At 60.6% G+C, this 115,343-nt stretch carries 93 protein-coding genes, 3 pseudogenes and 2 riboswitches (1 of these 98 running past the window's edge); of the genes and pseudogenes, 56 read left to right on the top strand and 40 right to left on the bottom strand.

Translation table 11 applies throughout. The annotated features are described in order from the left end of the window. Positions 1 to 122 precede the first annotated feature (122 nt). The 3 genes and pseudogenes from acnD to prpF form a co-directional block, all read left to right on the top strand. The coding region (gene acnD / locus D3M70_RS13745; RefSeq protein WP_256659844.1) for a Fe/S-dependent 2-methylisocitrate dehydratase AcnD at positions 123 to 2,155 on the top strand (2,033 nt) is incomplete at its 3' end. Position 2,156: 1 nt separating this feature from the next. Then, positions 2,157 to 2,684: pseudogene (locus D3M70_RS33185) on the top strand (Fe/S-dependent 2-methylisocitrate dehydratase AcnD); the annotation flags it as partial. A 25-nt stretch (positions 2,685 to 2,709) separates the two neighbouring features. Continuing rightward, entirely contained in the window at positions 2,710 to 3,900 is a 1,191-nt protein-coding gene (gene prpF, locus D3M70_RS13750; protein ID WP_120126301.1) for a 2-methylaconitate cis-trans isomerase PrpF, read from the top strand. Positions 3,901 to 4,007: 107 nt separating this feature from the next. Here the strand turns inward: prpF and D3M70_RS13755 are convergent, their stop codons facing one another. Beyond that, entirely contained in the window at positions 4,008 to 4,826 is an 819-nt protein-coding gene (locus D3M70_RS13755; protein WP_081566090.1) for a pyruvate, water dikinase regulatory protein, read from the bottom strand. Positions 4,827 to 5,027: 201 nt separating this feature from the next. On the opposite strand from D3M70_RS13755, the gene ppsA reads away from it, so the two are divergent. The 9 genes and pseudogenes from ppsA (at position 5,028) to D3M70_RS13795 (ending at position 13,269) form a co-directional block, all read left to right on the top strand. Then, positions 5,028 to 7,403, top strand: coding sequence for a phosphoenolpyruvate synthase (gene ppsA, locus D3M70_RS13760; protein WP_120126302.1), 2,376 nt, complete (start codon positions 5,028 to 5,030; stop codon positions 7,401 to 7,403). Positions 7,404 to 7,573: 170 nt separating this feature from the next. After that, the gene (locus D3M70_RS13765) at positions 7,574 to 8,566 is read left to right on the top strand and encodes an alpha/beta fold hydrolase (protein WP_120126303.1); all 993 of its coding nucleotides are present in this window, start codon (positions 7,574 to 7,576) and stop codon (positions 8,564 to 8,566) included. Between the two features lie 221 nt (positions 8,567 to 8,787). Then, on the top strand, positions 8,788 to 9,106 hold a 319-nt coding region (rraA, locus tag D3M70_RS13770), incomplete at its 3' end, for a ribonuclease E activity regulator RraA (protein WP_256659845.1). Position 9,107: 1 nt separating this feature from the next. Next, positions 9,108 to 9,225: pseudogene (locus tag D3M70_RS33190) on the top strand (putative 4-hydroxy-4-methyl-2-oxoglutarate aldolase); the annotation flags it as partial. A 52-nt stretch (positions 9,226 to 9,277) separates the two neighbouring features. Next, positions 9,278 to 10,273: a zinc transporter ZntB gene (locus D3M70_RS13775; RefSeq protein WP_120126305.1), complete on the top strand. Its 996-nt coding sequence runs from the start codon at positions 9,278 to 9,280 to the stop codon at positions 10,271 to 10,273. A gap of 86 nt (positions 10,274 to 10,359) precedes the next feature. After that, complete coding sequence (locus tag D3M70_RS13780) at positions 10,360 to 10,620, top strand: CrfX protein (protein WP_120126306.1); 261 nt, start codon at positions 10,360 to 10,362, stop codon at positions 10,618 to 10,620. A gap of 2 nt (positions 10,621 to 10,622) precedes the next feature. Continuing rightward, complete coding sequence (locus tag D3M70_RS13785) at positions 10,623 to 11,447, top strand: mechanosensitive ion channel domain-containing protein (protein WP_120126307.1); 825 nt, start codon at positions 10,623 to 10,625, stop codon at positions 11,445 to 11,447. Positions 11,448 to 11,536: 89 nt separating this feature from the next. Further along, on the top strand, positions 11,537 to 12,127 hold the full coding sequence (gene sigX, locus D3M70_RS13790) for an RNA polymerase sigma factor SigX (RefSeq protein ID WP_093458388.1): 591 nt from the start codon (positions 11,537 to 11,539) through the stop codon (positions 12,125 to 12,127). Between the two features lie 107 nt (positions 12,128 to 12,234). Further along, entirely contained in the window at positions 12,235 to 13,269 is a 1,035-nt protein-coding gene (locus D3M70_RS13795) for an OmpA family protein (protein WP_120126308.1), read from the top strand. A 92-nt stretch (positions 13,270 to 13,361) separates the two neighbouring features. Here D3M70_RS13795 and cobA read toward each other — a convergent pair whose 3' ends face one another. The 5 genes from cobA to D3M70_RS13820 all read right to left on the bottom strand — a co-directional run bounded on the left by cobA (position 13,362) and on the right by D3M70_RS13820 (position 19,303). Continuing rightward, the gene (cobA, locus tag D3M70_RS13800; RefSeq protein WP_120126309.1) at positions 13,362 to 14,126 is read right to left on the bottom strand and encodes a uroporphyrinogen-III C-methyltransferase; all 765 of its coding nucleotides are present in this window, start codon (positions 14,124 to 14,126) and stop codon (positions 13,362 to 13,364) included. A 66-nt stretch (positions 14,127 to 14,192) separates the two neighbouring features. Beyond that, positions 14,193 to 15,887: a bifunctional protein-serine/threonine kinase/phosphatase gene (locus D3M70_RS13805; protein ID WP_120126310.1), complete on the bottom strand. Its 1,695-nt coding sequence runs from the start codon at positions 15,885 to 15,887 to the stop codon at positions 14,193 to 14,195. A 19-nt stretch (positions 15,888 to 15,906) separates the two neighbouring features. Next, positions 15,907 to 17,118 carry a NarK/NasA family nitrate transporter gene (locus D3M70_RS13810; protein ID WP_120126311.1) on the bottom strand — a complete coding sequence of 404 codons (1,212 nt, stop codon included), beginning with the start codon at positions 17,116 to 17,118 and terminating at the stop codon, positions 15,907 to 15,909. 388 nt (positions 17,119 to 17,506) lie between these two features. Then, entirely contained in the window at positions 17,507 to 18,082 is a 576-nt protein-coding gene (locus tag D3M70_RS13815) for an ANTAR domain-containing response regulator (protein WP_120126312.1), read from the bottom strand. Between the two features lie 12 nt (positions 18,083 to 18,094). Then, positions 18,095 to 19,303: a CmpA/NrtA family ABC transporter substrate-binding protein gene (locus D3M70_RS13820; protein WP_120126392.1), complete on the bottom strand. Its 1,209-nt coding sequence runs from the start codon at positions 19,301 to 19,303 to the stop codon at positions 18,095 to 18,097. Between the two features lie 277 nt (positions 19,304 to 19,580). Here D3M70_RS13820 and D3M70_RS13825 point away from each other — a divergent pair, with 277 nt between their 5' ends. Beyond that, the gene (locus D3M70_RS13825) at positions 19,581 to 20,603 is read left to right on the top strand and encodes a quinone-dependent dihydroorotate dehydrogenase (RefSeq protein WP_120126313.1); all 1,023 of its coding nucleotides are present in this window, start codon (positions 19,581 to 19,583) and stop codon (positions 20,601 to 20,603) included. A 151-nt stretch (positions 20,604 to 20,754) separates the two neighbouring features. Here the strand turns inward: D3M70_RS13825 and rmf are convergent, their stop codons facing one another. Continuing rightward, positions 20,755 to 20,970 (bottom strand): ribosome modulation factor, encoded by a 216-nt coding sequence (rmf, locus tag D3M70_RS13830; protein WP_010223328.1) that lies wholly within the window; start codon positions 20,968 to 20,970, stop codon positions 20,755 to 20,757. 576 nt (positions 20,971 to 21,546) lie between these two features. Between rmf and rlmKL the strand changes: the two genes are divergently transcribed. The 3 genes and pseudogenes from rlmKL to D3M70_RS33195 all read left to right on the top strand — a co-directional run. After that, positions 21,547 to 23,817, top strand: a complete 2,271-nt coding sequence (rlmKL, locus tag D3M70_RS13835; protein WP_120126314.1) for a bifunctional 23S rRNA (guanine(2069)-N(7))-methyltransferase RlmK/23S rRNA (guanine(2445)-N(2))-methyltransferase RlmL — start codon at positions 21,547 to 21,549, stop codon at positions 23,815 to 23,817. Between the two features lie 150 nt (positions 23,818 to 23,967). Continuing rightward, positions 23,968 to 25,325: CHASE domain-containing protein (locus D3M70_RS13840; RefSeq protein WP_375232971.1), on the top strand; the 1,358-nt coding region annotated here is incomplete at its 3' end. 1 nt (position 25,326) lies between these two features. After that, a pseudogene (locus tag D3M70_RS33195) lies at positions 25,327 to 25,951 on the top strand (GGDEF domain-containing protein); the annotation flags it as partial. Between the two features lie 268 nt (positions 25,952 to 26,219). Here D3M70_RS33195 and D3M70_RS13845 read toward each other — a convergent pair. The 4 genes from D3M70_RS13845 to D3M70_RS13860 all read right to left on the bottom strand — a co-directional run bounded on the left by D3M70_RS13845 (position 26,220) and on the right by D3M70_RS13860 (position 31,508). Next, positions 26,220 to 28,454, bottom strand: a complete 2,235-nt coding sequence (locus tag D3M70_RS13845) for a xanthine dehydrogenase family protein molybdopterin-binding subunit (protein WP_120126315.1) — start codon at positions 28,452 to 28,454, stop codon at positions 26,220 to 26,222. Positions 28,455 to 28,483: 29 nt separating this feature from the next. After that, the gene (locus D3M70_RS13850; protein ID WP_120126316.1) at positions 28,484 to 29,467 is read right to left on the bottom strand and encodes a xanthine dehydrogenase family protein subunit M; all 984 of its coding nucleotides are present in this window, start codon (positions 29,465 to 29,467) and stop codon (positions 28,484 to 28,486) included. Next, the gene (locus tag D3M70_RS13855) at positions 29,467 to 30,129 is read right to left on the bottom strand and encodes a (2Fe-2S)-binding protein (RefSeq protein WP_120126317.1); all 663 of its coding nucleotides are present in this window, start codon (positions 30,127 to 30,129) and stop codon (positions 29,467 to 29,469) included. Before D3M70_RS13855 ends, D3M70_RS13850 begins: the two co-directional genes overlap by 1 nt. Positions 30,130 to 30,443: 314 nt before the next feature. Next, a complete protein-coding gene (locus D3M70_RS13860; RefSeq protein ID WP_120126318.1) occupies positions 30,444 to 31,508 on the bottom strand; it encodes an NAD(P)-dependent alcohol dehydrogenase in 1,065 nt (354 codons plus the stop codon). Positions 31,509 to 31,899: 391 nt separating this feature from the next. Between D3M70_RS13860 and D3M70_RS13865 the strand changes: the two genes are divergently transcribed. From D3M70_RS13865 to D3M70_RS13895, 7 genes are all read left to right on the top strand, one after another. Then, on the top strand, positions 31,900 to 34,566 hold a 2,667-nt coding region (locus D3M70_RS13865; protein WP_256659849.1), incomplete at its 3' end, for an EAL domain-containing protein. Positions 34,567 to 34,917: 351 nt separating this feature from the next. Continuing rightward, entirely contained in the window at positions 34,918 to 35,964 is a 1,047-nt protein-coding gene (locus D3M70_RS13870; RefSeq protein WP_120126319.1) for a class I SAM-dependent methyltransferase, read from the top strand. A 124-nt stretch (positions 35,965 to 36,088) separates the two neighbouring features. Next, positions 36,089 to 36,454 (top strand): helix-turn-helix domain-containing protein, encoded by a 366-nt coding sequence (locus D3M70_RS13875; protein WP_218568419.1) that lies wholly within the window; start codon positions 36,089 to 36,091, stop codon positions 36,452 to 36,454. A gap of 157 nt (positions 36,455 to 36,611) precedes the next feature. Next, positions 36,612 to 37,643, top strand: coding sequence for an alpha/beta fold hydrolase (locus tag D3M70_RS13880; protein WP_120126320.1), 1,032 nt, complete (start codon positions 36,612 to 36,614; stop codon positions 37,641 to 37,643). 181 nt (positions 37,644 to 37,824) lie between these two features. After that, positions 37,825 to 38,436: a hypothetical protein gene (locus D3M70_RS13885; protein ID WP_120126321.1), complete on the top strand. Its 612-nt coding sequence runs from the start codon at positions 37,825 to 37,827 to the stop codon at positions 38,434 to 38,436. A 226-nt stretch (positions 38,437 to 38,662) separates the two neighbouring features. Beyond that, complete coding sequence (locus D3M70_RS31720) at positions 38,663 to 38,872, top strand: hypothetical protein (protein ID WP_133306469.1); 210 nt, start codon at positions 38,663 to 38,665, stop codon at positions 38,870 to 38,872. Between the two features lie 85 nt (positions 38,873 to 38,957). After that, positions 38,958 to 39,356, top strand: a complete 399-nt coding sequence (locus D3M70_RS13895; RefSeq protein WP_256659846.1) for a type II toxin-antitoxin system YhaV family toxin — start codon at positions 38,958 to 38,960, stop codon at positions 39,354 to 39,356. Positions 39,357 to 39,444: 88 nt separating this feature from the next. Here D3M70_RS13895 and D3M70_RS13900 read toward each other — a convergent pair whose 3' ends face one another. The 8 genes from D3M70_RS13900 to D3M70_RS13935 form a co-directional block, all read right to left on the bottom strand. After that, a complete protein-coding gene (locus tag D3M70_RS13900; RefSeq protein WP_120126323.1) occupies positions 39,445 to 40,383 on the bottom strand; it encodes a carbohydrate kinase in 939 nt (312 codons plus the stop codon). Between the two features lie 23 nt (positions 40,384 to 40,406). Continuing rightward, positions 40,407 to 41,888, bottom strand: a complete 1,482-nt coding sequence (xylB, locus tag D3M70_RS13905) for a xylulokinase (RefSeq protein WP_120126324.1) — start codon at positions 41,886 to 41,888, stop codon at positions 40,407 to 40,409. A gap of 23 nt (positions 41,889 to 41,911) precedes the next feature. Further along, on the bottom strand, positions 41,912 to 43,429 hold the full coding sequence (locus D3M70_RS13910) for a mannitol dehydrogenase family protein (RefSeq protein WP_120126325.1): 1,518 nt from the start codon (positions 43,427 to 43,429) through the stop codon (positions 41,912 to 41,914). Positions 43,430 to 43,463: 34 nt separating this feature from the next. After that, positions 43,464 to 44,567, bottom strand: a complete 1,104-nt coding sequence (locus D3M70_RS13915; protein WP_120126326.1) for an ABC transporter ATP-binding protein — start codon at positions 44,565 to 44,567, stop codon at positions 43,464 to 43,466. A 223-nt stretch (positions 44,568 to 44,790) separates the two neighbouring features. After that, positions 44,791 to 45,624: a carbohydrate ABC transporter permease gene (locus D3M70_RS13920; RefSeq protein ID WP_120126327.1), complete on the bottom strand. Its 834-nt coding sequence runs from the start codon at positions 45,622 to 45,624 to the stop codon at positions 44,791 to 44,793. Positions 45,625 to 45,634: 10 nt separating this feature from the next. Beyond that, positions 45,635 to 46,567 (bottom strand): carbohydrate ABC transporter permease, encoded by a 933-nt coding sequence (locus D3M70_RS13925; protein WP_120126394.1) that lies wholly within the window; start codon positions 46,565 to 46,567, stop codon positions 45,635 to 45,637. Between the two features lie 78 nt (positions 46,568 to 46,645). Beyond that, entirely contained in the window at positions 46,646 to 47,968 is a 1,323-nt protein-coding gene (locus D3M70_RS13930) for a sugar ABC transporter substrate-binding protein (RefSeq protein ID WP_120126328.1), read from the bottom strand. Between the two features lie 242 nt (positions 47,969 to 48,210). After that, positions 48,211 to 49,116, bottom strand: a complete 906-nt coding sequence (locus tag D3M70_RS13935; RefSeq protein WP_120126329.1) for an AraC family transcriptional regulator — start codon at positions 49,114 to 49,116, stop codon at positions 48,211 to 48,213. Positions 49,117 to 49,263: 147 nt separating this feature from the next. Here D3M70_RS13935 and D3M70_RS13940 point away from each other — a divergent pair, with 147 nt between their 5' ends. Together D3M70_RS13940 and D3M70_RS13945 are read left to right on the top strand one after the other, a co-directional pair. Next, entirely contained in the window at positions 49,264 to 49,446 is a 183-nt protein-coding gene (locus tag D3M70_RS13940) for a type II toxin-antitoxin system HicA family toxin (RefSeq protein ID WP_120126330.1), read from the top strand. A gap of 38 nt (positions 49,447 to 49,484) precedes the next feature. Beyond that, the gene (locus D3M70_RS13945; protein WP_120126331.1) at positions 49,485 to 49,886 is read left to right on the top strand and encodes a type II toxin-antitoxin system HicB family antitoxin; all 402 of its coding nucleotides are present in this window, start codon (positions 49,485 to 49,487) and stop codon (positions 49,884 to 49,886) included. A 17-nt stretch (positions 49,887 to 49,903) separates the two neighbouring features. On the opposite strand, the gene D3M70_RS13950 is transcribed toward D3M70_RS13945, so the two are convergent. Together D3M70_RS13950 and D3M70_RS13955 are read right to left on the bottom strand one after the other, a co-directional pair. Beyond that, positions 49,904 to 51,214, bottom strand: coding sequence for a glycosyltransferase (locus D3M70_RS13950; protein WP_375232970.1), 1,311 nt, complete (start codon positions 51,212 to 51,214; stop codon positions 49,904 to 49,906). Further along, positions 51,204 to 51,566 (bottom strand): response regulator, encoded by a 363-nt coding sequence (locus D3M70_RS13955; protein WP_120126332.1) that lies wholly within the window; start codon positions 51,564 to 51,566, stop codon positions 51,204 to 51,206. Before D3M70_RS13955 ends, D3M70_RS13950 begins: the two co-directional genes overlap by 11 nt. 274 nt (positions 51,567 to 51,840) lie before the next feature. Here D3M70_RS13955 and D3M70_RS13960 point away from each other — a divergent pair, with 274 nt between their 5' ends. The 5 genes from D3M70_RS13960 (at position 51,841) to D3M70_RS13980 (ending at position 58,535) form a co-directional block, all read left to right on the top strand. Continuing rightward, on the top strand, positions 51,841 to 55,332 hold the full coding sequence (locus tag D3M70_RS13960; RefSeq protein WP_120126396.1) for a response regulator: 3,492 nt from the start codon (positions 51,841 to 51,843) through the stop codon (positions 55,330 to 55,332). A gap of 48 nt (positions 55,333 to 55,380) precedes the next feature. Further along, positions 55,381 to 56,202, top strand: coding sequence for a protein-glutamate O-methyltransferase CheR (locus tag D3M70_RS13965; RefSeq protein ID WP_120126333.1), 822 nt, complete (start codon positions 55,381 to 55,383; stop codon positions 56,200 to 56,202). Beyond that, on the top strand, positions 56,199 to 56,816 hold the full coding sequence (locus D3M70_RS13970; protein WP_120126334.1) for a chemotaxis protein CheB: 618 nt from the start codon (positions 56,199 to 56,201) through the stop codon (positions 56,814 to 56,816). Before D3M70_RS13965 ends, D3M70_RS13970 begins: the two co-directional genes overlap by 4 nt. After that, positions 56,810 to 57,991, top strand: a complete 1,182-nt coding sequence (locus D3M70_RS13975; RefSeq protein WP_120126335.1) for a hybrid sensor histidine kinase/response regulator — start codon at positions 56,810 to 56,812, stop codon at positions 57,989 to 57,991. The genes D3M70_RS13970 and D3M70_RS13975 overlap by 7 nt, the downstream gene beginning before the upstream one ends. A 166-nt stretch (positions 57,992 to 58,157) precedes the next feature. Beyond that, entirely contained in the window at positions 58,158 to 58,535 is a 378-nt protein-coding gene (locus tag D3M70_RS13980) for a response regulator (protein ID WP_120126336.1), read from the top strand. Positions 58,536 to 59,484: 949 nt separating this feature from the next. Here the strand turns inward: D3M70_RS13980 and D3M70_RS13995 are convergent. From D3M70_RS13995 to D3M70_RS14010, 4 genes are all read right to left on the bottom strand, one after another. Beyond that, positions 59,485 to 60,015 carry a DUF2778 domain-containing protein gene (locus tag D3M70_RS13995; RefSeq protein ID WP_120126339.1) on the bottom strand — a complete coding sequence of 177 codons (531 nt, stop codon included), beginning with the start codon at positions 60,013 to 60,015 and terminating at the stop codon, positions 59,485 to 59,487. A gap of 26 nt (positions 60,016 to 60,041) precedes the next feature. Beyond that, the gene (locus D3M70_RS14000; protein WP_120126340.1) at positions 60,042 to 60,542 is read right to left on the bottom strand and encodes a type VI secretion system tube protein Hcp; all 501 of its coding nucleotides are present in this window, start codon (positions 60,540 to 60,542) and stop codon (positions 60,042 to 60,044) included. Between the two features lie 285 nt (positions 60,543 to 60,827). Next, positions 60,828 to 62,858 carry a response regulator gene (locus tag D3M70_RS14005; RefSeq protein ID WP_120126341.1) on the bottom strand — a complete coding sequence of 677 codons (2,031 nt, stop codon included), beginning with the start codon at positions 62,856 to 62,858 and terminating at the stop codon, positions 60,828 to 60,830. After that, positions 62,855 to 64,339, bottom strand: coding sequence for an ATPase domain-containing protein (locus D3M70_RS14010; RefSeq protein WP_120126342.1), 1,485 nt, complete (start codon positions 64,337 to 64,339; stop codon positions 62,855 to 62,857). The genes D3M70_RS14005 and D3M70_RS14010 overlap by 4 nt, the downstream gene beginning before the upstream one ends. A gap of 281 nt (positions 64,340 to 64,620) precedes the next feature. On the opposite strand from D3M70_RS14010, the gene D3M70_RS14015 reads away from it, so the two are divergent. Both D3M70_RS14015 and nudC read left to right on the top strand, forming a co-directional pair. Beyond that, positions 64,621 to 65,433, top strand: a complete 813-nt coding sequence (locus tag D3M70_RS14015) for a crotonase/enoyl-CoA hydratase family protein (protein WP_120126343.1) — start codon at positions 64,621 to 64,623, stop codon at positions 65,431 to 65,433. Positions 65,434 to 65,525: 92 nt separating this feature from the next. After that, on the top strand, positions 65,526 to 66,374 hold the full coding sequence (gene nudC, locus D3M70_RS14020; RefSeq protein ID WP_120126344.1) for an NAD(+) diphosphatase: 849 nt from the start codon (positions 65,526 to 65,528) through the stop codon (positions 66,372 to 66,374). On the opposite strand, the gene D3M70_RS14025 is transcribed toward nudC, so the two are convergent. The 6 genes from D3M70_RS14025 to D3M70_RS14050 form a co-directional block, all read right to left on the bottom strand. Next, positions 66,336 to 67,109: a TSUP family transporter gene (locus D3M70_RS14025; RefSeq protein ID WP_120126345.1), complete on the bottom strand. Its 774-nt coding sequence runs from the start codon at positions 67,107 to 67,109 to the stop codon at positions 66,336 to 66,338. The genes nudC and D3M70_RS14025 overlap by 39 nt on opposite strands. Positions 67,110 to 67,223: 114 nt before the next feature. Further along, the gene (locus tag D3M70_RS14030; RefSeq protein WP_120126346.1) at positions 67,224 to 68,363 is read right to left on the bottom strand and encodes a Gfo/Idh/MocA family protein; all 1,140 of its coding nucleotides are present in this window, start codon (positions 68,361 to 68,363) and stop codon (positions 67,224 to 67,226) included. Between the two features lie 251 nt (positions 68,364 to 68,614). Beyond that, positions 68,615 to 69,382 (bottom strand): SDR family oxidoreductase, encoded by a 768-nt coding sequence (locus D3M70_RS14035; protein ID WP_120126347.1) that lies wholly within the window; start codon positions 69,380 to 69,382, stop codon positions 68,615 to 68,617. 58 nt (positions 69,383 to 69,440) lie between these two features. Further along, the gene (locus tag D3M70_RS14040; RefSeq protein ID WP_120126348.1) at positions 69,441 to 70,508 is read right to left on the bottom strand and encodes a phosphotransferase family protein; all 1,068 of its coding nucleotides are present in this window, start codon (positions 70,506 to 70,508) and stop codon (positions 69,441 to 69,443) included. A 240-nt stretch (positions 70,509 to 70,748) separates the two neighbouring features. Next, the gene (locus tag D3M70_RS14045; RefSeq protein ID WP_110949770.1) at positions 70,749 to 71,063 is read right to left on the bottom strand and encodes an SCP2 sterol-binding domain-containing protein; all 315 of its coding nucleotides are present in this window, start codon (positions 71,061 to 71,063) and stop codon (positions 70,749 to 70,751) included. 57 nt (positions 71,064 to 71,120) lie between these two features. Further along, entirely contained in the window at positions 71,121 to 71,831 is a 711-nt protein-coding gene (locus D3M70_RS14050) for a histidine phosphatase family protein (protein WP_120126349.1), read from the bottom strand. A gap of 207 nt (positions 71,832 to 72,038) precedes the next feature. On the opposite strand from D3M70_RS14050, the gene sohB reads away from it, so the two are divergent. Beyond that, positions 72,039 to 73,061 (top strand): protease SohB, encoded by a 1,023-nt coding sequence (gene sohB, locus D3M70_RS14055; RefSeq protein WP_120126350.1) that lies wholly within the window; start codon positions 72,039 to 72,041, stop codon positions 73,059 to 73,061. Between the two features lie 137 nt (positions 73,062 to 73,198). Here the strand turns inward: sohB and D3M70_RS14060 are convergent, their stop codons facing one another. Both D3M70_RS14060 and D3M70_RS14065 read right to left on the bottom strand, forming a co-directional pair. After that, the gene (locus D3M70_RS14060) at positions 73,199 to 73,693 is read right to left on the bottom strand and encodes a DUF934 domain-containing protein (protein ID WP_120126351.1); all 495 of its coding nucleotides are present in this window, start codon (positions 73,691 to 73,693) and stop codon (positions 73,199 to 73,201) included. Then, entirely contained in the window at positions 73,677 to 75,335 is a 1,659-nt protein-coding gene (locus tag D3M70_RS14065; protein WP_120126352.1) for a nitrite/sulfite reductase, read from the bottom strand. The genes D3M70_RS14060 and D3M70_RS14065 overlap by 17 nt, the downstream gene beginning before the upstream one ends. Positions 75,336 to 75,893: 558 nt before the next feature. On the opposite strand from D3M70_RS14065, the gene D3M70_RS14070 reads away from it, so the two are divergent. From D3M70_RS14070 to tssF, 8 genes are all read left to right on the top strand, one after another. Beyond that, positions 75,894 to 76,982: an ABC transporter substrate-binding protein gene (locus D3M70_RS14070; protein WP_120126353.1), complete on the top strand. Its 1,089-nt coding sequence runs from the start codon at positions 75,894 to 75,896 to the stop codon at positions 76,980 to 76,982. Positions 76,983 to 77,635: 653 nt separating this feature from the next. Further along, positions 77,636 to 78,325, top strand: a complete 690-nt coding sequence (gene tssL, locus D3M70_RS14075; RefSeq protein WP_120126354.1) for a type VI secretion system protein TssL, short form — start codon at positions 77,636 to 77,638, stop codon at positions 78,323 to 78,325. Positions 78,326 to 78,327: 2 nt separating this feature from the next. Then, positions 78,328 to 81,045 (top strand): type VI secretion system Vgr family protein, encoded by a 2,718-nt coding sequence (locus D3M70_RS14080; protein WP_120126355.1) that lies wholly within the window; start codon positions 78,328 to 78,330, stop codon positions 81,043 to 81,045. Then, positions 81,042 to 82,943 carry a phospholipase D-like domain-containing protein gene (locus D3M70_RS14085; RefSeq protein WP_120126356.1) on the top strand — a complete coding sequence of 634 codons (1,902 nt, stop codon included), beginning with the start codon at positions 81,042 to 81,044 and terminating at the stop codon, positions 82,941 to 82,943. Before D3M70_RS14080 ends, D3M70_RS14085 begins: the two co-directional genes overlap by 4 nt. Then, positions 82,943 to 84,226 carry a DUF6396 domain-containing protein gene (locus D3M70_RS14090; RefSeq protein WP_120126357.1) on the top strand — a complete coding sequence of 428 codons (1,284 nt, stop codon included), beginning with the start codon at positions 82,943 to 82,945 and terminating at the stop codon, positions 84,224 to 84,226. The genes D3M70_RS14085 and D3M70_RS14090 overlap by 1 nt, the downstream gene beginning before the upstream one ends. After that, entirely contained in the window at positions 84,226 to 85,296 is a 1,071-nt protein-coding gene (locus D3M70_RS14095; protein ID WP_120126358.1) for a DUF6396 domain-containing protein, read from the top strand. Before D3M70_RS14090 ends, D3M70_RS14095 begins: the two co-directional genes overlap by 1 nt. Continuing rightward, a complete protein-coding gene (locus D3M70_RS14100) occupies positions 85,293 to 85,556 on the top strand; it encodes a PAAR domain-containing protein (RefSeq protein ID WP_120126359.1) in 264 nt (87 codons plus the stop codon). Before D3M70_RS14095 ends, D3M70_RS14100 begins: the two co-directional genes overlap by 4 nt. Before the next feature lie 43 nt (positions 85,557 to 85,599). Further along, the gene (gene tssF, locus D3M70_RS14105; RefSeq protein ID WP_120126360.1) at positions 85,600 to 87,366 is read left to right on the top strand and encodes a type VI secretion system baseplate subunit TssF; all 1,767 of its coding nucleotides are present in this window, start codon (positions 85,600 to 85,602) and stop codon (positions 87,364 to 87,366) included. A 30-nt stretch (positions 87,367 to 87,396) separates the two neighbouring features. On the opposite strand, the gene D3M70_RS14110 is transcribed toward tssF, so the two are convergent. Then, positions 87,397 to 87,627 (bottom strand): DUF2970 domain-containing protein, encoded by a 231-nt coding sequence (locus tag D3M70_RS14110; protein WP_120126361.1) that lies wholly within the window; start codon positions 87,625 to 87,627, stop codon positions 87,397 to 87,399. Positions 87,628 to 87,936: 309 nt separating this feature from the next. Beyond that, on the bottom strand, positions 87,937 to 91,647 hold the full coding sequence (metH, locus tag D3M70_RS14115; protein ID WP_120126362.1) for a methionine synthase: 3,711 nt from the start codon (positions 91,645 to 91,647) through the stop codon (positions 87,937 to 87,939). Positions 91,648 to 91,819: 172 nt separating this feature from the next. On the opposite strand from metH, the gene D3M70_RS14120 reads away from it, so the two are divergent. The 3 genes from D3M70_RS14120 to nfuA all read left to right on the top strand — a co-directional run bounded on the left by D3M70_RS14120 (position 91,820) and on the right by nfuA (position 96,561). Next, a complete protein-coding gene (locus tag D3M70_RS14120) occupies positions 91,820 to 94,135 on the top strand; it encodes a fatty acid cis/trans isomerase (RefSeq protein WP_120126363.1) in 2,316 nt (771 codons plus the stop codon). Positions 94,136 to 94,849: 714 nt separating this feature from the next. Continuing rightward, positions 94,850 to 95,869 carry an acyltransferase gene (locus tag D3M70_RS14125; protein ID WP_120126364.1) on the top strand — a complete coding sequence of 340 codons (1,020 nt, stop codon included), beginning with the start codon at positions 94,850 to 94,852 and terminating at the stop codon, positions 95,867 to 95,869. A gap of 98 nt (positions 95,870 to 95,967) precedes the next feature. Beyond that, positions 95,968 to 96,561, top strand: coding sequence for a Fe-S biogenesis protein NfuA (gene nfuA, locus D3M70_RS14130; RefSeq protein WP_120126365.1), 594 nt, complete (start codon positions 95,968 to 95,970; stop codon positions 96,559 to 96,561). A gap of 139 nt (positions 96,562 to 96,700) precedes the next feature. Here nfuA and cobM read toward each other — a convergent pair whose 3' ends face one another. The 4 genes from cobM to D3M70_RS14150 all read right to left on the bottom strand — a co-directional run bounded on the left by cobM (position 96,701) and on the right by D3M70_RS14150 (position 98,902). Then, positions 96,701 to 97,447, bottom strand: coding sequence for a precorrin-4 C(11)-methyltransferase (gene cobM / locus D3M70_RS14135; protein ID WP_120126366.1), 747 nt, complete (start codon positions 97,445 to 97,447; stop codon positions 96,701 to 96,703). A gap of 116 nt (positions 97,448 to 97,563) precedes the next feature. Then, entirely contained in the window at positions 97,564 to 97,989 is a 426-nt protein-coding gene (locus tag D3M70_RS14140; protein ID WP_120126367.1) for a cobalamin biosynthesis protein, read from the bottom strand. Then, positions 97,986 to 98,705, bottom strand: coding sequence for a CbtA family protein (locus tag D3M70_RS14145; RefSeq protein ID WP_120126368.1), 720 nt, complete (start codon positions 98,703 to 98,705; stop codon positions 97,986 to 97,988). Before D3M70_RS14145 ends, D3M70_RS14140 begins: the two co-directional genes overlap by 4 nt. Positions 98,706 to 98,716: 11 nt before the next feature. Beyond that, positions 98,717 to 98,902: a CbtB-domain containing protein gene (locus D3M70_RS14150; RefSeq protein ID WP_120126369.1), complete on the bottom strand. Its 186-nt coding sequence runs from the start codon at positions 98,900 to 98,902 to the stop codon at positions 98,717 to 98,719. 96 nt (positions 98,903 to 98,998) lie between these two features. After that, positions 98,999 to 99,222: riboswitch (cobalamin riboswitch) on the bottom strand. 191 nt (positions 99,223 to 99,413) lie between these two features. On the opposite strand from D3M70_RS14150, the gene D3M70_RS14155 reads away from it, so the two are divergent. The 11 genes from D3M70_RS14155 to D3M70_RS14205 all read left to right on the top strand — a co-directional run bounded on the left by D3M70_RS14155 (position 99,414) and on the right by D3M70_RS14205 (position 114,518). Then, positions 99,414 to 100,724: an FAD-binding oxidoreductase gene (locus tag D3M70_RS14155; protein WP_165869801.1), complete on the top strand. Its 1,311-nt coding sequence runs from the start codon at positions 99,414 to 99,416 to the stop codon at positions 100,722 to 100,724. Further along, positions 100,721 to 101,635: an ABC transporter permease gene (locus D3M70_RS14160; protein WP_218568420.1), complete on the top strand. Its 915-nt coding sequence runs from the start codon at positions 100,721 to 100,723 to the stop codon at positions 101,633 to 101,635. Before D3M70_RS14155 ends, D3M70_RS14160 begins: the two co-directional genes overlap by 4 nt. Further along, positions 101,632 to 102,441 carry an ABC transporter permease gene (locus D3M70_RS14165; RefSeq protein ID WP_120126371.1) on the top strand — a complete coding sequence of 270 codons (810 nt, stop codon included), beginning with the start codon at positions 101,632 to 101,634 and terminating at the stop codon, positions 102,439 to 102,441. The genes D3M70_RS14160 and D3M70_RS14165 overlap by 4 nt, the downstream gene beginning before the upstream one ends. Positions 102,442 to 102,465: 24 nt before the next feature. After that, the gene (locus tag D3M70_RS14170; RefSeq protein ID WP_120126398.1) at positions 102,466 to 103,539 is read left to right on the top strand and encodes a PotD/PotF family extracellular solute-binding protein; all 1,074 of its coding nucleotides are present in this window, start codon (positions 102,466 to 102,468) and stop codon (positions 103,537 to 103,539) included. A gap of 357 nt (positions 103,540 to 103,896) precedes the next feature. Continuing rightward, positions 103,897 to 105,000 (top strand): ABC transporter ATP-binding protein, encoded by a 1,104-nt coding sequence (locus D3M70_RS14175; protein ID WP_256659847.1) that lies wholly within the window; start codon positions 103,897 to 103,899, stop codon positions 104,998 to 105,000. A 41-nt stretch (positions 105,001 to 105,041) separates the two neighbouring features. Further along, positions 105,042 to 106,565: an aldehyde dehydrogenase gene (locus D3M70_RS14180; protein ID WP_120126399.1), complete on the top strand. Its 1,524-nt coding sequence runs from the start codon at positions 105,042 to 105,044 to the stop codon at positions 106,563 to 106,565. A gap of 129 nt (positions 106,566 to 106,694) precedes the next feature. Then, the gene (locus tag D3M70_RS14185; RefSeq protein WP_120126373.1) at positions 106,695 to 107,519 is read left to right on the top strand and encodes an IclR family transcriptional regulator; all 825 of its coding nucleotides are present in this window, start codon (positions 106,695 to 106,697) and stop codon (positions 107,517 to 107,519) included. Positions 107,520 to 107,568: 49 nt separating this feature from the next. Then, positions 107,569 to 107,791, top strand: a riboswitch (cobalamin riboswitch). A 134-nt stretch (positions 107,792 to 107,925) separates the two neighbouring features. Beyond that, positions 107,926 to 109,005 carry a cobalamin biosynthesis protein CobW gene (cobW, locus tag D3M70_RS14190; RefSeq protein ID WP_120126400.1) on the top strand — a complete coding sequence of 360 codons (1,080 nt, stop codon included), beginning with the start codon at positions 107,926 to 107,928 and terminating at the stop codon, positions 109,003 to 109,005. Positions 109,006 to 109,007: 2 nt separating this feature from the next. Next, positions 109,008 to 112,772 (top strand): cobaltochelatase subunit CobN, encoded by a 3,765-nt coding sequence (gene cobN, locus D3M70_RS14195; protein ID WP_120126374.1) that lies wholly within the window; start codon positions 109,008 to 109,010, stop codon positions 112,770 to 112,772. Between the two features lie 76 nt (positions 112,773 to 112,848). Beyond that, positions 112,849 to 113,859 (top strand): ATP-binding protein, encoded by a 1,011-nt coding sequence (locus tag D3M70_RS14200; protein WP_120126375.1) that lies wholly within the window; start codon positions 112,849 to 112,851, stop codon positions 113,857 to 113,859. 50 nt (positions 113,860 to 113,909) lie between these two features. Further along, positions 113,910 to 114,518: a VWA domain-containing protein gene (locus D3M70_RS14205; RefSeq protein ID WP_120126376.1), complete on the top strand. Its 609-nt coding sequence runs from the start codon at positions 113,910 to 113,912 to the stop codon at positions 114,516 to 114,518. A gap of 45 nt (positions 114,519 to 114,563) precedes the next feature. On the opposite strand, the gene D3M70_RS14210 is transcribed toward D3M70_RS14205, so the two are convergent. After that, positions 114,564 to 114,830: a hypothetical protein gene (locus tag D3M70_RS14210; RefSeq protein WP_120126377.1), complete on the bottom strand. Its 267-nt coding sequence runs from the start codon at positions 114,828 to 114,830 to the stop codon at positions 114,564 to 114,566. 390 nt (positions 114,831 to 115,220) lie between these two features. Between D3M70_RS14210 and D3M70_RS14215 the strand changes: the two genes are divergently transcribed. Further along, positions 115,221 to 115,343: the 5' portion of a sigma-54 dependent transcriptional regulator gene (locus D3M70_RS14215; protein ID WP_120126378.1), read on the top strand. It continues 1,197 nt past the right edge of the window; only the first 123 of its 1,320 coding nucleotides appear in the window; its start codon is at positions 115,221 to 115,223; the stop codon falls past the right edge of the window.

The following is a 115,343-nucleotide window of genomic DNA, read 5'->3' on the forward strand; positions in this document are numbered from 1 at the left end:
GACCGCGGTGCGTCAGACACACCGTTGTCACAGGCACACCGCGGTCGCGGGCAAGCGCGCTCCTACACAGAGATCGGGATCAGCCCCTGCCCTGTGAAACACACCGTGATCGAGTCCTGACGATGAACACTCAATACCGCAAGCCATTGCCTGGCACGTCTCTGGATTACTTCGACGCCCGCGCGGCGGTCGATGCGATCAAGCCTGGCGCTTATGCAACCCTGCCTTATACCTCCCGCGTGCTCGCCGAAAACCTGGTGCGCCGCTGCGACCCGGCAACGCTCGATGCTTCGCTGACGCAGTTGGTCGAGCGCAAGCGCGACCTGGACTTCCCGTGGTTTCCCGCGCGCGTGGTGTGCCACGACATTCTCGGCCAGACCGCGCTGGTCGATCTGGCAGGCCTGCGCGACGCCATCGCCGATATGGGCGGTGACCCGGCTCAAGTGAACCCGGTGGTCCCCGTGCAGCTTATCGTTGACCACTCACTGGCCGTCGAGCGCGGCGGGTTCGACCCCCAAGCGTTCGAGAAAAACCGCGCTATCGAAGATCGTCGCAACGAAGACCGTTTCCACTTCATCAACTGGACCAAAAAGGCGTTCAAGAACGTCGACGTGATCCCGCCGGGCAACGGCATCATGCACCAGATCAACCTGGAAAAAATGTCTCCGGTGATCCAGCTGCGTGACGGCGTGGCGTTCCCTGATACCTGCGTCGGTACCGACAGCCACACCCCCCATGTCGATGCGCTGGGCGTGATCGCCATCGGTGTGGGCGGCCTGGAAGCCGAGAGTGTGATGCTCGGTCGCGCCTCCTGGATGCGCCTGCCGGAAAGCGTCGGCGTCGAACTGACCGGCAAGCTGCAACCGGGCATCACGGCCACCGACATGGTGCTCGCACTCACGGAGTTTCTGCGCAAGCAAAAAGTGGTCGGGGCATGGCTGGAGTTCTTCGGTGAAGGTGCTTCGGCACTGACCCTGGGCGACCGCGCCACCATTTCCAATATGGCTCCGGAATACGGCGCCACTGCCGCGATGTTCTACATCGATCAGCAGACCATCGATTACCTCAAGCTCACCGGCCGCGAAGACGAGCAGGTGCAACTGGTCGAGCACTACGCCAAGACCACCGGCCTGTGGGCCGACAGCCTCAACGGTGCGCAATATGAGCGTGGCCTTACGTTCGATCTGTCCTCGGTGGTGCGCAACATGGCTGGCCCGAGCAACCCCCACGCGCGCGTGGCGGTGTCGGATCTCGCGAGCAAAGGCATCTCCGGCAAATGGGAAGACACTCCCGGTCAGATGCCCGATGGTGCGGTGATCATCGCGGCCATCACCAGTTGCACCAACACCAGCAACCCGCGCAACGTGATAGCCGCGGGGCTGCTGGCACGCAATGCCAACGCGCTGGGGCTGACGCGCAAACCCTGGGTCAAGTCTTCGTTGGCGCCGGGCTCCAAAACCGTGGCGCTGTATCTGGACGAGGCCGGACTGACCGACGAACTGGAACAGCTGGGCTTTGGCGTGGTGGCGTTTGCCTGCACCACCTGCAATGGCATGTCCGGCGCGCTGGATCCAGTGATTCAGCAGGAAATCATCGACCGCGATCTCTACGCAACGGCCGTGTTGTCGGGCAACCGCAACTTCGACGGGCGAATCCATCCGTACGCCAAGCAGGCCTTTCTCGCCTCGCCGCCACTGGTGGTGGCCTACGCCATTGCCGGCACGATCCGTTTCGACATCGAGAAAGATGTGCTGGGAATCAGTGCAGACGGTCAGGAAATCCGTTTGAAGGACATCTGGCCGACTGACGAGGAAATCGATGCCGTGGTCAAGGCCTCGGTCAAGCCGGAGCAGTTCCGGCAGGTCTACATCCCCATGTTTGCTATCCATGAAGACACCGGCCCGAAGGTCGATCCGCTGTACGACTGGCGCCCGATGAGCACCTACATTCGTCGCCCCCCCTATTGGGAAGGCGCGCTGGCGGGGGACCGTACGCTCACGGGCATGCGCCCGCTGGCAGTGCTGCCGGACAACATCACCACCGATCACCTGTCGCCTTCCAACGCGATCATGCTCGACAGCGCGGCGGGCGAATACCTGGCAAAAATGGGCGTGCCGGAAGAGGACTTCAATTCTTATGCCACTCACCGGGGCGANCCGAAACTGTTCAACGAAATGGTTCAGGAGAACGGCAAGGTCAAGCAGGGTTCGCTGGCGCGGGTCGAGCCGGAAGGCAAGGTCACGCGGATGTGGGAAGCCATCGAGACCTACATGGGGCGCAAGCAGCCGCTGATTATTGTGGCCGGGGGCGATTACGGTCAGGGCTCGTCCCGTGACTGGGCAGCCAAGGGCGTGCGTCTGGCCGGTGTGGAAGCCATCGTTGCCGAAGGTTTCGAGCGCATTCACCGCACCAATCTGGTGGGCATGGGCGTGTTGCCGCTGGAGTTCAAGCCAAGCACCAATCGCATCACGCTGGGCATTGACGGCACCGAAACCTTCGACGTCATCGGCGAACGCACCCCGTGCGCCACACTGACGCTGGTGATCCAGCGCAAAAACGGCGAGCGCGTGGAGGTGCCCGTCACCTGCCGTCTGGACACGGGCGAAGAGGTGTCGATCTACGAAGCGGGTGGCGTGTTGCAGCGCTTCGCTCAGGATTTCCTCGAATCGTCGGCCGTCGCCTGAAGTGATCTATAAAGGAAAAGATTTCATGGTTCATACAGCACAAATCAAGATCCCCGCGACCTACATGCGCGGCGGGACCAGCAAGGGCGTGTTTTTTCGTCTGGAAGATCTGCCTGAGGCCGCGCAGGTGCCTGGCCCCGCGCGTGACTCCTTGTTGCTGCGGGTGATCGGCAGCCCCGACCCCTACGCCAAACAGATCGATGGCATGGGCGGTGCGACGTCGAGCACCAGCAAAACGGTAATCCTGTCGAAAAGCAGCAGGGCCGATCACGACGTCGATTACCTGTTCGGTCAGGTGTCCATCGACAAACCGTTCGTGGACTGGAGCGGCAACTGCGGCAACCTCTCGGCCGCAGTTGGACCGTTCGCCATCAGCAATGGTCTGGTGGACGCCAGTCGCGTGCCGCACAACGGTGTGGCGGTGGTGCGCATCTGGCAGGCCAATATCGGCAAGACCATCATTGCCCACGTACCGATCACCGAAGGCGCGGTACAGGAAACCGGTGACTTCGAGCTCGATGGAGTGACGTTCCCTGCCGCCGAGGTCCAGCTTGAATTCATGGATCCGGCAGCGGAAGAAGAGGGCGCCGGTGGCTCGATGTTTCCCACCGGCAATCTGGTGGACGAGCTGGAAGTGCCGGGTGTCGGCAGGTTCAAGGCGACGATGATCAACGCCGGTATCCCGACTATCTTCGTCAATGCCAGCGACATCGGCTACACCGGCACTGAGCTGCAGGATGCGATCAACGGCGACCCTGAAGCCTTGAACCGGTTTGAGGCCATTCGGGCCTATGGCGCAGTGCGCATGGGCCTGATCGGCAATGTCGATGAAGCGGCCAAGCGTCAGCACACACCGAAAGTCGCGTTTGTAGCGGCGCCTTCCGAATATGTGTCGTCCAGCGGCAAACGGGTGACAGCCCAGGACGCTGATCTATTGGTGCGTGCGATGTCCATGGGCAAGCTGCATCACGCCATGATGGGCACCGCGGCGGTGGCCATCGGCACGGCGGCAGCGATCCCCGGCACGCTGGTCAATCTTGCGGCAGGCGGCGGCGAGCGCAGCGCGGTGCGTTTCGGCCATCCCTCCGGAACTCTGCGTGTGGGGGCTGAGGCCGCAATCGTTGACGGCGAATGGTCGGTGAAGAAGGCCATCATGAGCCGCAGCGCGCGGGTGTTGATGGAAGGGTGGGTGCGCGTGCCGGGTGATTGTCTCTAAGTACCGGTTCTCGCAGCCACGAAAACCCTGTAGCAGTCCGGCTCGCCGGCGCAAGCGCTTCTGAAGACGCCACCGCCGGCGAGCCGGGCTGCTACAGGGTGTAAGTGTTATTTAAAACGCCGTTCAACGCCTTTCTCCACCAACACCTTGGCCGAGATTTCTTCGACGGAAAAATGCGTGGAATTGATGTTCGGGATGTTCTCCCGGCGGAACAGGTTTTCCACCTCCCGCACTTCGAATTCACACTGGGCAAAACTCGAATAACGGCTGTTGGGCTTGCGTTCGTGACGGATGGCGGTCAGTCGATCCGGGTCGATGGTCAGGCCGAACAGCTTGTTGCGATGCTGTTTCAGCGCGGCCGGGAGTTGCAGGCGTTCCATGTCGTCTTCGGTCAGCGGGTAGTTGGCCGCGCGGATCCCGAATTGCATGGCCATGTATAGACAGGTCGGCGTCTTCCCGCAGCGCGAGACACCCACCAGAATGATGTCGGCCTTGTCGTAGTAGTGGGTTCGGGCGCCGTCATCGTTGTCCAGCGCGAAGTTCACCGCCTCGATCCGCTCCATGTAATTGGAGTTGTGACCGATGGAATGTGATTTGCCCACCGAGTAGGAGGAGTGTGAACTAAGCTCCTGCTCGAGCGGGGCCAGAAAGGTCGAAAAGATGTCGATCATGAAGCCGTCGGACGTCGCCAGAATCTCGCGGATGTCCTGATTGACGATGGTGTCGAAGATGATCGGACGCACCTCGTCCTTCTCGGCGGCCTTGTTGATTTGCTGGACCATGGCCCGTGCCTTCTCGACGCTGTCGATGTAGGGCCTGGTGAACTTGTTGAATGTTATGTTTTCAAATTGCGCCAACAGGCTCTGACCCAGGGTTTCGGCAGTGATGCCGGTGCCGTCGGAGATAAAGAAAGCGGATCGTTTCATTTGCGCCTTGGGCCTTAAGCTGGTGACGATTCTTGGATATCATAGGCGGGCTTGCGTGCCGTTACTGGCCGCATTCTACCTTTATTTTCAAGATTCAGCGTTTTCCGGATCCAGACCACAAGTGCGTGGAATCGCTGTCTTGCTGTTGATTCCAGCACCAACGCTTTTCCCAACAACAAATCGGTTAGTGGAGAGATCACCTTGGTAGAGTACGTAGTTTCCCTCGATAAGCTCGGCAAACATGATGTTGAGCATGTGGGGGGCAAGAACGCATCCCTCGGCGAGATGATCAGCAACCTGGCGGGCGCAGGCGTTTCCGTTCCCGGTGGCTTCGCCACTACAGCTCAAGCCTATCGTGATTTTCTTGAGCAGAGTGGTCTGAACGATCAGATTCACAAGGCACTCGATGCCCTGGACGTCGACGACGTCAACGCACTGGCTAAAACCGGTGCGCAGATTCGTCAGTGGATCATGGATGCCGAATTCCCCGAGAAGCTCAACGCCGAAATCCGTACCGCCTTCGCCGAACTCTCGGCCGGCAACCCGGACATCGCCGTTGCCGTGCGTTCTTCCGCCACCGCAGAAGACCTGCCTGACGCGTCCTTTGCCGGTCAGCAGGAAACCTTCCTCAACATTCGCGGCGTCGATAACGTGATTCGCGCAGCGAAAGAAGTCTTCGCTTCGCTGTTCAACGACCGCGCTATTTCCTACCGCGTACACCAGGGTTTTGACCACAAGCTGGTGGCACTCTCCGCTGGCGTGCAGCGCATGGTGCGTTCCGAAACCGGTACCGCTGGCGTGATGTTCACGCTGGACACCGAATCCGGTTTCCGTGACGTCGTGTTCATTACCGGTGCCTATGGCCTGGGTGAAACCGTCGTACAGGGCGCGGTCAACCCGGACGAGTTCTACGTCCACAAGAACACCCTTGAAGCCGGTCGTCCTGCGATTCTGCGTCGCAACCTGGGCAGCAAAGCCATCAAGATGATCTACGGCGAAGAAGCCAAGGCCGGTAAATCGGTCAAGGTGATCGACGTCGAGGCCGCTGATCGCGCGCGTTTCTGCCTGTCCGATGAAGAAGTCAGCAACCTGGCGCGCCAGGCGATGATCATCGAAAAACACTACCAGTGCCCGATGGACATCGAATGGGCCAAGGACGGTGACGACGGCAAGCTGTACATCGTCCAGGCGCGTCCTGAAACCGTGAAGAGCCGCAGTTCGGGCAACGTCATGGAGCGTTACCTGCTTAAAGAGAAGGGCACCGTTCTGGCCGAAGGCCGTGCCATCGGCCAGCGCATTGGCGCAGGCAAGGTGCGGATCATCAAGGACGTGTCCGAAATGGACAAGGTTCAGGCCGGCGACGTACTGGTCTCCGACATGACCGACCCGGATTGGGAACCGGTGATGAAGCGCGCCAGCGCCATCGTGACCAACCGTGGCGGCCGGACTTGCCACGCGGCAATCATCGCTCGTGAGCTGGGTATCCCGGCTGTCGTGGGTTGCGGCAATGCCACCGAGCTGTTGAAGGACGGCCAGGGTGTGACCGTTTCCTGCGCTGAAGGCGACACCGGTTACATCTTCGAAGGCGAGCTGGGCTTTGACATCAAGCAGAATTCTGTCGATGCGATGCCGGAACTGCCTTTCAAGATCATGATGAACGTCGGCAACCCGGATCGTGCCTTCGACTTCGCCCAGCTGCCAAACGCCGGTATCGGTCTGGCGCGTCTGGAATTCATCATCAACCGCATGATCGGCGTGCACCCCAAGGCGCTGCTGAACTACCCGAACCTGCCGCTGGACATCAAGGAAAGCGTCGACAAGCGCATCGCCGGTTACGACGATCCGGTCGGTTTCTATGTCGAGAAACTGGTAGAGGGCATCAGTACCCTGGCTGCTGCGTTCTCGCCGAAGAAGGTCATCGTGCGCCTGTCGGACTTCAAGTCCAACGAGTACGCGAACCTGATCGGCGGCAAGCTGTACGAGCCGGAAGAAGAAAACCCGATGCTGGGCTTCCGTGGTGCTTCGCGCTACATCAGCGAAAACTTCCGCGATTGCTTCGAACTCGAGTGCCGCGCCCTCAAGCGCGTGCGCAACGAGATGGGCCTGACCAACGTCGAAATCATGGTGCCGTTCGTGCGCACCCTGGGTGAAGCGAGTCAGGTGGTGGATCTGCTGGCAGAAAACGGTCTTGCCCGTGGCGACAACGGCCTGCGTGTGATCATGATGTGCGAGCTGCCGTCCAACGCCTTGCTGGCGGAAGAATTCCTCGAATTCTTCGACGGTTTCTCCATCGGCTCCAACGACCTGACTCAGCTGACACTGGGCCTGGACCGTGACTCCGGCATCATCGCGCACCTGTTTGACGAGCGTAACCCTGCGGTCAAGAAGCTGCTGTCCAATGCCATCCAGGCATGTAACAAGGCTGGCAAGTACATCGGCATCTGCGGTCAGGGCCCATCCGATCATCCGGATCTGGCGCGCTGGCTGATGGAGCAGGGCATCGAAAGCGTTTCGCTGAACCCCGATTCGGTACTGGAAACCTGGTTCTTCCTGTCCGAAGAGGAAGCTCCGAAGTGATGTAAATCGAGTAAGATGCTGGCCCGTTTCCGTGGGCCGGCTTTCTCAAGAAGGGCGGTCTCATTGATACCGCCCTTTTTCATGCGCCTTATTCAGGTGAAAGTTCAGCGCCGGGACAGCTCCATCGTGCTATCTCCGACGGTGCGCCACTTCAGTCAAGCAAGAGCAATATGCAGAGCAGCAGCAATCTATTTCCCGTGGCCTTGATCAGTGCCGAACGACGTGGCGATCTGATCGAGGACGTGTACCGCCTCAAACCCGGCAACAGCATGGACTTCACGGTCGAGCTGGTCGTGACCCGTCTGGGTCGGGTGGCCGCACCCGACGTGCGTGGTGTTCCGGTGATCCTGCTGCATGGCAGCTTCTCCAATCGCCGTTTCTGGTATTCACCCAAAGGCATTGGCTTGGGCGCCTATCTGGCGCGCGCAGGATTCGACGTGTGGATTCCAGAGATGCGCGGTCACGGTTTGTCGGTCCGCAACGAGGCCTACCGACATAACCGTGTGGCCGACTACGCGCGTTACGACCTGCCGGCGATCGCCGCATTCGTCGGTGAACAGAGCGGGCAGATCCCGCACTGGATCGGCCATTCGCTGGGTGGCACGACCCTGGCCGCCGCACTCGGCGGACATTATATGGGGGCCGATCAGGTAGCCTCCGCTGCATTGTTCGGCAGTCAGATCACCCGTAAATACTGGCCGCTTAAAGTGCCGCCATTGCAGTGGACCACGCGTTTGCTGCTCAAGCGCTTCGAGCATGTCTCTGGCCCGCGTTTCAAGCGGGGTCCCGAAGACGAGCCGATGGGCATCCTGCTGGAAAGCATGCGCTGGCACGGTCTGTTCGGGCGCTTCGGCGACAAGAAGGACGACTGGTGGTCCGGGCTTCGCCACGTGCAGGTGCCGGTTCTGTGTGTGGCGGGTGCCGGGGATCATCAGGATCCGGAATGGGCCTGTCGTGAGCTGTTCGAGCAGTTCGGTTCAGAGCACAAGACCTTTCTGTGTCTTGGGCGCGAGCAGGGGTACAGCGAAGACTTCGGTCATGTGCAAATGCTGGTCAGCAAGGCCGCGCAGGTCCAGGTGTGGCCACGCGTAGCGGATTGGCTCAACGATCAGGTTCGAGCGACTGACGCTGAATCAACGCTGAATAGGCTGGTAACTTCCTGAATTGAAGGCTTGCGGGGCATTCCTATGCCGTTGGCTTGGGACTAAGCTACACCCGGTCGAGTGGCCCGGGTCCATGAAACGGGACAAGACTCGTCGGTCAGGTATTTGTTCTATATAAGGAAGCAATGTGGACATCGGCGCGGTCACACGTGCGTGTCACTGGAAGCTGAACCGAACAGGTTTATCCTCGTAAGCCATGCCTCAAATGACAGGAGTTCCCCATGCACTACATCACTCCGGATCTGTGCGACGCCTACCCTGAGCTGGTTCAGGTGGTCGAGCCGATGTTCAGCAATTTCGGGGGGCGCGATTCCTTCGGTGGTCAGATCGTCACCCTCAAGTGTTTCGAAGACAACTCACTGGTGCGTGAACAGGCCGATCAGGACGGCAAGGGCAAGGTGCTTGTGATCGACGGCGGCGGTTCGCTTCGCCGTGCGCTGCTCGGTGACATGCTGGCAGAGAAGGCCGCCAGAAATGGCTGGGAGGGCATGGTCATCTACGGTTGCGTGCGTGATGTCGATGTTCTGGCACAGACCGATCNGGGCGACCTGAATGTGGTGGTGAGTTTCGGCGGTGTGACGTTCCGTCCGGGTGAGTACGTGTATGCCGACAACAACGGCATCATTGTCTCACCAAGCCCCCTGAAAATGCCGGACTGACCGGACTTCTTCCGCGCCTCGAGGCAGGTCGCGGGGACAACAAGGACAACGAATGTTCGATGAGACCAACGCGCAATGGGGGCTGGTACATGCCCTGGTACTGGACGGTAGGGGCGGGGCGCGTTCAATAGCTCGAACCGAACTCGATAGCCTGGAACTGGAGCCCCATGAAAGTGTGTGGCTTCATTGGGATCGCGGTCATCCACAGACCCAGACCTGGCTGCGCACCGCCAGCGGCCTCAGTGAGTTCGTCTGCGATCTGATGCTTGAAGAAAACACCCGTCCACGCTTGCTGCCGTTGCCGGATGATGAATTGCTGCTTTTTCTGCGCGGGGTCAACCTGAACCCCGGCGCTGAACCTGAAGACATGGTGTCGGTGCGCATCTTCGCTGCCGCGCAGCGTGTGATTTCCTTGCGCCTTCGCTCGCTGCGGGCGACGGACGAACTGATCGAGATGCTCAACCAGGGAAAGGGGCCGAAAACCGCTTCCGAGCTGCTGGTGTACCTCGCTCAATTGCTCACCGACAAGGTCCAGGCGGTGGTCAGCGAGTTGACCGAACTGGTCGACGACATGGAGGAGCGCATAGATGCCGACGAACGGTATGTTCCTGAGCATGGCAACATGGTGCACATCCGCAGGCGCGCCGCTGGCATGCGCCGGTTTCTGCACCCGCAACGAGAAATCTACGCCCAGTTGACCCGGAGCAAGATGCCCTGGTTCGTCGAGGACGATGCTGATTACTGGAACGAATTGAACAACAGTCTGACGCGTTATCTGGAAGAGCTGGAATTGACTCGCGAGCGTGTGGGGCTGGTGCTGGAGGCCGAAGATAGACGCCTCAACGAGAGAATGAACCGCACCATGTACCGCTTTGGTATCGTCACCGGCATTTTCCTGCCGATGAGTTTTCTCACCGGCTTGCTGGGGATCAACGTTGGTGGGATTCCCGGTTCGGATAACCCCTACGGATTTGCGTTCGCCTGCGCCCTGATGATCGTCGTCGCGGTGGGGCAGTTTTGGTTGTTCAAGCGTCTGCGATGGGTGTGACGGGCAAAAAAACGCCGCGTCTCGAATCTGTTTTGTGACTCATGCAAAATTGCCTGCGTCTTTCAGTGACATCACGTGAGGTGCCTATGCACGACCCGTTTGAAGAATCACTGCGAGACATGCTCAACTCTTCGTCCTCCAGCCGGGACGACGATGCTGTGCTGGGTCGCGTGCTCAAGACCGCCAATCGCCAGGTAGGCGCCGGTGATCTGTTCGGTCTGCTGGGCCGCTGCACACAAGCTCTGATGATTGCCGTGAACAACGGCTCGGCTCACGTTTCACCTGTTTCCCGTCGAGAGACGATTGCCGGTCACTCTTTTTCCGGTGCTAAAGACAAGGCTGATTGAATATGGAATTGGATCTCTGGACACAGAGCCTGGTCACCGCAATGACTGCGTTGTGGACCAAAGTCGCGAACTTCATCCCGAACCTGTTCGGCGCTCTGGTGGTTGTTCTTCTGGGTTTCGTGGTGGCAAAGCTGCTCGACACCCTGTTGTCCAAGCTGTTGGCAAAACTGGGTCTGGATCGCCTCATGGGGGGCACCGGCCTGACCAAACTGATCAGTCGCGCGGGCATTCAAGTCCCGATCTCGACCCTGATCGGAAAGATCGTGTATTGGTTTGTGCTCTTGATTTTCCTGGTGTCGGCGGCAGAATCCCTCGGCCTTGAGCGGGTCTCGGCGACACTGGACATGCTGGCGCTGTACCTGCCGAAGGTGTTCGGCGCGGCCCTGGTGCTGCTGGTAGGTGTTCTGCTGGCGCAATTGGTCAACGGTATCGTGCGGGGCGCGGCCGAAGGTGTCGGTCTGGATTACGCGGCAGGCCTGGGGCGAATTGCCCAGTGGCTGGTCATCATCATCAGCATTTCGGTGGCGATCAGTCAGCTTGAGGTAAAAACCGATCTGCTGAATCACGTCATTGTGATAGGTTTGATTACCGTTGGTCTGGCAATTGCGCTGGCAATGGGGTTGGGTAGCCGCGAAATCGCGAGCCAGATCCTGGCAGGAATTTATGTGCGGGAGTTGTACCAGGTAGGGCAACAAGTGCGTGTTGGAGAGGTCGAAGGGCAGATCGAAGAGATTGGCACGGTGAAAACCACGTTGCTGACCGACGAAGGAGAACTGGTGTCGCTGTCGAACCGGATCCTTCTCGAGCAGCGAGTGAGCAGCCGCTGAACCGGCAAATCTGCTAATGTATGCCGCCGCGAAATCCCGGGGCTCCCGGGAAGTGGCGGACATCTACCCGACTGTCGGCACGACTTGTTTTGAATAAACCCCAATCGCTCTCACTGCGTTACGACCCCCGCGAGCTCTCTGATGAGGAGTTGGTTGCGCGCTCGCACGCCGAGTTGTTCCACGTGACTCGAGCTTACGAGGAGCTGATGCGTCGCTACCAGCGGACACTTTTTAACGTCTGCGCGCGGTATTTAGGGAACGATCGCGATGCTGACGATGTCTGTCAGGAGGTGATGCTTAAGGTGTTGTATGGCTTGAAGAATTTCGAAGGAAAATCGAAGTTCAAAACCTGGCTCTACAGCATCACCTACAACGAATGCATCACGCAGTACAGGAAGGAGCGGCGAAAGCGTCGGTTGATGGACGCTTTGAGTCTGGACCCCCTCGAGGAAGCGTCTGAAGAAAAGGCGCCGAAACCGGAAGAGAAGGGCGGACTCGATCGCTGGCTCGTGCATGTGAACCCGATCGACAGGGAGATTCTGGTACTGCGATTCGTCGCAGAACTGGAATTTCAGGAGATCGCAGACATAATGCATATGGGCCTGAGTGCCACAAAAATGCGATACAAACGGGCACTCGATAAATTACGTGAGAAATTTGCAGGCGTGACCGAAACTTAACTCGGAGCAAATATCTCTAACGGGCAGGCAAGTTCTGATAGACTTGCCGATGAGTTGTCTCTCGATAAGGGGGACTGCTTTACAATCACCAGATGGGGATTTAACGGATGAAACTGAAAAACACCTTGGGCTTGGCCATTGGTACTATTGTTGCCGCAACTTCGTTCGGCGCTCTGGCACAAGGCCAAGGCGCGGTCGAAATCGAAGGCTTCGCCAAGAAAGAACAGTTCGACAGCGCTCGTAATTTCAAAAACGACGGTAACCTGTTCGGCGGTTCTGTTGGCTACTTCCTGACCGACGACGTTGAATTGCGTCTGGGCTACGACGAAGTGCACAACGTGCGCAGCGACGACAGCAAGAACATCAAGGGCGCTAACACCGCTCTGGACGCTCTGTACCACTTCAACAACCCGGGCGACATGCTGCGTCCGTACGTCTCGGCTGGTTTCTCCGATCAGAGCATCGGTCAGAACGGCAGCGGCGGTCGTAACCGCTCCACCTTCGCCAACATCGGCGGCGGTGCCAAGCTGTACTTCACCGACAACTTCTACGCTCGTGCTGGCGTTGAAGCTCAGTACAACATCGACCAGGGCGACACCGAGTGGGCTCCAAGCGTCGGTATCGGCGTAAACTTCGGTGGCGGTTCCAAGAAAGTTGAAGCTGCACCAGCCCCAGTGGCTGAAGTGTGCTCCGACAGCGACAACGACGGCGTTTGCGACAACGTCGACAAGTGCCCTGACACCCCGGCCAACGTTACCGTTGACGCCAACGGTTGCCCGGCTGTTGCTGAAGTCGTTCGTGTTGAGCTGGACGTTAAATTCGACTTCGACAAGTCGGTCGTCAAGCCAAACAGCTACGGCGACATCAAGAACCTGGCTGACTTCATGAAGCAGTACCCACAAACCACCACCACTGTTGAAGGTCACACTGACTCCGTCGGTCCTGACGCTTACAACCAGAAACTGTCCGAGCGTCGGGCAAACGCCGTTAAGCAAGTTCTGGTTAACCAGTACGGTGTTGGTGCTGAGCGCGTGAACTCGGTAGGTTACGGCGAAACCCGTCCAGTTGCTGACAACGCAACTGACGCTGGCCGCGCTGTTAACCGTCGCGTAGAAGCACAAGTAGAAGCCCAAGCTAAGTAATTAGCCCCCGCTTCAAGAAAAACCCGGCCTCGGCCGGGTTTTTCTTTTTCTGGTGTCACATGATTGGCCGGCTTTCAGTCCTTGCGTTGCTGTCAGGCGTGAATCGGCTGCGTTCGAACAGCTTCATTGCACATGGCCGTGAGCGTTTGTGCCTGTCGTGCGACCTCGCCGATGACCATCACCGCCGGGCTTTTGAGAACGAAGTCTGCGGCATCGCTCTGCATGTCTTGCAGGCAGCTGCGACATTCACGCTGATGGGGCAGCGAAGCGTTTTCGATCATTGCCACCGGCGTCTGGCCGGGCATTCCTGCTGCCAATAACTGATCGCGAATATCACCGAGCTTGGCCACGCCCATATAGACCACCAACGTGGTGCCGCTCTGCGCCAGGGCGCGCCAGTTCAGGCTGCTGTCGTCTTCCGTGTGCGCGGTCACCAGTGTCACGCCTCGAGCGATGCCACGCAGTGTCAACGAGATGCCGCTCTGGGTGGCGCCTGCCAGGCCAGCGGTGATGCCGTTGACGATCTCGACGTTGATTCCATGCTCGCCCAGCCATTGGGCCTCTTCCCCACCACGTCCGAAGATGCACGGGTCCCCGCCTTTGACCCGGACCACGCATTTGCCTTGTCGGGCGTAGCGCAGCATCAGGCGCTGGATGAAGGCTTGCGGCGTCGAGCGGCAACCGCCGCGTTTCCCCACCGCAATCACCCGGGCCTCAGGGCAATGCTCCAGAATGGCGCGATTGACCAGATCGTCGATCAGCACCACATCGGCCTCGCCGAGCGCGCGCACGGCCTTGAGGGTCAGCAGTTCCGGATCACCAGGGCCTGCACCCACAAGCCAGACTTTTGCATTCATGACATTCCCCTCATTACATGGCCCGGCCGCGAGCGCGGCGGCCGGTCGAGTTCAGTTCGGTTGGTTTCAGTGTTTGAACAGCCAGATCCACAGCAGCAGGTTCACCAGCAACGAGAGCAGCGCCACGGTGCGCCAGACCTTGAGCGGCTCGCGCTCCAGCAACGGCTTGGGGCGTGTGTCCAGTGTTGCCAGCTCGCCCTGTTGAAATTGCAGCAGCCACTGCTCGGCGGTTTCGAAACGCTTTGCCGGGTCGGCCTGAAGGGCGCGATCCAGATGCCGTTCCAGCCAATCCGGTATGTCCGGCCGATAGCGGCTGACCGGAACGGGATTGCCGAAGCGTCGATGCTGAAACGCCTCGATTTCCCCGTAGGGATAGTGGCCGGTGAGCAGAAAGTACAAGGTCACGCTGGCGGCGTAGAGATCCAGCGAGGGAGCGGGTTCGGCGCCCCCGAAGGCTTCCGGCGCGATAAAACTCGGCGTGCCGGGAACGTCGCCCTCAACCATCGACGAGAGGCCGGGACAGAACGCCAGGCCGAAATCCAGCACGCGCAATTCCCCGCCGTTATCGATCAACAGATTCTCCGGTTTGATGTCGCGATGCACGATGTTGCGCCGATGCAGCAGGCCCATGGCGCCGATCAGATCCCTTGCCAGACTCAGCCAGCGTGCCAGTTCCATCGGACCTTGCTGCGCGAAGGTCTGAGCGAGTGTCTGTCCAAGGTATTCGCGCATCACGTAATACAGGTGCTGGCGTTCAGGCAGCGGATGGACGTGCACAAAGAATCGTCCTGCGACCCTGCGCAGAAACCATTCTTCCAGCAACAGCGCCTGCCCGGCACCGCTTTCATTGCGGCGCGCATCGGGCAAGGTCTTGAGCAACCAGCGTTGCTGCTGAGCGTCGCGTACGCGATAGAGCATCGATTGACGGGAATCGCCCAGGCGCGTCTCAACCTGCCATCCCTCGAAGGTGTGGCCTGGTTTCAATGCGGGCGGCAAGGGCCACTGCTGCAATTGCAACAGCGTGTCGCCCAAGGCGTCGGAGCCCAGTTGGTCGACATGAATCAGCAGCGCGCTGGCATTGTCCTGGCTGCCTGCCAGATGCGCCGAATTGACCAGCGCCCGAACGGCGGCATCAAGGTCTTGCTGATCGTTGAGGATCGAGCGGATGCTGGCGTCGTTGAGCCTCGACCAGACGCCGTCGCTGACCAGCAGCAGGCGCTCGCCCTCACGCAGTTCGCCGTCCAGATAATCCATGACCACAAACTGATCCAGCCCCAGGGCGCGCTTGAGTACGTGCTGCATGTCCGGTTGCTCCCAGACATGGTCTTCGCTGATGCGCTGCAAGGTCCCGTCGAACCACCGATATACCCGACAATCGCCCACGTGGGCCAGGGTGAAGCGGCGACCGCGCAGGACGATGGCGCTGAGCGTCGTCAGCAGACCGTTGGCCTGTAGCCAGCGGTTTTGTGCCAGCAACAGGCGGTCCAGCGCGTGCGCCACGCCCCAGGTTTCAGGGGTCGAGTAGTAATCCAGCGCCAGTGCCTGAAGGGTCGAACGGGAGGCCAGGCCGCCATCGACGCACTGACTGACGCCGTCGGCCAGGGCAAACAGGTAGCCCTTGCTCGCCGCCAGCGCCGGAGCCGGGGTGACAAGGCGCGTTGCGTCCTGATTCTCCGCTCGCGGGCCACTGGCACTGAACTCGGCAAAGCGCAATTGCAGGCCAGCGGACGCGACCGGTTTCAACGTCAGGGGCTGATTCATGGCCACTCCTCAGGGCGGATCAGACGCGCGCGGCAGTCACGGCAGCCGAACCCCAGGTGGTTCTCCAGCGGCGTTTGACGTTCATCAGGCCGAACCAGGCCAGAACACCCAAGAGGGCAAACAGCCACAGGCCCAGTTGGTAGTCGCCCGTGTTCTGTTTGATCGCACCCAGACCCGCTGCCAGCAGGAAGCCGCCAATGCCGCCGGCCATGCCGATCAGGCCGGTCATGACGCCGATCTCCTTGCGGAAACGCTGAGGCACCAGCTGAAACACGGCACCGTTACCTGCGCCAAGGCCCAGCATCGCGGCAACGAACAGGGCCAGCGCCGCCCAGGAAATCGGGAGATTGAAGCCCACGGCGGCGATGCAGATCGCGGCCACGGCGTACATGCCGGACAATGTGCGGATGCCGCCGAAACGGTCGGCCAGCGCGCCACCGAGCGGGCGCATCAGGCTGCCACCGAAGACGCACGCGGCAGTGTAATAACCGGCCGTCACCGGGCTGAGGCCGTATTGATCGTTGAAGTAACCGGGCAGGGCGCTGGCCAGGCCGATGAAGCCACCGAAGGTGACACTGTAGAAAAACATGAACCACCAGCTGTCACGGTCACCGAGGGCCTTGAAGTAGTCGCCCATGGACTTGGCTTTCGGCCGCTCAGGGGCGTTTTTGGCCATCAGCGAAAACGCGATCAGGGTCAGCAGCAGCGGCGCGACCGCGAAGCCGAACACGTTGCTCCAGCCGAAGCTGGCCGCCAGGACTGGCGCAATCAGTGCTGCGAATACGGTGCCCGAGTTGCCCGCGCCGGCGATGCCCATGGCCTTGCCTTGGTGTTGCGGCGGATACCATTGCGAGGCCAGAGGCAGCGCGACGGCGAACGATGCGCCCGCCATGCCGAGGAATACGCCCAGCAGCAGGGCTTGCTCGTAGCTGTGAATGCCCAGTTGCCAGGCGCAGAGCAGGGCCACGATGACGATGACCTGTCCGATGATTCCGGCCGTCTTCGGGGACAACTGGTCTGCGAGCATGCCCATCAGGAAGCGCAGAATGGCGCCCGCCAGAATCGGCGTGGCGACCATCAGGCCGCGTTGCTGGGTGGTCAGGTGCAGATCGGCGGCGATTTGTACTGCCAACGGGCCGAGGAGGTACCAGACCATGAAGCTCAGGTCGAAGTAGAGGAAGGCTGCGAACAGCGTGGGTTTGTGGCCGGCTTTCCAGAAACTTGTATTCATCAAACACCTCATCTGCAGGAAATCGTTGCCGGTGCCTTGGTGCTCGCACCGTCACGGGTCAGGTCTTGCAGGTGAAGCACCAACCCGGCGCTCCACCCTGGCCCTTTCTCGAGGGCCGAAAACGCAAAAACGTCGCAACCCTGTCCGCGTCTGGCGAAGGGGTGTGCGACGTCTTTGTCGTAAGTGGGGCAACCGCCGTTGGCTACCTGTGGGATGTACCTAGCAAAACGTGGGCCATAAGACCTTGGCGCAATGGTCACTCAATCTCTGTAGCGGTCCGGCTTGCCGGCGGTGGCGGTAGATCATGCGACTCGACGCACCGGTAACGCCCATTCGCCAGCAAGCCTGCTCCCACAGGATTTGCGGGAGGGTGGCTCATGCGGGGAAATCACCCCAGCAATTCACTCATGGCAATGATCTGCTCGGCGACCTGGATCAGCTTCTGCTGGCGGCTCATGGCCTGACGGCGCATCAGGGTGTAGGCCTCTTCTTCATTGCAGCTTTTCATCTTCATCAGCAGGCCTTTGGCGGTCTCGATGCGTTTGCGTTCGGCCAGTTGCTGATCGCGGGCATGGAGTTGCGCGCGCAGGTCCTGATCGCTTTCGAAGCGGGCCATCGCGACGTCGAGGATCGGTTGCAGGCGCTGGGCGTGGATGCCTTCGACGATGTAGGCGCTGACGCCGGATTTGATCGCCTGGCGCATGACGTCTGGGTCGTGCTCGTCGGTGAACATCACAATAGGGCGGGGCAGGTCGCGGGTCACCAGCACCACTTGCTCCATGACGTCACGGCCGGGGGACTCGGTGTCGATCAGGATCACGTCAGGGCGTACCGCCTGCACGCGCTCGGGCAAGTCGATGATCAGACCGGACTCGTCGATCACCTCGAAACCCGCTTCGGTGAGGGCCGCTTTCAGGCGCCCGACTTTCTTGGGCGTGTCGTTGATCAGCAGGATTCGCAACATAGTGGCGGCCCCTTATCGTTCGGTGACGACAGGCGCGGCATCGGCCAGCGCATGAAGCTTGAAGCTGCGGGCATAGCCGGCCGGATCACGGCCGTCCCAGATCTTGCCATCGATCAGTTGACTGCTACGCATGGGCGCGGCGGGAACGTTGATGTCCAGCGCCTCGGCGGCCTGACGATAGAGCGCGAGCTGCTGCACCCGCGTAGCGACGGCGAGGTAGTCCGGATCGTCACGCAGCAGACCCCAACGGCGAAACTGGGTCATGAACCACATGCCGTCAGAGAGCCATGGCATGTTGACTTCGCCTTGGCGGTGAAAGCTCACGGCGTGAGGGTCCTGCCAGTGATTGCCCAGGCCATCGGAATACTCGCCGAGCAGGCGGGGCTCGATGTGCTCGACAGGGGCGTTGACGTACTCACTGCCGCTGAGCATCTGGGCGGTGCTGCGGCGATTGTCCCGGCTTTGCTCGATGAAGCGGCTGGCCTCCAGCACGGCCATGACCAGCGCTCGCGCGGTATTGGGGTATTGCTGAACGAACTCCAGACTGCATCCCAGTACCTTTTCCGGGTGGTCCGGCCAGATCGCCTGACTGGTCGCCAGGGTGAATCCCAGGTTCTGGCTGACTGCGCTGGCACCCCATGGCTCGCCGACGCAGAAGCCGTCGATTCGCCCGGCCTTGAGGTGTTCGACCATCTGCGGCGGCGGGACTACGACGCTGTCGACATCCTCCAGAGGATGGATGCCCTGACTCGCGAGCCAGTAATACAGCCACATCGCGTGGTTGCCGGTGGGCAGGGTCTGGGCGAAGGTTAGTTGTGTCTCGCTTTGGTGCGTGCGCCGGTCCAGTGCTTCAGGAGTGATCACGCCCGCCTTGAGCAAGGCGCTGGAGAGGTTGATGCTCTGCCCGTTCTGGTTCAGGCCCATGAGCACGGCCATGTCCCGTGCGGGACCGCCAATGCCCAGTTGCGCGGCATACATCAGACCATAAAGGCTGTGGGCGGCATGCAGTTCGCTGTTGACCAGCTTGTCGCGCAGGCTGGTCCACGACGGCTGGCGGTGCAGATTGATATTCAGGCCGTAGGGTTGGGCAAAGCCCTGGGTTGCGGCGACGATCAGCGAGGCGCTGTCGGTAAGGGCCATGAAGCCGACGTCGATGCTGCCCAGCTCCGGCCCGTCGCTGCCGTTGACCCAGGCCAGAGGCGTGTTGAGGGTGTCATTCATGGTTTTCGGTTCCGCAATGAAGAGGGCGATGTCGCGGGGCGCCACCGATCTTCCATAAAAAAGCGCCGCCTCGTCCGGGCCTGAGCCGGGACGAAAACGACGCCATTGTCCGATGACCCGATCCGCCGTTGGATCGAGTTCGATGGCAGGAGTGAAGCAAGGCATATGCCACGCCGGCGAAGTGACTGCGCAAAGTTGCCGACATGCCTCGCGCTACCCCCTTGAGCCCGTCTATAATCCGCCGCTGACTTCAGCCGCAATCGAGCCGCGCCCGCCCATGTATAACCTGGCCCGCCAGTTACTGTTCAAACTCTCCCCGGAAACCTCCCACGATCTGTCCATCGACCTGATCGGTGCCGGCGGTCGTCTGGGGCTCAATAGTCTGTTCAACAAGGCGCCCGCGCGGCTGCCGGTGACGGTTATGGGCTTGCAGTTTCCCAATCCGGTGGGCCTGGCCGCTGGCCTGGACAAGAACGGTGCGGCCATCGACGGTTTTGCCCAGCTGGGTTTCGGTTTCGTCGAAATCGGCACCGTGACCCCACGCCCGCAACCGGGTAATCCCAAACCGCGGATTTTCCGTCTGCCCCACGCTGAAGGTATCATCAACCGCATGGGCTTCAACAACCTGGGCGTCGACAATCTGGTCCGCCGCGTTCAGGCCGCCAAATACAACGGCGTGCTGGGCATCAACATCGGCAAGAACTTCGACACCCCGGTCGAGAATGCGGTCGACGATTACCTGATCTGCCTGAACAAGGTCTACGAGCACGCCAGCTACGTCACGGTCAATGTCAGCTCGCCCAACACGCCGGGCCTGCGCAGCCTGCAATTCGGCGATTCGCTCAAGCAACTGCTCGAAGCCCTGCGCGTACGCCAGGAAGAACTCACCGGCATCCATGGCAAGCGTGTACCGCTGGCCATCAAGATCGCGCCGGACATGAGTGACGAAGAAACCGTGCTGGTCGCCAGCGCGCTGCTGGAGTCGGGCATGGATGCGGTGATCGCCACCAACACCACGCTCAGCCGCGTCGGCGTCGAAGGCTTGCCCCATGCGGACGAGGCAGGCGGTCTGTCCGGTGCCCCGGTGCGCGAGCAGAGCACCCACATCGTCAAGGTGCTGGCCGGTGAGCTGGGCGGCAAAATGCCGATCATCGCGGCGGGCGGGATCACCGAAGGCAAGCACGCGGCGGAGAAGATCGCAGCGGGTGCCAGTCTGGTGCAGGTGTACTCGGGGTTCATCTACAAGGGCCCGGCGCTGATCCGCGAGTCGGTGGACGCCATCGCTGCCATGCCCCGCTGAGTGCCTGCTGCAAACGAAAAGAGGGGTTCCGTGTGGAACCCCTCTTGGGCTTTAGCCCGCCGCCCGGATGGGGCGTGCATGGTTAATGTGAAACGGAACCTGTTTGTCGAAGAATCTTGAGTCGGAATTTACCTTTGGTAATGGTGTAGCGTCAGCCGACCGCGTGAAGTTCGTTGAGCCTGTGTATACCCGCAGTGCCAGTCATACCGTCCCAGTTGTCGCCGCGTCCTTCTCGCCAGCCATTGATCCAGGCTTGGCGCACTGACGGTAGAGTAAATGGGCAAAGCTCACGGGATTTACCAGTTACGCCGTATTGATATCCGCGCGAAAAAGCTCTTTCCAACGGATCACGCTTAAGTCTTCTCATAGGGTGTTGCCCTCGTTTGTTGACTGTTATGTCCCTGGAGACCTCATGTCGAGGTCGGGCAGAAATCTTCTGCCTTTGGATGCCCGCTGCCGGCGTCGCGGGCATGGTGCTGTCGTCATTGCGGCGACAACCTGAGTAGATTTCTAACCAATGGACGGGACGCTGTGAATGATCGTTTTGTCATAAGAACGTAACCGTTGAGGCATTAAGACCATAAGCGTTGAAGCGTTTCGAGGGCACTTTTTCGGGGAGACCCCCTGATACGAGGGTCTTGATGAATCTTGCGAGTGTTTCTCATGTACGTCTGATGGCTGATTGACGTCAGATTTAAAACGACGAAGGGTCAGTGATGTGACTTTTTATTACTGCCAGCGTCGGGCTCAATAGTGGTTTTTTAATATCAGAATGTCGGCTGGATTTCTTCCACCGGCTTGACTGCCGCAATCGAAATGTATCGTTGCGGCGGATCGGCACAACTTGTGTGCCACGCAGGCGTTCTCCACGAAAGACGTCTGTTGCAATCGGGTCGGACAATGCGTTGTCCGGCCACTCATAGCCAAAGGCTCTGGAATACCGATGTCGGACCGTTACGAACTTTTCCTCACTTGTCCCAAGGGCCTTGAAGGCCTGCTCGCTGAGGAAGCCACTGCACTGGGCCTCCAGGAAACCCGCGAACACACCTCGACCATCCGTGGCAGCGCCGACATGGAGACCGCCTATCGGTTGTGCCTGTGGTCGCGTCTGGCCAACCGTGTCCTGCTGGTGCTCAAACGGTTCCCGATGAAGGATGCCGAGGACCTTTACCACGGCGTTCACGACATCGAGTGGGCCGATCATCTGGAGCCGGACGGGACGCTGGCCGTCGAGTTCAGCGGTCATGGCTCGGGCATCGATAACACTCATTTCGGCGCGCTGAAAGTCAAGGACGCCATCGTTGACCGTCTGCGCACCGCCGACGGTTCGCGTCCCTCGATCGACAAGCTCAACCCGGATCTGCGCGTGCACCTGCGTCTGGACCGGGGCGAGGCGATTCTGTCGCTTGACCTGTCCGGTCACAGCTTGCATCAGCGTGGCTATCGCCTGCAGCAAGGTGCCGCGCCGCTGAAGGAAAACCTCGCGGCGGCGATCCTCATCCGTTCCGGCTGGCCGCGTATTGCCGCCGAAGGGGGCGCGCTGGCTGACCCGATGTGCGGTGTGGGCACTTTCCTGGTCGAAGCAGCGATGATCGCCGCCGATATCGCGCCCAACCTGCGTCGTGAGCGCTGGGGTTTCTCTGCCTGGCTGGGCCACGTCCCGGCGCTGTGGCGCAAGCTGCACGACGAAGCGCTGGCGCGCGCCGAAGCAGGCCTGGCAAAACCGCCATTGTGGATTCGTGGCTATGAAGCCGATCCCCGCCTGATTCAGCCGGGCCGCAATAACGTCGAGCGCGCGGGTCTGTCCGAATGGATCAAGATTTATCAGGGCGAAGTCGCGACATTCGAGCCGCGTCCGGACCAGAACCAGAAGGGCCTGGTCATCTGCAACCCGCCATACGGCGAGCGTCTGGGCGATGAAGCGAGCCTGTTGTACCTCTATCAGAACCTTGGCGAGCGCCTGCGTCAGGCCTGCCTGAACTGGGAAGCGGCGGTGTTCACCGGTGCGCCGGATCTGGGCAAGCGCATGGGCATTCGCAGCCACAAGCAGTACGCGTTCTGGAACGGTGCTTTGCCGTGCAAACTGCTGCTGATTAAGGTGTTGCCCGATCAGTTCGTCACCGGCGAGCGTCGCACGCCGGAACAGCGTCAGGCCGAGCGCGAGCAAGCGGCTTACGATCAGACCCCGGACGAGCCCCAAGAGCGCAAGTTCAACAAGAACGGCAACCCGATGAAGCCGGCACCCGCGCCTGCGCCCGTGGTCGAGCAACCGCGCTTGAGCGAGGGCGGGCAGATGTTCGCCAACCGCCTGCAAAAGAACGTCAAGGCCATGAGCAAATGGGTCAAGCGCGAAGGCATCGATTGCTACCGCGTCTACGATGCAGACATGCCGGAATACGCCATGGCCATCGACCTGTATCACGACTGGGTACACGTTCAGGAATATGCCGCGCCGAAGTCCATCGACCCGGAGAAAGCCTCGATCCGTATGTTTGACGCGCTTGCCGCTATCCCGCAGGCGTTGAACATCGACAAGAGCCGCGTGGTGGTCAAGCGTCGTGAGCGTCAGAGCGGCATCAAACAGTACGAACGTCAAAGCGCTCAGGGCAAGTTCAACGAGGTAAACGAGGGCGGCATCAAGCTGCTGGTCAACCTGACCGATTACCTCGACACCGGCCTGTTCCTCGACCATCGTCCGATGCGCATGCGGATCCAGAAGGAGGCCGCCGGCAAGCGTTTCCTCAATCTCTTTTGCTACACGGCGACCGCCAGCGTGCACGCGGCCAAGGGCGGCGCGCGCAGCACCACCAGCGTCGATCTGTCGAAAACCTATCTGGACTGGGCGAGGCGCAACCTGTCGCTCAACGGATTTTCGGACAAGAACCGTCTGGAGCAGGGCGATGTCATGGCTTGGCTTGAGGCTAGCCGTGACGAATACGACCTGATTTTTATCGATCCGCCGACCTTCTCCAATTCCAAGCGCATGGAAGGGGTGTTTGATGTGCAGCGCGATCAGGTGCAGTTGATTGACCTGGCGATGGCGCGCCTGGCCAGCGGGGGGGTGCTGTATTTCTCCAACAACTTCCGCAAGTTCCAGCTGGAGGAAAACCTCGCCGAGCGCTACGTGGTCGAGGAAATCACCCAACAGACCCTCGACCCGGATTTCGCCCGCAACGGCAAGATTCACCGTGCGTGGAAGATCACGGCCCGCTGAACCGGCTCATGCGCTGGCCCTTTGTGGGTCAGCGCGTTGACGGCGTTATAAACAGGGCGACACACAGCACTAGGCAAACTAATGGCGAATAGCTATAAGGAAGCTCTGGCCACGTGTCGCGGCAACACTGTGGCGTCATGAGTTCTGCGTATGTCGTCAAATCAGGCAAGCGCCAAGATCCTTGGCTTCATCAATGAAGACACTTCGTCGTGGATCGTGGCGACGCTTGTGTTTTCGGCAGGCTCGGTGCTCACCGCGCTGTTGGCGCTGACCAATGTCGAGCTGTATCAGCGCCAGTTACGCCAGCGCTTCGAACTGCTGGCGAGTGAGCGGGTCAGCCGGGTGCAGGAACGCCTTGATGGCCAGGTGCAGCGGCTGGACAGTCTGCGCCGCTTCTTCGTCTATTCGGACGAAGTCTCTGAGGAAGAATTCAACGGTTTCGCCAACCCCATGCTCATCTGGACTCAGGCCTATTCCTGGGCGCCCCGGGTGCTGGATGCCGATCGCGCGCGATTCGAGGCGCAGGCGCGTGCGGACGGCGTGCCGGGTTACGCCGTGCGGGAAATGAATGAAGCTGGCGAGCTACGTAGCGCAGGTCGTCGCACGGCTTATTTCCCGGTGCGTTACACCCAGAGTCGCAGCCCGCTGCCACTGCCCAACGGTTTTGACGTCGATTCCGAAGAAACCCGCCACCTCACGCTGCAAAAGGCACTGACCAGCGCAACCATGGCCGCTTCGCCACGCACGAATCTGGTAGGACTCGAGCAGGAAAATCGCAATGGCGTGCTGCTGGTCGCGCCGGTGTTGTCACGGGACCGGATGGGGACGGTGCCGTCGGGGCGTCTCGAAGGCTACGTGATGGCGGTGATCAGCCTGCGCAAGCTGATGGCCGAGGGGCTGCCCCGACAGGATCTGGATAACCTGGCCCTCAGGCTCTATGACATGACGACGCCGCAGACGCCTGAGTTGTTGTATCAATCCACTTCCAGTGCCGTCGACGACGACCTGCAACTCAACACGTCGCTGACCTTTGCCGATCGCCGCTACGCACTGGAAATTCGCCCGACAGCCGCGTTCATCGGCGCCAATCCATCGACGACCGACAGTGTGGTGGTGCTCGGCGCGCTGCTCAGCTTCATGCTCAGTGCCTTGCTGTATGTGCTGATCAGCCAGCGTCAGCGCGCGCTGGGGCTGGTGGAGCAGCGAACGGTGCAACTGCGCCAACGGGAAAAGCAGCTGCGCAGCGCCCATGGGCAGTTGCGCAACGTGCTGGACGCGGCGACGCAGGTGGCAATCATTGCAACGGATCTGGAGGGGGTGATCACCACGTTCAACATCGGTGCTGAAAAGATGCTCGGCTACAGCAGCGCGCAGGTCTGCGGCAGTCTGACGTTGCTTGAGTTGCACGTGCCTTCGGAGCTTGCCGAGCAGGTCTCGGAGCTGAGTCAGCGCTACGGGCGTTCGATCAAGACCTGCGAAGCGATGCTGGTCGAGGCCGTGGAAGAGCANCGTGCGTCAGGACGGCAGCCATTTGCGGGTCAACATGCAGGTCAGTCCGGTGCTCGACGAGCACGATCAGTGGATCGGCTATCTGGCGGTGTGCCTGGACATCACCGAGCGCAAACGGGTGGAGGAAGAACTGCGGACCATGTCGGTGACCGACGCGCTGACAGGGGTCTACAACCGCCGTTATTTCCAGGAGCGCCTGCAGGCCGAGTTGCAGCGGGTGGAGCGCCACGGCGGCGTGTTCTCGGTGCTCATGCTGGACATCGATCACTTCAAATGCATCAACGATCAACTGGGCCACGCCGTCGGCGATCACGTGTTGCAGGCGATCTGCGAGCGTCTTTGCCATCGGCTGCGGCGCAGCGATGTGTTCTGCCGTCTGGGAGGCGAGGAGTTCATGGTGTTGTGCCCGGACACCAACGGCGATCAGGCCTACACCCTGGCCTCGGAGCTGTGGGCAGCGTTGCGCGTGGAGCCGGTCGACGGGGTCGGTCGGGTGACCGCCAGTTTCGGCATCGCCAGCTGGCGCGAAGGCGAGGGCGGCGACGACTTGCTGCTGCGCGCGGACTCCGGGGTGTATGCGGCGAAGATGGGTGGGCGCGACCGGATCGAGCCGGAGTTGGTCTAGTGTGCGTCCATCAGCACCGTGGTTGGCTGGATTAGCGCATTCACCCACAAGCTGGCTACCACACTACCTGCGTGCGTTGACTGATGCGCTTTTGGCCGGAGGCCGTGGGAGCTTTGCTCGCGAGCGATCTGGCGCGTAGCGTCAGCGAAACCAGACGCTTCGCCTGTGTCCGGTTTACCCCACTTGCAGGAGTTGCTGCCGGTGCCCGGCAGATCGCGGGCAAGCCCTGCTCCCACGCCCTCCGGGCCGAAGCTGTTTATGTGAGCTATCAGGCACTCATCGTCGGCGGCAGCTCCATCAGCTTGTCGAGGGTGATCGGCAGGTCGCGGATCCGTTTGCCGGTAGCGTGGGACACGGCGTTCGCCACGGCCGCGGCCAGTCCGGTGATGCCGATCTCGCCGATGCCACGGGCGCCGAACTCGTTGAGTTCGTAATCCGGGTAATCCAGCAGGATGACGTCGATGTCCGGTTGGTCGGCGTGAACGGGGACCACGTATTCGGCGTAGTTGTTATTGACCGGCATGCCATCGCGCTCATCGAAATCGGTGGCTTCGAACAGCGCCATGCCGACGCCCATGACGATCGCGCCTTCGACCTGATTCAGCGAGGTCTTCTTGTTGATCACCTTGCCGACATCGATGGCGCTCACCACCCGCGCCACGCGCAAACGAGAAATGCCCGGATCCCAACGCACCTCGACAAAATGCACGCCGAACGAGCGGAAGGAATGCTTGCTGGTGTCGTTCATTCCGGTCTTCGCTTCGCCAAAGGCGCTGGACTGCTTCTGCGCCTTGAGCACATCGGCAATGGCGAAAGTCTTTTCACCGCTCTTCAACTGGCCCTGTTCAAAGCTGATCTGGTCGGCCTTGGTGCCGGCGAACACACCTTTGGGCGCAGCAGAGAAGGCTTTCAATTGCTCGATGGCCTGACGCGTGGCTTCGGCAATCGCAGGCAGGACACTGGCGGTCGCCCAGGAGCCACCCGACACCGGTGCTGGCGGAAATGACGAGTTGCCCAGTTCGACCTCGATCTTGTCCAGCGGGATACCGGTGATGCTGCTGACCACCTGCGCGACGATGGTGTAAGTGCCGGTGCCGATGTCCTGCACACCGCAAATCGCGTACGCCGTGCCATCGGCGCGCAACGACACTTGCGCCTCGGCGGGCGTGCGGTAGGCGTCCCAGTTACAGGCGGCCATGCCGTAGCCGATGATTTCAGTGCCTTCTTTCATCGAGCCCGGTGTCGGGTTGCGCTTGCTCCAGCCGAACCGCTCGGCGGCCTGGTCGATGCATTCCTGCAGATGGTTGCTGGACCACGGCAGATTCTGGCTCTCATCGCGTTCCGAAACGTTGAGCTTGCGAAACTGCAGGGGGTCCATGCCGATCTTGTCAGCCATCTCGTCCATGGCCGATTCCAGCGCGAACAGGCCGGGCGCAGCGCCGGGGGCGCGCATGGAGGTCGGCGTGCCGCGGTTAGTTTCGATGATCTTGTGCGTCACCTGCACGTTGGCGCAGCTGTACAGGCTCTTGGTCGAGGTCCCGCAGTTTTCCTTGTAGGGGTCGGTGAAGGAGGTGGTGTTGATGGACTCGTGGCTCACCGACACCAGCTTGCCCTTGTCGTCCGTGGCCAGGCGCATGCGCTGCCGGGTTTCCGGACGGTGCCCGGTGGTGGTGAACATCTGTTGGCGCGGGACCACCAGTTGCACGGGGCGGTTGAGCACCTTTGCGGCGCCACAGGCCGCGACCGAGTGGGGCCAGATCCACAGCTTGCTGCCGAAGCCCGAGCCAATGAATGGGGCGCGGACTTCGACCTTTTCCGGAATCAGACCGAAGATCTTCGCCAGCGAGTTACGGTGGGCGACCACCCCCTGAGAGGCCTCATACACGATCAACCGGCCGTCTTCCCAACTGGCGACGGTGGCGTGCATTTCCATCGGGTTGTGGGTTTCGACGGGCGTGGTGTAAGTCGCGTCGATGCTGTGGGCGGCGCTGGCGAACGCCGCAGCCGCATCGCCCCGCTTGTGATTGGGGCTGCCGTCCTGCAGCTTGCCGGCTTTCATGCCTTGTTCCAGGTTGGCGACGGCGTCGGTCTTGCTGTAGCTGACCTTGACCTTATACGCCGCCGCGCGGGCATGTTCGAAGGTGTCGGCCACGACCAGGGCCACGAACTGCCCGGCGTAATACACGGTGTCGTCCTCGAACGGCAGTCGGCTTTCGTCGGACTTGGCCGCCTTGAGGATCTGCGCGAACGACATTGGCAGCGCCGAGTTGTGATAGAGCGACGGGAAGTTACCGTGGTGGAAAATCTCTACGACGCCTGGGGATTTGCGCGCGGCGTCCAGGTCCAGCGCCGTGATTTTTCCGCTGGCGACCGTGCTGAAGACGCCGTAGCCGTAGGCCATGTTCTTCAGGTGGTGGTCCGAGGCGTACATCGCAGCCCCGGTGACTTTGCGGCGCCCGTCGATCCGTGGTGGCGCCGAGCCGATCATGCTTGAATCAGTCATTTGATTTACCTTCTTCGCTCGGGGCGGAATCAAGCCGTGAGGGTGCCAAGGTTGCGCACGATCGCCTGCTGGCCGAGGGCAATCTTGTAGGCGTTGTGGCGATAGGCTTTGGCGCCCTGCATGGCGACGGCCGCGGCTTTTTCCATGTTCTGCGGGGTCAGTGTCGCGCCTTTGAGTGCACGCTCGGCCTCCGTAGCCCGCCACGGTTTGGTGCCGACGCCGCCCATGGCAATTCTGGCCTCGCGCACGGTGTCGCCGTCCATCACCAGAATGACCGCACTGGAGGCCAGCGCGAACTGATAGGACGCGCGGTCGCGCAGCTTCAGGTAGCCCGATTTGCTGCCCGCCAACGGCGCGTCCAGCACCACGTGGGTGATCAGCTCATCGTCCTGCAGCGCGTGCTCTTTCCAGGGTGTGGAACCTGGCAGCAGGTGAAAGTCGAGGAAGTCGATGCTGCGTTTGCCTTTGGGCCCCTGTACTTCGACGTTCGCGCCAATCGCCGCCATCGCCACGCACATGTCCGATGGGTGCGTGGCAATGCACTGATCGCTGGTACCCAGCACCGCGTGGACGCTGCGGTTATGGCCATCGATCGCCGCGCAGCCTGAACCTGGCTGGCGTTTGTTGCAGGCCGAATAACCGTCGCGGAAATAGTTGCAGCGCACCCGCTGCATCACGTTGCCGGCGGTGGTGGCCTTGTTGCGCAACTGGGTGGTGGCCCCCGAGAGCAATGCCTGGGACAGCACCGGATAATGCTCGACGATGTAGTCGTGATGGGCCAGATCGCTGTTGGTCACTAGCGCACCGATGCGCACGCTGCCGTCTTTCTGCACCTCGATCTGTTTGAGGACCAGGTGATTGACGTCGATCACCTGATCGGCGGGCATCACGTCGAGCTTCACCAGGTCGAGGAGGGTGGTGCCACCGGCGAGAAAGAACGCCGTCTGGCTTTTCGAATGGGTCGCGACGGCCTGCTCGACGCTGCCGGCGCGGACATAATCCAGGGCTCTCATCAGGTCACCTCCTGCAACTTGATTCTCGCGCTCTGTATCGCCGAGAGAATGTTCTTGTAGGCGCCGCAACGGCAGATATTGCCGCTCATGGCTTCGCGCACGCTGTGGTCGTCGCTGCCGATGTTCTTGTCTTGCAGCATCGCCACGGCGCTCATGATCTGGCCGCTGGTGCAGTAACCGCACTGGTAGGCGTCGTGCTCCCAGAAAGCTTCCTGTACGGGGTGCAGTTTGCCGTTTTTGGCGAGGCCTTCGACGGTGGTGATTTCGTCGCCTTCGTGCATCGCCGCCAGCGACAGGCAGGAGTTGATCGCGATGCCGTTGACATGCACGGTGCAGGCGCCGCATTGGCCATGATCGCAACCTTTCTTGGTGCCGGTCAGTTGCAGACGATCACGCAAGACGTCCAGCAACGCGGCATTGGCGGGCAAGTTGAGGGTATGAGCCTGGCCGTTGACCTTGAGGGTCATGCGTCGCTCGTCCTTTGCCGGCGGATCGGTGTCGTCGGGCACCGCGGCCTGGGCTTCCAGGGCCTGGGTCCAGATCGGCGCCGTGGCAGCAGCGAGCCCCGAGACGCCCATGGATTTGAGGAAGTTACGTCTCGAAGGCACGGTGAAGGCCGTGAGGTCGGATTGCGGTTCTTTCTTATCAGGCTGATCGGTCATGAACAGGTTCCTCGTCAGCGTTGAGTCAAGCCTGGCTCCGACGGTGGGCGGGCGCGCAAGCGTCTACGGCAGCGGTTGCGTGAAGCGATCAACGATAAACAATCATTGCCCTGCGCATTGGTTCGAATATCAGCATGCACTCATGAGCGATATTCTCTAATCCACGATGCGCCTGTGTACGGCGTTCTTCTTGTGGGGAGGCATGAGCGCAGGGGTAAAGGTTGTGACCCGTGGGGGTGTGGATGGTTGCGTAAAATTTGAGGGGTTGAGGCTGCACCTGTGGGAGCCGGCAAGCCGGCTCCCACGGTTCTGAATCAAGCAGCCGATGTTTCTTCCTTCAACGTCGCCATGTCGATGACGAAGCGATACTTCACATCACCTTTGATCATGCGCTCGTAAGCCTCGTTGATGTCCTTCATGTGGATCATCTCGATGTCCGAGACGATGCCGTGCTTCGCGCAGAAATCCAGCATTTCCTGAGTTTCCTTGATGCCGCCGATCAGCGAACCGGCCAGGCTGCGGCGCTTGAAAATCAGGTTGAACACCGAGGGCGAAGGATGCGGATGGTCCGGCGCACCGACCAGGGTCATGGTGCCGTCGCGCTTGAGCAGGTTGAGGAACGCGTCCAGATCATGGGGCGCCGCCACGGTGTTGAGGATGAAGTCGAGTTGGTTGGTCTGGGTCGCCATTTCTTTGGGGTCCTTGGACACCACCACTTCATCGGCGCCCAGGCGCAGGCCGTCTTCGCGTTTGTTCGGCGAGGTGGTGAACAGCACCACATGGGCGCCCATCGCGTGGGCGATCTTCACCGCCATGTGGCCCAGGCCGCCCAGACCGACCACGCCCACTTTCTTGCCCGGACCGACCTTCCAGTGGTGCAGCGGCGAGTAGGTGGTGATGCCCGCGCACAGCAGCGGCGCGACCGCCGCCAGGTTGTCGCTGTGAGAGATCTTCAGGACGAATTTCTCTTTCACCACGATCTTGTCGGAGTAACCGCCAAAGGTGTTTTCGCCGCCGAACACCGGACCGTTGTAAGTCCCGGTAAAACCGTTTTCGCAATACTGCTCGTCGCCTTCGGCGCAGGAGGCGCAGTGTTGGCAACTGTCGACCATGCAGCCGACGCCCGCCAGGTCGCCGACCTTGAAGTGCGTGACGTTAGCCCCGACGGCCGTGACCTTGCCGACGATCTCATGGCCCGGCACCGACGGGTACAGGGTGTTGTTCCATTCGTTGCGCGCGGTGTGCAGGTCCGAGTGGCAGACGCCACAGAACAGGATGTCGATCTGCACGTCATCGGCGCCCGGGTCGCGACGCTCGATCTGGAAAGGCGCCAGTTTGTCAGTGGCTTTTTGCGCGGCATAGCTGTAAGTCTTGATCATTTTTCGATCATCTCCAGTTGGGCAAAAGTCTGTGCAACAGCAATCACTGACAGGCGTGGGCTGCCAAAGGTCAATGGCTGACCGGGAAATCGCCAGTGCCGCTGAAAGTGTTCAGGGTGCGCGGAAAATCTTTCATTTCGTCGGCAGTCTGCCGATAAAGAGGCCGGAGTCACGTGAAATGTCGTGAAAACCCGATTTTCCGTCGTTTATAGGCAGCAAAAACGAATATGGCGCTTGCAACCTTCTGTCAGACCCCATGAAGATAGCCCAGTCCCACGCTGGCAATGGAGCGCCTATGAATTCTCACGTCTCGAACCCCAACCAGCGCCCGCCCTCTGCCGACGAGCAGCCGGTGCAGACAAGAGGCGATGGGGTGGAAAAACAGTCCTCGATGATCGATGACAGCTCACTTGAAGCCTTGTTGCGGGCAGCCAGGGTCGCCGCTCCCGATCTGGGCTGGGCGGCCTATCGCGCAGGCCAGCAAATGCATTTGCTGGGGCAGGGCGACGCTAGCACCGAGTGGCCGACGCTGATTCCCCGCGAGGCCTTCGATGCGTTCTGTCGGGAGCATTCGCTGCAGCGGTGGGTGACCGGTCACGGCGAGTGCGCGTTGGGGTGGTTGCTGGCGCCCGAGCGTGAGTCGGGCAATCCGTTGGTGACGACGCTGGCGAGCAAGCTTGGACTGAGGCTGCAGACCGACGCGCTGGCCCGTGCCCAGGCGACCCAGCGCGTGCTGTTCGAGATCACTTACCTGGCCAGTTCCACCCGTGATCGTTCGGCGTTCCTGCAAGGCGTCCATCAGCAGCTTTCGACCTTGATCGATGCCGAAAACTTCTATCTGGCGCTGTACGAGAGCCAAAGCGGCAAGATCACCTACCCGTATTACATCGACATCACCGACGTCGAAGCGCTGGAAGCTGAAACCTACGAATTTATCGATCCTGAACGCTTGTCGTTGACCGCCTATGTGTTGACCACCGAACAGCCGCTGTTCGTCGATGCGGCCGGTATCGAGCGGGCGCAGGCGCTGGAGCGTTTTCAATGCGTGGGGCATCGTCCTGAATTCTGGATGGGCGCGCCTCTGAAGAACGCCTCCGATGATGTCTTCGGCATGCTGGCAATGCAGGTCTACGACGTGTCGCGGGTCTACAGCGTCGAGGATCAGGAGTTGTTTCTGGTGGTCGCGCGTCACGTCGCGATGGCCCTGGACCGGATTCTGCACCGCGCCCAACTGGAAGAAACCGTGGCGCGCCGAACCCTTGAACTGTCCCGGCTCAACGACGCGCTGAGAAGTGAGGTCGCCGACCGTGAGCGTGCCGAGCATTTGCAGAGCGCGCTGTTCCAGATCACCGAGCTGTCCAGCCAGCCGGGGGACATGGCCGATCTGTTCAAGAGCCTGCATGTCATCGTCGGTGAACTGCTGTTCGCCCTGAACTTCTACATCGCACTGTTCGACGATGCCACGGGGGAGGTGACTTTTCCTTATTACGTCGATGAACGCCTGACCCGCCGACCGGATCCGCGTCGCGGCGAGCGCGGCTTTACCGAGTACGTGATTCGCCAGCGCCGGGCGTGCCTGATCGACAGCGCCGAAGCGCGGCGTCTCGAAAGCTGCGGCGAGATCACCATCCAGAACGACATCAATCGTTCCTGTTCCTGGCTCGGGATTCCGCTGTTCGATGGCGGCGTGGTACGCGGCGTGTTGGCGGTGCAAAGCTATTCGGCCCATGTGAGCTACTCGCTGCGCGATCAGGACCTGTTGACCTTCGTCTCGAGACACATCGACACCGCGTTGTCGCGCCGCAGTGCTGCCGAGGCCATTCACACTGCCAACCTGCGTCTGGAAGCCCGTGTCCAGGACCGCACCCGCGAGCTGGACGTCGCCAATGCCAAGCTGCAACACGAAAACGCCCACGACTCGTTGACCGGTCTGCCCAACCGCAGCCATCTGCAACAGCGCCTCCAACTCGCCTGGGATGAGTTCTGCGACCACGGTCAGGAACTGGTGGTGATGTTCATCGATCTGGACCGCTTCAAAATGGTCAACGACAGTCTTGGGCATCATTCCGGTGACCTGTTGTTGATTCAGGCGGCGGACCGGCTGCGCAGCTGCATGCGTGAAAGCGACCTGCTGGCGCGCCTGGGCGGAGACGAGTTCGCAGTTCTGGCGTACGCCGCGCCGCCGGATGTGACGGTGGCCATTGCCGAGCGCATCCTGTTGGCGTTCGACGTGCCGTTCTACATCGATGGGCATGCGGTATTTTCTTCGTGCAGCATCGGAGTGGTGGGCGCCGACTTGCAGTTTCACAAGGAGCCGGCGGACCTGCTGCGTGACGCTGACACCGCGATGTACCGGGTCAAGAACGCCGGACGCGACAGTTATGCGGTGTTCAATCAGGAAGTGCGCCGCGAGGTCTCCGATCAGATGGAGCAAGAGACCGCGCTGCGCAATGCCCTCAAGCGCACCGACGAACTGCTGCCGTATTTCCAGCCGATCATCGACGTCGCCAGCGGCAGGATTCTCGCGCTCGAGGCGCTGATTCGCTGGCGTCAGGCAGACGGCCGGGTGATCGCACCCGGGCAGTTTTTGCCGGCACTCGAAGGGCTGCGCCTGATCGGCAGGCTGGATTTCTACATGCTGCAGCAAGTGGTGGCGATGTTGGCCAGACCCGAGCGCGCCCACTGGCCGACCGTCCATGTGAACTGTTCGAGCTACAGCATCACCCGCCCCGAGTTTTCCAGCGAGGTGCTGGGCCTTCTCGCTCATCATGGCGTGGCCCCTTCGCGGATCTGCCTGGAGCTGACCGAAGGCGCGCTGGTGGCCGAACCCGATCTGGCACGCAAGGCCATGAAACATCTGGCTGACAACGGCGTGTCGGTGGTACTCGATGATTTCGGGGCCGGATTCTCTTCGTTGAGCTACGTGCATCAGTACCACTTCAGCGGTCTGAAAATCGACAAGTCGTTCACCCTGGAATTGACCACCAGTTCACGCAGCCGCGCCATCGTGCGGGCCATCGTGCGCATGGCCGAATCCCTGGGGCTGACCGTGGTCGCCNAATGGGCGCGGGGCAGGCGCAGGGGTATTACTTCTCGATGCCGGTGCCACAGGAGAAGCTGGACCTGAGTGCGTTGGCGTAGCGGCCTGGTCCTGACAGCCCGCCCGACGCCAGGCATGGCGATGTGATCGCAGGTCTGCCCAACAGGGTCTAGACTCAATGTCCCCTACGGTGATTTGCCTGTTTCCAGGTCGAAGCCGAACGTACTCCTTGCCGTTCAGTACGCTGTTGTCCACTTCCCGCATCCCTGCGGCTCGCAACATCGTGGTCTTTTCACTCGACCACCGCCTACTGCTTTCAGGTCAGATCTGCCTGTGCCGACGGTGGCCTTCCTCACAGGAGGTTGCGTAATGGACGAGGCAAAACTTCACGAATTCATGGGCAAGCTGGTGTCAGACATGGGCGCGGCTGCGCTGCTGGCCAATGTCATGCTCGGCGACGAACTGGGGTTGTACCGGGCCATGGCCGACAGCCTGCCGATCACCCCGCAAGCCTTGGCCGAGAAGACCGGCTGCAATCCGCGATTGATCCGCGAGTGGCTCAGCGCTCACGTGGCCTCAGGCTATATGGAACATCGGGATGGCGCGTTCGTGTTGCCCGAAGAGCAGGCACTGGCCCTGGCCATCGAGGATTCGCCGGTGTACGTGGCGGGCGGCATCATGGTGGTGGCGTCGATGTTTCACGACAAGGACAAGCTGGTGGCCGCCATGCGCGGTGATGGCGCGCTGGCCTGGGGTGATCACCATCCGTGCATGTTCAGTGGCACCGAGCGTTTCTTCAGGCCCGGCTACAAGACGTTTCTGGTGTCCCAGTGGCTCCCTGCGCTGGACGGCGTGGTCGACAAGTTGAACGCAGGGGCCAGGGTCGCCGACATTGGCTGCGGGCACGGCGCCTCGACCATCGTCATGGCCAAGGCCTTCCCGGCGTCACGTTTCGAGGGCTTCGACTACCACGCCCCCTCTATCACGACAGCGACCGAGCGGGCCAGGGAAGGCGGCGTCAGCGAACGCGTCAGCTTCCACCAGGGCACGGCCAAGGACTTCCCCGGCGACGATTACGATCTGGTCTGTTATTTCGATTGTCTGCACGACATGGGCGATCCGGTGGGGGCGGCGCGTCATGCGCACCAATCGCTGAAAAAAGACGGAACCGTTCTACTGGTCGAGCCGTACGCCAACGACAGCCTCGACGAAAACCTCACGCCGGTAGGGCGTTTGTTTTACGCCGCATCGACGTTCATCTGCACGCCGAACTCGCTGTCTCAGGAGGTGGGGCTGGGGCTGGGCGCGCAGGCCGGTGAGGGGAGATTGCGCGATGTGTTTGCCGAGGCCGGATTCAAGCATTTTCGCCGTGCCGCCGAGACGCCGTTCAACCTGATTCTGGAGGCGCGCAAGTAGCAGCACGGGCGACGGTAGGCGTGAGCGTGCTCGCGATGGCGTATGTCTTGCTGTGGCAGAGGTGTCGAAGGTGGGGCTTTTCTCCCACTACCCAGTGCAGTTCCCCCTTGCTAGACTCCGGCCCATGTCAGACATCGATTCCAAACATTCAGACGTCTCGGCCATGCCGACCTACGCCTTCTGCCCGGTGATCTCCGCGCTCGAGGTGATTGGCGAGCGCTGGGTGATCCTCATTCTGCGCGACCTGTTGCGCAATCCTTCACGTCGCTTTCAGGATTTGCAGGATTCGCTCAAGGGCTGCGCGCCGAGCACCTTGTCGACCCGGCTCAAGTCACTTGAAGCCAACGGCCTGATCGAGCGCCGTCTGTATGAGCAGCATCCGCCGCGTCTCGAATACCTGCTCACCACCAAGGGGCGTGAAGTCGGACCGGTGGTGGCGTCGTTGCGCGACTGGGGGTTGCGCCTCCAGGAGCAGGATCCGCCGCAGTAAGCTGCGCGGCCACGCAAGCAGTTCATCTTCTCATCGAACGTCCATGAAACAACCGTCTACGCTCTCAGTGCAGCGCGACGGCATGGTGTGTGACGTACATGGTTTTCCTCGGCCGCAAAGACAAAAAATAGAAGTCTGATCTTCTTGGGGGAAGACCATGAACCTGTATCGATATGCGGGCCAGACGCTCTGTGCGTTGCTGGCGATGATGAGTGCGTGTGCGTCAATGGCGGCCGAGCAACAACTGGCCAGTATCGGTTCGTTGACCATGACCGGTGGCAAGATCAAGCAATGCTCTCTGGGCTATCGCACCTACGGCACCCTGGCGGCCGACCAGGGAAACGTGGTGCTGGTGCCGACCTGGTTGACGGGGCGCACGGCCGATCAGGTGGATCTGATCGGTCCCGGGAAGCTCATCGACACCGACCGCTGGTACGTCATCGCGCTGGATGCCATCGGCAACGGCGTTTCCTGTTCACCTTCCAACAGCAAGACCCATCCTCGGCTCAAGTTTCCCGAATTCGGTATCCGCGACATGGTCAAGGCTCAGCATCGCCTGTTGGCGCTGACCCTGGGCATCGATCACGCCCACGCCATCGTCGGGATTTCCATGGGCGGCATGCAGGCGTTGCAGTGGGCGGTGATGTACCCCGACTACGCCAGCAAGGTCGTGACCATCGTTGGCACACCGCAACCGACCGCGCAGGATTTACAGGTCTGGAGGGCTGAAATGAGCGCCATTGAACGCAACCCCGGCTGGAACAACGGCAATTACGCGCCGGGCACGGTGTTCAGAAACCTCACGGCGCTGCATACCGAATCCTTGTGGACCCCGGAGCACGCGGCGGCCAGGACCGTCGCCGCCAAACAGCCCACTGAAGACCGCTTGCACGGCACGCAGACCAGCCAGAGTTTCAGCGCCGTGGACTGGTATCGCCAATTGCAGGCGATGACCACCTTCGATCTGGTCCGCGACGGCGGCATGGCGACCCTGTCGGGGAAGATCAAGGCGCGGATGCTGATCATCACGTCTGAACAGGACCGGCTGGTGGACCCGGCGCCGTCCAAAGCCCTGGCGGCACAGAAGCGCAACACCAGGCTTCTCGTTCTGGACAACGATTGCGGGCACATGGCCCCAGTCTGCGAAATGAAAAAGGTCGATCAGGCAGTGAAAGACTTTCTCGAGTGATCAGCCGGCAAGGCGGCCAATGACTGCCGCCGACGGCAATACGGGGCCGGTATTGCCGCTCGGTCAGTCCTTGGCAATCGATGGAGACCTTGCCAGACGGAGCCCACAGAGATGTAACCACATATGGCACCGGTTTTGCTGTGACCTGTGGTGCATCGATAACCTGAAAGGGAGGTGAAAGATGATCATAGGGAACAGTGCCATCCAGCAGTTCGTGTCGAAAGCCGTGTCGCACACGCATTTCGACCCGACAGACAAGGATGCATACACCAGCGCAATCGCCGGTGCCTCGGCGCCGGTCGCAGCGATTGCCGGCAGCACCGACAATGCCACCGAAAGCAGCACCGATCAGGGCTATAACGAGTCCTTCGCCAAAATGATGGTGAACCTCAAGGCGGCTCTGGCCAACAGCACCGCGTCGGTGTCCGATGACGACAAAGCGGCTGCGGCGGCTGCGTTTTCCTCTGCCTCCGACAAACAGTTGGCGGCATCGGACAGTGTGACCAAAACAGTCGACAGCAACATTGCGGCCGTCGAAGGAAGTGATACGGACGCCTCGGTAGCTTCATCGGCCAAAGAGCAGTTTCTGGCGTACATGAACCAGAGCGATGCCGAAAAGGTGCGTCAGCAACTGACCGGCGTGAGCAAGGAAGAGTACGACAACATGACGCCGGAGCAGCAAGCGGCGGTCGACAAGAAAGTGGCCGATCTGCAGAAACAGAAGCAGGAACAGCAGATCGCTGAAACCGAGGTCAAGACCAGGATCGCCATGGCGAAGGCGGAAATGGCCTGAGGCTTGGGCGGGACGGGTTTTGCGAAGCGTCAATGAGAAGGGGCAGCGGTTTAGACCGGCTGCCCTTTTTTTTACGACACTGAGCGCTTTCTTGATCATTTTGTTGGCCGCCTCCTACAGCACGGGTAGCCAAAGACAGGCTGCCAACCGGTCGTGGCTTGGCATCGTCTTCTGTATAGTTTTGTCCGTATTCCGTACACGTTCACAACAAGTCCAGGAGCCGATCATGTCCAGATTCAACGCCCAGGTGGTTTGCATGGCAGCCGAGCGTGACGCGCAGAAAGTCAAAAAGGCGTTCCTTCAGCTAGTTCACGCTGACCTTATCGAGAACACTGAACGTATCGAGCCGATCCCCGCAGCGTTGCTGACGCGAATGCAACGCCTGAGAGCCAGAGCACGGGCTAATCGCAACTGCAGCGATCTTCTGGAAGGTTGATCAATGCAGTCAGGGACGATTGCAATCAGCAATGGCTGGGCTCTTTACGGCCATCCTCTGTTTCTGAACCGTCTTGACTCCCTGGTTGAAGAAGTGGAGTCGTTGGTCAGCGACGACCCGAAAGGATTCCATCCGGCATGCTCATTACAAGCTGTTTGAGAAAGTCGATATATCTATCCGGGAACGCGTTCCTTGTAACCCCGCAGCGCCGGAATATCTTCAGGGGAATACGCTTGGGAAGGCATGTCGGCATTGGCGCCGGGTTCAGTCCGGGCTCCCCAATCGTTACCGGCTATTCTTTCAGTACCGAAGCGATACCCCGAGCAGCATCATTTATGCTTGGTTGAACGATGAGGCGACTCTACGCAAGGATGGCGCGAGAACAGACGTCTACACCGTTCTCAAAAGGATGTTGAGCAGCGGTGAAATGCCGGCAACCTATAATGCCCTGCTCAAAGCATCAGGGCCTGTCGCCAGTCACTGACAACACAGAAAGAATTTAAAGTGAAAAGCCCGGACATCGCGCCGGGCTTTTCACCTTGTGTAACTGCCGTCAGCGAGCAGCGGAACTTTCAAACCACCTGATCCCGATACGGCAAATCCGGCCCCACCCGCGTGCAGGTCAATGCCGCCGCCGCTACCGCGAAGTCCAGCATCTGGGTCAATGTCTCTCGACTCAGTGTCGGCAAATTCGCGGGGGTGTCGAGCCCGCGCTCGGTGAGGAAGGTGATCAGTGCTGCCTGGAAGGTATCGCCTGCGCCTACGGTGTCGGCGGTTTTCACTTCGCGGGCCGGGACCGACCAACTGCCCAGCTCGCGGGTGAAGATGCTCGCGCCCTGGCGGCCACGGGTCATGATCACCAGTTGGCAGTGATGGGTCAGCCAGCCTTTGGCGACGGTCTCGGCATCGACGTCCGGGTACAGCAGGCCCAGGTCTTCGTCGCTGACCTTGATGATGTGTGCATGCTCTGCGAATTTTGCCACCTGGCTGCGCCACAGTTCGATGCTCGGCGCCGGGTTCAGGCGCACGTTGGGGTCGTAGGTGATCAGGCGTTTGCCGCTCTCGCGTTGCACCAGGGCCAGCAGGGCATCGGCGACCGGCTGAACCACCAGCGAGAACGAACCCACATGCAGGCCGCGCACGCTGTCGTCCAGTTCAGGCAGTTGCTCGACGGTCAGCAGACGGTCGGCACAGCCTTCGCCGCGGAAGCTGTAATGCGGCGAACCATCGGCGCCCACCGCGACCATCGCCAGCGTCGTCGGCGCATCGAAATGAATCAGGAAGTCCTCACGCACACCTTCTTCCTGCAGCACGGTCGCCAGGCGCTTGCCCAGGTAGTCGGTGGAAATTCCGGCGAAGAAACCGGCCTCTACACCCAGCCGGCGCAAGCCCACGGCGACGTTGAACGGCGAACCGCCCGCCACGGCCTGAAAGCCGACGCGATTGCTTTGTCCATTGCTGTCCGGTTGACTGAAAAAGTCGAACAGTGCTTCGCCACACACCAGATACATAGTTGCTCCGTAAAGGGCGTCCGTCAGACGCCCTGCAATTGATTGCGGTAGTGCTGAAAAACCCTGTGATACGCCGCCACATGCTCGGCCACGGGCCGGGTCTCGCTGCCCGGGTCCAGGCTTACGCAGCGTTCGCTCAAGGCTTGGAGTGATTCATCTGCGCCTTCGGCATGCGAGTGGCACCACGCTGCCTGAATCGCCGCACCCAGGGCCGCTGCTTCCGTGCCGGTGGTGCAGATCACAGGCGTGTCCATGATGTCGGCGACGATCTGACGCCAGATCGCGCTTTTCGCGCCACCGCCGATCAGCCGGATGTTCGCGCTCTTGATGCCGCTTTCGCGCAGCAGGTCCAGACCGTAGCGCAGGCCGAACGTCGTGCCCTCGACCACCGCGCGGCACAAGTTGGCCTGATTCAGGTTGGTGCTGTCCAGCCCCAGAATGCTACCTGTTGCGTGGGGCAGGGCGGGTACCCGTTCGCCGTTGAGGAACGGCAGCATCAGCACGCCCTGGGCGCCGATGGGCGAGGACGCGATGGCCGCATTGAACGCGCCGATGTCCAGCGCGAACAGCTCGCGAATGGCGCTGGTGGCGTTGGTCAGGTTCATGGTGCAGATCAGCGGCAACCAGCCACCGGAGGACGAGCAGAATGTCGCCACCGAGGGTTGCGCGCTGACATTGCCCTCATCGGCAAACGCGTAAACCGTGCCGGACGACCCCAGGCTCATGGTGATCGAGCCCGGCGCAATGTTGCCGGTACCGATGGCGCCCATCATGTTGTCGCCGCCACCGCTGGAAACGATGGCGTCGGGATTGATCCCCAGGCGCTCGGCAATCGCCGGCAGAATCGTCCCGACCGCTTCGTGGGCTTCGAGCAGCTCCGGCAATGCCTTGACCAGACGTCCCGTCGCGTCGATATGTTGCAATATCTCCAGATCCCATTCGCGGGTACGCACGTTGAAATAGCCGGTGCCGGACGAGTCGCCATACTCGCTGCAGCAGCGACCGGTCAGCCAGTAATTGAGGAAGTCATGGGGCAAAAGGATCTTGTCGATCCGCGCGAACAGTTCCGGAAATTGCTCCTTGGTCCACAGCAATTTGGACACGGTGTAGCCCGGCGCGATGGCGATACCCAGACGCTCCAGCGAGCCCGCTTCGCCGCCCAGATAATCGAGCAGCCGATCGTTCTCCGGCGCTGACTCGGTGTCGCACCACAGTTTGGCCGGGCGCAACACATGGCCCGACTCGTCGAGCATCACCAGGCCGTGTTGCTGCCCGGACACGCCGATGCCCTGAATCTCGGCACCGCTGATGCCAGCCTGCGCCAGCGCGGCGGCCGTCGCCTGCTCGAACGTCGTAAGCCAGTCCTGCACATCCTGCTCCCGGCGCCCGTTGGCACCGCTGATCATGTGATGTGCGCCCGAGCCTTCGCCCAATACCTCGCCGCTGACGGCATCCAGAACAATTGCCTTGGTGCCTTGGGTGCCGCAATCGATGCCGAGAAACATGTTCACCTCTTGACCTATGGAGTTCAGATGGCTTTCGCTAACAGGTTTTCCAGGGTTTTGCTGACGCCCAGTTGCTTCAGGCTGTTCAGGTTGTGCTCGAACGATGCCACGAACTCAGGTGATTTCGGAATCGCTGCGCCGAAGATTTCTTCCACCTCCAGCAGGCGTTGGGTGACCAGTACGTCGTCGGCGACCAGCGCTTTGCAGAAGTCCGCGCGCGGGTCGACGACCTTGTAGTCGACGCCGTTCTCGCCCTTGAAATCGCGGTTCTTGTTGCCTTGCAGGTACAAGGCCCAAGCCGCGACCACCAGCGAGGCGCGGTCCATGTTGCCGCTGTCGACGATCAGACGATTGATGGTCGGCACGGTGAACTTCGGAAATTTCGACGAGCCGTCCGAACACACACGTTCCAGTTGGTCGGCGATGGCCTGGTTGGAGAAACGGTCGATCAGGGTCTGTTTGTAGTCGGTCAGGTCGATGCCCGGCACCGGCGCCAGTTGCGGGGTGACGTCCAGGTCCATGTAGGTGCGGATGTAATCGACGAACAACGGGTCGTTCATGGTTTCGTGAACGAAGCGATAGCCTTTCAGCGCGCCCAGATAGGTCAGTGCCAGATGGCTGCCATTGAGCAACTTGATCTTCATTTCTTCGTAAGGGGTGACGTCGTCGGTGAACTGCACGCCGACCTTTTCCCAGGCCGGGCGACCATTGACGAACTTGTCTTCCAGCACCCATTGCACGAACGGTTCGCAGACCACCGGCCAGGCGTCGTCGATGCCTTTTTCGTCATGCAATTGCAGGCGGTGGGCAGTGCTGGTCATCGGCGTGATGCGGTCGACCATGGCATTGGGGAAACTGACGTTGTCGGCGATCCAGTCGTGCAGATCGGCGTCACGCTGTTTGGCGAACGTCAGCAGCGCTTTGCGGGTGACAGCCCCGTTGTGCGGCAGGTTATCGCAGGACATCAGGGTGAACGCAGGCGTGCCTTCGGCGCGGCGCTTGGCGAGGGCTGCGCACAAATAGCCGAATACGGTTTTTGGGGTGGCGGGGTGTTGCAGGTCATGCTGGATCTGCGGCAGGTGGCTCATGAACTCGCCGGTGCTGTCGTCGATGCAGTATCCGCCTTCGGTAATCGTCAGTGAAACGATGCGGATGTCCGGGCTGGCCAGCTTGTCGATCAGCACCAGGTCATTGTCCGTGGACATCAACATCTGGCTCATGGCGCCGATGATGCGGGTTTCGGTGTCTGGCGTGTCGCCCAGTTCGAACAGGGTGTAGAGGAAGTCCTGGCCCTTGAGCGCTTCGAAGTTGGCGCGGTCTTCCTCGCGCAGGCTGACGCCGCAGATGGCCCAGTCCAGGCCCTCGCCGCTCTTGTCCTTCGCACCGAGAGACATGAGCGCATCGGTATAAAAAGCCTGATGCGCGCGGTGAAAACCACCGACGCCGATGTGGGCGATGCCCTGGCGGCGGTCTTCGAGGGTGTAGGCGGGCAGTTCAATGCCGGCACCGAGGTTCGACAGATTCTGTTTGTTCAGTTTCATGACTACGGTCTCTGATTCTGTGAAATTCGTCGGCTCAGGCGGCGGCTTGCAGCGCCTTGCGGATGACCTGGCCCTGGGCGTCGAACAGATGGCAATGAGTGCTATCCAGATGCAGGTTCAAGGTCTCGCCGTACTGGCTGGCCAGGTCCCCACGGATACGCATGGTCAGGGTTTCGCCGGACGTCGTGCGCACGTGGCAGAAGGTGTCGCTGCCCAGGCGTTCGCTGACATCGGCCACCACTTTGAGTTGGCAATCGCCGTCTTTGGCCAGTTCCAGGTGTTCTGGGCGAATGCCCAAGGTCACGGCATCGCCGACGCTTTGCTGAGCATTGGTGAACGGCAGACTGATCGTGGTCCCGGCGTCCAGCGTCACTTCGCAGCCGGTGCCGTCGACACGGCTGACCTTGCCTTTGAGGAAGCCCATTTTCGGCGTACCGAGGAAGCCCGCCACGAACAGGTTGGCCGGGTGGTGATAGAGCTCAAGCGGCGAGCCGACCTGTTCCACACGACCGCCGTTGAGCACCACAACTTTGTCGGCCAGGGTCATGGCTTCGACCTGATCGTGGGTGACGTAGATCATGGTCGCCTCCAGCTCCTTGTGCAGGCGCGACAGTTCCAGACGGGTCTGCACGCGAAGTGCGGCGTCGAGGTTGGACAGTGGTTCGTCGAAGAGGAAGATTTTCGGGTTACGCACGATGGCGCGACCGATCGCCACGCGCTGACGCTGACCGCCCGACAATTGCTTGGGTTTACGCTCCAGTAAGGGGCCCAGTTCCAGAATGCGCGCCGCTTCGGCGACTTTCTTCTCGACTTCGGCTTTCGGCGTGCCCGCCAGGTCCAGCGCAAAGGACAGGTTTTTGCCCACGGTCATGTGCGGATACAGCGCATAGGTCTGGAACACCATCGCCAGGTCGCGCTTGGCTGGGGTCACTTGAGTGATCTCGCGGCCATCGAGTTCGATGCTGCCGCTGGTGACGTCTTCAAGGCCTGCGATCAGGCGCAGCAGGGTGGATTTTCCGCAACCCGAAGGACCGACGAAGACCACGAATTCGCGGTCTTTGACGTCCAGGTCGATGCCTTTGATGATCTGGTGGCCGTCGAAGCCTTTTTGCAGATTTCTGATTGTCAGGTTAGCCATGTGGGGCTCCAGTTTTATTCTTCAAATACATAAAAAAAGGGCGATGGGTACGTTGAGCGTATGGGCGATGATTTCTCTGTAGCAGCACGGCTTGCCGGCGGTGGCGTCTGTGCCATCGCTGCCGCCGGCAAGCCGGACTGCTACAGGGTGCGCGGGGTGGTCGAAATCGTTGTATCCCTCGAGATGGTTCCCACGCTCCGCGTGGGAACCATCGTGTTCTCGATCATTTCACCGCACCAAACGACAGCCCGCGTACCAGTTGTTTCTGGCTGATCCAGCCGAAAATCAGGATCGGCGCACAGGCCAGGGTCGACACCGCCGACAACTTGGCCCAGAACAGGCCTTCAGGGCTTGAGTACGAGGCGATCAATGCGGTCAGCGGCGCGGCGTTGGACGAGGTCAGGTTCAGCGACCAGAACGCCTCGTTCCAGCACAGGATCAGCGACAGCAGCGCCGTTGAAGCCAGGCCGCCTTTGCAGATCGGAATCAGCACCTTGAAGATCTCCTGACGCGTGGTCGCGCCATCCAGCCGCGAGGCTTCGAGGATCTCGCCAGGGATGTCCTTGAAGTAGGTGTAAATCATCCAGACCACGATCGGCAGGTTGATCAGCGTGTAGATCACGATCAGCGCGATGCGCGAATCCAGCAGGCCAAAGGTCTTGGCCAGCAGGTAGATCGGCATCAGCACGCCCACCGGCGGCAGCATCTTGGTGGAGAGCATCCACAGCAATGTGCCTTTGGTGCGTTTGGTTTCGAAGAACGCCATGGAGTAGGCCGCCGGCACCGCGATCAGCAGGCACAGGATCGTGGCGCTGAAGGAAATCAGGATCGAGTTCCAGGCGAAGTGGAAGTAATCGCTGCGCTCCTGAATGTGCAGGTAGTTTTCCAGGGTCGGCGTGAAAATGAACTGCGGCGGCGTGGCGAACGCGTCGATCTCGGTCTTGAAGCTGGTCAGGACCATCCAGAAGATCGGGAAGAAAATCAGCGCCGCGATCACCCACGACAGGGTGCCAAGCAGCACGCTTTGCAGGCGACGGGATTGTTTGAGCGTCATCATGACCTTGCCCTCAAGACTTGTCGGTGAGGTTTTTACCGATCATCCGGACCAGGATGATCGCGGCAATGTTGGCGATGACCACGGCAATCAAGCCGCCCGCCGATGCCATGCCCACGTCGAATTGCAGCAGCGCCTGGTTGTAGATCAGGTACGCAAGGTTGGTCGAAGCGAAGCCCGGACCGCCGTTGGTGGTGGTGAAGATTTCCGCGAACACCGACAGCAGGAAGATGGTCTCGATCATCACGACGACAGCGATGGGGCGTGCCAGGTGCGGCAGGGTCAGGTGCCAGAAGATCGCAATGGGGCCTGCGCCATCAAGGCGTGCAGCTTCTTTCTGTTCCTGGTCCAGGGACTGCATGGCAGTCATCAGGATCAGGATGGCGAACGGCAGCCACTGCCAGGACACGATGATGATGATCGACAGCATCGGGTAGTTGGCCAGCCAGTCCACGGGCTGAGCGCCGAACAGCTTCCAGACCGAGGCGAGGATGCCGGACACCGGATGAAAAATCAGGTTCTTCCAGATCAGCGCACTGACCGTGGGCATGATGAAGAACGGCGAAATCAGCAATACGCGCACGATGCCACGACCGAGAAACTCGGTGGCTTCCAGCAGGGCCGAGATCAGTACGCCAAGGATCACGCTGATCGCCAGTACGCTGCCGACCAGCAGCAGGGTGTTCATGGCACCGGGTAAAAAGCCTGCGTCGGTGACGAAAAACTCGAAGTTCTCAAGCCCGACGAATTCGTTTTCGCCGGGGTTGAGCAGGTTATAGCGAATCAGCGAGAAGTAGATGGTCATGCCCAGCGGGACGATCATCCAGACCAGCAGCAACAGTACCGAAGGGCTGACCAGAAACCAGCCAGGCTTGGTCACACTGCCTTTGATCTGTGTTTTATCGTCGGCCGAAGCCGCACGAGGGGTAATGGTGGACGTGTTCATGATGACTCCGAACCAGGGCAGTAGCGTGAGCATGGCAGCAGGGACGGGGCGTCCACTGCTGCCTTCAAGCGTTGGAGATCAACCCTTTTTCGGGTAACCCGCTCGCTTCATTTCACGCTCGGACACGCTTTGTGCGTTGGTCAGTGCCTGATCGACCGAGGAGGTGCCCACCAGCGCCGCAGAGAACTGCTGGCCTACGGAGGTGCCGATCGACTGGAACTCGGGGATGGTCACCAACTGGATACCGACGTAAGGCACCGGCTTGAGGGTCGGCGCTTTCGGCGTTACCGCCTTGAGCGACTCCAGGGTGATGTTGGCGAACGGCGCGGCCTGCTTGTACGCGTCGGTGTAGGTCGAAGCGCGGGTGCCAGGCGGCACGTTGGACACGCCGTCTTTCTCTGCGACCAGCGCCGCGTACTCTTTGGACGTGGCCCACTCGGTGAAGGCGCGGGCGTCCTTGTCGTTCTTGGCGCTGGTCGGAATCGCCAGAGCCCAGGAGTACAACCAGGCCGAGCCTTTGTCGGTGACTTCGTGCGGGGCGTAAGTGAAGCCTACGTTGTCGGCCACCTTGCTTTGCGACTTGTCGGTGACGAAGGAGCCTGCGACGCTGGCATCGACCCAGATCGCGCATTTGCCGCTGTTGAACAGCGCCAGGTTTTCGTTGAAACCGTTGCTGGACGCGCCGGGAGGGCCGTCTTTCTTCATCACGTTGACGTAGAAGTTCAGCGCGTTCTTCCATTCAGGCTGGTCGAACTGAGGTTTCCACTGTTCGTCGAACCAGCGCGCACCGAACGAGTTGGCCACGGTGGTGATCAACGCCATGTTCTCACCCCAGCCCGCCTTGCCCCGCAGGCAGATGCCGTACTGTTCTTTCGATTTGTCGGTGAGTTTGTCGGCGAATTCGGAGATCTGGGTCCAGGTTGGGCGCTCCGGCATGGTCAGGCCAGCCGCCTTGAACAGATCCTTGCGGTAGTAGGTAATCGAGCTTTCGGCATAGAACGGCAGGGCGAACAGCTTGCCGTCGACCGACAGGCCGTCACGTACGGAAGGGAAAACGTCGTCCAGCGCGTAGGAGGCGGGCAGGTCGTTCATTTCCTTCAACCAACCCTTGGCGCCCCACAGTGAGGCTTCGTACATGCCGATGGTCAGAACGTCGAATTGGCCACCCTTTGTGGCGATGTCGGTGGTCAGGCGCTGACGCAGCACGTTCTCTTCGAGGACGACCCACTTGAGCTTGATGTCGGGATGCTGTTCTTCGAAGGTTTTCGACAACCGCTGCATGCGGATCATGTCGCTGTTGTTGACGGTGGCGATGGTGACGTCGCCCGCGTGGGCCAGGGAGGCCAGGGTTGAGAATGTCAGACAGGTGCCAGCCAGCAGAACTTTTGCAGAGGTCTTCATTTATCACTCCTCTTCTGTGTCCCGAGGGACGGCAGAAGCTTGGTTATTGTTTTTGTTCCTTCCGGAGACGTGGAAGAAGGTCAGTCGATTACAACGGTCTGCACGGACATTGACAAATCCTGCGACACACTTGAACTGATACTTTCTTGCACTGGGAGTTCAGGCAGCTGCGCACCGAAACCAAGCGCCAGCATGGTGCGGCGCAGTTCCAGCGTAGTCGAAGAGAGCGGGAAGGGAGTGAATCAGTACAGGTTTTGCTCGGTGAGTCGCTGTACTGCCAGGCGCCGGTAATGCGACGGCGTCATGCCTTTGAGCTTCTGGAAGCGACGGTTGAAGTTGGAAATGTTATTGAAGCCGGATTCGAAACACACGTCGGTCACCGGTTTTTCGCCATCGGCCAGCAGTTCGCAGGATTTGCTGATCCGCAGGCGATTGACGAACTCGACGAACGTACGCCCGGTCGCCTGTTTGAATACGCGGGAGAAATAGGTGGGTTTCATCCCCAGGTGCTCGGCCACTTCTTCAAGGCTCAAGTCCCGGGCGTAGTGAGTAAAGATGTATTCCACCGCTTTGTTGGTGCGCTCGACGGCGTGATCGTCCGAGAGCTGCGAGGCGGTCGTCCCGGACAGCAACTGGAAGTCATCACTGGCGGCGAGCAATTCCAGCAGGATGAAAAAGTGACCCAGTCGGGTCATGCCGCTGGAATCGGCAATCTTCTGCATCAGCTTCATGGCCTGGCGAATGGTCCGCTTGCAGCGAAACTCGATGCCGTACTGCGCCCGCTCCAGCAAAGGGGCCAGGGTCTTGAGCTCGGCGAATACCTGATTGCCGCTTTCCAGCAACTCCTCGGTGAAGTTCACCAGCATGTCGCGCTTGGGCACCACTTCGTCTTCTTCGACCTGGCTGATCCAGTTGTGCGGCAGGTTTGGGCCTGTCAGAAACAGCGTCCCCGGATAGAAGTTGCCGATGTAATCGCCCACGAACACCTTGCCGGAACTGGCGACGATCAAATGCAGCTCGTACTCCTTGTGGAAATGCCAGCGCACCAGCGGGCACGGGAAGCCATGTTCGCGGTAGATGATCGACAGACCGTTATGGTCGTCCATCAGCTCGTAGGAAGGGTCGGTGACTCTTGTTGTTCTGGTCATGCCATTGCCGGGATTCTGGGAGATGCCTGAGGGCTAATGTGCACTATTTCTGCTGTGGTTACATCCAGTCTGACAAACCCCCTTCGCGCGCTGGTCGGTAAATTTTCAGTGTGTACTATACACATCGGTCAATGAAGGGATAGGCTGATGCGAAGCAGGGAGATGATCAAACGAATTGAGGGGGATGGCTGGTTTCTGGTCGAGATCCGTGGCAGCCACTGCCAATACAAGCATCCGGTCAAGAAAGGGCGCGTTACCGTTCCGCATCCCAAAGATGACCTGCCTAAAGGAACGGTCCACAACATTCTGAAACAGGCAGGACTCAAATGAGCGCTGTACTGATCAGGTGAATCCGGAAGGAAACGAGCATGAGATTACCCGTGGTTCTGCATAAGGATCCCGATTCGGTGTACGGCGTGACCGTCCCCGATATTCCCGGCTGCTTTTCGGCTGGGGCAACCGTTGCCGAAGCGCTCGAGAACGTCAAGGAAGCACTCGCCCTGCATTTCGAAGGGTTGGTGGCTGACGGCGATCCACTGCCCGAAGCGCTGGATATCGATGCGCATATCAATAGCCCTGACTACCAGGGTGGCGTCTGGGCGGTCGTCGAGTTCGATGTGACCCCTTATTTCGGTAAAGCGGTGCGCTTCAATGCGACGCTGCCTGAGTTCCTGCTTGAGCGGATCGATGCCCGGGTCAGAAGCGATCAGCGCTACAGTTCTCGCTCTGGTTTTCTGGCAACGGCGGCGTTACGCGAGTTGCACGAGTAGGCTGGTCAGGTCCTGTCTCACTCGACGGCGTTACGGTTCTTCGCCTCGATCCACTGCGACATGTACTGCGTGCTCTTGTGCTGGTGATGGCGAAGCATCGCGCCGGTGAAGTTGGCGGTGCGATGGGCCTGCAGGTGGTCACGCAGATGGTTGATGCGTTCGATCAGGGTCGCGCTGTGGTGTTCGTGGCGGAAGCGTTGCGCAAGCACCGCCCAACCGGCGCGCTGTGCCTGCTCCCAGAGCGTCCGGTCCTTGTACAGATGCACCGCTGCGTCTGCCAGCGCCTGGGCATCGGTGGCGATGGCGCCTGGAAACGGCAGCTCGCCATACATGGCTTCGGCGCCGATCGGCGTGGTGACGGTCGGCGTGCCGCAGACCATGGCGTCGATCACCTTGCCCTTGATCCCCGCGCCAAAGCGGATCGGTGCCAGCGACACGCGAGCGCCTGACATGACTTCAAGGGCGTCTTCGGCCCAGTTCATGATGTGGAAACCCTGAGCGGCGTTGTGCAGAGCAGTGGCCTTGGGCGGGGTATACGCGCCGTAGACATGCACTTGTGCCGACGGCAGTTGCTGACGAATCAGCGGCCAGATGCTGTTCTTCAGCCAGAGCACGGCATCCCAGTTCGGCGCGTGGCGGAAGTTGCCGATGATCAGGAAGTGTTCCCGCTCGTCGTAGCCTTTGCCCTGGTCGGGAATGTCGCGAACCAGCAGCGGCGCCCAGTGCAGCAGCGACGCGGGCATCCGCAGTTGTTCGGTCAGCAGTTCGATTTCCATGTCCGACACCATCAGGCTCAGGTCACTGCGATAGATCGCGGCGATTTCCCGCTGGGCGATGTCGGTGGTTGCCATGTGGGTGATGAGTTCGGCGCGAGGCATCTGGAAGTAGCCCGCCAGGTCGCTGTCCGGCTGGCCTTGCAGCAGGTCCTTGACCAGTTGATGTCGGGTATGGCGCATGCTTTGCAGGTCGGAGGTTTCGAGTACCCGCAACGCATTCGGGCAGTGCTTCTCCACCCTCCAGCCGAATTGCTCTTCGATGACGTATTGATCGAACAGGACCACATCCGGCTGCAGCTCGCTGACGAAATGGTCGAAGCTGCTGTTGTTCAGTTCGATGGCGACTTCGGTGATGCCCAGTGCGGTCAGGTCCGCCTTGTGCTCACCCTCGCTGGCTGGGCTGGCGAAGGTGATCTGCCAGCCCTGTTCCAGAAAACAGTCGATCAGTTGCATGACGTGGCCGCTGGCGGCCGACGAACGCGGCTCCGGCCACACATAGCCGATGATCAGGACATGGGTGTGCCGGGAGTGGGGGAGGGTTTCAGTGGCCAAGAATGCTGTTCACTTTGTCGCGCAGTTGATCGATGGAAAAGGGTTTGCCGATGATCTGCATGCCCGCAGGTGCATCGATGTTTTCGGCGTAGCCGCTGGCGAACAGGATCGGCAGCGTGGGGCGCAGCTCGCGGGCCTTCTTCGCCAGCTCGATGCCATCCATGTCGGGCAAGCCTTTGTCGGTCATCAGCAGGTCGATGGTCTGGCTGTCGTTCTGCAGATAGCCCAGGGCTTCTTTTGCGTCTGCGGCTTCGAGCACGGTGTACTCCAGCTCTTCGAGAACGTCGACGACCAGCATCCGGACGATGTTGTCGTCTTCAACCACCAGAATCGTGCTGGCTGGGTTGGACATGAAAAAATTTCCTTGAAAGTGACGAAGTTCAAACCAGGCAATAGGTGACCGGTCTGCTGAATAACCAGGACGGTGATTGTGACAACTTCCCGGCGTCAAAAACACAATTCAAATGAGTGTGATGGCCTTGGAGAATCACTCAAACGCATAGTACGCCGAGTTTTGTCCTACAGCTAAAGTCAGAAAATTCAACCTTGTATGTCAGAAGCTGGAGTTTTTTGCTGAAGTTTACGGCAAACTCCGTCGTTTGAACGAATCCGCCTGGGCCCTTGCGATGATCCAAACCTCTGCAGTCGATGAGCAACGTTTCCGCAAACTTCTGAGCCGCAACGTCAGTTTACCCTTGGCGGTCGGCGTTCTCAGCGCAGCTTTCTTCGTAATCCTGATTACCTACCTGCTCTCCGCTATTCAGTGGGTGGAGCACACGGACCGGGTCATCAATAACATCAACCGCTCGCTGAAACTCTCAGTGGACATGGAAACCGGCATGCGCGGGTTTCTGCTGACCGGCGACGAGCGTTTTCTCGACCCGTATGAAGTCGCCAAACCGAGCATCCTGGCCGAACTCAAGGGTCTTGAGGAACTGGTCGCGGACAATCCGGATCAGGTCGACCGCTTCAAGCGGCTGGCCGCGATGCAGGAGTCGTGGAACCAGTTCGCGCAGGAGATGATCACCCTGCGTCGCAATAATGCCGATTATGCAACGCCGATCCAGAACCGCCGCGGCAAGCGCCTGACCGATGAAATCCGCGATCAGTACGATCAGGCGGCGAACGTAGAGCATTCGCTGCGTCTGGCGCGTAATAGCGAGGTGACGCACACCACCATCATTTCGGTCTCGTTGTACATCGCGTTCATTCTGATCGTCAGCGGGATTCTGGCGTACGTTGGCCGTCGCGACATGACGGCGCTCTCCAGCACCTATGCCGCCAACATGAAAGCCCAACAGGAAGACGCCGAGCGTCTGGCCCATGTGGCCTGGCTGCGCAACGGTCAGAGCGAACTGGCCGAGCAGGTCATCGGGCAACTGACCCTCAACCTGCTCGGCCGGAATGTCCTGCAGTTCTTCGCCCACTATCTGGGTGCGGTAGTGGCCGCCGTTTATGTGCGCCAGGAGCACGGCGGTCTGGTGCGTGTCGCCTCCTATGGATTTTCCCGTCAGCAGGAACTGCAAGAGCAATCGATCTTCAGCGGTGAAGGCGTGGTCGGCAAGGCCGCCGAGCAGGACCAGATCATCACCCTGGACGACTTGCCTCAGGACTACTTCAAAGTTACCTCCGGCCTGGGCGACGGTTCGCCGCGAAGCGTGATCGTGGTGCCGACCAGCAATGACGATCAGGTCAATGGCGTGATCGAACTGGGCTTTCTGCGCGAACTGAGCCAGCGCGATATCGAATTCCTCGAACTGGTGGCCGATAACGTCGGCACGTCCATCGAAGCTGCTCGCTATCGTCAGCGTCTTCAAGAGGTGTTGGCCGAAACCCAGCAACTCAACGAGGAACTGCAAGTGCAGCAGGAAGAACTGCGCACCGCCAACGAGGAGCTGGAAGAGCAGTCGCGGATCCTCAAGGAGTCCCAGGCCCATCTGGAGACCCAGCAAGCGGAACTGGAGCAGACCAACGAACAGCTGGCCGAGCAGAGCAGGGCGTTGGCAGACCAGCGCGATGCGCTGGACCGCAACAACGAAGAGCTGAGCGTGGCGCAGGTAGAACTGGAAGCCCGCGCCGACGAACTGCAGCGGTCGAGCAAGTACAAGTCCGAATTCCTCGCCAACATGTCCCACGAACTGCGCACCCCGCTGAACAGCTCGTTGATTCTGGCCAAGCTGCTGGCTGAAAACCCGCAGGAAAACCTCTCCGAAGAACAGGTCAAGTTCGCCGAATCGATCTATTCCGCAGGCAACGACCTGTTGAACCTGATCAATGACATTCTGGACATCTCCAAGGTCGAGGCCGGCAAGCTGGACATGCGTCCGGAAAACAGCAGCGTCAGCCGTCTGGTGGACGGGTTGCGCATGACCTTCGAGCCACTGGCCGCCGACAAGCACCTGCAGTTTTCCGTGGAAGTACAGCCCGGCACGCCGGTGTCCCTGTACACGGACCGCCAGCGTCTGGAGCAGATCCTCAAGAACCTGCTGTCCAACGCCGTCAAGTTCACCGAAACCGGCGCGGTCAGCCTGACCGTGTCGCGCCAGCCGGGCGAGGGCGTTGCGTTCACGGTTCGCGATTCGGGGATTGGCATTGCCGAGGACCAGCAAGAAAGCATTTTCGAGGCGTTCCGTCAGGCGGACGGCACCACCAACCGACGCTACGGCGGGACCGGTCTGGGTCTGTCGATCTCCCGGGATCTGGCGCACTTGCTGGGCGGTTCCATCACTGTCACCAGTCAGCCCGGGCAGGGCAGTATCTTTACGCTGGTGTTGCCTGAGCAGTACGTCGAACAGGCGCCTTCGCAGTATGTGGATGCGCCTGTGGCTGCCGTGCAACCAGCACCGCTGCCGACCCCTGTGGTTCCAGTAGCGGCCCCGGTCATGGAGCCGATTCCGCGCTTTGCCGATGACCGGGAAAAGGCCCCATTCAACAACCGCTGCATTCTGGTGATCGAGGATGAAGTGCGCTTTGCTCACATCCTCTACGACCTGGCTCACGAGCTGGGCTACAACTGCCTGGTCGCCCATGGCGCCGACGAAGGTTTCGACCTGGCGCAAAGCTTTTTGCCCGACGCGATCCTGCTGGACATGCGCCTGCCGGACCATTCGGGTCTGACGGTGTTGCAGCGTCTGAAGGAAATGCCGAGCACCCGCCACATCCCGGTTCACGTGATTTCCGTCGAAGACCGTCAGGAAGCCGCGCTGCAGATGGGCGCCATCGGTTACGCCGTCAAGCCGACCACCCGCGAAGAACTCAAGGACGTCTTCGCCCGGCTCGAAGCCAAGCTCACGCAAAAGGTCAAGCGCGTGCTGCTGGTCGAAGACGACGCGTTGCAGCGCGACAGCATCGCCCGACTGATCGGTGATGACGATATCGAGATCACGGCCGTCGGCTTCGCGCAGGACGCGCTTGAGCTGCTGCGCGACAACGCTTACGACTGCATGATCATCGACCTGAAACTGCCGGACATGCTGGGCAACGACCTGCTTAAGCGCATGTCCACCGACGAGATCTGTGCCTTCCCGCCGGTGATCGTCTACACCGGGCGCAACCTGACACGCGATGAAGAGTCGGAGCTGCTGAAGTATTCGCGCACCATCATCATCAAAGGCGCGCGCTCGCCGGAACGACTGCTCGATGAGGTCACGCTGTTCCTGCACAAGGTCGAATCGCAGCTGTCCAACGAGCGGCAGAAGATGCTCAAGACCGCGCGCAGCCGCGACCGCGTGTTCGAGGGTCGCAAGATCCTGGTGGTCGATGACGACGTGCGCAACATCTTCGCCCTGACCAGTGCACTGGAACACAAAGGGGCCATTGTCGAAGTCGGGCGCAACGGCCTGGAGGCCATCGAGAAGCTCAACACGGTCGAGGACATCGATCTGGTGTTGATGGACGTGATGATGCCGGAAATGGATGGCTACGAAGCCACTGCCCAGATCCGCAAAGACCCGCGCTGGCGCAAGTTGCCGATCATCGCGGTGACGGCGAAGGCCATGAAGGACGATCAGGACCGCTGCATGCAGGCCGGATCCAACGACTACCTGGCCAAGCCCATCGACCTCGATCGCCTGTTCTCGCTGATCCGGGTGTGGTTACCAAAAATGGAACGTATCTGAATGGATCGAATCAATTGACCACGCCCGTTGAAAGACCAGGTTTTACCGATGGCCCATGAGCGAAATGCCGAGATCGAACTGCGCTTGCTGATCGAGGCGATCTACCTGAAATACAGCTACGACTTCCGCGATTACTCGGGCGCGTCGGTGAAACGACGCGTCGCTCATGCGTTGCGCCAGTTCGAACTCAAGACCATTTCCGCCCTGCAGGAGCGGGTGTTGCACGATCCCTCGGCGTTCATGCAGCTGTTGCAGTTCCTGACTATTCCAGTCAGTGAGATGTTCCGCGATCCGGGGCATTTCCTGGCAATTCGCCAGGAAGTCGTGCCGCTGCTCAAGACTTACCCCTCGCTGAAAATCTGGATTGCCGGATGCAGCACCGGGGAGGAGGTCTACTCGATGGCGATCCTGCTGCGCGAAGAGGGCCTGCTGGAGCGCACGATCATCTACGCGACGGACATCAACCCCACTTCTCTGGAGAAGGCCAAGCAAGGCATCTTCTCCATGGAAAACATTCGCGGCTACAACGAAAATTATCTGAAGGCCGGCGGCAAGCGGCTGTTTTCCGACTACTACACGGCCGCATACGATTACGCGATCTTCGACAAGTCCCTGCGGGAGAACGTGACCTTCGCTGACCACAGCCTGGCCACCGACAGCGTGTTCTCCGAGACGCAGTTGATCTCCTGCCGCAATGTGTTGATCTACTTCAACAAGAAATTGCAGGATCGTGCGTTCGGGTTGTTCCACGAGTCCCTGTGTCATCGCGGGTTTCTGGTGCTGGGGAGCAAGGAAACGCTGGAGTTTTCCGGCTATAAAGATCAGTTCGAGCCTTTGGTCAAACAAGAGCGGATCTACCGTAAATCATGAGAACGTCCTTTCCCGGTGAAGAGGCTGAACCACCGGCCTTGCCACGCGTCGACGCCATCGTCGTGGGGGCATCTGCGGGCGGCGTCGAGGCGTTGCTCAAGATTTTCCGGCCGCTGCCCAAGGGCTTCAGCCTGCCGATCATTGCCGTTCTGCACCTGCCCGATGAGCGACGCAGCCTGCTGGCGGAGGTGTTCCGCTCGCACTTGGCGATTCCGGTCAAGGAAGCCGATGACAAGGAAACCATCGTGCCCGGAACCCTTTATTTTGCAGCGCCGGGGTATCACCTGTCGGTGGAGGCGGATTTCAGTCTGTCATTCAGCCAGGAAGAGCGGGTCTTCCATTCGCGCCCCAGCATCGATTTTCTCTTTGAATCCGCGGCCGACGCCTACGACGCCCGCCTCGCGGCAGTGTTGTTGACCGGTGCCAACAACGACGGTGCACGCGGCATGGCACGAATCAAGGAGTACGGCGGTCTTACCGTGATTCAGGACCCGGCCCAGGCGTTGGCGCGTACCATGCCCGACGCCGCACTGGCCCTGCACACCCCGGACTTTCTCTTGCCTTTGCCCGACATTGGACTATTGCTTGTCGAGCTGGAACGAATTGCATGTTGAGTGAAATCAAAGCCAAGCTGCTGATCGTCGACGATCTGCCGGAAAACCTGCTCGCGCTCGAAGCGTTGATCAAACGCGAAGACCGTCAGGTGTACAAGGCGTTGTCGGCCGATGAAGCCTTATCGCTGCTGTTGGAACATGAATTCGCCATGGCGATTCTCGATGTGCAGATGCCCGGCATGAACGGCTTCGAACTCGCTGAAATGATGCGTGGCACCGAGAAGACCAAAAGCATTCCCATCGTATTTGTCAGTGCCGCCGGGCGTGAGCTCAATTACGCCTTCAAGGGTTACGAAAGTGGCGCGGTGGACTTCCTGCACAAGCCGCTGGACATCCATGCCGTCAAGAGCAAGGTCAATGTCTTCGTCGACCTGTACCGCCAGCGCAAGGCCATGAAACAGCAACTCGAAGAGCTGGAGCGCAGTCGTCAGGAACAAGAAGCGCTACTGCGGGAACTGAAGTCGACGCAGAACGAACTGGAGCATGCCATCCGCATGCGCGACGACTTCATGTCGATCGTGTCCCACGAAGTCCGTACGCCGCTCAACGGCCTGATCCTGGAAACCCAGCTGCGCAAGTTGCACCTGGCCAAGGACAACGCCTCGGCGTTCACCATGGACAAGCTCAAGGCGATGGTGGACCGCGACGAGCGGCAGATCCAGAGCCTGATCCGTCTCATCGAGGACATGCTCGATGTCTCACGGATTCGCACCGGCAAACTGTCGATTCGCACCAGTGCGTTTGATCTGGCGGAGCTCGTGGTCAATCTGGTGGAGAGTTATTCCGCGCAGATCGCGGCTGCTGAGAGTGTGGTGACGTTGCATGCCAGCGAGCCGGTCATCGGCGTCTGGGACGAGTTCCGTATCGAGCAGGTGGTGGCGAACCTGCTGACCAACGCCCTGCGCTACGGCGCGCACAAGCCCATCCAGGTGCGTGTTTACAGCGAAGGCAGCGAGGCCCGGGTCGAGGTCAAGGATCAGGGCATTGGCATCAGCCCCGAAAATCAGAAGCGCATCTTTCAGCAATTCGAGCGCGTCTCCGCCAGCCATGCCGTGTCGGGTCTGGGCCTTGGGCTGTTCATTTCCGACCAGATCGTCGCGGCACACGGCGGCACCATCAGCGTCGAAAGCGAGGAGGGCAGCGGATCGCTGTTCCGCGTCAGCCTGCCGCTTTAAGCACAACCTGGCCCGCCGCACGCGGGCCAGAGCGCCGCTGTCAGATTTTTCTACAGCGGCGTTTAATCCCTCGCGACCGTTCAAGTAAATATCTGATTTTTCTGCGCAACCTCCAGCGCGGGCCATGGTCGTAATGGCAGCTATCTATAAGATCGAAGGCGTTCCAATGAGCTCTGATGCAGAAAATGTCGTCCTCATCGTTGAAGACGAGCCGCTGATCCTGATGCTGCTGTCCGACTACCTGTCGGGCGAGGGCTACCGGGTGCTTCAAGCGGAAAACGGCGAGCAGGCATTCGAAATCCTCGCCACCAAACCCCATCTTGACCTGATGATCACCGACTACCGCCTGCCGGGTGGCGTGTCCGGGGTGATGATCGCCGAACCTGCGGTCAAGCTGCGACCGGAGCTCAAGGTCATCTTCATCAGCGGCTACCCCGCCGAGATCGTCGAGTCAGGCAGCCCCATCGCACGCAAGGCGCCGATCCTCGCCAAGCCGTTCACGATGGACAGTCTGCACACGCAGATTCAGCGGTTGTTGAATTGACCGGCTGTCTTTGTAGCAGCTCGGCCCTGCGTTCCGTTTAAAGGCGGTGGCGTTGTTGAAATCGCTACCGCCGGCAAGCCGGACTGCTACAAGATGGCGTTCGCGGGTATACCGCATAGCGATACGCCGGTGCCCAACGGATCAATAAAATCCTCATTGGGCTTTTTTGATTAGCTTCCGTAATTGCCTAGATACTAAGCGACAGATAAGTATCGACGGGGTAAGCGTTAATGCCAGTACCATCATTATCAGTAGATCTTCCGAGTCCTCGCATCCTCTGGTGTCCAAGGTTGCCAGTATTCGTATATAAACATCACTGCCGATGTCTGATCTTAGAAGAAAATCTACCCATCCGAAGCTAAATGCCCATCGTGCAAGAATGAATGTTAGTGCAAGTGTGAATAAAGCTTGCAGGGCCATAATAACTGCTTTCACGTTGCTGAGTTCTCCGTTCTTCAGTTTTATCATTACGTTTGTATATTTAGCGGTCGCGCACCCATCCGGTTTCGCGACGCCGATTTGACAACGCTGCTCGTCTCTATTTTGGCGGAATTTTCAACAGGTCACCTATCAATAAACGGCACGCCACTGAAGCTTGTTGTAGCCCAGCGTCAGTGGCGTTGCGTAGTCTCCCGTTAATGGGTGCTTGTCGTGGTGGAGTACTATTTCCGCGTTTTATTACTCAGCCATCTACTCAATTGCCTCGATACAAAGCGACAGATGAGTATCGACGGGATAAGCATTAATGCCAATACCACAATTATTTCGACGATGTCCGTTACTTCACCACCTCCGCTATTCAGTGCTATTAGTATCGATTGATAAGTGTTAGCAACCTTCTCTAATGTCAGAAAAGAATGCACCAGTCCGGAGGAGAATGCCCATCTCGTGAACGTGTCGGTTAGTGTGAGAGTGAACATAACCTGTGCGGTGGAAATTATTGCTCTCATTAGTACGTTGTGATTATTTGGTTTTCCAGTACATGAAGGACTCCGTAATATCTAAATCCTTTACCTGGCAATATTTCGCCCTTCTTGTTCCGCACGTAACGCTTGAGTTCATCAAACGCAATGTGGGACGTCAATGTCACACATCCCTTGCTTATTCTTAACGGACCTACGGGGTGTATACGGAACTCTCCGCGACGAATATTGTTAATGGTTGTTTGATCATCAACCTGGTCATCATCCCGGTAGAGGCTGAACCATTCACTGTGGTCTATGTTTGAGAATCTTTTCTCCAGTGACTGATAAAACCATCCTAGCCTCCCACCTGTCGCTCTATCGAGTATGTAGTATCTGCCCAGCGGCAAAGGACCGTTGTTTGGCACATCCTGATAGCGCGCTTTATTGACATAGGCAGCCATATTCCCCGAGAACGCCTCATACGTTACGCCGTCACACACCAGCTGACTGGTCGGCTTGCCGTTCAAGTCGTACGTGCAGTAAGCGAGGTTGGGATTGGGTTCTTTCTCTTCCATAGCAACATTGCTCCTTATGCCAGGCGTCAGGCGTAAACCTTGTTCGCAACCCCGTCCCAGCCTCCGGCGACCTGGCCGCCGCCCATTCCATCCTCACGGCGCTGCAATGTGTAAATCATGCGAATACGCGCATAGTTCAAACGGACCGTTTCGCTGGGGAAGCCGTTTTCCAGGTTGCCGTTGCCGTTGAGGGAGACCGACGAGATGATCACTTCTTCCAGTTTGATCTCCAGGTACTTGAGTTTGTCGTCGCCCGAGCGATTGAGTGCGATGGTCACCTCCTTGAAGTGTTTGCCGGCCAGGCAAGCTTCATGCAGTTTGGGGGTCGCTTTGTCCACGGCCTTGCGGAAATACAGGTCGCTCATTTTTCCGCGGCCTGTGGAGGCGCCGCCGGAACTGGTGGCGGTGGCCGAGGCCGACTGGCTGGCGCCGACGTCGAAATCATCCATTTCGATCCAGTCCTTGAACTGTGCATCCAGTGATTCCCCGGGAATACCTTCGATCTTTAAAAACGCGTCAATAGCCATCCATTTCATCCTTCCATTTGCGGGGTCAGCGGTCGCGCGTAAATTCGGGTTCGCGACGCCGATTCACAGTAATCACTGAGGCTGGCGGCTGAAAAGAAAAAGAAGGGGGGGTAAAAGTGCGTTTCAGAAGGGGACTACAAAGGCTTGGGAACACTGCCGACGGAGGTGTCTGATTTTGATCTGCTTTGGCTGAAAAACAGTCATTGCCCGGCCCGTCCCTGTCACAGTGCGGCCGGACTGCAACGCGGGACGGCGTCAGATTCGGAAGAGGGGATTTGGGGCACTCTACCCCTCGATCATCTCGCGCACCTTGGCGGTCAATTGGTCGAAGGCGAAGGGCTTGGTGATCATCTGCATGCCGGTTTCCAGGAAGCCTGCACGGGCGCCGGCGTTTTCCGCGTAGCCGGTAATGAACAGGACCTTGAGGTCCGGGCGCATCTGGCGGCCGATGTCCGCCAGTTGGCGGCCGTTCATGCCGGGCAGGCCGACATCGCTGATCATCAGGTCGATGCGTTGGGTGGATTCGAGAATCGGCACGGCGCCCACGGCGTCGCCGGCTTCCAGATAGGCGTAGCCCAGCTCGCCCAACACCTGGCTGACCAGGGCGCGCACGGCAGGGTCGTCCTCGACGATAAGGATGGTTTCGCCTTCCCGCGCCTCAATGGCCTGGTGGTCCAGTGTCGTTTCTTCGTCAGCCTTGTGGCCGTGGAAGCGCGGCAGAAACAGCTGGACCGTGGTGCCATGGCCGACTTGACTCTCGATGGCGACGTGGCCGTGAGATTGCTTGGTGAAGCCATAAATCATCGACAGTCCGAGCCCGGTGCCCTGGCCGATGGGTTTGGTGGTGAAGAACGGATCGAATGCCCGGCTGATCACGCTCTCCGGCATGCCGGACCCGGTGTCGGTCACGCTCAGCACCACATAGTCCCCCGGCAGCAGGTTCTCGTAGGCGTTGGTGAAATCGCGGTCCAGATGACGGTTGAAGGTTTCGATCATCAACATGCCGCCATTGGGCATGGCGTCGCGGGCATTGAGCACCAGGTTGAGCAGTGCGCTTTCCAGTTGGTTGGGGTCGGCTTCGGCGGTCCACAGTCCCTCCGCAAGGCACATGTCCAGGCGAATGCTCTCGTTGACACTGCGATGCAGCAACTCGCCCATGGAGTTGACCAGTTCGTTCATTTCCACCGGCTTTGAATCCAGCGATTGGCGACGGGAAAACGCCAACAGACGATGGGTCAATGCGGCGGCTCGGTTGGCCGAGGTGACGCCCAGATCGATCAAGCCATCCAGGTCTTCGGTGCGGCCGCGCGCCAGACGCCGGCGCAGCAGTTCCAGACTGCCGATGATGCCGGTGAGCATGTTGTTGAAGTCGTGAGCGATGCCGCCGGTGAGTTGCCCAACGGCTTCCATTTTCTGCGATTGGCGCAGCACTTCCTCGTTGTGCCGCAGCTGCGAAGTGCGCTCTTCGACCTGTTGTTCAAGGGTTTCGTTGAGGCGGCGCAACTGGGTTTCGGCGAGCTTGCGCTCGGTGATGTCCGAGGTCACTCCCGTCAGCAGACTGACCCGCCCGTTGCGCGCGCGTATGGCGCGGGCGCGCACGTCCACCCAGTGCAGCGAGCCATCGGCCCAGACGTTGCGAAACTCGATGACGAAGTCATCGCCGGTGTCCAGGCTGCGCTGCAACGCGGATTGCATGCGCGGCTGGTCTTCCGGATACACCGATGCGAGCCAGTCGTGGTAGTTGAAAGGCGCGTTTTCGTCGCGGCCGAAGTGCGCCCGGCTGATGGCCGAACAATCCAGTTCGAGAAATTCGGCTTCCAGTTGCCACGACCCCAGTCGCCCGGCCTTGAGCGCATGTTGCAGACGCTGCTCGCTTTCCAGCAGGTCTTCCATGCGACTGCGCGCTTCGTATTGCCGGCGCCGCCCGCGCACGGCGGTAGTGACCAGACTGACCAGGGTGGCGGGGTGAAACGGACGCTCGAGGAAGGTCACGTTCCCGAGCATCTTGCCCAGACGGGCGGAGGGGTTCTGTTCAGGGCCACCGTGATGAGTCAACAAGACGATGGGAAAGTCTGACCAGGCTGGCTGGTTGGCCAACAGGCTCAGCAGCGGGTTCAGCTCGACCCCGCGCAGCGCCTCGTCAGCCACGATGGCCAGGCCGGCGCCGGAAATCAGCTCTTTGCACAGGCCCGCCAGATCGTGGGTGATGATGGCCGGGAAACCTGCCTCCTGCAGGATCATCAAGGCGATCTGGCTGTCCCTGCCGCGAGGGGCCAGGACGATAGCGCGTTCCGACAGTTGTCCGGGTGTACTCACGCGTCCTCATCCCGCAACAACGGATTGCTCTCGCCAAAATAATGCGGTACGCCGCGCAGCACGCCTTGAAAGGCTTCCAGAGGGGCGCCGATCTTCAAACCGTTGCCACTGATGCGGTATTCGCGGATGGTCGATTCATGAGTCCCCGTACGTTTCTTGATGATGGAAATGGCCCGACGGACTTTGCCCAGTGCTTCGAAATAACGCAACAGAATCACGGTGTCTGCCAGGTAAGTGATGTCAACCGGGGCACGCATGTCGCCGACCAGCCCGTGCTGAGCCACGGTCATGAAGGTCGACGCACCCTGACGGTTGAGGAACAGCAGCAGCTCGTGCATGTGCAGCACCAGCGCATTCTCTTCCGGCATGGCCGCCTGATAGCCGTTGAGGCTGTCGATGACCACGGTCCGGATCTGTTTTTCGTCGACGCTGCGGCGCACTCTATGGGAAAACTCGCCGGGCGACAGTTCGGCGGCGTCCACCTGCTCGATCAGAAGATTACCCGTCTGCTGCAGGGCAGCGAGATCAATGCCCATCTTCTTCATGCGCTCGAACAGCAGGCCCATTTCCTCGTCGAAGATGAACAACCCGACTTTTTCACCCCGGGCCACGGCCGCTGCGGCGAACACCAATGAAATCAGCGATTTACCCGTACCAGCCGGGCCCAGGACCAGCGTGCTGGAGCCGCTGTCTATACCGCCCCCGAGCAGCGCGTCGAGTTCGGGAAGGTTGCTGCTCATCTGCCTGCTCTGGTAGCCATTGCGGTGCTCTGCCGCCACCAGTCGCGGGAAAACATGGATACCGTCTTCCATTATGGTGAAGTCGTGGTAACCGCCGCGGTACTTCTGGCCGCGGTACTTCACGATCCGCAGGCGGCGGCGCTCGGCGCCGTAACTGGGGGTCAGTTCTTCGAGGCGGATGACCCCGTGGGCGACGCTGTGGACAGTCTTGTCCAGGGACTCGGTCGTCAGGTCGTCCAGCAGGATGACCGTGGCGTCGTAACGTGTGAAGTAGTGCTTGATCGCCAGAATCTGACGGCGGTAGCGCAGCGAGCTTTGCGCCAGCAGGCGGATTTCCGAAAGACTGTCGATCACCACTCGCGACGGCCGGACCCGTTCCACGACTTCGAAAATCTGTTTGGTGGCTTCGCCCAGCTCGAGGTCCGAGGAGTACAACAGGCTCTGCTGGTGCTCGGCGTTGAGCAGGTCTTCGGGCGGTGTCAGCTCGAAGACCTTGATGTGGTCGTCCAGCTCCCAGCCATGGGACCTGGCACCGTCGCGCAGTTCGCGCTCGGTCTCGGACAGTGTGATGTACAGGCCCTTCTCGCCTGCGGCCGCGCCTGCCAACAGAAATTGCAGGGCTACGGTGGTCTTGCCGGTTCCGGGTTCTCCTTCGAGAAGAAACACATGACTGCGTGAAAGACCACCCGCGAGGATGTCGTCCAGGCCCACGATGCCGGTTGCCGCTTTTGATGTAGTCAAGAATCGCCCTCTTGCGACCTGAGAAAAGGTGGGCGCCGATCTGTTCCTCGGTCACCCAGGCAGCGACGATGACCGGGTCATTCCGGTTCGATGCTGCCATCACTCTGGACCCTAGCCACCTGTAACCGTTCAGTTTTTCGCCACATGCCACGCTATTTCGTGAGAGCTGTCGCGGTTCGGTCCGGCAAATGGCGCAACCGTGGCCTGCGACCGCAGACCCGGCTTGTTATAGTCCGGCGCGATGGATTTCACCTAATGCCAGTCATTCAAGGATCACCGCCGTGTCCGACTACAGCGCTTTCAAGGTCGAACTCAACGACCATATCGCCCACGTGCAAATCAATCGCGCGGATAAGATCAACGCGATGAACGCGGCATTCTGGAGCGAAATCATCGATATTTTCCAGTGGATCGAAGACACCGACGATGTACGCGTGGTGGTACTCAGTGGCGCGGGCAAGCATTTTTCGTCGGGGATCGACTTGATGCTGCTGGCCTCGGTGGCGAACGAGCTGGGCAAGGACGTCGGTCGCAATGCGCGCCTGTTGCGGCGCAAGATTCTGCAGATGCAGGAATCCTTCAGCGTCGTCGATCGTTGCAGCAAGCCGGTGCTGGCGGCGGTTCAGGGGTATTGCATCGGCGGTGCCATCGACCTGATCAGCGCCTGTGACATGCGGTATGCCGCCGATGATGCGCTGTTCTCCATCCGCGAGATCGACATGGGCATGGCCGCTGACGTCGGCACCTTGCAGCGTCTGCCACGGCTGATCGGCGACGGCATGATGCGCGAGATGGCCTACACCGGTCGCAACGTTAAGGCTGACGAGGCGCTGCGTATCGGTCTGGTCAATCGCACCTGGCCCGATCTGTCGTCATTGCTTGAGGGCGTCTTCGAAATCGCCCGTGAAATCGCGGCCAAATCTCCCATCGCCATCAGCGGCAGCAAGCGCATGATCGGTTACATGCGTGATCACACTGTCGACGATGGTCTTGAATACGTTGCCACCTGGAACGCTGCCATGTTGCAATCAGCAGACCTGAAGCTGGCGATGGTTGCTCACATGGGCAAACAGAAACCGGTTTTCGATAATTGACCGGCGAACCCGAATTCGCCGGCACCTGTTGCCGTTGAGCCTCGCGTGCAGAGCCTCGGGCGGCACAGGCCGTTGATGTGAGGAGTGCTTTGATGACGCGCCCGAGGCGTTGGACCACCGCTGTACTGGACACTCAGGCAGCAGGCGGGTGGGCCGTGGTCCACAGTGACCAGGGTTTTCTGCTGGACGGTAATGGTGTGATGTTCCCCCGCGAGTGGCTCAAGCGTCAGGAGCTGCCGCTGATGAGCGAGCACGGGATCGGCCATTTCGACGGCGAGCCGGTGTACGTGCAGGTGCTCAGGCATCCGGTCGAGCTCGAAGGCACACAATGGCAGACCTTGCGTCAGTTCATGCTTGCCGACGACGCCGACACGTTCGCCAAGCTCGGTTACGCCGCGCAGATCAGCACCTGGGCCAGGGAGCATCGGTTCTGCGGCAGTTGCGGTCAGCCGATGCAGCAAGTACCGGGAGAGCGGGCGATGTATTGCAAGGACTGTGATTTGCGCGCCTACCCGCGTATCTCACCGAGCATGATCGTGCTGATTACCCGGGGCGACGAGGTGTTGCTGGCCCGCTCGCCGCGATTCGTGACCGGCGTCTACAGCACCCTGGCCGGGTTTGCCGAGCCGGGCGAGTCTGCCGAGGATTGCGTGCGCCGCGAGGTCATGGAGGAAGTGCAGATCAAGGTGAAGAACATCCAGTACAAAGGCAGCCAGTGCTGGCCGTTCCCGCACTCGATGATGCTGGGCTTCCACGCCGAATACGAGAGTGGCGAGATCGTGCCACAGGCAGACGAGATCGAAGATGCGCAATGGTTCAGCATTCACGACATGCCGCCGTTACCGGCCAGTCGTTCCATTGCGCGCTATCTCATCGACTCGTATCTGGCAAAGCGTATGGGCTTAGTTGAACCAGTGCTGCCAGGCCAGGCGGACGGTTAATCCCAGTACCACGGTGATGAACACAGGGCGGATGAATTTCGCGCCGCCCTGGATGGCCGTTCTGGCACCCAGGAATGCGCCCACCATCAACGCCGAACCCATCGCCAGGCCAATCGCCCAGTCCACCGAGCCGTTGATCGCGAAGACCGTCAGCGCCGCGGCATTGCTGACGAAGTTCATGCTGCGCACCACGCCGCTGGCTTTCACCAGATCCACCGGGTACATCAGCAATGTGCTCACGGTCCAGAACGCGCCGGTGCCTGGCCCAGCCACGCCATCATAGAAACCCAGGCCGAATCCTTGAGTCGACTGCCATTTCGTCTTGATCGGTGCATCGCTGTCCAGGGGGGCTTTGGGCGTACCGCCAAACAGCAGGTACAGGCCGCAGCCGAAGACGATCACCGGGAGCATTTGATTGAGCAACTCGGCGGGCAGGTAGTGCGCAACGACCGCGCCGATCAACGCGCCGACGGCCGTGCCGATCAGTGCGCGGGTCCACTGCCTTGGGTGAAACAGCTTGCGCCGGTAGAAGGTAAAGCCGGCGGTGGCCGAACCGAACGTCGAGCTGAGTTTATTGGTGCCCAGTACCAAGTGCGGCGGCAGACCGGCGGTGAGCAGGGCAGGGGTGGTCAACAGGCCGCCGCCACCGGCAATGGCATCGATGAAGCCGGCAACGAACGCGACAACGGCAAGCACCAGCAACGTGGTGGGTTCTACGGAGAGTTCAAAAGGCATGGAGGCAGGCTTACTTGGCAGATGGGCAGAAAGGCTGCCCGAAAGCCGGGATTCTACCTGTAAGCCGTGCCTTTTGGGCGCTGCTTTGCGGTTGATTCTGCAGACAACGGTGCCTCAAATATCCGAAACCGTTACCCAGCGCATTTCGTTCGCAGCCATCCGGATCGCGGTCGCCAGCCGCTCTATTTCCAGCGCTTCGGCGAAGTCCGGGCCATCGTTGCCGGTGCCCGCAAGCGCCTTGACCAGCGCCAGCACCTCCAGCGTCTTCAGCTCGTTGTAACCCAGTTGATGACCCGGCGCCGGGCAGAACGCCGCATACCCAAGCTGCGTCGGCCCCGCCAGAATCCGCTGGAACCCGTCACGCCCCGGTTCACCCGCGCGGTAAAGACGCAGTTCGTTCAAGCGTTCCTGATCGAACGCAAGGGTCCCCTGGGTGCCGCTGATCTCGAAGCTGAGGTGGTTTTTGTAGCCGTGCTTCAGCCAACTGCTGGCGAAGGTGCCGCGTGCGCCGTTGGCGAAGCGCAGCAAGGCGTAGGTCTGGTCGTCGATGCCAATCGAACGCTGTTCATCGCTGCCCCGGGTCGCCGGCCGTTGCCCGTGAACGGTCTGGGAGTCGGCGCACACCGCTTCGACATCGCCCAACAGATAGCGCGCCATCGCCAGCAGATGACTGCCCAGGTCGGCCAGCGCGCCACCGGCATGGGCCTGTTCGCAACGCCACGACCACGGCGACTGCGGATCGCCCATGAAGTCCTCGCTGAACTCGCCCTGGAAACTGACGATCTGCCCCAGTTCGCCACTGTCGATCATCTGCTTCGCTAGCCCGATCATCGGGTTGTGCTGATAGTTGTAGCCGACCCGCGTCACCGCGCCAGAGGCTTTGGCTGCACGCTGCATCTCCCGGGCCTGCTCAAGGCTGACGGCCAGTGGTTTTTCGCAGTACACCGCCTTGCCCGCCTCAAGTGCCGCCATTGCCATGGGGAAGTGCAGGTGATTGGGCGTGGTGATCGCCACCAGCTGCACGGCCGGATCATTGATCAGTTGTTCCCAGTTGCTGTGGCTGTGATCGAATCCCCAGGCGCGGGCGCACTGTTCAGCGCGTTCAGCGTCGGCGTCGGCCAATGCGGCAAGTTTGAGGTTGAAGGGAAGCTCGAACGTGGTACGGGCGTTGTGGAAGGCCAGGGCGTGGGCCCGACCCATGAAGCCAGTGCCGATAAGGCCGACACCCAGATCCGGAAGCGAAGAGTCGCGCATGACAGCGTCCTTGGAGGTTGTTGTTATGCGGAAAATGTATTCTTTGAGTGCACAGGATGGAATCTTTATTCCATCAGATAAGCCTCAGATTCGCCTCAGCCGAGTGAAGTCTTGTGGCAGTTCTGTAGCAGTCCGGCCGGGCGGCGTTCGGCTTGCCGGCGGTGACATCATTGAAATCGCCACCGCCGGCAAACGGAACGCGGCCCGGCCGGACTGCTACAGGTTCAGTGCGGGCGCGGTGCTGCGCTGTGTCAGGAGAGAAAACCGCCATCCACATTCAGCGCCACACCCGTGGTGTAACTCGATGCATCGCTGGCCAGGTACAGGACTGTCCCGGCCATCTCGCTGGGCGCTGCGACGCGGTTGAGCGGGATCTGCAGCAGCGCCGTGTTGAGGATCTTCTCGTTACTCACCAGCGCCGAGGCGAATTTGGTGTCGGTCAAGCCTGGCAGCAGGGCGTTGCAGCGAATGCCGAACTGCGCGCATTCCTTGGCGAAGACCTTGGTCATGTTGATCACCGCCGCCTTGGTCACCGAGTAAATGCCCTGGAAGACGCCTGGCGAAACCCCGTTGATCGACGCCACGTTGATGATGCTGCCGCCGCCGTGTTCGCGCATCAGCTTCCCGGCTTCCACCGACATGAAGAAGTAGCCGCGGATGTTGACGTCGACGGTCTTCTGGAACGCCCCGAGGTCGGTGTCTAGCACGTTGCAGAATTGCGGGTTGGTGGCGGCGTTGTTCACCAGAATATCCAGCCGGCCGAACGTTTCGCGAATGTGCGCGAACACGCTGGTGATCTGTTCCATTTCGCCGATGTGACAGGCAATTGCCGTGGCCTTGCCGCCGTCGGCGATGATCGCGTCGGCGACCTGCTGGCAACCTTCAATCTTGCGGCTGGAGACAATGACGTGGGCGCCTTGCTGGGCCAGCAGTTTGGCGATGGCCTCGCCGATGCCCCGGCTGGCGCCGGATACGAAGGCGATCTTGCCGTCGAGGTCGAACAGTTGGGTCTTGGACATGTTGTCTTCCTTATCGTGTCGCAATCGGAGTACGTGCTCGCAAGCGGTAAACGTTGACTCAAAGGCTGGAGCGGTCGATGACCTGCAACGCCATGTGCTCCAGCAGTTTGTTCATGTGAATGAACTGGGCGAAGCGTTTATCCTGGGTCTGGCCGTGGAAGAAGCGGTAGTAGATCTGTTGCACGATCCCCGCAAGGCGGAACAGGCCGTAGGTGTAGTAAAAGTCGAAGTTGTCGATACGGATGCCGGAGCGTTCGGCGTAGTAGGCCACGAACTGTTCGCGGGTCAGCATCCCCGGCGCATGACTGGGCTGGCGACGCATCAGTTGCACCGGCGCCGGGTCGTCGGCCTGAATCCAGTAAGCAAGACTGTTGCCCAAGTCCATCAGTGGATCGCCGAGGGTGGTCAATTCCCAGTCCAGCACGCCGATGATCTGCATCGGGTTGTCCGGGTCGAGAATCACGTTGTCGAAGCGGTAGTCGTTGTGCACGAGGCTCGATTGCGGAGGGTCGCCGGGCTTTTTCTCGTCCAGCCAACGCGCGACGTTCTCCCAGCTTGGCGCGTCCGGCGTGCGGGCCTTGTCATAACGCTCGGTCCAGCCGCGAATCTGGCGCTCGACGTACCCCTGAGGCTTGCCGAGATCGCCCAGTCCGCAAGCGGTGTAATCCACCTGATGCAGGTCTACCAGCTTGTCGATGAAGCTTTTGCACAGCGCCTCGGTCTGCACGGCGTCGAAGTTCATTTCAGCCGGCAGTTCGGAGCGCAGGATGATGCCCTTGACCCGCTCCATGACGTAGAACTCGGCACCGATCACCGATTCATCGGTGCAGTGAACGTAAGCCTTGGGGCAATACGGGAAGGCGTCCTTGAGCTGATTGAGGATGCGGAATTCGCGGCCCATGTCGTGGGCGCTTTTGGCCTTGTGGCCGAATGGCGGGCGCCGTAATACGAATTCCTGCTCGGGGTACTTCAACAGGTAGGTCAGGTTGGACGCGCCACCGGGAAACTGGCTGATCTGCGCGGTGCCACTCAGGCCTGGAATCTGGGCCTTGAGGTAGGGATCGATCAACGCAGCGTCGAGTTCTTCGCCGGATCGAACCTGGGTGGACTGGTCGGTTAGCGCCATGCTTATCCCTGCTGTTTATTTTGGAGTGTCAGGATCATTGACTAATCTAATGCGCCGCCGACTCCCCGAACAAGCGCTGCAGGGCTTTATTGGCGAGCGTGTTACAGGTCGATCAGCGGTCCTGATCCGTGCGTTCGACAAACTCTGGAGCAAAAAAAACCGAAGCCGCGGGACTTCGGTTTTTTTGACGAAAGCGCTTTCTGATGCAAGCGCGCTCCCGCCCAACTGGTTCTCGTGATCTTACGACGGGAACAGGTCGCTCAGCTTCATTGCCAGCATCATGTCGCCTTCAGCGCGCAGTTTGCCGCCCATGAAGGCCTGCATGCCGTCGGTTTCGCCGCTGACGATGCCTTCCAGGGTTTCGCCGTCCATCACCAGTGTCACCTGGGCGTCCGGGTTCTCGCCTTCCTGCAGTTCGCAGGTCTTGTCCTTGACGATCAGCGAAAAGTTTTTGGTTTCATCGATACGGAAACCGAAGACCAGGTCCAGGCCCGCAGCGGCTTCTGGGTTGAACTTGGCTTTCATCGCTTGTACGGCATCGGCTACGGAGGTCATGGTGTCTTCCTTTTATATGAGTGATTGCAGGCACCTTGCGGGTGCGTTTGGCCGGGCTCAGCGGTAAGTGATGAGCTCCGGCGCCTTCATCAGTTGCAGATGCGCATGACTGTTGAAGGAAGCCAGTGACACCTCGCGGCCCCGAAACTTCAGTTGGTTGAGCGAGGTGTTGACGATTTGCCAGTTGAGTTCGAATGCCTGATTGGCCGGCATCCGGGTGATCAGGTGCAGCAGGGCCGTGATCGTGCCGCCGGAGGTGAATACGGCGATGCGGTCGCTGGGGCCGGCGCTGTCCAGAATGCGGTCCAGCCCGGCCTGTACCTGAGCGACGAACGCCAGCCAGCTTTGCAGGGCAGGGGTGTCGTGTTCGCCGCCGAGCCAGCGACCGATGATCAGGGCGAACAGACGCTGAAATTCGGCACGGTTGTGGGCCGCGTTGCGCATGACTTCGAGCGCTTCGGGCTCGTCCGGCAACATGGCCGGGAGGAGGGCGCGAATCACCGCTTCGGCGTCGAACTCGTTGAAGGCGTGATCGGTTTCCAGGTTGGGTGTCTTGAGGCCGGCGGCGTCGAGGCAGGCCATGGCGGTTTCGGCGGTATGGCGCTGGCGAAACAGACTGCCGGACAGGCACCGGTCGAAGGTCAGCCCCAACTGCGCCAGATGCGCGCCGAGCACTTCGGCCTGGCGATAACCGGTCGGCGACAGCACGTCATAGTCGTCTGCACCAAAGGAGGCCTGGCCATGTCTTATCAGATAGATGCTGCCCACGTCCGCGTCTTCCCGGCACGCTGAAAGTGATGCGAGGTTATGAGCAGCGCGCCGGGTCTGTCAATGAAAAAACATACGCTTGTTTGAATTGTGCGAATGTCGGGATCTTTGACGGTCGTGTGGCTGGCTCGGCGCAAGGTGCGTCGGTATGCTGGGTGCCATTCGCGATCCTGTACCGAGGATCTGCCGTGTAGGTAAGGAGTACTTGTGGAGTTCATTTTCGATTACGCCAGCTTTCTGGCAAAGACGGTCACCGTGGTGATCGCCATCGTGGTGGTGCTGGTGGCCATCGCGTCGATGCGCGGCCGGGGTCGTCGCAGCGGTGGCGGTCAGTTGCATGTGACCAAGCTCAACGATTTCTACAAGGGCTTGCGCGACCGCCTTGAAGGCTCGTTGCTGGACAAGGCGCGGTTGAAGGCGCTGCGCAAGGCCCAGGCCAAAGACCTGAAAAAAGAGAAGAAGCAGCCGGACACCAAGCCGCGTGTCTACGTGCTGGATTTCGATGGTGACATCAAGGCCTCGGCCACCGAGAACATGCGCCATGAGATCACCGCGCTGCTGACCCTGGCGACCGAAAAGGACGAAGTGGTCCTGCGTCTGGAAAGCGGCGGGGGCATGGTTCACAGCTATGGCCTGGCATCCTCGCAACTGGCGCGCATTCGTCAGGCGGGCATTCCGCTGACCATCTGCATCGACAAAGTCGCGGCCAGCGGTGGCTACATGATGGCCTGCATCGGTAATCGCATCATCAGCGCACCCTTCGCGGTACTGGGCTCGATTGGCGTCGTGGCCCAGTTGCCCAACGTCAATCGCTTGCTGAAGAAGCACGACATCGACTTTGAAGTGCTGACCGCCGGTGAGTACAAGCGCACCCTGACCGTATTCGGCGAAAACACCGAAAAGGGCCGCGAGAAGTTTCAGCAGGATCTGGACATTACCCACGAGCTGTTCAAGAACTTCGTCGCCAGTTATCGCCCGCAGTTGCAGATCGATGAAGTCGCGACCGGTGAGGTCTGGCTGGGCATGGCCGCCAAGGACAAGCAATTGGTCGACGAACTGAAAACCAGCGACGAGTACCTGTCCGAAAAGGCCAGAACCGCCGAGGTATTCCATCTGCATTACGCCGAACGCAAGAGTCTGCAGGAGCGCGTAGGCCTGGCGGCCAGCGGTTCGGTTGACCGTCTGGTGACGGGCTGGTGGAGCCGGTTGATGCAGCAGCGTTTCTGGTAGACAGGATGAGCCTGCATGCCATGCCCTTGTAGACGCCCGGCCGGGCGGCTACATGAGAGTGGCGTACCAGCGATAAACGAAAAGCCCCGGTTTCTCACGAAACCGGGGCTTTTTGTTGCGCGTCGATCAGCGTCGAATCAACGACGACGGAACAGCGGCAGTGGCTCGTCGGTGGCGGCCTGATAGGTCACCGAGAAATCTTTCAGGCTTTCCAGTGCTTCGTACGGGTCTTTGTCCGCACGGATCGCAAACGCGTCGAAACCACAGCGATGCAGGTAGAACAACTGGTCGCGCAGCACGTCACCAATGGCACGCAGCTCGCCCTTGAAGCCGTAACGATCACGCAGCAGGCGTGCGTTGGAGTAGCTGCGGCCGTCGGTGAACGCCGGGAAGTTCAGGGCAATGACCTGGAACTGATTGGCGTCATCACCGATTTCCTCGGCTTCTTCATCGCTGTCCAGCCACACACCCAGACCGCCGTCGCGGGCCTTGAGGGCGTGACCGTGCTCGCGCCACAGCGACAGCGGCACGATCAGGTCGTCGCAGTTGGAGAGGCTGTCGAACTCGGTGTCCTTGGGCAGCAGGTGCCAGGTCTCGTCGATGACTTCGTTGTTCTTAATGATTCGCTGCATAGACGCGCTCCTTGAAAGGGTCGATGCCGATACGCTGGTAAGTGTCGATGAAGCGCTCGTCTTCGTTGCGTTTCTCAACGTAGACATTGATCAGCTTCTCGATCACGTCCGGCATGGCGTCCTGCGCGAACGACGGGCCAAGGATCTTGCCCAGGCTTGCATCCCGGCTGGCGCTGCCGCCCAGGGAAACCTGATAGAACTCTTCGCCTTTCTTGTCCACGCCCAGAATGCCAATGTGGCCGACGTGGTGGTGGCCGCAGGCGTTCATGCAGCCAGAGATGTTCAGGTCCAGTTCGCCGATGTCGAACAGGTAGTCCAGGTCGTCGAAACGGCGCTGGATGGATTCGGCGATCGGGATCGACTTGGCGTTGGCCAGCGAGCAGAAATCACCGCCAGGGCAGCAGATGATGTCGGTCAGCAAACCGATGTTCGGCGTGGCGAAACCTTGCTCGCGCAACTCGCCCCACAGGGTGAACAGCCGGCTTTGCTCGACATCGGCCAGGATCACGTTCTGCTCGTGGGAGGTGCGCAGTTGGCCGAAGCTGTAGCGGTCTGCCAGATCCGAGATGCCGTCCAGTTGCTTGTCGGTGACATCACCCGGCGCAACGCCGGTCGGTTTCAGCGACAGGGTCACGGCCGCATAGCCAGTCTTCTTGTGCGCCAGCACGTTACGCGAACGCCAGCGGGCGAAACCCGGGTGTTCCTTGTCCAGCTGAGCCAGTTCTGCGCTGTAGTCAGCCAGGGCCTTGTACTCAGGGTCGACGAAGTGCTTGGCGACGCGATGCACTTCGGCTTCGGTGAGGGTGGTCTGGCCGCCACGCAGGTGGGCCATTTCCGCCTCGACCTTCTCGGCGAAGACTTCAGGGGTAAGCGCCTTGACCAGAATCTTGATCCGCGCCTTGTACTTGTTGTCGCGACGACCGTAGCGGTTGTACACGCGCAGGATGGCATCCAGGTAGCTCAACAGGTCCTGCCATGGCAGGAACTCGTTGATGAACGCGCCAACCACTGGCGTACGACCCAGACCGCCGCCGACCAGCACGCGGAAACCCAGCTCGCCCGCGGCGTTCTTCACCGGCTCAAGGCCGATGTCGTGAACTTCGATGGCGGCGCGGTCGGACGTGGAGCCGTTGATCGCGATCTTGAACTTGCGCGGCAGGTAGGCGAATTCCGGGTGGAAGGTCGTCCACTGACGCACGATCTCGCACCATGGGCGCGGGTCAACCAGCTCATCGGCTGCAACGCCGGCAAACTGGTCCGTGGTGACGTTGCGCAGGCAGTTGCCGCTGGTCTGGATGGCGTGCATCTGCACGGTGGCCAGCTCAGCGAGGATGTCGGGAATGTCTTCCAGCGCCGGCCAGTTGAACTGCACGTTCTGGCGGGTGCTGATGTGCGCGTAGCCCTTGTCGTAGTCGCGGGCGATTTTCGCCAGCATGCGGGTCTGGCGCGAAGTCAGCTGACCGTAAGGGACAGCGACGCGCAGCATCGGGGCGAAGCGCTGGATGTAGAGGCCGTTTTGCAGGCGAAGCGGGCGGAACTCTTCTTCGCTGAGCTCGCCGGCCAGATAGCGGCGGGTCTGGTCGCGGAACTGCTTGACGCGGTCCTCGACGATCCGCTGATCGTACTCGTCGTATACGTACATGGTGGTCCTGTTCTCAGGCGTTTCACTGCTGCTGGGACGACCTGAAAGGCGATGCATGGCCGCCCGATTTCAGGATATCCGAACAAATCTGCGCGCACGGTCGCGCAGCCCCATTAGGAGCCGGGGGAGGTTACCAGTTTGCGGATATGCGCAAAAGTGATGTTTGAATATAAGCAAAGAACCAAACGTGCTAAGCACTTCATCGGCTGCTCATAACCACACTTGTGATGAGGACAAGGCTCGACTTTACTCTGCCCATGGCCGGGGTCAACCGTCTTCGGTCCGCTTCATCTGCAATCACCAATAAGACTGACAAGAGGCGATGCAATGAGTAATCACCACCCTAAAGTTGCCAAGACCGACAGCCATGTGGATGCCTGGGCGATTTTCTTCATCATTATTCTCGTCGTAGGGGCCGCCGTGTTCTGGGTGAGCCACCAGTAGCGCGGGCGCCGTGCCGCCGAACGCCGGGTATAACTTACCCGGTGGCTGCCGATAAGGTATAAGCAGACCTGATTCAGGCGATTGCAGACTTTTCGGCGTTGAGGCTCGGTGTCCATGATCAGGTTTTTCTGTGGCTGCCTCATTCTGGTCGTGAGTGGGCTCTGGCAGGGCGGTGCGTGGGCGGCTTCGGTGGTGTTTCTGAATCCGGGCTCTGCGCAGGACCCCTATTGGTCCAGCTATTCGCGCTTCATGCAGGCGGCGGCTGATCGGCTGGGCATGAATCTGCACGTCCACTACACCGGCCGCGACACCCGCACACTGCTGACCCTGGCGCGCAAGACGCTGCAAGGCAGCGACCGGCCCGACTATCTGGTGTTTTCCAACGAGCTGAACGTCGCCCCCGAAGTGCTGCGCCTGTCGATGGGCAGCGGCGTCAGGCTGATGGCGGTGAACAACACGTTCACCGCCGATCAGTTGAGCATTCTGGGTGATCTGCGCAGCCGCTATCCGGACTTTCTCGGCAGCGTGGTCGCCAACGACGAGGAGGGTGGCTATCTGGTCGCCAGACACCTGATCGCCGCTCATGCGCCGGTGCTTCCCGGCCAGACCATCGACATGCTCGCCTTCTCCGGCACCAACAGCACGCCCGTGTCGTTGCAACGCGAGCGGGGGCTGTATCGGGCGCTGGCCGAGTTTCCGCAGGTGCGTCTGCGGCAGATCGTGCTCGGCGGCTGGCGTCGGGATCGGGCCTACGAGCAGGCGCAGATGCTGCTCAAGCGTTATCCCTCTGTAAGCCTGATCTGGGCCGCCAGCGACCAGATGGCCTTCGGTGTCATGGATGCCGTGCGCGAGGCCGGCAAACAGCCCGGCCGGGACGTGCTGTTGGGCACCATCAACGATTCCACTGCAGCGCTGCAATCCCAGCTCGAGGGGCAATTGAGCGTGGTGGTCGGCGGGCATTTCACCTTGGGCGGCTGGGCGCTGGTACTGCTCAACAACTACGACCATGCCGACAGCAAGACGCGGCAACCGATCGGCACCTGGCGCGTGCGGGCCATGCAGATCAGAGAGCGCCGCGACGCCGTGCAATTCATGCAGGCCAACAACCGTGATGACTACGACATCGACGTTCGCCAGTTCACAGATGGACGCAGCCCGGAAGGGGTGCCGTACCCCTTTGTGCGGGTCGGTGATTCGAACTGATGCAGTGGGTGTTCGGGATGCGGCGCAATAAAACGCTGTGGCCGGTCTCTACTCAGCTTTAAACCGATGATCAGTAAACAGATAAACAATGTGTTTATCGGGAAGGGCCGTTGTCGGGCAGTGAGTTGTCATTGTTGATATTCAACACTTCCAGTGCTCTGTTTAAAACCTTTTAAACTTTCCTTTTCAGATGGCTTCCGCATGCCGTGTCAGAAGTTTCCGTAGGAAATATCCTGATATTTGTAAAGTGGGTTTTTAATTGTAAAAGCGGCTGGCGTTTTTATTAATCACTGGTTAGCGTTTGTCTTCACCGCCACCGGGAACTACGGCGGCGGCACCTGATGTCCCTCGACTGAACAGGCCATGGATTCTCCGCGAGCCCCTGGCGTCGCGTCAACCGTGATTGCGCCGTGTAGAGGCAAAGCGGCCGTCAGGGTATTTGGGATTCAATAACGCTCCCTTTGAAGTTCCCCGGACTTTCCATGAGCCCGAAATAGATAAGCCTGTTCACAGGCATCAACAAACTGGATGGCCTCTCGAACAGACGCAGAGGTATTTAATATAACGCGCACCCACATTGGCAGCTGTGCCACATGGTGGCTGAAGATAACGTCTTCAGTGGCGTGGGTCTTTAATGGGTCCCGGTATTACCTATGAAACTGGAAGAGCATCAGCACGCTGGCATTACCACGATTGATACAGACCTCATCCTTCAGAACACTTATCTGCTGGTGATCGAGTTGCGCATGGGTTCCCGTGCGAGCGGCAGCAAAACGTTGCGCGAAGACTGTATCGCCCAGGTCGAAGACGTGCGCAGCGCATTGCAGAAGGCAGGCATAAGCGCACGCAGCGTCGATCTGATCAGCCACGCGCAATGCGCGCTGCTCGATGAGGCCGTACTGGCCACCACCCGGGACGGCGTTCGACACGCCTGGACCCATGAAACGTTGCAAACGCGGTTCCTTGGGCATCATCGGGCAGGTGAAATGCTGTTTGAGGAGATGCGTCAGGCGCTGAGGGAGCCTGCACCGAACCTTCACGTCCTGACCGTTTACGACCGGGTAATGATGCTGGGATTCCTTGGCGCCTATCGAGCGCTGGAAGACGCAGACCGCTTGAGCCTGATGAGACAGCTCAGGGAGCGCATCCCGCCGCTGCCGCAGGCGCAGGCATTGCCGTCGTCTTTGACCGGTATGACGGAGCCTTCGCAACGTTACCGGCGCTGGCTACGTTCTCCCGCGCTGCACCTTGTCGCCTGCAGTCTGTTCCTGGCCCTCGTGTGGTGGTTCCTTGACCGGTCGCTTGCCAACGCCATCGCCTCACTGTCCCTGGGAGGCATCTGATCATGCTCGCTGTCTTGTTCGATCACAGTCGGCACACACTGCACGTCGACGAGCTTGACGCCGCCCTCGACGTGCTGACGTTCACGGGCGAAGAACGGCTCAGCCAGCCGTTCATCTACGTCATCGAATTCACCTCGGCAAAGCAGGACATCGGCGCCGGACACATGCTTGGCAAAGCGGCACGGTTCACGCTGCACACCGCCCCCCATTTGCTGCCCAAGGCGATTCGCGGGTTGCCGGTGCCCACCGTCGAGCCGCTGCGCATGCTGCGTGGGATGATCACAGGCTTCAAGTGCCTGTCCGCCTCCAGGGACGAGGCACGCTACGAGGTCACGCTCGAGCCGCGCATGGCCCTGTTGTCCCGAGGGCATCAATACCGCCTCTACCAACACCTGTCGGTGCCGGAGATTGTCGACAGCATTCTGCGCGGCCGCCACGGTATGGAAGGGCAGGATTTCCGGTTCCGACTGGTCCGCGAATACCCCCGGCGAGAGCAGGTGATGCAGTTCGGCGAAAGCGATCTGGCGTTCATCTCGCGGCTGCTGGCGCAAGTGGGCATCTGGTTTCGTTTCGTCCACGACGCCCGGCTGGACATCGATGTCATCGAGTTTCACGACGACCAGCGCCACTATCGATGGCCCCGGACCGAGGTGCCATGCCGCTCGCCCTCGGGGCTGGACAGCAATGATCAGGACGCCGTGTGGCAGTTGCAATCCAACCATTGTGTGGTGGAAAAGAACATTCACTTTCGCGCTTACGACCCTCGCCATGCAAACGTCTGGCTTGACGGCGAAGTCGACCAGAGCCGCCGCGCCACCACCACCTACGGCGAGGCCTATCACTACGCTGAGCCCTACACCGTCTTGGGCGACGCGCTGGATCAGGACGAAGACCTCGAGAGTGAAAGCGGCTTTTTCTACGCCCGCCTGCGGCACGAACGTTATCTCAATGCTCAGACGCGTTTAAGCGGCGTCAGCAGCAGTGCGACCCTGTCGCTGGCGCAGATCCTCAACGTCACCGGCGAGGCCCCTCACGCGTTCGAACCTGGCGCGGTGATCACTCGCCTGAGCCTGCGCGCCGCTCGGGACCGCAGCTTCGAAGTCGCTTTCGAGGCCATTCCCTATAGCGAAACCGTATGCTTCCGTCCCCCGGTGCCGCCCAAGCCGCAGATCGCGGGCACTGTCGCTGCGCGGGTGACCGGCGTCAACGCCGACGACCCCTACAGCCACATCGACATGGAAGGTCGCTACAAGGTCAACTTCCTGTTCGACCGCGACACCTGGCAGCCCGGCCATGAAAGCGCCTGGCTGCGTCTGGCCCGCGCCTACGCTGGCGACACTCATGGCCTGCACCTGCCGCTGATTCCCGGCACCGAAGTGGCCGTGGCGTTCGAGCACGGCGACCCCGACCGCCCCTACATCGCCCATGCCTTGCACGATGACCGGCACCCGGACCCGGTGACCCTCGCGGATCGAGACTACACCCGCAACGTGCTGCGCACGCCGGCCAACAACAAACTGCGCATGGAAGACGAGCGCGGCAAGGAACACATCAAGCTGAGCACCGAGCACAGCGGCAAGAGCCAGCTGAATCTGGGCCATCTGGTGGACGCCGAAAAGCACACGCGCGGCGAAGGCTTCGAACTGCGCACCGATGGCCGGGGGGCGATTCGCGGCGGAAAGGGGCTGTTCATCACCGCCGACCAACAGGCCGCCGCGCAAGGCCAGCAACTGGAGATGGCATCGGCCGTCGCGCATTTGCAGCACGCGGTCGAGCAACTGCAAGCGCTGTCGCAGGATGCCCAGGCGAGCAAGGCCGAGCCTGCCGGCGTCCAGGCGCAACTGGACCTGCTGGAGCAGAATCTCGAACAGCTCAAATCAGCCGTTTTGCTGCTCAGCGCACCCCAGGGCATCGCCCTCGCCAGCGGCAAACACGTGCAACTGGCCGCGCACGACAACCTGATGCTCAACGCCGGAGGCGAGGCCGACATCAGCGTGGTCAGGCGGATGTTCGTCGGCGTCGGGCAAGGGCTGAGCCTGTTCGTGCGCAAACTGGGCATCAAGCTGATCGCCAATCAGGGCCCGGTCACCGTGCAGGCGCAGAACGACACCCTGGAATTGCTCGCCCGGCAAGGCCTGAGCATCACCAGCACCGAAGACGAAATCCACATCGTCGCCAAGAAGAAGATCGTGCTCAACGCCGCCGGCAGCTACCTCACCCTCGAACAAGACGGTATCGAGTCGGGGACGGCGGGGGACCACCTGATCAAGGCCGCGAACCTGCGCTTCAAAAAGGGCGCCGCGACCATGGCCGCCGACCATCCCGACTACCCCAGACAGCAGACCCGGCAACCCTTGCGCCTGAAGCTGGCGGCCGCGCCCAACCTTGCCGGCAGTTGGAGCCACATGCCCTACAAGGTCTATGCCGATGGCGGATTGATCAGCGAAGGCGTCATGGACGAAAGCGGGCACGTCGAGATCGACCATCAGGCGGCGACGCAGGAGTACCGGCTGGAAATGGCGAACGGCGTCAGCTACCGGATTCCGACCCCTACCGCTTACAGCAATCCCGAGCAGGGAAGGCTGGCGAACCAGGGCCTGCACCACCACCGCTCGGCCCCCGGCACCCCCGTCAATCAACCGGATTCGCACACCGACCACCGCACGCTCTACGCCGCCGTGCTCAACAACATCGCCGATCAGGAAGAGGAGGCCCCATGACGCTGCCAGAAATCGTCGCGCCCATCGCATTTCAAGACACCGAGACTGTCACCCTGTGCACGCCCTGGTACGTGCAGGACACCGAGTACGCGCCTGCGATGGCAACTTACAAGCCGCTGATCAATGGCGAAGAAACCTTTCGTGCCGTGCATAAGGCCATCGAAAAAGCGACCCAGTCGGTGGACATTATCTGCTGGGGTTTTCAGCCGTCGATGTATTTTATTCGTAAGGGCGGGAAACACCCCCGCATCGGTCAATTACTGCTGAAAAAGGCCCAAGAGGGCGTGAGAGTACGGGTGCTGGGCTGGGAGATGCCATTCAACACCGCAGGTGTGGGAGGCGAAGCCAATCTGCCGGGTAAGGGGCTGGTCTCGCTGGGAGACCGCGCGATGCAAACCTCGACCTGGGAGCAGTACGAATACGACCGCGAATGGTTCGCTGCCTGTTCAATTGCCACCGTTCAGACACCCTGGCGCATCAGTGACAAGCGACCGGCCTACGCCAGTCGCGGTTTCAGCCTGTTCGACCGTGCAGAGATCATCCATCAGGCCAGATCCCACAGCGCCGACCCGGACCTCAGCATCAGCACCCTCGGGGCACTTGGGCTCGCCGTCACCCACCACCAGAAAACCGTGCTGGTGGACTATGAAGCTCCCGAGCGGGCGGTGGGTTTCGTCATGGGCCACAACACCCTTGACGAGTATTGGGACACCGACAGCCATTCTTCGCGCAATCGCGACCCGGCCAGCAAACCTGCCCCCAATGCCGGGCCCCGGGGCGATACACCGCGCCAAGACATCTCCAGCCAGGTGGCCGGGCCGATCCTGGAACACCTACACCACAACTTCGCCACCGCCTGGTTAGACGCCACCGGCGAAGACCTGATGAGCACTCGCGACGCCATGGCATTGGGCAGGCGTTTGAGATGCCCGCCCGGCGAGCAGCGGCAGATGGCCCAGATCCTGCGCACCCAGGCCCAGGAAGGCCGACGCGACATCGAGAAGCTCTACCTGCAAGCGGTGAACAACGCCACGGGTTTCATCTACATCGAAAATCAGTATTTCCGATGGCCACCGCTGGCCGAAGCGATCAAGAAGGCCGCCATCGCCCAGACCAGAGGCGGACGCGATCCCGGTAAACACGGCGCGCTGCACCTGTTCGTGATCACCAACGTCACCGACGATGGCATCGGCAAAGGCACGGTCAACACCCACCGCATGCTCGACAGCCTGGGGCGCGCCGACACCATGCCAAAGATCACCCAGCTTCAGCGCATCGAGTCCGCCAAGGCAAAGGCCGCTGCACAGGAGCCGGACTTGAGTGAACTGATCGAAGACCATGCGTTGACCCTCTTGACCGGGCTGTTGAGCGGGCGTGACAGCACGATCAACGAAAAGGCTCGCGAGAAACAGCGCGACGCCGAACGCTCGGCGGAGTGGCGGATGGCCGTGCTCGAACAGGAGATCAAGGCCATCGAGCAGGAAGTGATCAAGCCCGAAGAAATCCCCAACCTGAAGGTGCACATCTGCTCGCTGGTGGCCCCCGACTCACCCGCGGGCAACTGGATGCCGGTGTACATCCACTCCAAGTTGATGATCGTCGATGACGTCTTCACCACCCACGGCTCGGCGAACATCAACACCCGCAGCATGCAGGTCGACAGTGAGCTGAACATTGCTCATGAGTGGGCGAGTAAGACTCAGGCGTTGAGGCGGAGGTTGTGGGATCTGCATACGGCGGGGGAAGGGATGCAGAACGATCCGAAGGTGGCGTTTGAGGCTTGGCAGAACGTTATCAAGGAAAACAAAAAGAGAAAGGCTGAAAAGGGGGGAGGTAAACCCTATGCCCCCCTCGTCGAGTTTCATTACTGCCCCGCGACGCTGACGAATCTCGACTGATGCGCTTATTACTGCTGCTCGCCTGCCTGACTCTGACTGCCTGTGACAACCGCAACGGGTTATCGCCACCCCCCGACAAGGACATTCCGATGAAATCCCTCGCTGCCATCAAGGACAACTTGGCCTTCACCTGTAGACACGAAGTGCTACCTCCAGCCCCCAGCGAGAGCGATGTGCTGTTTCAGTACGCCCGCTGGCTGCAGAAAAACAACCAACTTATGCATGACCCGAATACCGATCCCGAAATTGCGCGGCTGTATCGCATTGCCGCCGAAAATGGCCATGTAAAAGCCAATATCAATCTGCAAAACGGCAGCCTGCGCGGCAAGTTCAGACTGCGGGGGCATGAGCACCTGCGCTTCAGCCAAGACCTGATCGATGCAGACGTGGCTACGGGGCATTACTTCGTGTCGCTGTTTCTAAAAAACGGCATTGCCGATCTGAATCAGGACATGGAGATGTCTCTGCGCTATCTGCGCAAGGCTGCCGATGAGGGCAGTGCGCAAGCCCAGTACGAAATCGGTGATGCGCTTGCGCCGAGCGATATCGCCCCAGAAGTTGCGGTGCAGATGTACCGCTGTGCCGCAAGTCAAGGCCACGGCGAAGCGGCGTCGACATTGGGAGTTGACCGTAAATACAACAAGCAATATCGAGAAGCGCTCGAAGCATTTCAACTTGGTGTCGCCGCAGGCGATGAAAGCTCCGCCAGTTTTTTGCGCAAGGGTTTTCGAGGGCCAGAACCCACCAACGAACTGTATTACCTTGCTCTCGGGGAGGATATCGAGCGCGCCGCCCGCTACGACATAATCTGGAGCATCCTCGCGGACTACTCCTACGCCCACCCCAAAGTCCCCGAAATCAACGACATCCTCCCGCTCCCACCGGCCACGCTGCCGCCGTGGGACGGCAAGTTGCAATGGCTCGAAGCCCGCGAAGCGAATGTCCCGCCCGAAAAACCGTCCTCAGAGCTGATCCGGCGCCTGACCGAGGACCTGAAACTCGACCCCGCCACCGGCAGGCCGATGCCGGGGGCCAAGGGCTTCAGTCAGGCGCACTTGTCGGCCAAAAACTGCCTCGCCGGCACCCCATGCCCGGTCAGTGGTTACTGGCAGGTTGTCGAGCACGAAGAACTGTTCACACCCGGCGGCCGGCCGATCATCCGTCACTTCGCGCAAGGCGACGTCTTTCCCGTCGAGCAGATGCGCTATTACGAAGCCCGCATCTGGCCGCTGTCCAAGCGCCTGTGCGAAGGCCCGGTGCAGGTCATGTGGAGGTTGGCGTGATGAACCGTGCGTGGGTGTTGTCATGCCTGCTGCTGGCGGGTTGCGACCGCCCCGACACCGAGCAGCAGGCTGGCGTATCGGTGCCGTCACTCAGCGCCATCCAGGAACATCTGGCCTTCACCTGCCAACACGAGGTCATACCCCAAGCCAGTGCCGACAGCGACGTGCTGTTCCAGTACGCCCGTTGGCTGCAGAAAAATAACCAGCTCATGCAGGACCCGAATACCGATCTCGAGATTGCGCGGCTGTATCGCATCGCCGCCGAAAACGGCCATGTCAAAGCCAATATCAATCTGCAAAACGGCAGCCTGCGCGGCAAGTTCAGACTGCGGGGGCACGAGCTCCTGCGGTTCAGTCAAGATTTGATCGATGCAAAGGTGGCAACGGGTTACTACTTCGTGTCGGTTTTTCTAAAGAATGGTATTGCCGACCTGAAGCAGGACTCGGAGATGTCGCTGCGCTTTCTGCGCAAGGCTGCCGACGAAGGCAGTGCGCAAGCCCAGTACGAAATAGGTGAGGCGCTGGCGCCGAGCGACCGGGCACCGGATGTTTCGCGGCAGATGCGCCGCTGCGCGGCTGAGCAAGGTCAGGGGAACGCTGCGCGCGCTTTGGGCGTTGATCTCAAGTTCACCAAGCAATATCAAGACGCGCTGGAAGCATTTCAATTGGGAGTTGCAGCAGGTGATGAATCTTCGGCAGGACGTCTTGCCGAGGGATTCAAAGGGCCTGAGGCAACGAACAAGCTGTATTACATGGACTTGCAAGAGGACTCAGAACGCGCCTCCCGTTACCACCAAATCTGGAGCATCCTCGCCGACTATTCCTACGCCCACCCCAAAGTCCCCGAAATAAACGACATCCTCCCGCTGCCTCCGGCCAAGCTCCCGCCGTGGGACGGCAAGCTGCAATGGCTCGAAGCCCGCGAAGCCAATGTCCCGCCCGAAAAACCCTCCCCAGAGCTGATCCGGCGCCTGACCGAGCACCTGAAACTCGACCCAGCCACCGGCAGGCCCTGGTCGCAATCACCTTCCGTTACCCAATCCACCCAATTGAAAAAGGATTTCGCATGAAAGGCGTCATTCGCATCAGCGACGCAACCAGCAGCGGCGGCGCAGTCACATCCGGCTCCGCGGTGATGATATTCGACGGTCTTGGTGTGGCTCGCGTCGGCGACAGCGTTTTCTGTCCACTGCCAGGTCATGGTGCAAACAGGATTGCCCAGGGCAATTCGGGGTTCAGCGACGATGATGTGCCGGTCGCGTTTGACGGTGACCGTTGTGAGTGCGGCTGCACATTGATCACCTCGCTGCCGGAAATGACCGCGGGCTGAACAGGCTCAATATTTTTCCATTCCCGAGACAAGGACATCTTCGATGAGCAAGGACAATCCGACCCAGGCGTACTTTGACGCCGAAATGCGTTACCTGCGCGAAGCGGCGAAGGAGTTCGCGAGCCAGTTCCCCGACCGCGCCGCAATGTTGAATCTGGATAAAACCGGGGCGCGGGATCCGAGCGTCGAGCACCTGTTTCAAGGCTTCGCCTTTCTAATGGGGCGAATGCGCGAGAAGCTGGACGACGACTTTCCGGAGTTGAGTGAAGGGCTGGTCGACATGGTACGGCCGGAATGCTTGCGCATGGTTCCTTCGCTGTCGGTCGTCGAGCTTGCGCCAGACGTCAACAAGATGAAGGACTGCCAGACGATCCACAAAGGGTTCGAAGTGCGCTCCAAGCCCGTCGGCCCACTCGGGACGCGCTGCCGCTACACCACGACCCAGGACCTGGCGCTGCGCGCGCTGGCGCTCGATGCCGTCAAGGTAGGGCAGGCGCCCGATGGCTGCTCGACCATCACCCTGCGTTTTTCGCGAGGCAGACTGATGCAATGGGACTGCATCGACCTCCAGAACATACCGCTTTACCTCGATGGCAGCGAGGCTGTTGCAACCGCTCTGCATCATGCGCTGTCGTTGAACTCACCGCAGATCTACCTGCGTCGGGAGGGGGCGGAGCGCGAATTGCACGACGTGTATTTCGCGGTGAAGGGCTTTAGCGAGGACGACCGGCTCTGGCCTCGGGGTGACAGTCAGGACGGCGACCATCAGCTATGGCTGGAGTATTTCAGCTTTCCCGAAAAATTCATGTTTCTGAGGCTCAAGGGGCTGGAGCAGGTGACGTTCGAGCCTTCTATGCCGTGGTTCGAGCTTGAGGTGATCCTGCACAAACCCTGGCCCCGTTCGTTAGCCCTCAGTCACGAGAACGTTCGCCTCCATGCCGTGCCGGTCATTAATGCATTTGCCCTGGAAGTGCCCCCTCTGACGCTCGACCCTTTGCAGAGCGAATATCTGCTGCGACCGATGGATAAGGATGGCGGGCACGTTGAAATCTACTCGGTGGACAGCGTCATTGCGGCCAAGAGTTCCGCGCGGCACAAATACGTGCCCTTCAGCCGTTTCCAGCACAAGGGCGGGATGTTGCCGAATCAGACGCCTGGGCACTATTACCATACCCGGCTCAAGCGCGCGCCGAGCGGCGCGTATGACACGTGGCTGATCCTGGGCGGAGACGGCTTCGAGCTCGACCGCTCGAAACAGGCGCAGACCCTGTCGTTGAAGTTGACGGGCACCAACGGTCACACCTCGCGAATGGCATTGACCAAAACCGTGCTGGACGAGCGCGGGCATTCGCATGAAGCGCAGTTCACGGTGCGCAATCTGTGCGCGCCGACCATGCCGTTCTACCCGCCTGACAAGGATCGTTTTCATTGGCAGGTGCTCAGTCACCTTGGGCCGAATTTCCTGCCAATGCTAGACAGTGCCGAAGTCTTGAGGAACACGCTGGCACTCTATGACTGGACCGGTGATGAGCGGAACCGGCACCGGCTACAGGGGATCGTCGAGGTAAAACATCACCTGCTCCAACGCTTCGAGAAAGGGTTTCTGCTGCGCGGTGTGGACATTGAAGTCACGCTGGATGGCAGCCGTTTTGCGGGGGAGGGCGATATGGTTCTGTTTGGTCTATTGCTCAACCATTTCTTTGCGCAGTACGCCGATATCCATCTGTTCAACCAACTGACGCTGGTCATGCTTCCCGAGAAGAAGTGCCTGCGATGGGAAGAAAATCACAGCCAGCGCGTGCCCGGATGAGCGCCGCGCAAAACCCGGACGCTTAAAGGTTCAAGGCACAGCGAAGTGCAGCACCAGTTGCACGATGCCCATCAGCATCAGCGCGAAGATCGCGGTGAAGGCAATGCCCATGATCACGAAGTGCGACGGCTTGCCGTGGGTGAAGTCCCGCGCGCGGTTCTTGTGGCTCTGCACGCCGAAGGCAGCGGCCATGACGCTGTGCAGCATCTGCCAGAAGGTCGGGGGCTTGTTGTCTTCGGGGCGTTGCGGGGCGTTGTCCATGTTCTCTCCAGCGCCTGGGAGGTGCTGAAGAAATGATAGTCGCAAATCAGAGGTGGATCTGCGTCGTGGCGCGATGATCGTTCCCACGCTCGGCGTGGTAACGCTGCGATTGACGCTCCGCGTCAGAAGGGACGCGGAGCGTCCTGCCAGGCATTCCCACGCTGGAGCGTGGGAACGATCATGATAGGGAGCAGCACGGCTTGCCGGCGGTAGCGATCTCGAATGCGTCACCGCCGGGACGCTGCATTCGTCGGCAAGCTGTCCTCCCACGCCTGCGGCAGAAACCGTCCGGGGTCTAGCTGTCGAACTTCACTCGTCATACCCCAGATTCGGCGCCAGCCAGCGTTCGGTCACGCGCATTTCCTGGCCTTTGCGGGCGTTGTAGCTTTCCACCTGGTCCTTGTCGACCTTGCCCACGGCGAAATACTGCGCCTGCGGGTGGGCGAAGTACCAGCCGCTGACGGCGGCGGCCGGAAACATCGCGTAGTGCTCGGTCAGGAACACGCCGCTGACACCGGGCTTGCCGTCGCCTTGCGCCGGATCCAGCAGGTCGAACAGCACGCCTTTCTCGGTGTGATCCGGGCAGGCCGGGTAGCCGGGGGCAGGGCGGATTCCCGCGTATTTCTCCTTGATCAGGTCTTCGTTGTCCAGTTGCTCGTCGGTGGCGTAACCCCAGTACTCTTTACGCACTTGCTGGTGCAGCCATTCGGCGCAGGCTTCGGCCAGACGGTCGGCCAGGGCCTTGACCATGATCGCGTTGTAATCGTCGCCCTTGTCCTGATACGCCTTGGACACTTCTTCGGCGCCGATACCGGCGGTGGTGATGAAGCCCCCCACGTAGTCGGTCACGCCGCTGTCTTTGGGTGCCACGAAGTCCGCCAGCGAGAAGTTCGGCTTGCCGTCGGTCTTGATGATCTGCTGGCGCAGGTGATGCAGTTTCGCCAACGGCTGACCGTTATCGTCCAGCAACTGGATGTCGTCATGATCAACCTGATTCGCCGGCCAGAAACCGAACACGGCACGGCTGCGGATCAGCTTCTCGTCGATCAGCTTGCGCAGCAGTTCCTGAGCGTCCTTGAACAGCGAGGTGGCTGCCTCACCGACGACTTCATCGGTCAGGATGCGCGGGTATTTGCCGGCCAGGTCCCAGGAGATGAAGAAAGGCGTCCAGTCGATATAGTCGACCAGTACGTTCAGATCGATGTCTTCCAGCACTTTCACGCCAGTGAACGTCGGTTTGGCCGGCGCATAGCCCGCCCAGTCGAATTGCGGCTTCTTGGCGATGGCGGCGCTGTAGCTCAGGCGCTCGGTACGGGCGCTGCGGGCCGAAGTCCGTTCGCGCACTTCGACGTACTCGGCGCGGGTTTTCTCGATGAAACCGGCTTTCAGTTCCCTGGACAGCAACTGGGTCGCCACGCCCACGGCGCGGGAGGCGTCGGTCACGTAGATCACCGCATCGTTGCTGTACTTGGGCTCGATCTTCACCGCCGTATGCGCTTTCGACGTTGTCGCCCCGCCGATCATCAACGGCAGGCTGAAGTTCTGGCGCTGCATCTCGCGGGCAACGTGGACCATTTCGTCCAGCGACGGGGTGATCAGGCCGGACAGGCCGATGATGTCGCACTTCTGCTCTTTGGCGACCTGCAGGATCTTCTCCGCCGGCACCATGACGCCGAGGTCGACGATGTCGTAACCGTTACAACCCAGTACCACGCCGACGATGTTCTTGCCGATGTCGTGAACGTCGCCCTTGACCGTGGCCATCAGGATCTTGCCCTTGGCTTCCGGCTTGTCGCCTTTTTCCGCTTCGATGAACGGAATCAGGTGCGCAACGGCCTGTTTCATCACGCGGGCGGATTTCACCACCTGCGGCAGGAACATCTTGCCCGAACCGAACAGGTCGCCGACCACGTTCATGCCGGCCATCAGCGGCCCTTCGATCACTTCGATAGGGCGCGCGAACGACTGGCGCGACAATTCGGTGTCTTCGACGATGTGGGTGGTGATGCCCTTGACCAGCGCGTGCTTGAGGCGCTCGTTGACCTCCCAGCCGCGCCACTCTTCGGTTTCCGCTTCCTTGACCGAGCCGTCGCCCTTGAACTCGTCCGCAATGGCCAGCAGCTTTTCAGTGCCCTCGTCGCTGCGGTTCAGAACCACGTCTTCCACGGCTTCGCGCAGCTTGGCCGGGATCTCGTCGTAGATCTCCAGTTGGCCTGCGTTGACGATACCCATGGTCAGACCGGCGCGGATCGCGTGCAGCAGGAACACCGAGTGGATCGCTTCGCGCACCGGGTTGTTGCCACGGAACGAGAACGACACGTTGGACACGCCCCCGGATGTCAGCGCATAGGGCAGTTCGTCACGGATATAGGCGCAGGCGTTGATGAAGTCGACCGCGTAGTTGTTGTGCTCCTCGATGCCGGTGGCGATGGCGAAGATGTTCGGGTCGAAGATGATGTCCTCCGGCGGGAAGCCGACTTCGTTGACCAGAATGTCGTAGGAGCGTTTGCAGATTTCTTTCTTGCGCGCTTCGGTGTCGGCCTGACCGGCTTCGTCGAAGGCCATGACCACCACGGCGGCGCCATAGCGCTTGCACAGTCTGGCGTGGTGAATGAACTGCTCGACGCCTTCCTTCATGCTGATCGAGTTGACGATGCCCTTGCCCTGAATGCACTTGAGGCCGGCTTCGATGACTTCCCATTTCGAGGAGTCGATCATGATCGGCACGCGGGAGATGTCCGGTTCACCGGCAATCAGGTTGAGGAAGGTCACCATGGCCTTCTTCGAGTCCAGCATGCCTTCGTCCATGTTGATGTCGATCACCTGAGCGCCGGCTTCGACCTGCTGCAGGGCGACTTCAAGGGCTTCGGTGTAGTTGTCTTCACGGATCAGGCGGGCGAAGCGGGCGGAACCGGTGATGTTGGTGCGCTCGCCGACGTTGACGAACAGCGAGTTGCGATCGATGGTGAACGGCTCAAGGCCCGAGAGGCGACAGGCTTTCGGGATGTCTGGAATCACCCGCGGCGCGTAACCGGCCACGGCGCTGGCGATGGCCTTGATGTGCGCAGGCGTGGTGCCGCAGCAACCGCCGACGATGTTCAGAAAGCCACTTTGGGCGAATTCTTCGATGACGGCTGCGGTCTGGTTGGGCGCCTCGTCGTATTCGCCGAATTCGTTCGGCAGACCGGCGTTGGGGTGGGCGGAAACGTGCGTCTGCGCCTTGTTCGCCAGCTCTTCCAGATAGGGGCGCAGTTCACTGGCGCCCAGGGCGCAGTTCAGGCCGACGGAAATCGGATTGGCGTGGCGCACCGAGTTCCAGAACGCTTCGGTGGTCTGGCCGGAGAGGGTGCGGCCCGACGCGTCGGTGATGGTGCCGGAAATCATGATCGGCAGCTCGAAGCCCAGTTCTTCGTAAACACCCTGCACGGCGAAGATCGCCGCTTTGGCGTTCAAGGTGTCGAAGATGGTCTCGATGAGGATCATGTCCGCACCGCCTTCGATCAGGCCTTTGGTGGCTTCGGTGTAGTTTTCCACCAGTTCGTCGAAGGTGACGTTGCGATAGCCGGGGTTGTTCACGTCCGGCGACAGTGAGCAGGTGCGGCTGGTCGGGCCGAGCACGCCAGCGACGAAGCGCGGCTTGTCCGGGGTTTCGAGGGTCTTGGCATCGGCGACCTTACGGGCCAGGCGCGCGCCTTCCACGTTCAGTTCGTAGACCAGCGCTTCCATGCCGTAGTCGGCCTGGGACACCTGGGTGGCGTTGAACGTGTTGGTCTCGAGAATGTCGGCGCCGGCGTCCAGGTATTCTTTCTCGATCGCGCCGATGACATCGGGGCGGGTCAGAATCAGCAGGTCGTTGTTGCCTTTGACGTCGCTCGGCCAGTCGGCGAAGCGTTTGCCGCGGTAGTCTTCTTCCTCCAGACGATAGCTCTGGATCATGGTGCCCATGCCGCCATCGAGAATCAGGATCCGCTCTTTGAGAGCCTGCTTGAGTGCTTTAAGACGCGCGCTGCGATCTGACATAGGGGTATCCGAGCAAAGAAGTACAAGAAAAGTGACGCTGAAAGGTGCGAAATAATAGCAAACCTGTACCGTTTTAAACCGTTACGGGATTTACATGAATTCTGCTCATGTTGAAGGCCGCTCGCCACAGGTAGAATCGCCCCGGATTCTTTATTTTCAGGACGCCCGTTCCATGTTGCATCGCTTGTTCGCCATTGCATTGGCCTTGTTGTTTTGCGGTGCAGCGTTCGCGCAATCACCTCCACCGCAACCTGATCTCGCGCATCCGGCCATTTCCTATAGCCGGGACATTCAGCCGATCTTCACCGAGAAGTGCGTGGCCTGCCATGCCTGCAACGATGCGGCCTGCCAGTTGAACCTGGGCAGTGGCGAAGGCGCGTTGCGCGGTGCGTCGAAAGTGCCGGTCTATCAGGGCGATCGCAGCAAGGCGGTCGCGCCGTCACGGATCTTTTATGACGCCCAAGGCCCTGAAGCCTGGCGTCGAAAGGGCTTTTATTCGGTGCTCGACGGCCAGAGCAATCAGGCTGCGCTGATGGCAAAGATGCTCGAATTCTCCCACAGCACGCCACTGGTGCCCAACGCCAAGCTGCCGGATAACATCATCCTGGGGCTCAATCGCGAGAACATGTGCCCGTTGCCGCAGGAGTTCGACGGCTACGCCCAGTCTCACCCCGGCCAAGGCATGCCGCTGGCGGTTACCGGCCTGACCGATGCCCAGTACAACACCCTGCAAAGCTGGCTGGCGGCGGGAGCCCCTGTGGAGCAGACGCCGTTGCAGCCAAGCACGGCCGAGGCTGCGCAGATCGGCGAATGGGAAAACCTGCTCAACCGCCCCGGTTCAACCGAGGCGCTGGTCGGCCGCTGGCTCTACGAGCACCTGTTTCTGGCGCACATCTACTTCACCGGTGGCGAGCCAGGGCATTTCTTCCAGTGGGTGCGCTCGCGGACCCCGAGCGGGACGCCGGTCGATCTGATCGCCACGCGGCGCCCGGACGACGACCCCGGCACCACCTTTTATTACCGCCTGATGCCGGTACAGGGCGTCATTGTCCACAAGACCCACATCACCTATCCGATGGGCCCGCAGAAGCTGGCGCGGGTCAAGCAACTGTTCTATAGCGGCAACTGGCACGCCACCGAATTGCCCGGCTACAGCCCGCAGCGCCGGGCGAACCCCTTCGATACGTTCAGGGAAATTCCGGCAGTGGCCCGCTACCAGTTCATGCTGGATAACGCCGAATATTTCGTCAGAACCTTCATTCGCGGGCCCGTGTGTCGCGGCGAAATCGCCACGGATGTGATCCGCGATCATTTCTGGGCGCTGTTCCAGGAACCGGCCCACGACCGATATATCACCGACGCCGCTTATCGCGCCAAGGCCACGCCGCTGCTGGCCATGCCGGGGCAGAACGACGACGTCGGCAGTGTCCTGAGCCTGTGGCATGACTACCGTGACAAGCGCAACGAATACGAAGACTTGCGCAGCGACGCCTACGCCAGCATGCCGCCACCGGGTTGGGCGACGCTGTGGGCGGGCAATGACAACGCGCTGCTGACCATCTTCCGCCACTTCGACAGCGCGTCGGTGAACAAGGGCCTGATCGGCGATCTGCCGAATTCGGTCTGGCTGTTCGACTACCCGCTGCTGGAGCGCACGTATTACCAGTTGGCGGTGAATTTCGACGTCTATGGCAACGTTTCGCATCAGGTGCAGACGCGGCTGTATTTCGACCTGATTCGCAACGGCGCCGAAGTCAACTTCCTGCGCCTGATGCCGGCGGACAAGCGTGACGACATTCTCGGCAGTTGGTACCAGAACAGCGGCAAGGTGAAGATGTGGCTGGATTATCAGGCCATCGACAACGACACCCCAACCGGCATGAAACTGGACGAGAAGGACCCCAAGCGCGACTTCGAGCGCAAGCTGATCGAGCGCGCCGGGACGCTCAATGTCGCGCCGGATCCGATCAATCGTTGCAGCGCAGCGTATTGCTCACGTCAGGGTATCGGACCGGTGTTCAGCGATGTCGAACAGTCGCTGAGTCGTCTGGTGTCGCGTCCAGCCGCTGGATTGCGGGTCATCGACCAGTTGCCGGAAGCGACCATGCTGCGCATTCAGGATGGCAGCGGCAAACGGATCGTCTACAGCATGCTGCGCAATCGTGCCCACAGTAACGTGGCGTTTTTGCTCGGCGAGGCTTATCGCTACCAGCCGGGGCTGGACAGCCTGACGATTTATCCGGGCGTGCTCAGCAGCTACCCCAACTTCATGTTCAATGTCCCGGCCAATGAAGTCAGCGCGTTCGTCGATGCGATGGAGCAGGCCCACGATCACAAAGAGGCATTCGAGAAGATCGTCGAGCGCTGGGGCGTGCGTCGCAGCAATCCGCAGTTCTGGACGTATTTCCATGACCTGGACCACTACATTCAGGAGACCGCGCCGCAGGAGGCAGGCGTGCTGGATATGAATCGGTACGAGAATCTGTGATGGGGCCGTTGTCGCCGTCGTACTGACCCCGCACGATTATTTCGGGAGCCAGCTAGCTGGCGAATGCGTAAGGTCTGTCACATTGACCTGACCCACCGCAATCGCGGGCAAGCGCGCTCCTACAATGTTTTGGCTCACTTCAGAAGCCCGGCAGGCCACAAGCTGCGGTATTGCAGGACACGCCGAACGGCGTCTGCCCGGAGGGCGTGGGAGCCACCGGGGTGGCGCTCCACCTTGTCGGCGATCTGGCGCGCAGCGGCAGCAAAACCTGTGCATGCGGTGTGCCTGATGCACGGAGGTGGATGATCTTACTGCCGGAGCCCGGCAGATCGCCGACAAGTCTGGCTCCCACGCCCTCCGGGCAGAAGCGGGATTGCGGTGTGGTTCGAGCTTTTGATTCCGGCCGAAGGTTGTGGGAGTCGGCTTGCTGGCGAAGGCGTTGCGTCTGACACATCCGTGTTGCTAACACCGTATTTGCCATCAAGTTGGCTCCCACCTTTTTTTGTACCGGCAGTCACTCCCGTTTCGTCCCGCAGTCACTGGCTGAAGGCTTAAAACCCTTATAAAACATGGCCTGCAGCCATTATGCAGCCCGTCAGACCCGCCGAACCTTTTTGCACTTCCTCAAGTCGGACCCTGTGAGTCGTCCCCTGAAGCGTGACCTTTTCGAGGTCCTGGATCGTGGGTCAAACCCGAGTAAGCAAGAGGTTGCAGATGTTGATTTCGGTTCAAGCCCTGCGGGCACTCGCCGCGTGGGCCGTTGTGTGTCACCACTTCATGCAGATTTTTTTCGACTTCCACCCCAGCGGCCCGATCGGCCGTTTTTTTACCGAAAAAGGCGCCGTGGGCGTCGATATCTTCTTCGTCATCAGCGGTCTGGTGATTTACCTCTCGACGGTCGACAAAGACATGCCGGCCAGCCGGTTCATGCTCAATCGCATCATCCGCATCGTCCCCGCCTATTGGCTTTACACCCTGGTGATGGGGCTGCTGGTGGTCGTCGCCCATCCGCTGTTGCCCCACCAAGTGGTGGACTGGCAGAGCTTCATGCTTTCGCTGATGTTCATTCCATCCGAGAACCCGGGTGGCTATGGCCTGTACCCGACGCTCAACGTCGGCTGGACCTTGAATTACGAAATGTTTTTCTATGTGCTGTTTTCCATGGTGTTCCTGTTCCAGCAGCGCCTGCGTCCGTTGATCATTGCCGCCGCGCTGTTCGCCGTGACCGACGTTTTGGGACGTACCGGTTTGATCAGTCGTTTCTATGCCAACGATATCGTTTATGAATTCCTGCTTGGCATCGGTATCGGGGTAATCTACCGCCGCGGCTGGATTACAGAGCGCCTGTGGTTGCCATTGTTGGCCATCGGCGGCGCGTTGCTGACCATCAAACAGCTGCCGCCGGACCTGCGCATCGTCAACTGGGGTCTGCCCAGCGCGGTGATTGTGGTGGCGTGCATTTCGCTGGAACCGTACATGCGTGGCAGCCGCCTCTTGAAAACCATGGGTGACTGCTCCTATTCGGTGTATCTGCTGCATGTGCTGGTGTTGTACGGCGGCTGGCTGGCGACCGAGCGATATGGCCTGAACCCGTATGCAGCCTTCGCGATCTGCGTTCCGGTCATCGCCCTGGGCGCGTGGTTGAGCTACGAATGGATCGAGAAGGGCCTGTATCGCCGAATGAAAGGCTGGCTGGACAATAGAAGGGCTGCCAAGGAAGCGGTTGTGTCCTGAATCCTCTTTTGGCGGGCTATTACCCGACCGATTTACTAGGACTTTGTCAGTTGCTGTGGAATGGCGTAAACTCCGCCCCACGTCTGCGAGGAATTTTCATGACCGCTATTACTATTACCGATGCCGCCCACGATTACCTGGCCGATCTGCTGCAAAAGCAGAACACCCCCGGCATCGGCATCCGCGTGTTTATTACCCAGCCTGGCACCCAATACGCTGAAACCTGCATTGCTTACTGCAAGCCGGGCGAAGAAAAGCCGGAAGACAAGGCCATCGGCCTGAAGAGCTTCACGGCCTGGATCGACTCCTTCAGCGAGGCGTTCCTGGATGACGCGGTGGTCGATTACGCCACCGACCGCATGGGCGGTCAGCTCACCATCAAGGCGCCGAACGCCAAAGTGCCGATGGTCAATGCCGACAGTCCGATCAACGAGCGTATCAATTACTACCTGCAGACCGAGATCAATCCCGGCCTGGCGAGCCACGGCGGTCAGGTCACGCTGATCGATGTGGTCGAGGAAGATGAGGCGAACATCGCCGTTCTGCAATTTGGTGGCGGTTGTCAGGGTTGCGGTCAGGCTGACGTGACGCTGAAGGAAGGCATCGAGCGTACGCTGCTTGAGCGCATTCCAGAGCTGTCCGGCGTGCGTGATGTGACGGACCATACTCAGAAAGAGAACGCGTACTACTGAGCAGCGTTTTTGCCTGAAACGAAAAGCCCCGACTGGTTCGGGGCTTTTTGTTGTGCCGGATTTGGTGTTTGTGGGTATCCGTTTGATCGTTCCCACGCGGAGCGTGGGAACGATCAGCATCCCAGCGCAGCGAAACCCATCAGGGCCTGAACACATGCGCATGTCCGGCGCGGTACAGGGACGAGTCGCTGAACACATCATTCCCCAGCACCCGGCCCACAAGGATCAGCGCAGTCCGTCTGAAACCCTTGGCACGAACCTTGTCCTCGATATCCGCCAGTGTCCCGACCACCCAGTCCTGATCCGGCCAACTGGCACGATGCACCACCGCAATCGGGCAATCCAGGCCGTAATGCGGCGTCAGTTCGGCGACGATTTTCCCCAGGTTGTTGACCCCCAGATGAATCGCCATCGTCGCCTTGTGCCGCGCCAGCTCACCAAGCTCTTCGCCTGCCGGCATGGCCGTCTTGTCGGCATAACGGGTCAGAATCACGCTCTGGGAAATGTCGGGCAACGTCAGCTCGGCGCCGAGCAACGCGGCACACGCGGCCGTCGCGGTGACCCCCGGAATGATCTCGAACGGGATGCCCAGTTCACGCAGGCAGCGGATCTGCTCGCCGATCGCACCATACAGGCTCGGATCCCCGGAGTGCACGCGGGCCACGTCCTGGCCGTTTGCATGAGCGGATTTCATCAAGGCGATGATCTGTTCCAGGTGCAGTTCAGCGCTGTTGATCACTTCAAGCGCCTTATGCCCCTCAAGAACGGCCTCCGGCACGAGCGATCCGGCATAGATGATCACCGGACAGCTGCGGATCAGGCGCTGGCCCTTGACGGTGATCAGGTCGGGATCGCCGGGGCCTGCGCCGATGAAGAAAACGGTCATTGGAGCTCCAAAAAAAAAAAGGACTGCACGACTGTAGGAGCGCGCTTGCCCGCGATGACGATATATCTATAAAAGCCAGGCCGTCTGACACGACGCCATCGCGGGCAAGCGCGCTCCTACAGGAGAGGCAGCACAGGGCTGGCCAGGGCGAACGTGGCTCGGGAGTTGGCGCGACGTTCAATCAGCAGCCTCGAATCTTTACCCGAGAGGCGCGATGCCATCGCCAGCGCCGCGCTTTCCGCCACGCCGTAACACCCGGTGTGGTCGAAGGCGATCTGCGATCGATGGGTCAATCGTGCTTCGAAGCCTGCCAACTGATCGGCGCTGAAAAAACCAAGCGGCAGTTGCAGTCGTTGTGCGACCTCCAGCAGACCGGCTTCGTCCGATTTGCTGTCGATAGAGGCCAGAGCGCTGATGTCGGACAGCGCCAGTTGACGCTCGAGCAGGCACACCTCGATCAAATCCGACAACACCGACGCGGGGCAGCCACGTTGGCAGCCCAGACCGATCACCAGGACCGGTCGCTTGCCTGCTTCAGTCATACGGCGTGGTTCAGGCCATGCTCAGCGGATTGCCCTTCGTGACGACGGAACAGCCAGGCGCTGATCAGGCCCATCGCGATCCAGAACACGGCGTTGGTCAACTGCGAGGCGATCTTGAACTGAGCTTCCAGCGCCTCGGGCGCCAGGGCCGAGTGCACTGCCGGTTGCGGCGCGCCGACGATGTGCGGGATCACCAGAACCACCGCGCCCAGCACTTTGAGCAGCCCGTGACGCGCGAACACAATCAGCGCCAGCCCAACAGCCGTGGAGGCGGCGGTACTGGCCCACCAGATCTGCCGTTGGGTCAGATCGGCCGCTGCGGTGCCCGGCAGTTCAGGCGGCAGACCCAGGGTCGGCGCGAGGACGAATACCGCATAACCGGCCAGACCCCACAGGGCGCCCTGGCGGATGCTATTGGGCGAGCGCAGGGTGTAGAGCGCTGCCAGCATCAGGGAAAAACCGACCGCGACCACCAGGTTGCCTCCCGTGGTGGACAGCACGCGCTGCCAGCCGTCTTCGGGCTCCCAGGCTTGTTCGTCATGGACATGCCCGGCCATGGCGCTTTCGGCATGTTCATGCTCGTGAGCGGCCGGGGCTTTTTCATAGGTTTCGGCCTGCAGGATCAGCGGCGCGACCCAGAAGCTTTGCAGCAGGGTCAGCAGCAGGGCTGCGAGCAGTCCGGTGAAACCGGCCGTTTGAGCGATTCGCTTGAACATGTCGGCAGGTCTCAGTGGCAAGGGAAAGCAGAACTGTGACGGGTGTCGTGCGCGGCGTTGTGCACCGCGTCGATGTGCGAGAAACCAGCGAAATAAACCAGGCAGGCGCCAAGAATCATCGCACTGATCGCTGCGGTGAGTCGTTGGGTCTGGGTGTTGACGTTGCTGGATGTCTGGCTGGTGGTGCTGATCGACATGGCGCTTCCCTCTGAAGTGTCAGCGGACGGGAAGGCGCAGGCAAACCACTGACGAGCGTCAGCAGTCAACTCAACAGCGCCCGCCCACCGCGGGTTTGTTATGTGTCGTTGTCGGGCCGGTCTCCGGGCTTGCGAGGGACACATGCAACCACACATGCCTACAAGAATCGCCTTCCCATATCGCTGACCGACACAGTGGATCTGACTCTTCACTCGCTTACCGTTGCGGGGGCAGCGCCGGACTTGCACACACCTAGAGGTCTGTACGCACCGGTTTCCCGTTTCACCCTGTGAAAGGCACCCGTAACAAGGCGTGTAGGAGACCACGACCTCAGGCGGCCGTCAATCTGCCGAGTGGCAACTCTGTACGCCCCCGTATCGAACAACGATAGCCAAGGCTGTGATTAACGACCTGTCTGCGCCGATAACGACAAACTGTCCTGCGGTCACTTGCATGCCCGGATATATCGAATATAACTATAGCCATATCGATTATCGATACAGGTGAATCTTGAAATCCACGCCCGATCTCTACAGTTGCCTCTGGCAAGAACGCTCCGCGGCGCCGTCCTTCGCCTCGATCCTCCCGACACGGGCCCGTTGCGTGGTGATCGGTGCGGGCTATACCGGCTTGTCCACGGCGCTTGAGCTATCAGCCAGGTCAGGTGGAGGTGAGGAAGTCGTGGTGCTCGATGCCATGAACATCGGTGATGGTGCCTCGGGCCGCAACGGTGGGCAGGTGATTCCCGGCCTGAAATTGAACCCCGATGAACTGGAACAGCGCTTCGGTCAGCAAAAAGGCGCGGTGCTGGCAGATCTGGTGGGCGGGGCTGCAACCCATGTATTCAACCTGATTCAACGTCTGGGGATCGAGTGTGGTGCGCGTCAGGACGGCTGGATCCAGGCCGCTCATCACGAAGCGGCTCTTGATGGATTGCTTGATCGCGCCATTCAATGGCAATCCCGTGGCGCCGACGTGCAAATGCTCGACGCCGCCCAGACCACCAGACTGCTGGGCACGCCAATCTATAGAGGCGCCTTGCTGGATCGACGGGCGGGCCAGTTGCAGCCTTACGAGTACGTCCACGGCCTGGCTGCGGCGGCACGTCAGCGCGGGGTACGAATCTTTGAGCAATGCGCAGCCCTGCAATTGCGCCGTAACGAAAGCGGCTGGACCGTCAGCACCGCCACTGGCGAGATTCGCGCGCAGCAGGTGGTCATTGCCACCAATGCCTATTCGTCGCCGTTACTGCCAGCATTGCCGCACACCTACGTTACCTTGTGGAGCTTGCAGGCGGCCACCGCGCCGCTGTCTTCCGAACTGCTGGAACAGGTGTTGCCGGGGGGGCTGCCGGTTTCCGATACGTTCCGGGTGTTGCGGTACTTTCGTCGCACTACGGACGGCCGTTTCGTGCTGGGCACCCGTGGCGCGTTTCGCGACGCGCTGAATATCAACGACATGGCGCGGGTGCGGTCCGAGATGCTCGACATTTACCCGATGCTCGAAGGCGTGCCGATCACCCATTGCTGGTGTGGCAGGGTCGCGGTGCCCGCCGCCAGCATCCCGATGCTCAGTCAACCCGAGCCAGGCTTGACGGTCGCGCTGGGGTATTACGGGCGCGGTGTGGCGATGGCGACGCGCATGGGCGCGCTGGTCGCCGATCTGGTCAACGGGTTGCCTGCACACGAGAGTCCCTATCCGGTGACGCCGTTCAAGGCCATGCCCGCCGCGCCCTTGCACCGCAATGTGGCGCGGGTGGCGGCGAACGTCATGCGTTTCCAGGACCTGTTCGAGCGGCGGGTCAGAGGAGTTAAACGATGAGTCGGATTCACGCCGAGGCCAGCGCAGACATGAGCGTGCCCGCCACAACAACGCCACGCCGTTCCCGGGCGAGGGTGTTCGATGCCTTGCTCAACCTGCCGGGCGGGCTGATCACCTGCACGCTGATTTTGTTTGCGCTCGGCCTGCTGCTGTACATGAGCGTGCGGGTCAACGATGGGCAGATCATCGGCTCGGCGTTCAGCTTCGACAACCTGTGGTCAGCGCTGACCGATCCACTGACCCGGCTAGTGCTGCTGCGCTCCATCGTGCTGTCGGCCATTGTCACCATCGCAACGGTGGTGCTGGCGTTTCCAGTGGCGTATTTCCTGGCGTTCAGAGCCGGCCGGTGGCGCCATCTGCTGCTGTTTCTGGTCACGCTGCCGTTCTGGACCAGCTACCTGTTGCGGGTGTTCGCCTGGAAAATCGTGCTGGCTTACAACGGCGTGCTCAATTCAGCGCTGATGCAGCTAGGTGTGATCGATACGCCGCTCAATGGGCTGCTCAACACGCCGTCGACCGTTGTTGTGACCCTCGCTCACGCCTACGCCGCTTTCGCCGTGTTGCCGTTGTACATCTGCCTGCAAGGCCTGCCGAAAAACCTGTTCGAGGCGGCAGCCGATCTTGGCGCCAGACCGTACCAGGGCTTTTTCCGAGTGGTATTGCCGCTGTCGGTGCCGGGCGTGCTCTCGGCGGCGCTGGTGGTGTTCGTGCCCACCGTGGGTGATTACGTAACGCCGGCTCTGGTCGGCGGGCCCAACAGCTCGATGATCGGCACCTTGATCCAGGCGCAGTTCGGCAAGGCCAACGATTGGCCCGCCGGTGCAGCGCTGGCGGTCATAAGCATGATTGCCATCGCGATCGTCGTGGTGGTGGCGCGTTGGATCATCACTCGCTGGAGCACCCGCACATGAGCCGCTACTTCAGTCGCAATTGGTTGTTGGCGTACGTCGCAGCCTACCTGGTGTTCCTGTACCTGCCGACGCTGCTGATTCCGGTGTTTTCGTTCAACGATTCCATCGCGCCGGCATTCCCGCTCAAGGGCTTCACCTTGCAGTGGTATCAAAGCCTGATGGACGACCCGCGCCTGCGCAATGCCGCGCTGAACAGCCTGCTGGTGGCGAGCACTGCAGCAGCGATCGCCACGGCCGCGGGGTGCCTGATTGCCTACGCCGACCTGCGCCGCAGTTCACCGTTGGCTCGCAGTATTTCGCTGCTGGCGCGCCTGCCGATCCTGCTGCCCGGCGTCGTGCTGGGAATCGCGTTGCTGGTGGGGGTCAACCTGGTCGGGCCGGGCCCTTCGCTGGGGGCTATCGTCGTCGGCCATGTGTGTTTCTGCCTGCCAACCACGGTGGTGGTTATGCGCAGCCGCTTTGCGGCGTTTCCCCGCAGCCTCGAAGACGCCGCCATGGATCTGGGCGCAGACGAGTGGACGACGTTTCGCCGGGTGGCCCTGCCACTCGCAATGCCAGGCCTGGTGTCGGCGTTCATGCTGGCGTTCATCACCTCGTTCGACGAGTTCATCGTCGCGTTCTTTCTGGTCGGTACCGAACCCACGTTGCCGATCTATATCTGGAGCCAACTGCGTTTTCCCAAGCAACTGCCGAGCGTGATGGCGCTCGGTACGGTGATCCTCGTGGTCTCCGTGATTCTGGCCGCAATCGCCGAGCATCTGCGTCGTCGCGGCACCCGTTCCTCTGCCAATTCCATAATGAAATAGCTCGGAGGTCTCATGAAAATCCGCATGACTGATTCACGCTCCTGGGTAATGGGGCTGGGCGCATTCGCCCTCGGCGTCACGCTGTTGCAGCAAGGGGCGCAGGCCGCCGACAGCGGCAAACTGACCTATTTCACATGGTCCGGTTATGAATTGCCGCAGTTCCACAGTGACTTCGAAAAGGCCCATGCCGGACAGGTGGATATTTCGGTGTTCGGCGATGACGACGACGCGCTGTCCAAGGCCCGTGCGGGGTTTCATCCGGACCTCGCACATCCTTGCTATGACAAGCTCGATCGCTGGAAGCAGGCGGGTCTTATTCAGCCACTGGACCCCAAACGCCTGAAGAACTGGGACCAGATATTCCCAGTCTTGCAGAAGCTTCCCGGGATCGTCGATGCCGACGGCAAGGTCTGGATGGTGCCTTGGGACTGGGGCAATACCTCAATCCTGTATCGCACCGACCTGGTGAAAAATCCTGAAGCTACCTGGAAAATGTTCTTCGATCCCGCCTCGCCATACGCTGGGAAGATGGCGACGATCGACGCGGTTCACGACACGCCTTTGGTTGCGGCGCTGCTGGCAGGGGTCGATCCGTTCAAGACGATGGACGACAAACAACTGGAAAAAGTCGGGGCGATGCTGCGCCAGCAACGGCCTTTGATGTCTTCCTACACCACTGACATGACATCGGTCGAACAGAGCCTGGCCAGCGGCGAGCTGGTCGCGGCCATGGCCTGGAACGCTTCGGCCACGGCGCTGAAGAAGCAGAACGTTCCAGTGGCTTTCATGAAACCCAAGGAAGGCATGCTGACCTGGGTCTGCGGCATGGTGATGCTCAAGGACGCCAAGCACGTGGACCTGGCGTACGACTTCATCAACGCGCGCATGAATCCGGATTCCGGGGCGAGTCTGATCAATGAGTACGGTTATGGCAGTGCCAGTCAGGCCGCCTTCAGGCAAGTCCCGGCGGCCAAGCTCGAAGAGCTGTCGCTGCCCAACGACCCGGAGACCATGCTGCGCGACACCGTGCTGACCAGGCCGATTCCGAGCAACGACGAACTGGCGAAGTTGTTCGAGCGGGTCAAGGCGGGCGGGTGAGTCATGTCCTGCTGCAGCACGGCTTGCCGGCGGTGGCCCCCTAAAGATCGCTGCCGCCGGCGAGCCGGACTGCTACAGAAGTGTGTGGCTGCTCAGGGATTCGGCAACGCCCGCGCCCTGTAGCAGCACGGCTTGCCGGCGGTGGCGCCCTGAAGATCGCTGCCGCCGGCGAGCCGGACTGCTACAGAAGTGTGTGGCTGCTCAGAGGTTTGGCAACGCCCGCGCCCTGTAGCAGCACGGCTTGCCGGCGGTGGCCCCCTGAAGATCGCTGCCGCCGGCAAACGGAACGACGCCCGGCCGGACTGCTACAGGGATGAGATGAGCAACGCAATAACCTTTTTTACGAGGATTTCGCCCGTGACAGACACCAGCGTGGTTAGCCTCAGAGGCGTCAGCAAGCGCTACACCGAGAGCATTCTCAGTGTCGATAACATCGATCTGGACATTGCCAGCGGCGAGTTCATCAGTCTTCTGGGCCCCTCCGGCTGCGGCAAGACCACGACGTTGCGGCTGATCGCAGGCTTCGAGGGACCGACCTCGGGGCAGATTTTCATCGATGGCCGGGACCTGACCGACGCGCCGCCGTATGGTCGCCCGGTGAACACGGTGTTTCAGGATTACGCACTGTTTCCGCACCTCAATGTCAGCGACAACGTGGGTTTCGGTCTGAGTCTGGCAGGCGTTGGCGCCGGTGAGGCCCGTACGCGAATCCGCGACATGCTCGAACTGGTCGGCCTGGCGGACAAAGCCAAGGCACGGGTGCAGGACTTGTCCGGTGGCCAGCAGCAACGTATCGCCATGGCTCGCGCGCTGGTGTGTCGGCCGCGCGTGTTGTTGCTCGACGAACCGTTGTCGGCGCTCGATGCGCATTTGCGTCAGCACATGCAGGTCGAGCTCAAACGCCTGCAATCGCAACTGGGCACCACGTTCGTGATGGTCACTCACGACCAGACCGAAGCGCTGTCGATTTCCGACCGCATCGCCGTCATGCGTAACGGGCGTATCGAACAGGTTGCCGGGCCCGCGGAGCTCTATGACCAGCCAGCCACCACATTCGTGGCCGGGTTCATCGGTGCAAGCAATCTGCTGCCGGGCGAGGTGACCGGCAGCGAAAGCAGCCTGTTCAAGGTCAAGGTTGGGGCGATGCAGATGATGGCGCGCAGTGATCAACCGCTGCGCTCCGGGGATCGCGTCACCGTTTCGCTGCGTCCGGAAGACCTGCGCCTGGAGGCCGGCCCCATGCAGGGCGCGGGCGCATTTACCCAGGCGACAGTGGTGCAAACCCTGTTTCACGGCCGCTCGTTGCGGATTCAGGTCAGCGTGCCCGGTGTCGACGCCCTGACCCTTGACCTGCCCCGCGATGGCAATGCTCAGCACAGTGCGACGTTGCGTCCGGGCGATGGCATCTATCTGAGCGTGGCACCTGGAGTGGCGCGGGCGTTTTGTGCGGCACCGATCTGATCACCGACTTTCCAATTTTTCCGTCCATGCAGGGTATGTTCATGACCACGATCTACCAGACACTGGCCCAACGCAGCGCCGCCGACTGGCAGCAGCGCTTGAGCCAGTTCGAATACCGCATCGCTAATTTCATCGACGGCGAACACTGCCCAGCGCTCAGCGGCGAAACGTTCGAGGTGGTCAATCCGGCCACTGGCAATGTCCACGGCACGGCACCGCGCAGCGGCGCAGCTGACGTCGATGTGGCGGTCAACTCCGCTCGCCGGGCGTTCAAGTCCGGCAGTTGGTCACGCCTGGCGCCAAGGGATCGCATGGCAGTGCTTTATCGATTCGCGCAATTGATCGAGGAGCACGCCGAAGCCTTTGCAATGCTTGATGTACTGGACATGGGCAAACCGATCACTGACATGCTGGAAGTGGACGTCCCGTATTCGGCGCTGTCTTTTCAGTTCTTCGCCGAAACCATCGACAAGCTGGAAGGCTCGGTCACCAACACCACGCCCGAGGCGCTGCATTACATCCTTCGCCAGCCATTGGGTGTGGTCGGGCTGATCGTGCCGTGGAACTACCCGCTGCTGATGGCCGCATGGAAGCTTGGTCCGGCGCTGTCGATGGGCAACTCGGTGGTGCTCAAACCGGCCGAACAATCGCCCTCCAGTGCGGTGCTGCTGGCGCAACTGTTTATTCAGGCGGGCGGTCCTGCGGGCGTGTTCAACGTGGTTCAGGGCCTGGGGTATGAAGCGGGGGAGGCGCTGGCGCTGCACATGAACGTCGACAAGATCGGTTTCACCGGCTCGGTGGAGGTGGGCAAGAAAATGTTCATTTATGCCGGTCAGTCGAACATGAAAAGGGTGACCACCGAGTGCGGGGGCAAGAGCCCGCAGATCATTCTCGCGGACGTCGCTGATCTGGATCGCGCAGTGAGCTACGCGGTGAATGGTATCTACGCCAACCAGGGCGAGGTGTGCAACGCCGGATCCCGTCTGCTGGTGCAAGACAGTCTTTATGATGAGTTCATCGAGCGTTTCACCACCGTCGCGCAGGCTCGCTATCTGCCGGGGGACCCCTTTGACCCGAGCACACGCATGGGTTCGATGGTCTCGTTCCAGCAGCAAAAACGCGTGCTGGGCTACATCGATAAGGCTAACGCCGAGGGCGGGCGCCTGGTGTTTGGCGGTGGGGTGCCCAAAGGGCTTGAACATGGCGCGTTCGTCAGTCCCACGCTGTACGCCGATGTTGCGCCAGAAATGACGCTGGCCCGCGAAGAAGTGTTCGGACCGGTGGCGGCAGCCATTCGGGTGCAGGGCCTGGAGCACGCGCTGCAGATCGCCAACGATTCCATCTACGGTCTCGCCGCGTCGGTCTGGACGCAAAACATCGACAAGGCACTGACGTTTGCCCGCGACGTCGAGGCCGGCATCGTCTGGGTCAATTGCTTTGATCATGGCGACATGACTCAACCCTGGGGCGGTTTCAAACAGTCGGGTAATGGACGCGACCGCTGTCTGGAGGCGCTGACCCAGTATTCGCAGACCAAATCGGTCTGGGTGCATCTGGGCGGTTGACGACGGTGTCGTCTCGGGTACAGTCGCACTGCCTTGCCTGGAGGCGAGCGTCTGGGCTTTACCCGAGGCGAACGCCGGTCAGCTAATAAACAACGCCATTATCCGCGAGCGTTCATGAGCCAAGATTCCATGCCTGACAATAAATTGCCTGCCGACAAGGTGGCGCCGGAAGATTCCCCCTTGTTCGCAAGCACCCTGGCTCGTGGCCTTGAGGTGATCATGGCGTTTCGGGCGGGCAATCCGAGCATGAACCTTCCTGAAATCGCCGCTGCCACGGGCATCACCAAAAGCGCGGCGCAGCGCTTTGCCTTTACCCTCGAAGCTTTGGGATATCTGCGCAAGGACCCGCAAAGCAAGCGGTATCAACTGACCCCGCGCGCACTGTCGCTGGGTTTCGGCTATCTGCAGACCGACAGCCTGATCGATCGGGCGTCGCCGTATCTGCATCAACTCAATCGCGAATGCCATGAAAGCTGCAACCTGTCCGAGCCGGACGGGTATGAAATGGTGTTCGTGGCGCGCTTCCCCAGTCACAACCAGGTGATGATTCCGATGCCGCTGGGCCTGAGTCTGCCGATGTACTGCACGGCGTCAGGCCGGGCGTACCTGTCCCGGCTGGCGCCCCGGGTGTGCGCCGAACTGCTGGAGTCGATGCCGCGCCCGATGCAGACCCATGCGACGATCACTGACCTCAACGCGCTGCTGGACAAGATCGCCGAGGCGCGGGAGGAGGGCTGTAGCAGCATAGAGGGCGAGTACTTCCTGGGCGACATCAGCCTCGCCGCACCGATCGTCGATGCCGGGGGCACGCCGTTGGGGGCGATCAACATCTCGGTTCCAGCCAGCCGCTGGAGCTTCGAGGACGCGCGCAAGGCCTTCGCACCAGCACTGATCCACACCGCCCACGCCATCTCCAGCGCAGGCTGGAGCCAGCGCGCGGGTGGGTTTCGCTGAGCCTTGATGGCCGGGAAATTTTCGTCGTTGACCTTCGCCAAGCCACTGCGTAGCCTTGCGCACTTGAGGTTCGCCGACCCCGCTTTCTCGAGGTCGGCGCTAAGAAGGGAATGTGGTTCAAGCCACAGCTGCCCCCGCAACTGTAAACGGTCAGGTTCATTGCACAGCCACTGCGCGAGCGGGAAGGCGCGATGAATGCGACTGGCCTGACGCAGCCGTCAGCCACATCGCCGCCGTAAGCCAGGAGACCTGCCTCGAACACGGGCCTGTTGATCAGCACAGCCCGACGAATTCTCATTAAAACCGGGCGGGGTGATCCGGTGGCGAATCGAATCGCGAGCCAGTCCTCATGGGCGGTTGCGCGTTTCTCGTCCCGCTTGCCCGCCGCAACGCCACAGGGCATCCGATGAAAACACTGGCCAAACTCCCCGTCACCATCGTCACCGGCTTTCTCGGCTCGGGCAAAACCACGCTGCTGCGGCACATGCTCGATAACGCCGAAGGGCGTCGGATTGCGGTGATCGTCAACGAGTTCGGCGAGCTGGGCATCGACGGCGACATCCTCAAGCAATGCACCATCGGCTGCACCGAAGAAGAAGCCACCGGCCGTGTTTACGAGCTGGCCAACGGCTGCCTGTGCTGCACGGTGCAGGAAGAGTTCTTCCCGGTGATGCAGGAACTGGTCGCCCGTCGTGGCGATCTCGACCACATCCTCATCGAAACCTCGGGCCTGGCCCTGCCCAAGCCGCTGGTTCAAGCCTTCCAGTGGCCGGAAATCCGCAACGCCTGCACCGTTGATGCGGTCATTACCGTGGTCGACAGCCCGGCCGTGATCGCCGGGACGTTCGCCGCGTTCCCGGATCAGGTCGATGCCCAGCGCAAACTCGACCCCAACCTGGACCACGAATCGCCACTGCATGAGCTGTTCGCCGATCAGTTGGCCAGCGCCGATCTGGTGATCCTCAACAAGGCCGACATGCTCGATGCTCAGGCACTGGCCGCCGTGCGTGCCGAAGTCGCGGAAGAATTGCCACCTGCGGTAAAAGTCATCGAAGCCAGCAAGGGCCAGTTGCCGATCAGCGTTCTGCTGGGGCTGGGCGCCGAGTCCGAACTGCACATCGACGGCCGCAAAACCCATCACGATCATCACGAAGGTGATGACCACGACGACCACGATCACGATGCGTTCGATTCAATCTCCATCACCTTGCCCCAGGCCGACGAAGCGCTGTTGCTCGACGCGCTGACCCAGGCCGTGGTGCAACACGGCATCTTGCGGGTCAAGGGCTTCGCAGCCATTCCCGGCAAACCGATGCGCCTGCTGGTGCAGGGCGTGGGGACTCGCTTCGACAAACACTTCGACCGCGCCTGGAAAGCCGACGAAGAGCGCGTCACTCATCTGGTGCTGATCGGCCAGGAACTGGACGCGGCGGTGCTGGAAGCGCAACTGCGCGAAGCGGTGACGGCAGCAGAGATCAAAGGCTAACCATGCACCTGCTGCGCACCCAGCCCGGCGGCTTCGTCCCTGACGACAGCATTGCTGACCTCGGGCAAACCCCCGCCGAACTGGTGATTCTGTGCAGTGGCGATTCCCATCTGGCGTTGCTTGCGCAAACCGTGCAGCAACTGCCAGACGATTACCCCAGTCTGCGCCTGGCCAACCCCATGCAAGTGCAGAATCACGCCTCGGTCGACCTTTATGTCGATGAGGTGCTGCGCCACGCCAGGGTGATCCTGATCTCGCTGCACGGCGGCATCGGTTACTGGCGCTACGGCGTCGAGCGGCTGGTGGAGCTTGCGGCAAAGGGCGTGAAGCTGATTCTGGTGCCCGGCGATGATCGTCCGGATCCGGAATTGAGCGACCTCAGCACCGAGCCTCCCGAGGATCGAGATCGGCTTTGGCACTACCTGCGTCAAGGCGGCAAGCAGAACGCGCTGGAGTTGTTCAACTGCCTGGCCAGTCGCTGGATGGGCCGTGACTACCTCTGGAAAGAACCACAGACTTTGCCGCGTACGGCGATTTACCACCCGCGAAAGGCCAGTGCGCAGCTTGAAGACTGGCGGGCTGAGTGGCAGGCCGGTCATCCGGTGGCGGCCGTTTTGTTCTATCGCTCGCATTTGCAGGCCGCGAACACCGGCTTCATCGATGTATTCTGCGAGCGGCTGCTGGCCCAGGGCCTGAACCCGCTGCCCATCGCCGTCGCGAGCCTCAAAGAGCCGGCCTGCCTGACCGCCGTGCAGGACTGGCTGGACGAGACGGAATGCGAGGTCATCCTCAACACCACCGGTTTCGCTCAGTCGAGTCCGGAGGCGCCGCATGTGCGACCGTTCCGTCGCAATATTCCCGTGATTCAAGCCATTTGCGCCCAGGATAACGAACCCGCGTGGCAGGCCAGCGAGCAGGGCCTCGGGTCGCGGGATCTGGCGATGCACATCGCGCTGCCAGAACTGGACGGGCGCATTATCAGTCGGCCGATCAGTTTCAAGGACCTGGCCTGGTACAGCGAGCGCAGCCAGTCCGATGTGGTCTGTTATCGCGCCCAGCCTGAACGCATGGATTTCGTCGCCGAACTGGCCCGGCGCTGGGTGTTGCTGGCACGTACGGCCAATGCCGACAAGCGGGTGGCGTTGATTCTGGCGAACTATCCGACCCGCGACGGCCGCATTGGCAATGGCGTCGGTCTGGACACCCCGGCCGCCGCGCTGAACATCCTCCAGTCGATGCAGGGCGAGGGCTTTCCCGTTCAGGACCTGCCAGTCAGCGGCACCGCGCTGATCCATGCCTTGCTCGGCGGCGTCACCAACGATCCCGACAGCCTCGATCAACGTCCGTGCCACCAAAGCATGGCGATGGACGAATACCTGGCCGCGTTCCGGGCGTTGCCCGACGCCAATCGCAACGCGGTGACCGAACGCTGGGGCGCACCCGAACACGACCCGATGTGCCGCAACGGCCGGATGATGGTCGCCGGATTGCGTCTGGGTCTGACGTTCGTCGGCATTCAACCGGCGCGGGGCTACAACGTCGATCACAGCGCCGTGTACCACGATCCGGATCTGGTGCCTCCTCATGGCTATCTGGCGTTCTATTTCTGGTTGCGCAAAAGCTACGCTGCCCATGCGGTGATCCACGTCGGCAAGCATGGCAATCTGGAGTGGCTGCCCGGCAAGGGCGTCGGGCTGTCCGAGCACTGCTGGCCGGACGCGATTCTCGGCGCCATGCCGAATATCTACCCGTTCATCGTCAACGATCCGGGGGAGGGCGCGCAGGCCAAGCGCCGGACTCAGGCGGTGATCATCGATCACCTGATGCCACCGCTGACCCGCGCTGAAACCTACGGCCCGCTGCGTAATCTCGAACTGCTGGCTGACGAGTATTACGAAGCGCAGTTGCTCGATCCTCGTCGCGCACGGGAGTTGCAGAAGGACATTCTGAACCTGGTGCGCGAGACGCACATCGACCGCGAGCTGGCCTTGGGCGAAGAGCTGGACAGCGACGCCGATGCGGCGATCTGGTTGCCGCGTCTGGACACCTATCTATGTGATCTGAAGGAATCGCAGATTCGCGATGGTCTGCATGTCTTCGGTGAGTCGCCCACTGGGCGGCTGCGCATCGACACGTTGCTGGCGATTCTGCGGGTGCCCCGTGGCGACGGCCGTGGCGCTCAGGCGAGTCTGTTGCGAGCCCTGAGCAACGCGCTAGGGTTGGGTTTCGATCCGCTGGATTGCGTGCTCGGCGAGCCGTGGATGGGGCCGCAACCTCAGGTGCTGCACGACGTGAGTGGCGAACCCTGGCGTACCGTCGGCGATACCCGCGAACGGCTTGAGCTCTACGCGGCAGCGATGATCGAGCGGATTGTCGCTCAAGAGGCTGATATCGATTCGTTTGAAAGCACTGAACTGGCCGACATCATCAAGGCGATTTCGGAGGTGGTGGCGCCGCGTCTGGACGCGTGTGGTCCGGCCGAAATGCGTGGTCTGCTGGATGCCTTGAATGGCCGGTTCGTGCCTGCCGGGCCGAGCGGCGCGCCAAGCCGTGGTCGCCTTGACGTATTGCCGACGGGGCGCAACTTCTTCTCCGTGGACGTACGGAACCTGCCGACCATGACCGCGTGGCGCATCGGGTTTCAGTCGGCGAATCTTCTGCTGGAAAGGCATTTGCAGGACCACGGTGATTATTTGCGGCAACTGGGCTTGTCGGTCTGGGGCACCGCCACCATGCGCACCGGTGGCGACGATATCGCCCAGGCCATGGCGCTGATGGGCGTGCGTCCGGTGTGGGCGACAGGCAGTCAACGGGTCGACGATTTCGAAATCCTGCCCCTGAGTCTGCTGGACCGCCCGCGTGTTGACGTGACGTTGCGAGTGTCGGGTTTCTTCCGTGACGCCTTTGCCAATCTGATTCGTCTGTTCGATGCCGCCGTGCAGGCGGTCGCCGCCCTCGACGAGCCGGACGACATGAACCCGCTGGCGGCGCGCGTACGTCAGGAGCGCGAGCAGTTGCTGAGCGAAGGCTTGAGTGAGGCGCAGGCGGCGAAGCAGGCCGGGTGGCGTGTTTTCGGCGCCAAACCAGGGGCCTATGGCGCCGGGGTGCAGAATGCAATCGATGGGCGCCTGTGGCAGACCCGTGAAGACCTGGCCGAGGTCTATCTGAACTGGGGCGGCTATGCCTATGGCGCTGCGGACGAGGGGACTCCCGCGCGGGCCGATTTCGCCAAACGCCTGAGCCAGGTGCAAGCGGTGGTGCAGAACCAGGACAATCGCGAGCACGATCTGCTGGATTCCAACGACTATTACCAGTTTCAGGGCGGCATGCTGGCGGCGGTGGAAAGCCTGAGCGGCGCTAAGATCGCCAGCTACCACGGCGATCACAGTCAGCCCGATCTGCCGAAGATTCGCAGCCTCAAAGAAGAGTTGAACCGGGTGGTGCGATCGCGCGCGGCCAATCCGAAATGGATCGAAGGGGTCAAGCGCCACGGCTATAAAGGCGCCTTCGAGATGGCGGCGACGGTGGACTTTCTGTTCGCCTTCGACGCCACCACCGAGTTGATCGACGATCATCAGTACGCATTGCTGGCCGATGCGTATCTGCTCGATCCCTCCACCCGCGACTTCATACAGCAGCACAATCCGGACGCGTTGCGGGACATGACCGAGCGGATGCTCGAAGCCCAGCAGCGCGGCTTGTGGCAGGAGCCCGGCGAGTACCGCGAGGCGCTGGAAAACCTGTTGCTGGATATAGAAGAGACATGATACCTGTCGATCCCACGCCCTCCGGGCACACGCAGGCGGCATCAACCTCAACGTCGTTGTACAAAAGAGCTCAGCTATGACCGACACCCCACATTTCCCCCTGGCCGCTGTCGTCGGCGCCGATGAGCTGAAACTGGCGCTGTGCCTCACCGCCATCGACCCGAAGATCGGCGGGGTGCTGATCGAAGGGCCGCGAGGCATGGCCAAATCGACCCTGGCCCGAGGGCTGGCGGATCTGCTGGCCAGTGGGCAGTTCGTCACGCTGCCGCTGGGGGCAACCGAAGAACGACTGGTTGGCACCCTGGACCTGGACGCAGCGCTGGGCGAAGGGCGGGCGAGTTTCTCGCCGGGTGTTTTGGCAAAGGCCGACGGCGGCGTGTTGTACGTCGATGAAGTCAACCTGCTACCGGACCATCTGGTGGACCTGCTGCTGGACGTGGCTGCTAGCGGCGTCAATCTGGTGGAACGCGACGGCATCTCTCATCGGCATCCGGCGCGCTTCGTATTGATCGGTACCATGAACCCGGAAGAAGGTGAACTGCGTCCCCAACTGCTCGATCGTTTTGGGTTGAATGTGGCGTTGAGCGGTCAGACCTTGCCGCAGCAGCGTGGGCAGATCATTCGTCGACGGCTGGATTTCGACGCTGCTCCCGACGCTTTTTGCGCGCAATGGGCAGCGGAACAACAGGCACTCAAGGCGCGCTGCGAAATCGCACGCGGCGTGCTCGCCGGTATCGAACTGGACGATCAAAGCCTGGCGACCATCACCGAGCGCTGTTTCGCAGCCGGCGTCGACGGTCTGCGAGCGGACCTGGTGTGGTTGCGCGCAGCCCGTGCTCACGCGGCGTGGCGCGGTGCCTCGCGGATTGCCGAGCAGGATATCGACGCGGTGTCCGAGTTCGCCTTGCGTCATCGGCGCCGCGAGAGCCCGCCGGCGCAATCACCGGCATCATCTTCACCGGACAGCGCGCCGCCATCGCCGCCCAAGGCGCCTGAACAGGGTGAGGGCAGCTGGGGGCAAATGGCAGCGCAACCCGTTGCCACAGGCCGCCGCCGTGAAGTGCCGAGCTGGCCAAAAAAGCCTTAGGCATTCGCCCTCGCCAACAGACGGGGGCGAATGCCAGCTCCCGCCCCGGCCTGCTCAACGGCGGCAAAACCGGCGCCGCCCGTGCCGGTATCGAGGGCGCGATCATCTGGCCGGCAACCTTGCTGCGTGGCCGTCCGACGCGCCGCGCTGACCTCGTGCGCCAGCCCAGAACCCATCGACCGCAGACACTGTGGCTGGTGATCGTCGACGCCTCGGCATCGACCCGACGTTATCAGGCGTTGAGTCAGGCCAAGGGTTTTCTGGCGCAACTGTTCGACGACGCCTACCGTCAGCGCGCGCGATTGGCATTGCTCACCGCCAGTGGCGGCAGCGCGCGCTGGCAACATCAGGGATTGAAAGCGGGGAAGGCATTGCAGCCATGGCTGGATGCGCTGGGTGCCGGGGGTGGCACGCCGTTGGTCGACGCGCTCGATCAGGCGGGGCAGTGGCTGAGCAAACGGCGGCAGCGTTATCCGGCAGAAACCCAGCGGGTGCTGATCCTGACGGACGGCCGTATCAAGCAGATACCTGCGCTCACTGTGTTCGATTGCCCGAGCCTGCTGATCGACATCGAACAAACGCCGATCAGGCTGGGGAGGGCGGTCGAAATAGCTCGCCAGTTGAATGCCGAGTATCGGCACATCGATGAATTGAACTAGCTGGCGCCTACGGTTGCGAAGCGGCGCCAGCCCCGGGCCGCTCGATCAGGCCGGCATGGTCCAGGGTTCAAGGCGGTGGCCGTCACCGCTGATTTCCGCCCGGGCCTGTTCAAGGAAGTGCGCCAGTTGCTTCGGATCGGAGTAGGCGCTGCTTGGAATCTGTTTGCGACCAATACGGGTGCTGGTGCGATCGATAACAGTCAGGCTCAGTTCGCCGTTGCCATCTTGTGGCGACCAGGCGACGCACTGGAACGGTTCGAAGGCGTGACCGGCGATCAGCAAAGCATCGTTGAAGCGCAAAGGGGCGTTCATGGAAAGTCCTCAAGTGCCCGTATCAATTCAATCACCGACGGCGGGCTTCCCGTGCGGCTGGATACTTGTACTGATGACCTGCGACCGGGGGTAAGTCACAAGGTATTTCGATTTTTTTCATTTTATTTAACGTTGGCCCTGATTTTTTTTTCGGGCAGGCGAGTGGGGCGCTACCCGTTTTCAAGTGTTACATGGCTGAATCAGTGGCTTGATTACCTCTTTCATGCCTTTCTGGCAGCTCTAAGCACGTTTCGTTCTTAGCCTTATAGTTAAACGGTCCAAGCGCGTGTCAAAAAACTTGCTAATGTAGCTTTGCGGTCGCCAAGACACTGTTTCTAAAACTTTTTTTCTCTGCAATGTTATTCGAACCTTGGCGCCAAGGAATTTCATATGCATGAGCTGGCATCAATCCGTCGCCTGTTAATTGTCGAACCCTGCGAAGAGTGCCTGCGTCTGATCCCCGGCTTACGCGTGGCGGGCTGGGAAGTGGACAGCTGCGCGCTCGAAACAGCG

The sequence above is a fragment of the Pseudomonas sp. LS-2 genome (assembly GCF_003605735.1).
Taxonomy (GTDB): domain Bacteria; phylum Pseudomonadota; class Gammaproteobacteria; order Pseudomonadales; family Pseudomonadaceae; genus Aquipseudomonas.

Coding starts and splice junctions, on each gene's coding strand:
- D3M70_RS14080 (WP_120126355.1), top strand. CDS start 78,328: ATGCTCGCTGTCTTGTTCGATCACAGTCGGCACACACTGCACGTCGAC.
- D3M70_RS13930 (WP_120126328.1), bottom strand. CDS start 47,968: ATGAAGACCTCTGCAAAAGTTCTGCTGGCTGGCACCTGTCTGACATTC.
- tssF (WP_120126360.1), top strand. CDS start 85,600: ATGAGCAAGGACAATCCGACCCAGGCGTACTTTGACGCCGAAATGCGT.
- D3M70_RS13815 (WP_120126312.1), bottom strand. CDS start 18,082: ATGTTGCGAATCCTGCTGATCAACGACACGCCCAAGAAAGTCGGGCGC.
- prpF (WP_120126301.1), top strand. CDS start 2,710: ATGGTTCATACAGCACAAATCAAGATCCCCGCGACCTACATGCGCGGC.
- D3M70_RS13850 (WP_120126316.1), bottom strand. CDS start 29,467: ATGAGAGCCCTGGATTATGTCCGCGCCGGCAGCGTCGAGCAGGCCGTC.
- D3M70_RS14035 (WP_120126347.1), bottom strand. CDS start 69,382: ATGTCCAAGACCCAACTGTTCGACCTCGACGGCAAGATCGCCTTCGTA.
- D3M70_RS13875 (WP_218568419.1), top strand. CDS start 36,089: ATGTCAGACATCGATTCCAAACATTCAGACGTCTCGGCCATGCCGACC.
- cobN (WP_120126374.1), top strand. CDS start 109,008: ATGCACCTGCTGCGCACCCAGCCCGGCGGCTTCGTCCCTGACGACAGC.
- xylB (WP_120126324.1), bottom strand. CDS start 41,888: ATGTTTCTCGGCATCGATTGCGGCACCCAAGGCACCAAGGCAATTGTT.
- D3M70_RS13825 (WP_120126313.1), top strand. CDS start 19,581: ATGTATAACCTGGCCCGCCAGTTACTGTTCAAACTCTCCCCGGAAACC.
- D3M70_RS13910 (WP_120126325.1), bottom strand. CDS start 43,429: ATGAAACTGAACAAACAGAATCTGTCGAACCTCGGTGCCGGCATTGAA.
- D3M70_RS14070 (WP_120126353.1), top strand. CDS start 75,894: ATGATCAGGTTTTTCTGTGGCTGCCTCATTCTGGTCGTGAGTGGGCTC.
- D3M70_RS14200 (WP_120126375.1), top strand. CDS start 112,849: ATGACCGACACCCCACATTTCCCCCTGGCCGCTGTCGTCGGCGCCGAT.
- D3M70_RS13765 (WP_120126303.1), top strand. CDS start 7,574: ATGCAGAGCAGCAGCAATCTATTTCCCGTGGCCTTGATCAGTGCCGAA.
- D3M70_RS13855 (WP_120126317.1), bottom strand. CDS start 30,129: ATGACCGATCAGCCTGATAAGAAAGAACCGCAATCCGACCTCACGGCC.
- D3M70_RS13965 (WP_120126333.1), top strand. CDS start 55,381: ATGGCCCATGAGCGAAATGCCGAGATCGAACTGCGCTTGCTGATCGAG.
- D3M70_RS14040 (WP_120126348.1), bottom strand. CDS start 70,508: ATGGCGCTAACCGACCAGTCCACCCAGGTTCGATCCGGCGAAGAACTC.
- D3M70_RS14065 (WP_120126352.1), bottom strand. CDS start 75,335: ATGTACGTATACGACGAGTACGATCAGCGGATCGTCGAGGACCGCGTC.
- D3M70_RS13970 (WP_120126334.1), top strand. CDS start 56,199: ATGAGAACGTCCTTTCCCGGTGAAGAGGCTGAACCACCGGCCTTGCCA.
- D3M70_RS13780 (WP_120126306.1), top strand. CDS start 10,360: ATGCACGACCCGTTTGAAGAATCACTGCGAGACATGCTCAACTCTTCG.
- D3M70_RS14120 (WP_120126363.1), top strand. CDS start 91,820: ATGTTGCATCGCTTGTTCGCCATTGCATTGGCCTTGTTGTTTTGCGGT.
- D3M70_RS14125 (WP_120126364.1), top strand. CDS start 94,850: ATGTTGATTTCGGTTCAAGCCCTGCGGGCACTCGCCGCGTGGGCCGTT.
- D3M70_RS13755 (WP_081566090.1), bottom strand. CDS start 4,826: ATGAAACGATCCGCTTTCTTTATCTCCGACGGCACCGGCATCACTGCC.
- nudC (WP_120126344.1), top strand. CDS start 65,526: ATGACGCGCCCGAGGCGTTGGACCACCGCTGTACTGGACACTCAGGCA.
- metH (WP_120126362.1), bottom strand. CDS start 91,647: ATGTCAGATCGCAGCGCGCGTCTTAAAGCACTCAAGCAGGCTCTCAAA.
- D3M70_RS14180 (WP_120126399.1), top strand. CDS start 105,042: ATGACCACGATCTACCAGACACTGGCCCAACGCAGCGCCGCCGACTGG.
- D3M70_RS13980 (WP_120126336.1), top strand. CDS start 58,158: ATGAGCTCTGATGCAGAAAATGTCGTCCTCATCGTTGAAGACGAGCCG.
- D3M70_RS13915 (WP_120126326.1), bottom strand. CDS start 44,567: ATGGCTAACCTGACAATCAGAAATCTGCAAAAAGGCTTCGACGGCCAC.
- D3M70_RS13805 (WP_120126310.1), bottom strand. CDS start 15,887: ATGAATCAGCCCCTGACGTTGAAACCGGTCGCGTCCGCTGGCCTGCAA.
- D3M70_RS13945 (WP_120126331.1), top strand. CDS start 49,485: ATGAGATTACCCGTGGTTCTGCATAAGGATCCCGATTCGGTGTACGGC.
- D3M70_RS14085 (WP_120126356.1), top strand. CDS start 81,042: ATGACGCTGCCAGAAATCGTCGCGCCCATCGCATTTCAAGACACCGAG.
- D3M70_RS13880 (WP_120126320.1), top strand. CDS start 36,612: ATGAACCTGTATCGATATGCGGGCCAGACGCTCTGTGCGTTGCTGGCG.
- D3M70_RS13795 (WP_120126308.1), top strand. CDS start 12,235: ATGAAACTGAAAAACACCTTGGGCTTGGCCATTGGTACTATTGTTGCC.
- cobA (WP_120126309.1), bottom strand. CDS start 14,126: ATGAATGCAAAAGTCTGGCTTGTGGGTGCAGGCCCTGGTGATCCGGAA.
- D3M70_RS14100 (WP_120126359.1), top strand. CDS start 85,293: ATGAAAGGCGTCATTCGCATCAGCGACGCAACCAGCAGCGGCGGCGCA.
- D3M70_RS14095 (WP_120126358.1), top strand. CDS start 84,226: ATGAACCGTGCGTGGGTGTTGTCATGCCTGCTGCTGGCGGGTTGCGAC.
- D3M70_RS14145 (WP_120126368.1), bottom strand. CDS start 98,705: ATGTTCAAGCGAATCGCTCAAACGGCCGGTTTCACCGGACTGCTCGCA.
- D3M70_RS14000 (WP_120126340.1), bottom strand. CDS start 60,542: ATGGCTATTGACGCGTTTTTAAAGATCGAAGGTATTCCCGGGGAATCA.
- D3M70_RS14060 (WP_120126351.1), bottom strand. CDS start 73,693: ATGCAGCGAATCATTAAGAACAACGAAGTCATCGACGAGACCTGGCAC.
- D3M70_RS14185 (WP_120126373.1), top strand. CDS start 106,695: ATGCCTGACAATAAATTGCCTGCCGACAAGGTGGCGCCGGAAGATTCC.
- D3M70_RS13925 (WP_120126394.1), bottom strand. CDS start 46,567: ATGAACACGTCCACCATTACCCCTCGTGCGGCTTCGGCCGACGATAAA.
- D3M70_RS14150 (WP_120126369.1), bottom strand. CDS start 98,902: ATGTCGATCAGCACCACCAGCCAGACATCCAGCAACGTCAACACCCAG.
- D3M70_RS14210 (WP_120126377.1), bottom strand. CDS start 114,830: ATGAACGCCCCTTTGCGCTTCAACGATGCTTTGCTGATCGCCGGTCAC.
- D3M70_RS13870 (WP_120126319.1), top strand. CDS start 34,918: ATGGACGAGGCAAAACTTCACGAATTCATGGGCAAGCTGGTGTCAGAC.
- cobW (WP_120126400.1), top strand. CDS start 107,926: ATGAAAACACTGGCCAAACTCCCCGTCACCATCGTCACCGGCTTTCTC.
- nfuA (WP_120126365.1), top strand. CDS start 95,968: ATGACCGCTATTACTATTACCGATGCCGCCCACGATTACCTGGCCGAT.
- D3M70_RS13810 (WP_120126311.1), bottom strand. CDS start 17,118: ATGAATACAAGTTTCTGGAAAGCCGGCCACAAACCCACGCTGTTCGCA.
- cobM (WP_120126366.1), bottom strand. CDS start 97,447: ATGACCGTTTTCTTCATCGGCGCAGGCCCCGGCGATCCCGACCTGATC.
- D3M70_RS13860 (WP_120126318.1), bottom strand. CDS start 31,508: ATGATCAAGACTTACAGCTATGCCGCGCAAAAAGCCACTGACAAACTG.
- tssL (WP_120126354.1), top strand. CDS start 77,636: ATGAAACTGGAAGAGCATCAGCACGCTGGCATTACCACGATTGATACA.
- D3M70_RS13920 (WP_120126327.1), bottom strand. CDS start 45,624: ATGATGACGCTCAAACAATCCCGTCGCCTGCAAAGCGTGCTGCTTGGC.
- D3M70_RS14090 (WP_120126357.1), top strand. CDS start 82,943: ATGCGCTTATTACTGCTGCTCGCCTGCCTGACTCTGACTGCCTGTGAC.
- D3M70_RS14170 (WP_120126398.1), top strand. CDS start 102,466: ATGACTGATTCACGCTCCTGGGTAATGGGGCTGGGCGCATTCGCCCTC.
- D3M70_RS13935 (WP_120126329.1), bottom strand. CDS start 49,116: ATGACCAGAACAACAAGAGTCACCGACCCTTCCTACGAGCTGATGGAC.
- D3M70_RS13955 (WP_120126332.1), bottom strand. CDS start 51,566: ATGTCCAACCCAGCCAGCACGATTCTGGTGGTTGAAGACGACAACATC.
- D3M70_RS14045 (WP_110949770.1), bottom strand. CDS start 71,063: ATGACCTCCGTAGCCGATGCCGTACAAGCGATGAAAGCCAAGTTCAAC.
- rmf (WP_010223328.1), bottom strand. CDS start 20,970: ATGAGAAGACTTAAGCGTGATCCGTTGGAAAGAGCTTTTTCGCGCGGA.
- D3M70_RS14160 (WP_218568420.1), top strand. CDS start 100,721: ATGAGTCGGATTCACGCCGAGGCCAGCGCAGACATGAGCGTGCCCGCC.
- D3M70_RS14140 (WP_120126367.1), bottom strand. CDS start 97,989: ATGACTGAAGCAGGCAAGCGACCGGTCCTGGTGATCGGTCTGGGCTGC.
- D3M70_RS14025 (WP_120126345.1), bottom strand. CDS start 67,109: ATGCCTTTTGAACTCTCCGTAGAACCCACCACGTTGCTGGTGCTTGCC.
- D3M70_RS13960 (WP_120126396.1), top strand. CDS start 51,841: ATGATCCAAACCTCTGCAGTCGATGAGCAACGTTTCCGCAAACTTCTG.
- D3M70_RS13845 (WP_120126315.1), bottom strand. CDS start 28,454: ATGACTGATTCAAGCATGATCGGCTCGGCGCCACCACGGATCGACGGG.
- D3M70_RS31720 (WP_133306469.1), top strand. CDS start 38,663: ATGTCCAGATTCAACGCCCAGGTGGTTTGCATGGCAGCCGAGCGTGAC.
- D3M70_RS13900 (WP_120126323.1), bottom strand. CDS start 40,383: ATGTATCTGGTGTGTGGCGAAGCACTGTTCGACTTTTTCAGTCAACCG.
- rlmKL (WP_120126314.1), top strand. CDS start 21,547: ATGTCGGACCGTTACGAACTTTTCCTCACTTGTCCCAAGGGCCTTGAA.
- D3M70_RS13940 (WP_120126330.1), top strand. CDS start 49,264: ATGCGAAGCAGGGAGATGATCAAACGAATTGAGGGGGATGGCTGGTTT.
- D3M70_RS13885 (WP_120126321.1), top strand. CDS start 37,825: ATGATCATAGGGAACAGTGCCATCCAGCAGTTCGTGTCGAAAGCCGTG.
- D3M70_RS13995 (WP_120126339.1), bottom strand. CDS start 60,015: ATGGAAGAGAAAGAACCCAATCCCAACCTCGCTTACTGCACGTACGAC.
- D3M70_RS14110 (WP_120126361.1), bottom strand. CDS start 87,627: ATGGACAACGCCCCGCAACGCCCCGAAGACAACAAGCCCCCGACCTTC.
- D3M70_RS13820 (WP_120126392.1), bottom strand. CDS start 19,303: ATGAATGACACCCTCAACACGCCTCTGGCCTGGGTCAACGGCAGCGAC.
- D3M70_RS13775 (WP_120126305.1), top strand. CDS start 9,278: ATGTTCGATGAGACCAACGCGCAATGGGGGCTGGTACATGCCCTGGTA.
- D3M70_RS14030 (WP_120126346.1), bottom strand. CDS start 68,363: ATGCGCGACTCTTCGCTTCCGGATCTGGGTGTCGGCCTTATCGGCACT.
- D3M70_RS13975 (WP_120126335.1), top strand. CDS start 56,810: ATGTTGAGTGAAATCAAAGCCAAGCTGCTGATCGTCGACGATCTGCCG.
- D3M70_RS14165 (WP_120126371.1), top strand. CDS start 101,632: ATGAGCCGCTACTTCAGTCGCAATTGGTTGTTGGCGTACGTCGCAGCC.
- D3M70_RS13785 (WP_120126307.1), top strand. CDS start 10,623: ATGGAATTGGATCTCTGGACACAGAGCCTGGTCACCGCAATGACTGCG.